Origin of the sequence: Bacillus cereus group sp. MYBK139-1 (assembly GCF_051916915.1) — a bacterium.
Taxonomy (GTDB): domain Bacteria; phylum Bacillota; class Bacilli; order Bacillales; family Bacillaceae_G; genus Bacillus_A; species Bacillus_A pacificus.
Genome location: NZ_JBQAHO010000002.1, coordinates 574,376 through 686,910 on the forward strand (window position 1 = coordinate 574,376; position 112,535 = coordinate 686,910).

The following is a 112,535-nucleotide window of genomic DNA, read 5'->3' on the forward strand; positions in this document are numbered from 1 at the left end:
AATGGTGGCGGACATGCTAACCACACATTCTTCTGGACGATCTTATCTCCAAACGGCGGTGGACAACCAGTAGGCGAACTTGCAACTGCAATTGAAGCGAAATTCGGTAGCTTCGATGCATTCAAAGAAGAATTCGCAAAAGCTGGCGCGACTCGCTTCGGTTCTGGTTGGGCTTGGTTAGTAGTAAATAATGGTGAATTAGAAGTAACAAGCACGCCAAACCAAGATTCTCCTCTAACTGAAGGTAAAACGCCAGTTATCGGTTTAGATGTTTGGGAACATGCTTACTACTTAAATTATCAAAACCGTCGTCCAGACTACATCGGTGCATTCTGGAACGTTGTAGATTGGAACGCTGCTGAAAAACGTTACCAAGAAGCAAAATAATTGTAATAACGATAGAAAAAGCTAGGAGAATGCTCCTAGCTTTTTTCTATGCTTTCCTTTTACATAATTGGGCTTGTCTTTGGAAGACTAGAACATGAAGTAAAGGAGAGTTGTGTATGAAGTGGAAACATGTAATTGGTGACGTTGAAGTGAATCGGGATTTAGTGTTATTACTCCTTATTGGAGGTTTATACACGCTCGCAATTTCTTTATCGAATACGTTTGTTAACATTTATTTATGGAAACAAACACAAAATTATGTGAATCTCGGCTTGTATAATTTGGCCAGCGTTGTATTGCAGCCCCTCACATTTCTTATAGGTGGGAAATTAGCGAAGCGTATTGATCGCTCGATCTTGTTACGAATAGGCGTAGGCACGTTAGCAATTTTTTTTATCGTTGTTTTAGTAGCGGGAAAAAGCGCTTCTCACTATATTTTATTAATGGGGGCTCTTTTAGGAGTCGGATATGGTTTTTACTGGCTCGCGTTTAACTTATTAACATTTGAGATTACAGAACCAGAAACAAGAGATTTCTTTAACGGGTTTCTTGGGCTTCTTACATCCTTCTCTGGCATGATTGGACCGATAGCGGCTGGATACACAATTTCACGTATGGAGAAGTGGAGTGGTTATACGGTCATATTCTTCCTCTCGTTACTGTTATTCGCAATTGCTGTCGTTTTAAGCTTTTTTGTATCTAAGAGAGAATGTGAAGGGCGTTATGAGGTTACACAAGTTTTGAAAGAGCGACGGATTGATAAAAATTGGGGGAGAATTACACGTGCTCATTTTTTCCAAGGATTGAGAGAGGGAACATTCATTTTTGTTATTTCAGTATACGTGTACTTAGCAACCGATAGTGAGCTTGCATTAGGGAAATATAGCTTAGTAAATTCTGCTGTATCATTTGTATGTTACTATTTAGTTGCTCGTATGTTAAAGAAAGAGTGGCGAAAAAAAGCAATTTTACTTGGAGGCATTATTTTATATGCTGTCGTATTTTTAGTTATATTCAATGTTACATACACAAAATTACTTATTTATGCAGCATGCATTGCGATTGCATACCCTATTTTACTCGTTCCATATGGATCGATGACATATGATGTAATTGGTAGAGCGAAAAATGCGAGAGAGTGGCGTGTAGAGTATGTTGTTGTCCGAGAATTATGGTTAAATGCTGGGAGAATTTGTTCAGTTTTAAGTTTTTTATGTGCTGTATTATTCTTTCCGCCTGAAAAGAGTTTACCTTTCTTACTATGTATTTTAGGTGCTGGACATTTTCTTATTTATTTTGCAGTTAAAAATGTCAAATATGATGAAGGAAATGTAGGGAACACAAGTGTTGTAGCACAAGGAACCACGCAGAATCAAACAGAACCAGAAGGTTAACTTATCGTTTGTTTTATGCTAGAATAGAAAAAGATGTAAGACAGCAGTGAGGACACCTGTATGAAGGTGTCCCTTTCAAATTACATAGCTGTTGGTAGAGGGGGTTTGTATGGGCAAGAAGCAGAAACAACAAAAGAAAAAGACTCACGTTCCTTTTCGGTTAAACGTGCTGTTTTTCTGCGTGTTTTTAATGTTCTCCGCGGTTATTGTAAGGCTTGGTTATGTACAAATTGTTCGCGGTGAGGAATATAAGAATGAAGTGGAGAGGAAAGAAAACTCGACGATAAGTAATCCTGTACCACGTGGGAAAATATTTGACCGTTATGGGCGAGCTGTAGTAGATAATGCAGCTGTACGTACGATTACATTTACAAAAATGAAAGGATCAACTGCAGAGGCTCGCTTAGAAACAGCGAAAAGATTAGCAGATTTGATTGAAGTACCGACAGATAAATTAACAGATCGCGATAAAAAAGATTATTGGCTTGCTATTCATAAAGAAGAAGCGCAAGAAAAAATTACGAAAAAAGATCGTCAAGAGTTTAAAGATAAAAAAATTGACGATAAAGAATTAGATGAGCGTCAACGAAATCGCGTGACGGAAGAAGAAGTGAATCAATTATCCGCAAAAGATTTAGAAGTGCTAGCGATTAAAAGCAAAATGGACGGCGGATATGCGATGACGCCACAAGTCATTAAAAAGGATGCTACAGAACAAGAATATGCCATTATTAGTGAAAATCTAGCAACATTACCGGGTGTAGATACGAATGTTGATTGGGATCGAAAGTATATTTATGATGATTTATTCCGAAGTGTACTTGGTGGCGTGTCAACGTCTGATGAAGGTTTACCGAGAGAAAGACTAGATTACTATCTTGTTCGTGATTATAATCGAAATGACCGCGTAGGGAAAAGTTATCTTGAGCAGCAATATGAAGATAGTTTGCACGGTAATAAAGCGGAAGTGAGAAATATTACGGATAAAAACGGTAATATTTTAGAAACGATTAATGTATCAAAAGGGCAAAGTGGTAACAATCTGAATTTAACAATTGATATGGAATTACAAAAGCGTGTAGAAGAAATTATCACGAAAAATTTATTGAGATATAAAGGTGGACAACCTCTTTTAGATCGTGCATTCGTTGTAATGATGAATCCAAAAAATGGTGAAGTTTTATCTATGGCAGGGAAACAGTTAGTAGAAGAAAATGGCGAAACGAAAGTGCAAGATTTCGCATTAGGAACGATGACAAGTTCTTATCCGATGGGATCAACTGTAAAAGGTGCGACAGTACTTACTGGGTATCAGACAGGTGCCATTCAACCAGGTTCAGTTCAACTTGACGAACCAATCAGATTAAAGGGAACGCCACAAAAATCTTCTTGGAAGACGATGGGATACATTAATGATTTAACAGCATTAAAAATGTCTTCTAACGTATATATGTTTAAAACAGCGATGAATATCGCAGGTGTTCAATATGTAAGAGGTGGTACGTTAGATATACCACAAAAAGCATTTGATACGATGCGTTATTATTTCGGACAGTTTGGACTTGGTGTAAAAACAGGTATCGATTTACCAAATGAATCTGCGGGTCAAACAGGTAGAGGAAATCAGCCAGGTTTCTTATTAGATTTATCAATTGGGCAGTATGACACGTACACACCACTTCAATTAGCACAGTATGTTTCAACAATTGCAAATGGTGGTTACCGTATGCAGCCGCAAGTTGTAAAAGAAATTCGTCAACCGGAAGCGAAACAAGGCGAAGTTGGAAAAGTCGTTCACTCAATGGAACCAAAAGTACTAAACCGTATTGATATGCCTGAATCACAAATTAAACGTGTTCAGGAAGGATTTAGACAAGTATTTAATGAGTCTGGTGGTACAGCTGCGAAATACTTTACAGGCGCATCATATAAAGCTGCTGGTAAAACAGGTACAGCTCAAACTGTGTATGGCGGAGATAAAGAGATTGGTAGAAAAGCAAACGGTGAGCGTAAAGAAACATATAACTTAACGTTAGTAGGTTATGCGCCACTTGAAGACCCTGAAGTAGCATTTTCTGTTGTTGTACCTTGGGTAGATGATAAATCAGGTATTAACGGTTATATTAGTCGTGACATTATGGACGCGTACTTTGATTTGAAAAAGGTAGAAAATGGCGAAGCTACACAAGAGGAAATAGATAAGAAAAATAAAAAGCAAGATGATGAATAAAAAAGTTGTAAAAAAGCACACTATCTGAAAAGATAGTGTGCTTTTTTTTATGGTTCATGCATACGTTTTAATAAAGTGGACAAGCAGATTATATCGGAATTTTAAGGGACCTCGCAAATAATACGTATGCATTCACTATGGGAGTTATGGACCAATCCTCAGTGAAGATGAACAGTGGCTACGGATTAATAATTTACCTAATGTTGATTCTTGTGGAACTTTACAAAACTTTTACAAACAATTAAAACCGAATTAATAGTTTAGCAGTATTCTTATATCTGTAATCCTGTTATTTCCGGTTACTTCTAGGAGGAAGAACACGTGAAATGGATAAGAGCATCGATTAAAGTTTTCATACTGTCGATATGTTTCTTTTATGTTGGCACGTCTACTGCATTTGCTGTGAATGAAATGGGAGAAGTGAGAGTTGATGGATCCTCAACGGTTTTTCCTATTATAGAAGCAGTAGCGGAGGAATATACAAAGGTGCATCCGAACGTGAAAATTTCCATCAGTGTTTCTGGAACAGGAGGAGGATTTAATCGTTTCAGTAAAGGAGAAGTAGATATAAATAATGCTTCGAGAGTAATGAAACAAGTGGAAGAAAATGAAATGAAGAAAAACTCCATTCAGTTTACACCGTTTGAAGTCGCTTATGACGGTCTTACAATCGTTGTGAATCGTCAAAATAATTGGGTAGACAATATGACGGTAGACGAGTTACGTCTATTATGGAGTGAAGATGCAAGTGAAAAGCGATGGTCACAAATTCATTCATCATGGCCACGTGAACTGGTAAAGTTTTATGCGCCAGGTGTAGACTCTGGTACGTATGATTATTTTCAAAATGTCATCTTACAAAAAAGTCGCATTGTAAAAAAAGTCTCTTTGTCTGAAGATGATCAAGTTATTATGCAAGGGGTAATGAATGATAAAAATGCCATTGCTTTTGTAGGATATGCTTATTATATGGCCAATCGAGATAAGGTGAGAGCAATAAAAGTGAATGGTGTACTTCCGACGAAAGACACGATTCAATCAGGTGAGTATAAGCCGTTATCTAGGTCACTATTTGCTTATGTGAATCATGCATCTATCCGAAATAAAATGAATGTAGCAAACTATATTGAGTTTATGATTCAGCATGTTGGTAATCTTGCTGAAGAGGTTGGATATGTAAAATTACCAAAAGAAAAATACAATGAACAGCTGCGGATGTTAACAGAAATAAAAAGGTAATGTCAGGGTGGAAAGGGGTTTTCATCTTTGGCTTATAATGACAAAAGTCAAACTACATTTTCTGTACAACATTTGATTGAAAGAAATACAAAACATAGAAAAAAAACGCAGCGAATCAATCGAATCGTTCCATTATTACTAAAAATAATTGCTAGCGTGTCTATTGCGACGACACTTGGAATTATTTTTACGCTTTCTAATGAAACAATAATGTTTTTTCAAAAAATACCATTACACTCCTTTTTGACGGGAAAAGAATGGTTACCTTTTTTTGAAGATCCTAAGTTCGGTATATTACCACTTATATGTGGAACGGTCCTTGTAACAGCGATTGCCATGTTCGTAGCAATTCCTATCGGTTTAGCGTGTGCCGTATTTTTAAGCGAATATGCTTCAAACAGTGTAAGAAAAGTATTAAAGCCGATGTTAGAACTATTAGCAGGTATCCCGACAATTGTATATGGCTTTTTTGCATTAACAGTTGTTACACCGCTTTTACACCGGATTATACCTGATTTACAGTTTTTTAATGCGATTAGCCCAGGTATTGTGATTGGCTTTATGATGATACCTACAATTGCATCTCTGTCTGAAGATGCAATGAGAGCTGTAGCAAAAGGAACGAAAGAAGCTTCATTGGCACTTGGAGCAACTCGGTTTGAGATGGTAAAACAAGTCGTGTTTCCTTCAGCTTTCGCAGGGGTTATGGCAGCGATTATATTGGCTGCTTCCAGAGCAATCGGTGAAACGATGATCGTTGTAATTGCAGCAGGATCCACACCGAACGTATCGCTCGATCCGACACACTCTATTCAAACATTAACAGCTTATATTGTGCAAGTGAGTTTAGGTGATGCTCCGCATGGAACACTTACTTATTACAGCATGTACGCTGTAGGCGCAACGTTATTCTTGTTTACTTTTATAATGAACATCATTTCGCAGTTTATTATGCGCCGCTTTAGGAGGGTGACATAATATGCGCATGTTGAATCATAAAAAAATACAAGAAAATATGGCATCACGTTTTTTAAAAGATCGAATTTACAAATTGTTATTTTATCTGGCAATTTTGTTTTCAATAGTAATCCTGCTTATTTTACTTTTTCAAATTTTTGGAAAAGGTGTCAGTTACCTTTCGTTAGATTTCTTTACAAACTTCGCTTCGCGTAATCCGAAAGAAGCTGGGATTGCTGCAGCTTTGTCAGGAACAATATTATTTATGAGTATTGTTATACCACTCTCCTTTATATTTGGGGTCGGAACTGCTCTTTATTTAGAGCAATATGCGAAGGAATCTATATTTAAAAAGGTAATAGAAATTAATAATCAAACGTTAGCAGGAGTACCTTCCGTCGTATTTGGATTACTCGGCTTAACCATTTTTGTATACGCTCTTCATTTAGGTGAGAGTATTATTGCAGCGGCACTGACGATGAGCTTACTCGTCTTACCGACAGTTGTTGTAGCGAGTCAAGAAGCGATACGATCTGTACCGAGGTCATTATTAGAAGCTTCTTACGGGTTAGGTGCTACGAAGTGGCAAACGATGTATCAAGTTGTATTGCCATATGCGTTCCCAGGAATTATAACAGGTTGTACGTTAGCGATATCAAGAGCGATTGGAGAAGCGGCACCGTTATTAGTTATCGGGGCACTTGCATTTGCAAATTATGTTCCGTTTAGTATGTTTGATAGATTTACAGTTTTACCAATTCAAATTTTTAATTGGATGAGTAGACCACAGGAAGAATTTCAGCATGTAGCAGCTGCTGGGATGATTGTTTTGTTAGGTTTGTTGCTCTTGATCAATATAGTTGTCCTATGGTTACGAAATCGAAAATAAGTTGGAAATGGATGAAAGGGGAATTCAAATGGTAGCAACAGTAGTAAATGTACAGGTGAAAAACGAGGAGAAAATCGAGACTGCGCCAAAGAAAGTAGTATTTGATACGAAAAACTTAAATTTATGGTATGGAGAAGACCATGCTTTAAAAGATATTAATTTAAGTATTCATGAGAATGAAGTTACAGCAATTATCGGGCCAAGTGGTTGTGGTAAATCAACGTACTTAAAAACATTAAATCGTATGGTAGAGTTAGTACCAATCGTGCGAACTACAGGCGTAATTGAATATAGAGAGCGCAATATATTTGATAAATCATACCCAGTTGAAGAATTACGAACACATGTAGGAATGGTGTTCCAAAAACCAAATCCATTTCCAAAATCTATTTATGAAAATGTAGCATACGGCCCGAAAATTCATGGTATTAGCGACAAGAAAACGTTAGATGAAATTGTTGAAAAAAGTTTACGTGGAGCAGCGATTTGGGATGAGTTAAAAGATCGTTTGCATGATAATGCATACGGTTTATCTGGTGGACAGCAACAGCGCCTATGTATCGCACGTTGTTTAGCGATTGAACCAGACGTTATTTTAATGGATGAGCCAACATCAGCACTAGATCCAATTTCAACATTAAAAGTAGAAGAATTAATTCAAGAGTTAAAGAAAGATTTTAGTATCGTTATCGTAACGCATAACATGCAACAAGCTGCGCGTATTTCAGATAAAACTGCTTTCTTCTTAAGTGGAGAAGTTGTGGAGTATACAGATACAAATAAATTATTTACGACACCTTCAGATAAGCGTACAGAAGATTATATTACAGGCCGATTTGGTTGATGTCGCTAGCAAGGCTAAGAGCAAATACCCTCTTAACAGAGGGTATTTCTTATTTTTACCTCATTTAAATTAGAGAAGTAATACTTCTCCTATCTTAAGGCTTATTATAAGTAGGCTAGGTAGGAGAGTTATATATAGTGGCACATAATATTGAGGGGGAAGAAACAATGGTACGAGAACAATTTCAATGTGATTTAAAAACGTTACAGCAAAAGGTGATTGAGCTTGGTGAACTAGCGAGAGAAGCTTTATTGCTTGCTATGGAAGGCCTTCATAAAAAGGATGTAGAGAAAGCGTTAGAGGTAATAGATGGTGATTATCGTATGGATAATTTAGAAGAGGAAATAAATGATCTTGCGCTTATGCTCATTACGAAGCAGCAACCTGTAGCAAGTGATTTAAGAAGGATTTTCATTTCAATTAAAACAGCGACAGATTTAGAACGTATTGCAGATCATGCTGTTAATATTGCGAAATCAACCATTCGTCTCGGGGAAAAAGACGTGTCTGTTAGTTTGCACAATCTAGATGAGATGTTTGCGATTGCAAATAAGATGTTACAGTTAGCGCTAGATGCATATGAGCAAGAAAATTTAACTTTTGCGAAGCAAATTGCCGAAATGGATGATTCTGTTGATGAAATATATGGGAAAGCGATTCGTGAATTTATATCTTCAGTTCCAGAACAACCAGAAGCAATTACACAAATTACACAATTATCCTTTGTAGCGAGATATATTGAACGTGTAGCAGACCATATTACAAATATTGCTGAAAATGTTTTTTATTTAGTTAAAGGAAAGCATTACTTATTAAATGAATAAAGAAAAAAGCAGGTGAAACATCACCTGCTTTTTTTAGTCAAAACATGACAAAAAAAGCTCGTTGTTTCCTTTAGTTTATGATGATAAGATGTATCATAATATAATGGAAAAAATAGGGCGTATATGTTATTCGCTTATTAAGTAATATTTTACAAAGTTATTAGTAAGCGCTTTCTTCAGTTGTTGAAAGGTGAATGTATATAAGGGGAACTTTACTGCCTGTCGGCCCGATTGGTCAAGGCTAATAATCAGTAGGGGATGAAGAAAACCCCCACTGATTAAAGTTTCACTTTATTTTATACTGCTAGTTAATGCTGGGTAGATAATATACATATCGTATATGAAGTTACTGAACATTATATAAGTGGAGGCTGAAGTATATGAAGGGGGTTATTTTAGCTGGAGGAAAAGGACGACGCCTTAGACCATTAACATGTAATACTCCAAAGCCGATGTTGCCATTATTAGAAAAGCCGGTTTTAGAATACAATATTGAGTTATTGCGTCAGCATGGTATACGTGAGATTGCAATTACTGTTCAGTATATGAGTACGGCTATTAAGCAATATTTTGGTGACGGTAGCAAATGGGGCGTTAACTTGTACTACTTTGAAGACTCTCCACCGCTTGGAACTGCAGGGAGTATTAAACAAGCGGAAAAATTTTTGGATGAAACGTTTGTTGTCATAAGTGGGGATGCGTTAACTGATTTTCAATTATCAGAAGGAATTACGTTTCATGAACAAAAGAAAAGAATGGTAACTATGTTTGTAAAGGAAGTAGAAAATCCACTCTCATTCGGTTTAGTTGTAATGAACAAAGAACAAGAGGTTACACGATATATTGAAAAACCGAGTTGGAATGAAGTGGTCTCTAATATTGTGAATACAGGTATATATATTATGGAGCCAGAAATTTTTTCATACATACCACCCCGAGAATTTTTTGATTTCAGTCAAGATGTGTTTCCCTTATTAGCAGATAAGAATGTATTATTTGCATATTTGTCAGAAGGTTACTGGTTAGATATCGGTACATTTGATCAATATCGACAAGCCCAATTTGATTTGTTAACGAAAAAATTGCAAGTACCTATTCCTTATACCGAAGTATTGCCGATGGTATGGATGGGAGAAGGGGTAACGATTGGAAAAGGAACGAAAATTCACGGCCCTTCTTTTATTGGAGAGGGAGCAAGAATTGGGGCTGGATCTGTAATTGAGCCGTACTCTATTATCGGGAAAAATAGTGTTGTATCAAGTTATTCTCACCTTCAAAAAAGTATTGTTTTTGCGAATGCGCACATTGGGAAATATTGTGAGTTACTAGAAACGACAATAGGAGAACATACAATGGTGGAAGACGACGTTACATTGTTTCAAAAAAGCATTGTAGCGGACCATTGTCATATAGGGAAAAGTACGGTAATTAAGCAAAAGGGAAAACTATGGCCATATAAGGCGATTGATAGTCATTCGGTAGTAGGATCGGCTGGTGTTCAAGAAAGTGAGAAGAGTGCAGGATGGTTGCAAAAAAGCCGCATTGTAGGAAGAGGTAATGTGGAGATTACGCCTCAATTTATTGTAAAGGTTGCGATGGCGTACGGATCTCTTTTCACAAAAGGGGAAAGTATATTAATCGGGAGTCAAGAACATATAGAAACGACTTCTTATAAAAATCTTTTTCTTCATGCAATTCATGGTATTGGGATTCATACGATGGAATGCAAAGAAATGAATGAATCACTTTTTCAGTACAGCATTCAAGATTTGCAATGTGCGGGCGGGGTTTTCATTCAAGCGGAAAAAGAAAAAGAGATTGTTATAAAGTTGTATGGTAAGGATGGGGCACAGTTAACGTATAAGCAGCAAAAAGCGATAGAACAAGTGTATATGTCTGAGTCGTTTTATTACGTATGTGAGAAGGAAATGGGGCGGAATAAACTAGTACACGTTTCTTTACATAATTATATAGAGGCTGTATTAGAGTGTATTGATATTGAGAAAATACAAAAACAGAAGTTCCATCTTCTTATTAATAAGAGAAATGATATGTTACAACATTTGCTTATGCTCTTTTTGCAAAGGCTCGGATGCACAGTTACGTGGATTTATGCAGGCGAACAAAAGGATCATGTGAAAGCTTTGATGAAATCAAGTAAAGCAAATATGGCGCTTATGTTTTCAGAGCAAGGAAATTATTTCGAGTTATATGATAATCATAGTAATATTTACCAAGGAACAAATTTTGAAGAGGTAGATATACCAGATTTATTACTGGAATCGGCAGGAAATATTTACCCAATGTCTTTGAAATTAGGAGAATGTTACCTTTTGTTTTATACGCAGGATGAAAAAAAATCGTTTCAAGCGAGATGGAAGCGAGATATTTTATATCGAATTGGAAAATTATTTGAGTTAATAGCATTGCAGGGAAAAACCTTTCTCAGCATAGTAGAGCAATCGCCGCCGCTTTATTTACTTTGTGATGAAGTTGTATGTTCGTGGAATGAAAAAGGGAAAGTGATGAGGAAATTATTGGCTGATATCGAAAGGAAGGAAGAAGGCATATTTGAAGGAGTACAGTTCAAATATACCGAGAAAGAGTGGTCTTATATCGTTTCTGACACAAAACAACCGAAATTTTTAGTGTATTCACATGCTAGAAACCCAGTAATAGCAAGGGAAAACATGAAAAATCTTATAGAAAAAATTAGACAATATCAAAAGGTGTAGAATTTTTATTTTAAAAGTGGTATTATAGTATAGTCTGATTTAAGTTATTAGTACTGGAGGGAAATAAGAATGCGTGTGAATATTACTCTAGCATGTACAGAATGCGGAGATCGTAACTATATCTCAAAGAAAAACAAACGTAACAACGCTGAGCGTATCGAGCTTAAAAAGTATTGCAAGCGTGACAAGAAGTCTACGTTACACCGTGAAACAAAGTAAGCAGTAGGAATATTTTCCTACTGTTTCTTTTTTTATTCGATTCCTCTCTTAAAAGTGATACACTATCATCGTAGAGCAAAGTATCACTGTGAGGGGGGAAATGTGTGAGAGAAGAGAAACTACGTTTACGTAAACAAATAATAGAGCACATGAATTCTTTATCAAAAGAACGATATACAACTTTATCAGAGCAAATAGCATTTTCTTTGTATGAGCAAAAAGAGTGGGCTGAAGCTAAAACAATTGGAATCACTCTCTCAATGGAAAATGAAGTGAATACATATCCTATTATCGAAAAAGCTTGGGAAGAAGGAAAGAAAGTTGTTGTTCCGAAGTGTAATAAAGAAGCAAGAACAATGTCCTTTAGGAAAATTAGCAATTTTGATCAGTTAGAAACAGTGTATATGAATTTACGTGAGCCAATTCCAGCGCTTACGGAAGAAGTGAATGCAGATGAAATTGACCTTCAAATCGTGCCAGGCGTAGCTTATACAGAGCGAGGAGAAAGGATTGGATATGGTGGTGGCTATTATGATCGTTATCTCATGCATTATAAAGGGAAAACGCTATCATTAGCTTATAGTTTTCAAATGGTAGACCATATTCCAATAGAGCCGTTTGATAAAAATGTAGAAAAAATTATTACAGAAAAAGGAACAATGGTTAAAAATGGGCTTGTATAGACAAATAAAAATTGACGAGACTTTTTCTTCTTGATTATAATAAAATATGTGAACGTTTTCTTATTATAATTTTTTATAGTAAGTGAGCATAGAGGGTGATGAAATGGTATCTATATATGATATTCAGCAATTGCTAAAGAAATTTGGTACGATTATTTATACGGGAGATCGAATTGCAGATTTACAATTAATGCAAGATGAATTGCGTGAATTAAATCAATCACAGCTAATCGATCCACAAGACTATCAAACAGCTTTATTTTTATTGAAGCAAGAAATTCAAAAAGAGCTAAATAAGAATTAGATAAAGGTAGGTAAGCAACATGGAAGAGAAATGGTTAGTTGGTGTTGACCTTGGTGGTACAACGATTAAATTAGCATTTATTAATGTATACGGTGAAATTTTACATAAGTGGGAAATCCCTACGAATACAAATGAGCAAGGAAAACATATTACACTTGATGTAGCGAAAGCTATTGATAAAAAGTTAGAAGAGTTAGGCGAATTAAAAAGTAAGTTAATCGGTATTGGTATGGGAGCTCCTGGCCCTGTACACGTGGCGTCTGGAATGATTTATGAAGCGGTTAACTTAGGATGGAAGAACTATCCGTTAAAAGATTTATTAGAAGTAGAAACAGGATTACCTGTTGTTATTGATAATGATGCGAACTTAGCAGCGCTTGGTGAAATGTGGAAAGGTGCTGGTGAAGGAGCAAAAGATTTAATTTGTATGACGCTTGGCACTGGTGTTGGCGGCGGTGTAATTGCCAATGGAGAGATTGTACACGGCGTAAGCGGTGCTGCTGGTGAAATCGGACACATTACAGTCGTTACAGAGAATGCTTTCCCATGTAATTGCGGGAAGTCTGGTTGCCTAGAAACTGTAGCATCTGCAACAGGTATTGTGCGTGTTGCTATGCAAAAAATACAAGAGACTGATAAAGAAAGTATTCTACGTTCTATGTTAGCAGAAGAAGGACGTATCACATCAAAAGACGTATTTGAAGCACATGGACAAGGTGATGAACTAGCAGGCGAAGTAGTAGAAAAGGTAGCTTCTTATTTAGGATTAGCTGTAGCGAATCTTTCTAGCACGTTGAACCCAGAGAAAATCGTTATTGGCGGAGGCGTTTCTAAAGCTGGAGATGCACTATTAGAACCAATTCAACGCTATTTTGAGCAATATGCTTTCTCACGTGCTGTAAAGAGCACGAAGTTAGCTATTGCAACACTTGGTAATGATGCAGGTGTTATCGGAGGAGCTTGGCTTGTAAAAAAGCACAAATACGAAGCGAAGATGATATAAGTTGTGAGGTATGAAAAGAGGAAGGGGGAACCCTTCCTCTTTTTGTGCGAAATCTTGATGAAGACGAGCATGTAAATGAATTAAGCTGCTGGTGGGTACCCGTTATATAGAACAGTCATGATTGTAAACCATCCGAAAACGAGTACAGTTGCAATTGCAAAGCCGCCCGCGAGAAAATTCTTTTCGCGAAGTGTTCTAAGCGTAGCAAATACAGCTAACAGAGTGACAAGCGTAAAAATAATAACAAGGCCCATACAATATCCTCCTCTGTCTACCCATTCCTTAATATGAGTTTTTGGAATATTTACTCTTTTATATTGTACATGTTTTAAAAATGATTGTCGAGATAGCATCCTTTCTTTTCCTAAGAGAAAAAAATGTTGTATCATTGAAAGTAAGTTTAATAATTGGAGGAGATTTTCATATGAAATGGATACAAATGCCGTTAGGCCCATTACAAACAAATGCTTATATTTTAACGAATGAGCAAAATGAGTGTATTATCTTTGATCCTGGTCACGAAGGAGAGAAGCTCGTTACATATTTACAAGAAGAACAATTAAAGCCACTGGCTGTTTTATTAACACATGCTCACTTTGATCATATTGGTGCTGTTGATGCGGTAAGAGACGCTTTTCATATTCCTGTGTACGTACATAAAGAAGAAGCAGATTGGTTAGGCGATGCAACTGTAAATGGTTCTCAAATCTTTATGATGAATCGCAGCATTACAGCAAAACCAGCAGATCATATTATTGATGCAGAAGGTGCATTAGCAATTGGTTCATTTAACTTTGAAATTTTTGAGACACCAGGACATTCTCCAGGTAGTATTTCTTATTACTGTAAAGAGGCGAATGCTGTATTTTCTGGAGATGTATTGTTCCAAATGAGTATTGGAAGAACAGATTTACCTGGTGGAAGTTTTGCAGAATTGATTGGAAGTATTGAAGAGAAATTATTTGTATTACCTGATGAAACAGCGGTGTTATGTGGACATGGTCCAGAAACAAGCATTGGTTTTGAAAAAGAAAATAATCCATTTTTACAGTAAGGAGCTAGTATGGAGATGGAGCTCATTTTAAAAGAATGGATGGAAAAAGAAAAGGATTATTCAATTTCATACAGTACATATATGAACCTCGCATTATACGCAGAGGAACATGGATATTATATGAAAGAACGTGAAAAAATAGGAAGACAAGGGGATTTTTTTACAAGTAGCAACGTATCCTCTGTGTTTGCAAAAACCTTTGCTAAGTTTTTTATTCGTCTTGTTGAAAATGGTGAAGTTGTTCCACATATTTGTGAGATTGGTGGGGGGACAGGAAGGTTTGCCTATGATGTTTTACAAGAATGGAAGCAATTATCACCGGAAACCTTTATTGATTTAAACTATTCGATAATTGAAATGAGCCCTTTTCATAGAAAATTGCAGCGAAAAACTCTTTGTTCGTTTTCTAATGTGTCATATTATACGTCGCATAGTGAAATGGGAGCATCGTTCGAGGGGATTCTTTTTTCGAATGAGTTATTTGATGCATTTCCTGTTGAAGTAATTGAGAAGAGAAATGGAATATTGTATGAAGTACGTGTTACGTACACAGAGGAAGGGAAACTTGCAGAAGTATGTAGGCCGTTACATAAAGGAATTGGTCGATACTTATTGAAATATAATATTCATCTTGCTGAAGGTCAGCGTTTTGAAGTGCCGATTGCGATGGAAGAATATATAAAAGAAATTGTGAAATGGTTTCAACGAGGTGTATGTATTACAGTTGATTATGGATATACAAAAGAAGAATGGATGCATCCTGCACATCAAGAAGGTAGTTTACGAGGATATTACGAGCATAAGTTAATTCGTAATCCTTTAGCGTATCCAGGTGAAATGGATCTTACTACTCATATTCATTGGGACGAACTGAAAGAAATATTTAGCCTGCAAGGTATGAATATGGTATGGCATAAGAAACAATCTGAGTTTTTGTTAGCGGCAGGAATACTAGAGCTGCTTACGAATCATCAAGATAGGGATCCTTTTTCTGAAATTCAAAAACAAAATCGTGCAGTTCATTCTATGATTTTGAGCGGAGGATTAGGGAGTGCATGTGATGTTGTTATACATACGAAACATATGCAACAGTTACACTTGGATCGGTATTTAAAAATATAAAAAAACAAGACACAGCATAGTTCTGTGTCTTGTTTTTTAATACGACTTATGTAGCATCATATATTTCCTCTCATGATATATATTTATATTAAAGATATGAGATGAAAAATATAAAATACGTCCTTTTTCTCTGTCTATGAGTCCCTAACCCAATAATACGCGAACGAGTTGAATAATTGTTTCGTTTTCTACTTTGTAATAAATTTCCAATCCTTTTCTTTCACTTGAAACGATTTTAGCACTTTTTAACTTTGCTAAATGCTGTGAAATTGTAGATTGTGGCATGTTTAAGCCAGTGTACATTGTAGAAACGTTGCTTGGACCACGTTCAATTAATCCTTTTACAATACATAAGCGAACAGGATGAGCAAGTACTTTCAATAATTCTGCATTGCTTTCATATAGTTCTATTTCTTTTTGAAAGGTTTCTAACATGTTCTTTTCCACCTCCGTGTGAGCTGTTATACCATACTATACATACCAAAAAATTAAAGAAAAGAAAACAGTTGTTGCAGAAAAACATTCCTAAAGTAAAGAAATTGTAAGAAAAGAGACCCTGATGTAAATAAAGTAGATAATTTAGCACGGTTTTGTAAAATGACATTTTTGGGTGAAAATTTCGATGCGTTTTAAAAATTGAAAGATATAGATATATTTGTAACACAATTTTATCATGATTTTCTTATTCTTTCAAATGAATGTACAAAATTTTTAAAATAATATGACAAAGGAATTATAATGTTATATATAGAATATAAAACAGGTTAAAAGAAAAGAAGCTGAATGTAGTCAGCTTCTTCATGGTGAAAATGAAATGTTTGAATATAGCTGATAAATCTTAGAATTACCAAGACGTTAGTTATGTATTCTGGATTTCATCTTTCATCAATTTTAAAAATCTGTGGTTCCATATATTTTCATAAAAATCAATTGTCTCTTTTGCGGACATAAATGGATTATTTAACGTAGAGGTTGCTTTCTGGACCATGAAGTTTTCGTACCCTAGTCCATGGGCAAATTTAATCGTGGTATCCATACAGTACTCTGTTTGAGCACCACAAAATTCAATACGATGTACAGATAATTGATCTAAAATCTCTTTCAAGTTTGTGTTATAAAAAGAATTGGCATGTGTTTTTCTTACAAAAAAATCTTGTTTTTGAACATCTAAATCTGAATGAATAGCCCAAAGTTCTTTTTCAGGTACTAAATCATCATCACAATGTTGAACGAAAAGAATTGGTTTATTTGATTTTCTATATGAAGAAATTCTTTTATTTACTTTTGTAAGTAAATTTTGTAAATTAAATAAATTCTCCTCACTATAACATACTCCATTTTGTAAATCGATAACGATTAAAACATCTGCACATGTATCCATTATTTTGCCCCTTTTTTACTTCTTAATATATCAATTAATTCATTACTTGAAAATAGATAGTGATCTGTCATTTTTTTATGAATTATACGAAGGGTGAAAAATATACTTATCAGCGTAAAAAAGAAGATATGATAACTTAATTTCATATCTTCTCTGCTCTCTATGCATTTACAGGTTCTTCTACATAAGAAAGGGCATTTTCAAAATCGGATATTAAATCGTCAACATTTTCAAGACCGACGGATAGCCGAAGTAATGAATTTGAAATCCCTCTTTCATCACGAGCTTCTTGCGACAGTGCTGCATGTGACATTTTAGCTGGGTAGGAAAGGATCGATTCGACAGCCCCTAAACTAACCGCAAAGACAGGTAATTTTACTTTTGATAAAAATTGGCGAAGTGCGTCTTCTGATCGTAAAGTGAAAGATAGGACAGCTCCTGCTGATGTAGCTTGAGATTGTTGAATGTTAAATCCAAGATGTGTTTGTAATCCTGGATAATAGACATTTTGAACTTTAGCGTGCTCTTGTAAATAGTGTGCAATTTTATTGGCATTAGCAGCTGAATGCTCAAGACGTACATGCAATGTTTTTAGACCGCGAAGTACGAGAGAACAATCTTGCGGGCCTAGAATAGCGCCGAATGAATTTTGTAAAAAGCCAAGTTTTTGAGCGAGATCGGCATCTTTTACAACTGCTAATCCGGCAGTAACATCACTATGACCGGCAATGAATTTTGTGGCACTATGAAGAACGACATCAGCGCCAAGGTCAAGTGGTTTCTGGAATAGTGGTGTCAAAAATGTATTATCAACAAAAGTAAGGGCGCCAATAGATTTTGCAAGTTTAGAAACAGCACGAATATCTGTCACTTTTAAAAGTGGATTGGAAGGTGTTTCTACATAAAAGAGTTTTGTATTTGGTTTAATGTTTTGCTTTATTTCTTCTAAATTGGTCATATCAACGAATGTATGTGAAACACCGTAACGGGAGAGAACTTCAGTTATCATTCGATAAGTCCCTCCGTATACGTCTTCTGAAATGAGTACGTGATCACCTTGTGAAAGGAGGAGGAATGCAGTAGAAATCGCTGCAATTCCTGATGCGAAGGCAAATCCTTTTGTTCCGCCTTCCAATAAAGCAATGATGTCTTCAAGAGCTTCACGAGTTGGATTGCCTGACCTGCTATAGTCATATTTCCCGAACGTATCTACATCAAATTGGTGAAATGTTGATGTGTTATAGATGGGAACGTTAACAGCTCCTGTTTGCGAGTCATGTTTATATTGGTTGTGCAGTAAGAGTGTATCTATAGAATAACTCATATTCTTACACCTTCTTTTACAAGTTTAATGGCTTGCTTTAAGTCTTGAATTAAATCGTTATTATTTTCAATACCAACGGAAAATCGAAGAAGACGATTACATACACCGTTTGCTGTTCTAATTTCTTCAGGAATATCAGCGTGTGTTTGCGTTGCTGGATATGTCATTAAACTTTCAACACCACCGAGACTTTCGGCAAATGTAATTAAGGATAAAGATTGTAAGAATGGATTAATCCATGCTTCATCTTTCAGACGAAATGAGATCATGCCGCCTCTTCCAGGATAAAATACATCTGTCACCCCATCCTCATCATTTAAATAAGCAACAACTGCTTTTGCATTTTCTTCATGTTGTCTCATGCGAAGCGCTAACGTTTTCATACCACGAATTAATAGCCATGAGTCAAATGGACTTAAGACGGCACCAGAGGCATTATGATAATGAGCGATTTCCTCACAAAGTTCCTTTCCTTTTGCAACGACAAGTCCGCTTAGTACATCGTTATGACCACCTAAATATTTCGTTGCACTATGAAGTACGATATCGGCACCTTCTGTTAATGGCTGCTGTATATAAGGTGTGTAGAATGTGTTGTCTACAATAAGAAGTAGTCCGTGTCTTTTCGCTACAGTTGCAACAGCGGCAATATCGGTAACTTGCATTAATGGATTAGTTGGAGTTTCTATGAAAATAGCCTTCGTTTTCGTTGTGATGGCTTGCTCAATTTGTTTAATAGATTGTGTATTTACGTATCTACATCGAACGTTCCACTTTTTTTCGTGCTCAGAAAATAATCGATAAGTGCCACCGTATAAATCTTCGGAAACAATAAGTTCGTCTCCAGAGCGGAATAGGGAAAGGACAAGAAGAACGGCTGCCATCCCGGAACTACAGGCATAACCTTGTTCGCCGCATTCTAAGTCTGCGATTGCCTGTTCTAATAGGCCGCGCGTTGGATTTCCAGTTCGTGAATAATCAAATCCAGTAGATTTACCAATTCCTTCGTGACGATAAGCAGTTGAAAAATAAACAGGTGGATTAACAGTTCCTGTTGTAGTTTCACTCCGGTTTCCGATTTGCGCTAATTTTGTTTCGATAGTTGACATGTGAAAATTCCTCCTTTTTAAATTGAACCATTAGTTGAATATAAAATAAAAAAAGCCTTCTAAGAAGAAGGCTTTCGGTTTGAATAGAGTCTTCTTCTCATCTGTCAAATCTTTCACAATTTGCTGGAATTAGCACCTTATTAACAAATGTTAATGGTTGCTGAGGCGTCATAGGGCCAGTCCCTCTACCTCTCTAGATAAGAATGTTCGTATGAAATTTTATTATGTTTTTAACTTTACAACAAAAGATAATTGAATTGCAACTTTATTTTAAATAATTTTTATTTTTCCGCAAGTGTCATTGACTTTTGTATTTGTGCGTGCTAAATTTATAAAAAAATTAACAAACATTGTTAAAAGGGGAACGCATTTCCTTTTAGCTACATAAATAAAATAATAAAGACAAACTCTTATTGAGAGCGGTGGAGGGAAAGGCCCTGTGAAACCCGGCAACCTTCAAACGAAATGTTTGAAACGGTGCTAATACCTGCAAAACGAATGTTTTGCATAATAAGAGGAGGATCGATTATGTCCCCCTCTTCAAAGTGAAGAGGGGGTTTTTATATTGATAGAAATGAGGGAGATTTGTGAAATTACTAGATTTATTATCAAAAGGAATTGTAATAGGTGATGGTGCGGTTGGGACGTTATTACATTCACATGGTTTGCAAAGTAGTTTTGAAGAATTGAATATATCTGATCCAGATTTAATTATATCGATTCATAAGCAATATGTAGCGGCTGGGGCAGATGTGATTCAAACAAATACGTACGGAGCAAATGAAGCGAAATTACGTATGTATGGATTAGAAAATCAAGTTACTGAAATTAATAGAGCGGCAGTAAAACTGGCGAAAGCATCTGTTACAGACAGAAATGCCATTTTAGGCACAATTGGTGGTATGAAACATATCGGGGCGGTTACGACAACTGATATGGAGCGAGAATTTATGTTACTGGAACAGGCAAGTGCATTATTAGAAGAACAGGTTGATGGACTGCTATTAGAGACTTTTTATGATGAGTTTGAATTACTTCATGCTGTCCAGGTGTTACGAAAAGAAACAAATATTCCAATTGTAGCGCAATTGGCGTTACATGAGGCGGGTACGACTCAAAATGGAAATGATGTAAATGAAATATTAAAACAGCTTTTAGATTACGGTGCAAATGTTGTTGGATTGAACTGCCAACTAGGGCCACTTCATATGACGGAAGCTTTTAAAATGATATCGATTCCGAAAAATGGTTACTTGTCAGCATATCCAAATGCAGGTCTCCCAAATTATGTAGAGGGACGATACGTATATGAGGGAAGTCCAGCTTATTTTGAAGCGATGACACCGAAATTTATTGAGCAAGGTATTCGGTTATTGGGTGGTTGTTGTGGCACGACTCCAGAACATATTGAAAGTATGAAACGTGCTACTCTAAATGTTACACCTGTAATAGAAAAGGATACGGTTCAAAGACCGAAAGTAGTTCATACACATGAGAAACGTTCAAAAGCTCATGTCACTTTAGCAGAGAAAGCAAAAAAACAAACGACAGTAGTAGTGGAATTAGATCCACCAAAAACGTTAGATACGCAGCGATTTTTTGAAGGTGCAAGAGCATTGAAAAGAGCTGGAGCAGATGCTATTACTCTAGCAGATAATTCATTAGCATCGCCCCGTATCTCGAATATGGCAATGGGAGCATTATTAACGAAGCATGATATTCCGGTATTGACGCACTTAACATGTAGGGACCATAACGTCATCGGACTACAATCTCATTTACTAGGTCTATCAGCATTAGGTATGGAAGAAGTGTTAGCTTTAACTGGTGATCCAGCACGCGTTGGTGATTTTCCAGGTGCCACTTCTGTATATGATTTGTCCTCTATCGAGCTCATTAAAATGATTAAAGAAATGAACGATGGGCGTTCCGTTTTAGGAAAATCCATTGGACCGGCAACCAGGTTTTCTGTGGGCGGTGCATTTAACCCGCATGTAAGACATTTAAAAGCAGCGGTTAAGCGAATGGAACGGAAAATAGATGCTGGAGCAGAATATTTCTTAACGCAGCCAATCTATGATATCGCGTTAATTGAAGAAGTGTATGAAGCGACAAAGCATTTAGAACAACCTATTTTTATTGGGATTATGCCATTAATAAGTAAACGGAATGCAGATTTTCTTCATTTTGAGGTGCCAGGTATTACTTTACCTGAAGCAGTAAGAGAGAGAATGGATGGACATGAAACGAAAGAGGCAGCAATTGAGGAAGGGATTCGTATTTCTCAAGAATTGATCGATGCTGCGATGAAATATTTTAACGGCATTTATCTTATTACACCATTTCTAAAATATGAAATTACAGAACATCTTGTTAAATATGTGAGAGAAAAGCAAGAAGTGAAAGAAGGTATTAATTGATGAAATGTATAGAAGAAAAATTACAAAATAACATCTTAATATTAGATGGTGCAATGGGAACGATGATCCAGCAAGAGGATTTAACTGCGGAAGATTTCGGAGGAGAGGAGTACGAAGGTTGTAATGAATATTTAGTAGAAACAAGACCAGATGTTATTTTAAAGATTCATAAAGCTTATATTAAAGCTGGAGCGGATATTATTGAAACAAATACATTTGGGGCAACCAATATTGTACTAAGTGATTATGAGTTATCTCATTTAGACGAGGAGCTAAATGAGAAGGCAGCGCGTTTAGCGAAGCAAGCAGTCGAAGAAAGCAGGAAGGAAGTATATGTTGCGGGAGCAATGGGACCGACAACGAAAGCGATTAGTGTTACTGGTGGTGTAACGTTTGAAGAATTAATTGAAGCCTATACGCGGCAGGCAAGAGGATTGTTGAAAGGAGAAGTGGATGTATTACTCGTTGAGACGAGTCAAGATATGCGTAACGTGAAGGCTGCTTATATTGGAATTCAAGCGGCTTTTGATGAACTAAATACAATTGTACCTATCATGATTTCGGGAACGATTGAACCAATGGGAACGACTCTAGCTGGGCAAACAATTGAGGCTTTTTACTTATCGGTAGAACATATGAAGCCATTATCTGTTGGATTAAACTGTGCGACTGGTCCGGAGTTTATGAGAGACCATATTCGTTCTCTATCTGATTTATCAGAGTGTTACATTTCTTGTTATCCAAATGCAGGTCTTCCTGATGAAGATGGACATTATCATGAATCTCCATCCTCGCTTGCCGAGAAAGTGAAGCGATTTGCTGAAGAAGGATGGGTTAATATTATCGGTGGTTGTTGTGGTACAACACCAGAACATATAAAAGCAATGAAATCCGCATTAACGTCTCTTAAACCTCGTGGACAGCAAGAAAGAGCTGGACACGGGGTTAGTGGATTAGAGGCACTGCAATATGATGACTCTATGAGACCTTTATTTGTAGGTGAAAGAACAAATGTTATTGGGTCACGTAAATTTAAAAGATTAGTAGCAGAAGGGAAATTTGAAGAGGCTGCTGAAGTCGCAAGAGCACAAGTGAAGAAAAATGCTCATATTATTGATATTTGTATGGCAGACCCGGACCGGGATGAAATAGAAGATATGGAAAACTTCTTGGCAGAAGTTACAAAAGTGCTAAAAGTACCGATTATGATTGACTCAACAGATGAAAATGTGATGGAGCGAGCTCTTACTTATATTCAAGGAAAAGCTGTTATTAATTCAATTAATTTAGAAGATGGAGAAGAACGATTTATAAAAGTGACGCCGCTTCTTCAGAAATATGGTGCAGCTATTGTTGTAGGGACAATTGATGAAGATGGAATGGCAGTAAGCGCGGAAAGAAAACTAGAAATTGCGAAACGAAGTTATGAGTTATTGACGACGAAATATGGTATACGCCCATCAGATATTATTTTTGATGCACTTGTATTTCCTGTAGGGACAGGTGATGAAGAATATATTGGCTCGGCGGCTGCGACGATAGAAGGGATTCGCCTTATTAAAGAAGCGTTACCAGAGTGTTTAACGATTTTAGGTGTAAGTAACATATCATTTGGTTTACCACCAGCTGGCCGCGAAGTGTTAAATTCCGTCTTTTTATATCATGCAACGAAAGCAGGGTTAGATTACGCGATTGTAAATACGGAAAAATTAGAGCGTTATGCGTCAATTCCTGATGAAGAAAAACGCCTTGCAGATGCATTGCTTTTTGAAACGACGCAAGAGACGTTAGAAAAATTTACAAACTTCTATCGCGTGGCAAAAAAGAAAGATGTCGTTATTCAAGAAACATTAACTCTTGATGAAAGGCTAGCAAATTACATTGTAGAAGGTACGAAACAAGGTTTACATGAGGATTTAAGTCTCGCACTTACAGAAGGAAGAAAACCTTTGGATATTATTAATGGTCCGCTTATGACAGGAATGGATGAGGTAGGACGATTATTTAATAATAATGAGCTTATCGTTGCTGAAGTATTGCAAAGTGCTGAAAGTATGAAAGCTGCTGTAAGTTATTTAGAGCCACATATGGAATCTAGCGATAGTGCGAAAAAAGGGAAAGTATTATTAGCAACTGTAAAAGGTGACGTACATGATATTGGGAAAAATCTCGTTGAAATTATTTTAGCAAATAACGGATATGAGATTATTAATTTAGGAATTAATGTTCGCTCGGATCGAATTGTTCAAGAAGTACAAGAAAAGAAGCCTGATATTATAGGTCTTTCTGGTTTATTAGTAAAATCGGCTCAACAAATGGTAACGACTGCAGAAGATTTAAAAGCGGCGGATATTGATATTCCAATCGTTGTAGGCGGGGCAGCGTTAACGAGAAAGTTTACAGATAATCGCATTTCGCCATCTTATAAAGGTCTCGTATGTTATGCGAGTGATGCGATGACGGGGCTTGATATTATTAATAAGCTTCAAAAAGAAGAAGAGCGTGAGAAGATGAAGCAGGATAAAAAGGAACGTCATCTTCATATCGTAACAAAAGAAGAGAAGAAAGTAGAAATTCCAGCAGTAATTGAGCCATTACCGAAGGCTGAGGTTATCGTGCCGGATTCAACAAAACGAATTGTATTAAGAGATGTTCCTGTTTCACATCTCGCGCCATTTCTAAATAGACAAATGCTGCTTGGACATCACCTTGGCCTAAAGGGAAGTGTGAAGAAACTTTTGCGAGAGGGAGATAAAAGAGCGCATGAATTAAATGATTTAATAGATGAATTATTGCAGGAAGGACAATCTTGGTTAAAACCGAAAGCAGTGTATCAATTTTTCCCAGCGCAAAGCGACGGACAGAATATTGTAATATATGATCCAGAAGATCATACGCGTGTTATAGAACGTTTCACATTCCCAAGACAAGGAAAAGCACCATATCGTACTTTAGGTGATTATTTACGCCCAGTCGGAGATGAGATGGACTATGTTGCTTTCCTATCTGTTACGGTTGGAGAAGGTGTTCGTGACATTGCTGAAGAGTGGAAGGCGAAAGGTGATTATTTACGCAGTCATGCCATTCAATCGTTAGCGCTCGAACTAGCAGAAGGACTTGCTGAAAAGACACATATGCTTATTCGTGATCGTTGGGGTATTCCAGATTCACCAGAACTGACAATGGAAGAACGCTTCCGTACGAAATATAGAGGAATACGAGTGTCCTTCGGTTATCCAGCATGTCCAGAACTCGCAGATCAAGAAAAGCTATTTCGCTTAATTCATCCAGAGGAAATAGGTATTTCATTAACGGAAGGATTTATGATGGAGCCAGAAGCGTCTGTAACGGCTATGGTATTTTCTCACCCCGAGGCAAGATATTTTAGTGTATTATAGTCTAGAAGGGGGAGACGTATGAAAAAAATAGTCTTTACAGGTGGCGGTTCGGCAGGGCATGTAACACCTAATTTAGCCATCATTCCACATTTACAAGAACAGAATTGGGATATTTCTTATATTGGTTCTCATCAAGGAATTGAGAAAACGATTATAGAAAAGGAAGGCATTCCGTACTATAGTATTGCCAGCGGAAAGCTACGCCGTTATTTTGATTTGAAAAATATAAAAGATCCTTTTCTTGTGATGAAGGGTGTTATGGATGCGTATGTAAGGATTCGAAAACTAAAACCGGATGTGATTTTTTCAAAAGGTGGTTTCGTATCTGTACCAGTCGTAATTGGAGGATGGCTAAATAGAGTCCCTGTTTTATTACATGAATCTGATATGACGCCAGGACTAGCAAACAAAATTGCGCTCCGTTTCGCTTCGAAAATATTTGTTACATTTGAAGAAGCTGCGAAACATTTACCGAAAGAAAAAGTAATTTACACAGGATCTCCTGTACGTGAAGAAGTACTAAAGGGAAATCGTGAAAAAGGTTTAGCATTTTTAGGTTTTTCACGTAAAAAGCCAGTTATTACAATCATGGGAGGAAGTTTGGGCGCAAAAAAAATTAATGAAACGGTTCGAGAAGCGTTACCAGAACTTCTGAAAAAATATCAAATTGTTCACCTTTGCGGAAAAGGTAATCTTGATGAAAGTTTACAAAATAAAGAAGGATATAGACAATTTGAATATGTACATGGAGAACTGCCAGACATATTAGCGATAACAGATTTTGTTATTTCACGTGCGGGCTCTAATGCCATTTTTGAGTTTTTAACATTGCAAAAGCCGATGGTTTTAATTCCACTATCGAAATTTGCAAGTCGTGGAGATCAAATACTAAATGCAGAGTCTTTTGAAAGACAAGGATATGCTTCCGTATTGTATGAAGAAGATGTGACTGTGAAATCTCTTATAAAGCATGTCGAAGAATTAAATCAAAATAATGAAATGTATAAAACAGCTCTAAAAAAATATAATGGAAAAGAAGCAATTCAAACAATCATTCAACATATTTCAGAGGCATGATGAAACAATCATGCCTCTTTTAATAGGGTGAAAGATTCCAAGAAACGGTGTTTTTATGTTACAATAGCAAATGGATTAGTAGGGAAATTCCAATTAATGAAGCGTGAAAATACGAATGGATTAGGAGTGACTGTGTTGGAGCTAAGTCTCTATGAAAATACTGCACTTATTATATGCTTTGTGTTGTACGTTGGTAGTGTTATTGTTTATATTTCAAGGAAGTTTTCGCAAGAAAGAGAGCTTGAAAAATCAGAAATAACAGCTGAACTAGAAATGTTAGCTGATGAAAGTTATAAAAAACAAAAAATAAAAGAAGACCATGAGGCATCCCATCATTTAAACGCAAATAAGTTTTAAAGATGGGGATTTTTTTTGAAGTTATTCTTTATTATGTTTATAGCAAATAACGCTAAAATGGAGTTTCCCCCTTATATAATGAAGGAGTGTATATAAATGAATTTTTATATCGCCTCAGGATTCCAAAATAAACACCTTGTACGTTCTATAGCAAATGAACTGAAACATGCAGGATGGCACCATACATATGATTGGACAAGAAACGAAAGAGCTGTGAATCAAGAGCAATTAAGAGAAATTGGTCAGGCAGAAAAGAATGCTATTAAAGAAGCGGATGTATTTTTACTTATATTAGATGGTGGAAACGGTAGCCACACAGAGTTTGGAATGGCGATTGCGCTAGAGAAAAATATATATGTATATCATGAAGGAAACCTGCTCCAAACAACGTTCTATCATTTGCCAGAAATAAATATTTTTGAAGGAGATGCAGCAGAATTTGCATCTTATGTTATGAATCATGTGAAATAATAGTAACTATCTACAAGGTTATAAAAGTGATCTTTTGGGTACAGTGATGATAAGAAACATATATAAAGGAGTACATAATATGAAATTAGAAAATGGATGGGAAACGAGCTTTTTAGAAGTCGTACAAAATAGTGAATTTAAGAAAGAGGCACTTCTTAGCCAATTACTTTTTGCAGATAGTGAAGAAGTTGAGGAGCTTGTAGATGATTATGGTTATGAAGAAATCATTGACCGCGAACATGATGATGAATTAGCTCATATTTTAGGAGAAGAACTTTTTAGTGAGATGGAACGACACGTATTTTTATCTTCACAGCCAGAAGAAAAACTTATTTCATTCGTAAATGGATTAGGTTTTCATGTGTTAGATTGGATCGTTCTTCTTGAAACAGAATTTAGCATTAATAGTGCACACTTTACGTCGGATGCTGTGAAAATGTTAGAAAAGCGTTTCAGACAGTTTCCATACATAGAAGATAAAACAATTTTTGACATGACATTTGGAGAAGCAATGGATGTATTAGAGTCTATTACAGGATTACAACTGAAGGAAAAGATGAACGTATAATGTAAAAAAAGAACGTGAGGCTATCACGTTCTTTTTTTACATTATAATAATTTTATCATCTAGTTTTGTTTGTCCGCTAAGAAGTGCGTTTAAATATTCCACTTTTCTTATACAGGCCTGTATATGTCTTTCAACCTCTTGTAACTCTGCTTGGTGATGCGTTTCAATAGGATGAATTTGTACGTTGAATTTTTCAAATTGACTACTATATGTTATTTCTGCATAGCCGCTCATAATATCGGTTTCGTTATGAAATAAAAATTGCTTCGTTTTGTCACAGAATGATACATTCTGAAAGCCATATACTTTTAATGCTTCAATTACTTTTTTTATCATTTTTGTATTCATTTTTTTAACCCTCTTTACGAAGTTCTACTTATACATTATAACATAAAAAATTACATAGAAAGCGCTTCCAAGTGTATTTTATTATAAACTTTACGTTTCAATCACAAAAATGAAACAAAGAAAAAATAATTGTAAAGAAGGAAGGACTCTTTTATTGTTTCGTCATATATATAGAGAAATAGTGCAATGAAAGGAAATTTTCCGAGGTGGAGATCGTATTTCCAATTTGAGCGCAGTAAAAGAGGTGAAGATCTTGAACTTTGATATTGTAGGACAAAAAGCATATATAAAAGATGGACCGCATCGGAACCGAATTGGAATTGTAAAGAAAAACGAGACAAAATTAGAATCGCAGTTTGCTATTGTAATTGGAGAACAAATCATTGATGTAGAGCTAAAGGATATCGTGTTAGTTGGAGTAGACGTAGGACAATTTCATAAATGGTGCGAACAAAATGGTTATTTGTGAAAAGGACGGGCTGTGAGATAATGAAATATATGTGAGGAAAGAGAATATGTTATTGTATTCTCTTTTTCTATGTGTAAGGAGACGGAGATGAAGTATACAGAACGAGATTTTACATTGGAGTTAAAAGAGAACATTCAATGCATGGAGAAGGAAATAGAGAGAATAGCATTTAAACTTTTTAAAGATTATTCACATTTGTACATAGAAAAAAACATGGAATTATTTATAGAACTCATCAGAGATAAAGAAAATCCTTTTGAAACAGGATATTCTTCATCTATTTCGATAGCTGTATTAGATGAAGAAGGAAAGATGATTGAATTTTATACAGTTCCTATCTGGGAATGTTGTAGTTATTTTTTAGGAGTACCACTTCAAATAAGGTTTTGGGGAAGTGAGTTAAGTGGTGAACTTGTTGATGAATCTTATTGTGAGATAGAGGAGGAGTTAAAGGAGCGGTTGGAAGAATTTTTACAGTTTGCAGGTGAGGAATAATAGTTAGTCTGTAGTTTATAATTAATAGTTATTAAAAAAATGAAAAACGGTGTAATTTCTTTATATCTATACATAGTGTTTGAAACACTATGTTATGCCTTATGTGTAAAAGATAACGAGGAAGATGAAAAGAACTAAAAAAGGACGCTAACAGTTTTGTTAGCGTCCTTATTATTATGAAGCAATTTCACCAGTTTTTGTATCATCTTGGTTGTACGTATCTTGATCTAATTCACCAAGCCATTTACTAGAAATAAGACCTGCTGTCATAGAACCACTTACGTTAAGAGCTGTACGCCCCATATCGATTAATGGTTCAACTGAGATAACAAGAGCGACAATACCGATTGGTAAGTTCATTGTAGATAGTACGATTAACGCTGCGAATGTTGCACCGCCACCAACGCCGGCAACACCGAATGAGCTAATCGCAACGACAGCGATTAAAGTTAAAATAAATTGTGGTTGTAATGGATCGATTCCTACAGTTGGAGCGACCATCATTGCAAGCATCGCTGGATAAATACCTGCGCAACCGTTTTGTCCGATAGATACTCCAAATGATGCTGCGAAGTTTGCAATCCCTTCAGAAATACCAAGCTTTTCTTTTTGCGCTTCAATATTTAATGGCATTGCACCAGCACTAGAGCGAGATGTGAATGCAAATGTTAATACAGGGAACACCTTTTTTAAATATTGAATTGGATTTAAACCAGATAGAGCAATTAATAATAAGTGGATAACGAACATTACGATAAGTGCCACGTAAGACGCTAACACGAAGTTACCAAGTTTTAAAATAGCATTTATATCGCTACCAGCAACTGTTTTTGCCATAAGAGCTAATACGCCGTATGGAGTAAGACGTAAAATTAATGTTACCATACGCATTACAATTGCATATACAGCATCAAGCATTTTCTTAAATAGCTCTGCTTGTTCTGGATATTTTCGTTTTACACCTATAAAGGCGATGCCGATAAAGGCTGCAAATATTACAACAGAAATTGTTGATGTTGGACGAGCGCCTGTTAAATCAAGAAACGGATTTGTAGGCAATAGTTCTAATAATTTATCTGGAATTGTTGTTTTTTCAATAGAAGTAAATCTTTCTTCAACTAGCTTCAGACGAGCAGATTCTGCATCACCTTGTTGCAGACCAGTTGCAGATACATCAAATCCTGCACTTGCAGCGATACCGACAGCTGCAGCAATTCCTGTAGTAAGAATTAAAATTCCGATAATAAGACCACTAATTTTACCAAGGTTTTTCGTTAACTGTAATTTTGTAAATGCTGAAATAATAGATACTAAAATAAGTGGCATAACGATCATTTGAAGTAACTTCACATAACCGTTACCGATTAAGCCAAACCAAGTATTTGATTCAATAATTACTTTAGAAGTTGGCTCATAAATAAATTGTAATATAAGACCGAAGATAATTCCGACTCCTAAAGCGGTAAATACGCGTTTATTAAAAGATACATGCTTACGTTGCATATAATATAATACGCCAACTAAAATGAGCATGACTGCAACGTTAATTCCGACAAGCAGTGTATTCATGTTGATTCCCCCTAATTCCAATCTGTTATATAGAATATAAGGTAATAAAACCTATAAGTCAACTAGGAGATTGTGGAATTAAAAAAAAGATGGCAAAATGCCATCTTTTAATGTCCAGCCCCAGGGACAAGTAAAAACGTCGTGTAGTATGTAAATCCTATGAAGAAAACAGTTAAATATGCCCCAAATACGTATATATACATACGCTCTGTTAAATTTAAATAGCTTAAAAGTACGAAGAATCCTGTTTGTCCTAAAAATAGTAGTGCGGTCGAGTGCATATCCCCTACGTAAAACATAACCGAGAAAATTCCAGTCCAAAAGCCGAGAACGCGAAACATGCGCTCCATGCCATCTCCCTCCTTTTCTAAAAAAAGTAAACCTCACTTCATTATAGTTTATTTTTCTTACTATTGTAAATATTCATTCATATAAAAAGAAGCCAATTATAATTGGCTTCTTTTTATATGAGAAATTAAATTGTTAGTTTATAATTACAAGATTTACATCCATCTAGTAAACTATCGTTTCGTGTTAATTCCGTGTTAGGGAATAGGATTTCAAAAATCCCTTTCATCATATCTCCGTGCATATTACAAATTTCAGTTGGGTGATGGACAGCAACTTCTTTAAATGGACAATTGTGTACATCATAGAAAATTTTCGTTCCATCTGCACTTAATTCAAATGCAGGTGATAAGCCAGCTGTCGAAAAGGCTTCTTTTGCAATTTGAATTTTTTGTTCCACTGTTAAGGCATCTTCACTCACATTTAAACGCTGCATATGTTGTTGCATTAATTCGGCCCCGAATTGTTTCCCTGTTTCGTATAGCGCTTTTTCACCAGCAGCACCAAGGCTAAGTAAAGAATTAAACGCGATTCTTGCTAACAATTGATAGTCACGGAATGGGAATTGTAATTGGATAACATCTTCAGATAATACATATAATCTGCTTGGCCTTCCGCCTTTTCCAGTTTTCTTCGTTTCGGATTTCAGCATATGAACATCTTCTAATTTAGATAAATGTAAACGCGCTACGTTTGGATGAATTTCAAACTCATCTGCAATTTCTTGTACAGTTACGTAACTATGTTTTTGAGAAATATATTTATAAATGTAATAACGAGTTGGGTCAGATAATACACCTGTAATTTTTAAAGCTTGTTCCATGAGGATCTCCACCTTTATCACTTTATCCAAGATAATAACATTATAATACAGATAAACATGGGTATAGGTAATTTTAGACAATAATTCGGAAATTGTTCATAATTTCACAAACATATTTTTCCTTTTCTATCTAGTGAAAATGCAAAAATACCGATTTTTCAGATGGATTTCTTCATGCTATATACATAGTGGGGAGGGAAAAATGATGAATGGAATTGAAAGCTTTGCGAATACGATTTTGAAAGAGGCGTGTAGGGTACAAGCTTCGGATTTACATATTGTGCCCCGGAAGAAGGATGTAGTGATTCAACTGCGCATAGGGAAAGATTTAATGACTAAACAATACATTGAAAAGGAATTTGGAGAAAAACTTGTTTCACACTTTAAATTTTTAGCATCCATGGATATAGGAGAGAGGCGGAAACCACAAAACGGTTCACTATATATACAAATAGATGGACAAGAAGTGTATTTACGCCTTTCCACGCTTCCAACCGTATATCAAGAAAGTCTCGTTATTCGTCTTCATTTACAAGCGTCTATTCAGCCGCTATCTCATCTTTCGTTATTTCCAAGTACAGCGAAGAAACTACTTTCTTTTTTACATTATTCCCATGGATTACTCGTATTTACGGGACCGACTGGTTCAGGAAAGACAACAACAATGTATGCATTACTAGAGGTGATTAGAAAAAAGAAAACACGTCGCATCGTTACACTGGAAGATCCAGTTGAAAAAAGAAATGACGATGTATTACAAATTCAAATAAATGAAAAAGCAGGTATCACATATGAGGCTGGACTAAAGGCTATTTTGCGTCATGATCCAGATGTTATTTTAGTGGGTGAAATTCGTGATGAAGAAACAGCAAAAATCGCTATAAGAGCAAGTTTGACTGGCCATTTAGTAATGACGACACTGCATACGAATGATGCGAAAGGAGCAATACTTCGGTTCATGGATTTTGGTATAACGAGGCAAGAGATTGAACAATCTTTATTGGCTATAGCTGCACAGCGACTTGTTGAATTGAAGTGTCCGTTTTGCAAAAGAAAGTGCTCAACTGTATGTAAATCAATGAGGCAAGTAAGGCAAGCGAGTATTTATGAGTTGTTATATGGATATGAGTTAAAACAAGCGATTAAAGAAGCAAACGGGGAATGTGTCACGTACAAGCATGAGACATTAGAGTCTTCGCTGCGAAAAGGATACGCTTTAGGATTTTTAGAAGAGGATGTTTATGTTTAAGAAAATATGGAGTTTAAGTGATCAAGTAATATTACTGAAACGATTAGGAGAACTATTAGAAAAAGGATACTCTCTTTTGCAGGCATTAGAATTTTTACGGTTTCAATTACCTTTAGAAAAGAAAGTACAATTGCAGCACATGATTGATGGATTAAAAAATGGAAAAAGTCTACACGATTCTTTTCATCAATTAAAGTTTCATCAGGAGATGTTAAGCTATTTATTTTATGCCGAGCAACATGGTGATATTTCTTTTGCGTTGCAACAAGGGAGTGCACTTCTTTATAAAAAGGATAAGTATAGGAAAGATATGATGAAAATAATGCAGTATCCTATGTTTTTGGCGTTCTTTTTAATAATCATGATTTTGATTTTTAACCGCATTTTATTACCACAGGTTGACATGGTATATAGTTCATTTGGTTCTACAGCACCGTTATTCACAGAACAAATATTAAGTACAATTAAGCTACTACCCTATCTTATTTTTAGCACAATTTTTATCGTTATGATTGGCTGTAGTGTATATATATTGTACTTTCAGAAACTCCCGCATATGAAGCGAGTAAAAATTATGCTTCGTATCCCCCTCGTAAAAACATTTCTTATTTTAAAGCATTCGCATTATTTCGCTACTCAATTGAGCGGCTTATTACACGGAGGACTATCAGTACTTGAGGCTCTAACAATAATGATGGAGCAAAAGTATCAGCCGTTCTTTCAGTATGAAGCGGGCCGAGTTAAACACCAATTAATTGCGGGAGAACCGTTGCAATCTATTATTGCTAAAAGCGGATATTATGAGGAAGAACTTTCTTATATTATTACACATGGACAAGCAAACGGTAATTTGGCGATTGAATTAGGTGACTATAGTGATCTAATTATGGAAAAGATTGAGCAAAAAATTAAACGTATGTTAGTGATTATTCAACCGATTTTATTTACGTGTATTGGAGCAATAGTCGTTCTTATGTATTTAGCGATGATTATGCCAATGTTTCAAATGATGAATTCTATATAGGAGGCATTTACATGCAGAATGAGGAAGGGTTTACCCTTTTAGAAATGTTATTAGTTATGGTCGTCATCACTGTATTATTACTATTAATTATTCCGAATGTCGTTACGCAACGTTCATCCGTCGAAGGAAAAGGATGTAAAGCCTATGTGAAATCTATAGAAGCGCAAATACAAGTATATCAACTACAACATAATAAAATTCCCTCGCTAAAAGAGCTGATTGATGGGAAATATATTACAAAGGATGAGTGTCCGAATGGTGAAGCTATTCATATTTCCAATGATGGCACAGTAACAAGTGGGAAACTGTGAAGCAAAAAGGTTTTACACTTTTAGAAATGCTACTCGTTTTATTTGCAATTTCTGTACTAAGTATGGTCACGTATTTTCATGTACATTCATTATATGAAAAACAAAAAATTGAACAATTTTTAAGACAGTTTTCAAATGATATTTTGTATATGCAACAATTAGCCATAAACCGTCAAAAACACTATACATTACGATGGCATAAAGATAGACATATGTATTATATAGGGGAATCGAGTACGGATCTTTCTATCATTAAAAGAGAATATGATAACGATATACAATTGGATTTGAATACTTTTCCAAATCCGATGACATATAATCCGAGTGGAAATATTAATAGAGGTGGCACGATTTTACTTTCGTATCGAAGTTATAAATATGAGATTGTATTCCAGCTTGGAAGAGGGAGATTTACGTATCGTGAAATGTCAAAAAGGGTCAGTGATGGCTGAAATGCTTGTAGCATTAAGTATAGTAATGATGATGGTATCTTTACTACTTCCGCAAACAGTATTGATTATGCAAGAACGAAAAAACATACAAATTCGTTATAAGGCATTTGTATTATTAAAAAAAGAAGCAGCTTTATATATGTATGAGAATGAGGCAAAACAACAGAAAGAAAAAGTCATAAACGGAAATGTATATTACACATATTGGGGAGGAAATGAAGTTTGTGCGATGTGGAAAGATGTGAAAGGAAAAATGATGGAACAATGCTTTTATGCGGGAGAAAAAATGAATTAGAAGTTGGATTTACATTAATAGAAATGATCGTATGTTTTTTTCTGTTATCACTGTTCTTTTTACTCTTACCACGTTTAAACTTTATTGGAATAGAAAACAAGCAATCAAAAGGGTTAAATAATTGGGAATGGGATGTGTTTGTAGGACAAGTACAGTTAGAGTTTCGTGAAGTATCATTTGTGGAAAAAATAGTTCCTGAAAATAGAGAGAGTATGTTGCGCTTCCGTCTTCGCACTGGAGATGAAGTGACGTATGAAAAATTGAATAATCACCTTATAAGAAAAGTGAACATGCGCGGAAGAGAAGTTATATTACAAAATGTTGAAATGGTTTCGTATGAAGTAACACCTCATTTGCTCTTTATCAATGTGAAAGATAGGAGTGGGAAAATATATGAAGGTGTAGCTATAAGGTATAGTGAAATGGAAATAAATACATGAGAAAACAAGATGGGTTTACGATGCCAGGAACAATTATTTTTCTTGTATTATTAACTTCGTTCTTTATATACGAAACGAATATGTTGCTTATAGATAAAAAATTTTATATTGAAATAGAGCAAAAGTTTGTACTGGAGGAAATACTAAATCGATCTATTACAAATATAAAAAAAGACTTACAGCAAAAAGAAAAGGAAGGTACTTTTTTCTTTTCATATGAAAAGGGCGAAGCGAGTGGAAATTACGTATTTGAAAACGACGTTATTCTCGTTTCATTGCAGTGCAAAATAAAACAAGAAGTTTTCTATAAAGTAAGCTTTCGGTATAGAAAAAAGGATGAGAAAATATTTGATTGGATAGAAGGGTAGTATGTAAAATATATGGATAAAAAACCATGATTTCTCATTTAAAAATAGGCTGTTTTTTTAAAGGAAATGGATAAATAAAACAATTAAAAGTTTAAATTTTCTCAAAAAAGAGAAAGGTAGAAAGAATATGATATATTCATGCTATCCAATCATTATTTTTAGGGAGAATAGGGAAATGACAAACAACAATCAAATAGGTGAAAATAAGGAACAAACTATTTTTGATCATAAAGGAAATGCAATTATGACAGAAGATAGGGAAATACAAATTATTTCAAAATTCGAAGAACCTCTTATTGTCGTGTTAGGAAATGTATTAAGTGATGAAGAGTGTGATGAATTAATTGAATTGTCTAAAAATAAATTAGCGCGTTCTAAAGTTGGCTCATCACGTGATGTAAATGATATTCGAACAAGTAAAGGTGCATTTTTGGACGATAATGAACTTACAGCGAAGATTGAAAAACGAATTTCATCTATCATGAATGTTCCTGCGTCGCATGGAGAAGGATTACACATTTTAAATTATGAAGTGGATCAACAGTATAAAGCGCACTATGATTATTTTGCAGAACATAGTAGATCAGCTGCTAATAATCGTATTAGTACGCTTGTCATGTATTTAAATGATGTAGAAGAAGGCGGAGAAACTTTCTTTCCGAAATTAAATCTTTCTGTGCATCCTAGAAAGGGAATGGCAGTATACTTTGAGTATTTCTATCAAGATCAATCACTAAATGAGCTTACGTTACACGGAGGGGCACCTGTAACGAAAGGCGAGAAATGGATTGCAACGCAGTGGGTGAGAAGAGGTACTTATAGATAAGGCGAGTATGTTACGTTTTGTTCTTCAGTGTATAAGAAGAACAAAACGTTTTTTATTAAATAAAGTAGCATCTTTCGTTATAATAACAAGTAATACATGACGATTGAGAGGAACGAAAATGAAATCTATATACATAACCGGCTATATGGGAGCTGGGAAAACAACAATTGGAAAAGCATTAAGTAAAGAACTTCATATGGATGTTATAGATACAGATCAAAAAATTGAAGAGAAGCAAGAGAAGGAGATTCGTGATATTTTTGCCGAAGAAGGTGAAATGGCTTTTCGGGAATATGAAAGTGAGATGTTACGTTCACTACCTGTTGAAAATGTAATCATTACAACTGGCGGCGGAATCATTGAGCGAGAGGAAAACCGAAAGTGGATGAAGGAAAATGGCACTGTCGTGTATTTATATTGTGATCCACACGTAATTGCAGAGAGGCTTCGTGAAGATACGACACGTCCACTATTTCAGAAGAAAGATATAGATGCATTTGTAATGAAATTCGAATCGCGCCGAGCTTATTATGAAGAGGCTCATATTCATATTGATACGACGAATAAGTCTGTAAAGCAAATTATGGATGAATTAAAAGAAAAGATTAATGAATAAAAAAGTGGACATACTAATCAAGTAGAGGTGATGATAATATGTCTACTAATGATTATGTTCGCTTTGTGACACAGCAGTTTGTGTCGTATATGGATGCGCCAAAAGAAGATCGAAAACAAAAGAAAGAACAACGCCGTGCTGAAAAAGAGCCATTTATGAATAAGTGGTTTGGTGTTATGCCGCTAAGTGCTGCTTTGTTTTATCAAAACGTAAAAAATAAAAGAAAAAAATCAAGTTAAAGATTTCGTAATATGTGTAGCAAAATGAAAATCCCCTAGTAGCATCATACTACTAGGGGATTTTCATTTACTGCATAGACTCGTTTTCTTCTGTAACGGCATGTATTTTATTGTTCACCCAGACAAATCCAATTCCGATACAAATGGAAATGCCCCATCCAACAGCGGTCATAATTGCTCTCATTTCACCGTAGCCATCTACACCGAAAACAGAGATGAAATAAATTTTTAAGAAGCTTTTTAATATGAATTGTAGACCGAAAAAGAGCGTTAAATATTGCAATGCTGGATAGATACGACTATCACGATACAGTTCACGACTTTTATCACGGTCATGGCCTTGCAGTGCAGCAATATCTGCTGCGAAATATAACATAAGTGGTTTTTTTATAAAAATTGTACATATAACGATAATACCGAGTACGATGTGATAATACGCATCGTTCCACAACATTCGTTCAGCTGATCCAGATAATAGATCTACCGTTGTATTAGAAATGAGTGTAATTAAAATAAAGAACCCTGTTACGTTAAACTGTTTTTCTTTTTTAAAGGTATACAGTGTATAAATAATCCCCGGAACAGAGGAAAGTAACATTGCGTAATAAGGATCGATATAAGGTTTTGCAAATTTCCAAATGAGGAATGGGATTACGAGATAAAAGACAAGATCTAATATAGCTTTTTTATTTTGATTCATATACAGCCTCCTTAAGTCATACATATATTTTATAATATAATTTCTGAAAATTGTATAAGGTTTAGTGGAAAAAGAAAAAGTATATGATTAGTAGATTGAAAAAAATACCCCTAGCGTAGTAAGTTTTTTTAGTATATAATAAAGGAAACGCTTTCATTTTTAGTTTGTTCACAAAATGGACGGAAAATCACATATTTACTATCGATATGTTGCTTTATAATGAAACTAATTAAATATACATGCATACAATATTGTGAAATAAATAACATAAATAATTTATATAAATGTAAACGTTATCAAAAGAGAGAGGTGGAGGCAATGAGTAAATTTTTCTTCAATCATAATCCAGCAACAGTAGAGGATGGAAGGCTTGTTGAATATGCTGAAATTATTTATGGAGAAGGCGGCCGTTCTGTATTAGAAAATTTAATGGTGAAGGCATCTATCAGATTGCGTGATCGTTATCCGAATAAATCTGACGAGCAGATCTCGAACCTCGTAAATAAAGGCATCCATGATATGTTTCAAAAATATGTGAGTGAGTAAGAGTAGCCATTTGCTACTCTTATTTTTTTGTATAAGGAAGGTGTCTCTAGCTGAAAATAAGGGTGTATTTTGAAAGATATAAAAGGAGTGAAACAGATGAGCAACGGAATTGGCCGTTCAAAAGAAAATCTTCCAACTGATGCAAATCATGTGAGTGCAAAGGATCGTGCGTATCAAAAACGCATGGCAAAGCAAAAACAACAAGAGCGTAATGGTGATAGAGGATAATTCAAAAAAGCTCCTTCAAAAATGAAGGGGCTTTTTAAGTTAGAAAATGATTCGCGGTAACATAAAAGAGTCCACCGTTAATAATTTGTACTGTAATGCGGGGTTCATATTGTTCTTGCAGTGCTTGTTTTTCAATTTCATAGCTTTCAGGAAGTTCATCACTTTCTTCATAAAAACGATTTAAAAGGTCCAAATCGTGATTCCAGCGTACTCTTGCTTCTTTCGCCCACGTATGGTCATCTTCTGCAATAATATTTTTTAAAGCATCCTCTATACGTTGTAAACCACTTTGCGGTTTAATAATAGGCGAGAGCGTAAAACAAAAGTCAGGTATTTTCGGTGTAAGTTTAATTTTAGTTAATGTTTCATGAAAGTTTGCAATCATTGTGCCAGAAATAAGATGAATGCCAATCGAGTGAAGAATATCTTTTTTTCGATCACATTGATAGGAAACTTTTATATTTACACCGAGCCACGGATGGAGCGGTGTATGCGTTGCTCCGCTATGCCGTACTTCTTCATATAAACGTATGTAAGAACCTAATTCTTTTGTCGTTTGAAAAATTTGATGAAGGCGTGGGGAACCGTAGTGGATAAGCTCGCCATCGTTTTCTGCATTTTCTGGATTTGTAATAAGAGTAAGGCGCATCGGATTCGGTACGCCCCCTGTTTTTTCAAGATAGTGCCAATAAAAAGGACGGTTCATTAATAATTTATCCATTTCAATTGTTAACTGCACATCTAATAAATGAGGAGAACGTTCTAAAATTTCACAGTTATTCGCCTCAAAGAAATTGTATAAGTAATTATGAATTTCATGTTGCTGCATAGCCTTGCACCTCAGCTTCATTTCGTTTCGCAAAGTCGATAATAGATGTTAAGTTTTCCATCTTAATGCGGATTTCTCCTTCGCTTTTTGATTGCGCAAATATTTCTTGAATGTGTGCGTCGATGTTTTTCATATTAATTCTCGTTAAAATTTCATCAAGTTCACCGATTACACGCTCAAATAAATTAATTTTTTCATATAACAGTTTCAAAATATGTTCTTCAACAGTGTGTTTTGTAGCTAAGTTATAAATATGAACATCATTCTTTTGACCAAGGCGGTGAATACGTCCGATTCTTTGTTCAAGGCGCATTGGGTTCCATGGTAAATCGTAATTGATCATATGGCTACAAAATTGTAAGTTAATTCCTTCACCACCAGCTTCCGTTGCGATTAGCACTTGCGCATGATTTTGGAAAAGTTCCTTCATCCAATCTTTCTTCCCGCGTTTAAATCCGCCGCGGAATGGGACGGAAGAAATACCGTGTTGTTGTAAAAACCATTGTAAGTACATTTGTGACGCTCGATATTCTGTGAAAATGACGACTTTATCGTCAATTTCTTTTATAAGCTCTAGCGCTTTATTTGCTTTTGAGTTAAAAGGAATACGGTTAATTTTGTCCATTAGCACATCAATATGCGGATCTTTTACGTAATGCTCATTTTCCTTCTGTCGTTTTTCTACATGTTTTTTTAATGAATAGTAAACGGCCTCGCGACTACTACACGCTTCCCGTTTTAAAGTTAATGATGAGAAAGCAGATGTGAAGGCGTCTTGTCCTCGCCAATTTTCGATATCATTATATAGAGCTTGCTCTTCTTCATTAAACTCAACAAAAATTGTACGTACATGTCTCTTTGGCCAATCAATCCCGGTATTATGACGCCGATTTCGGACCATTACTTTGTTAATAAGAGCTTTTAAATCTTCATCAGATTCGGCTGAACGATTTTTTGAAGCATAATATTCTTCAAAATTGGATTGATTGCCTAAGTGTCCTGGTTTTAATAAAGAAACGAGGTTGAAAATTTCATCAATCTTATTTTGGACAGGAGTAGCGGTTAATAATAAACAAAATTTCTTTTTTAATCGCTGTGCAAATTCATAGTTTTTTGTTTTATTATTTTTAAGTTTATGTGCTTCATCGATAATAATAAGGTCATATTCTAAGTTCAAAACGATATCACGATGTGGTGAACGTTTTGCAGTATCAATTGATGATACAATCACATCGGCTTGTTCCCACGAGTAGCTTTTCTTTTGAGCTACAGCTGGAATGAAAAACTTTGTATTTAATTCGTATGCCCATTGTGATACGAGAGAGGCTGGAACGAGTATAAGTACTTTTTTCACAAGGCCGCGGACCATATATTCTTTTAAAATAAGTCCAGCTTCAATCGTTTTTCCAAGTCCTACTTCATCTGCTAGAATCGCTTTACCATTCATTTGTTCAATAACATTTTGAGCGACTTCTAATTGATGAGGAAGTGGTGTGAAATGGGATAAATGTTTCGGTGCTTGTAATCCATCAAAAGTAGGAACAAGTAACGATTTTTCTGTTTCATAAGCTAAATGATATAAATCCCAGTTTGTCCAAGGACCATCTTCATCAATTCTATTTAAAAAATTGTTTTGCCACGTTCGATCTATGGAAATATCGACATTCATTACGACTCTCCCACCTTTTATAAACTAAAGTAATTATGAAAAAATCTTTAATATATAAGCCTTGTAATAAGGCGCTATTACACTTACTGAAAGGTAAACAATAAGTAAAGATAAAGGACTAAATCTTAAAAACTGTATGTAATAAGATTAAGCGTAAAAAATTCTAAATTATTTTTTATGCTAGAATATTGATGAAATATAGCGAATAATGTTAGGATAATGGTGTGAAATGTGTGGAATCTTTCGTATTTTATCCAAGAAAGTGATTTTTTATTTACGCTTTCATAAAAAAATATAATGAGATTCCGTATATCCTATCTTTTCAGAGTGAAAATGTTTAGATAAGGGAAACAACTTTTATTGATTTGTCAGAGCATAAGGGGGAGAGAGCATGATTACATTACAACGTACACCGTTATTTGATGTATACGCGAAGTATGGTGGGAAAACAATCGACTTCGGTGGTTGGGAGTTACCAGTTCAATTTTCAAGCATTAAAGAAGAACATGAAGCTGTACGTACAGCGGCAGGTTTGTTCGATGTGTCTCATATGGGAGAAGTTGAGGTAAAAGGTGTAGATAGTTTAGCATTTTTACAACGTGTTGTTACAAATGACGTATCTACCTTAAAGGTAGGGGGCGCACAATATACAGCAATGTGCTACGAAAATGGTGGTACAGTAGATGATTTATTAATCTACAAACGTGGTGAAGAAGACTATTTATTAGTTATCAACGCATCAAATATCGAAAAAGATTACGAATGGTTAGCTAGCCATGTAATTGGCGATGCGACAGTAGTCAATGTTTCTAGTGAAGTTGCACAGCTTGCAATTCAAGGACCAAAAGCAGAAGGCATTTTACAAAAAGTTGTGTCAGAAGATTTGAAAGAAATTAAGTTCTTTAAATTTAAAAACGATATTGTTGTAGATGGAATTCCAGCACTTGTATCTCGTACAGGTTATACAGGTGAAGATGGATTTGAAATTTACTGTAAGAGTGAAGATGCTGCAAAACTTTGGGAGAAACTTCTTGAAGTTGGAGCAGAAGAGGGCTTAAAACCATGTGGTTTAGGTGCTCGTGATACACTTCGTTTCGAAGCAACATTACCACTTTACGGTCAAGAATTATCAAAAGATATTACACCGGTTGAAGCTGGAATTGGCTTTGCGGTAAAACCAAATAAAGAAGCAGACTTCTTTGGGAAAGCGACTTTAAAAGAGCAAAAAGAAAACGGTGCGCCTCGTAAGTTAGTCGGCATCGAAGTAATCGAACGTGGAATTCCTCGTACGCATTACCCTGTATTTATTGGAGAAGAAAAAATCGGGGAAGTAACGAGTGGTACACAATCTCCAACGTTAAAGAAAAGCATTGGTTTAGCACTAATTGATGTAAAATACGCAGCAGTTGATACAGAAGTAGAAATTGAAATTCGTAATAAACGCGTCAAAGCAGTAGTTGTTCCAACACCATTTTATAAACGTTCAAAGTAACGGGGAGAGGGGTAGATTTCATGTTGCATCGTTATCTTCCAATGACAGAAGAAGACAAAAAAGAAATGTTACAAACGATCGGCGTTCAAACGATCGATGAGTTATTCTCTGATATTCCAGAGAGTGTTCGTTTTAAAGGGGATTTAAAAATTAAAGAAGCAAAATCAGAGCCAGAGCTTTTAAAAGAGTTATCTCAAATGGCTAGTAAAAATGCTAACTTAAAAGAGTACGCTTCTTTCTTAGGAGCAGGCGTATACGACCATTACGCTCCAGTAATCGTAGATCATGTTATCTCTCGCTCAGAATTTTATACAGCTTACACGCCATACCAACCGGAAATTTCACAAGGGGAATTACAAGCAATTTTTGAATTCCAAACAATGATTTGTGAATTAACAGGAATGGATGTAGCAAACTCTTCTATGTACGACGGAGGTACAGCTTTAGCTGAAGCGGCAATGCTAGCAGCTGGCCATACTCGTAAAAAGAAAATTCTTGTATCTAGCGCAGTTCATCCAGAATCAAGAGCTGTACTTGAAACATATGCAAAAGGTCAACACCTTGAAGTTGTTGAAATTAATCATAAAGATGGTGTAACAGATTTAGACGTATTACAAAGTGAAGTAGATGATACAGTTGCTTGTGTAATCGTTCAATATCCAAACTTCTTCGGACAAGTTGAAAAATTAGCTGATATTGAAAAAATCGTTCATCAACAAAAATCATTATTTATCGTTTCTTCAAATCCATTATCATTAGGCGCATTAACACCACCAGGAAAATTTGGTGCTGATATTGTCATCGGTGATGCACAACCATTTGGTATCCCAACGCAGTTTGGTGGACCACACTGTGGTTACTTTGCAACGACGAAAGCATTCATGCGTAAAATTCCAGGACGTCTTGTCGGACAAACTGTAGATTCAGATGGTAAACGTGGATTTGTATTAACGTTACAAGCACGTGAACAGCATATTCGCCGTGACAAAGCGACATCTAACATTTGTTCAAACCAAGCGTTAAATGCATTAGCAGCATCAGTTGCAATGACGGCACTTGGTAAACAAGGTGTGAAAGAAATGGCACGCCAAAACATTTCTAAAGCACAATATGCAAAACGTCAATTTGAAGCGAAAGGCTTCACAGTTACATTTGCTGGACCATTCTTCAATGAGTTCGTTGTAGATTGCAAGCGCCCAGTGAAAGAAGTAAACGATGCATTATTACAAAAGAATATTATCGGCGGTTACGATCTAGGCCGTGATTATAAAGAGCATGAGAACCATATGCTTGTAGCAGTAACTGAGCTTCGTACAAAAGAGGAAATTGACACACTTGTAAACGAAATGGGGGCTATCCAATGAAGAACCAAGACCAAGCACTTATCTTTGAAGTAAGTAAAGAAGGACGCATAGGATATAGCCTACCAAAATTAGATGTAGAAGAAGTGAAACTAGAAGATGTATTTGAGAGCGATTATATTCGAGTAGAAGATGCAGAGCTACCAGAAGTATCTGAACTTGATATTATGCGCCATTATACAGCACTTTCAAACCGTAACCACGGTGTTGATTCTGGTTTCTATCCACTTGGATCTTGTACGATGAAATATAATCCGAAAATTAATGAGAGTGTAGCTCGTTTCGCAGGATTTGCAAATATTCATCCGTTGCAAGATGAAAAGACAGTACAAGGTGCAATGGAATTAATGTACGATTTACAAGAGCATTTAATTGAAATTACAGGTATGGATACTGTTACATTACAACCAGCAGCTGGTGCACACGGAGAATGGACAGGCTTAATGTTAATTCGTGCATACCATGAAGCAAATGGTGACTTTAACCGTACGAAAGTAATTGTTCCTGACTCTGCTCACGGAACGAATCCAGCATCTGCAACTGTAGCTGGTTTTGAAACAATTACGGTAAAATCAAATGAACATGGTCTTGTTGACTTAGAAGACTTAAAACGTGTTGTAAATGAAGAAACAGCAGCACTTATGTTAACAAACCCTAATACATTAGGTTTATTCGAAGAAAATATTTTAGAAATGGCAGAAATCGTCCATAACGCAGGCGGTAAATTATACTATGATGGTGCAAACTTAAATGCAGTATTAAGCCAAGCGCGCCCAGGAGATATGGGATTTGACGTTGTGCATTTAAACCTTCATAAAACATTTACAGGTCCTCACGGCGGCGGTGGCCCAGGTTCTGGTCCAGTAGGTGTGAAAGCTGATTTAATTCCGTACTTACCAAAACCAATTTTAGAGAAAACGGAAGATGGCTATCGCTTTAACTATGATCGTCCAGAGGCAATTGGGCGCGTAAAACCATTCTACGGTAACTTCGGAATTAACGTTCGTGCATACACATACATTCGTTCTATGGGTCCAGATGGCTTGCGTGCAGTAACGGAGTATGCGGTATTAAATGCGAACTATATGATGAGAAGATTAGCACCATTCTATGATCTTCCATTCGATAGACATTGTAAGCATGAGTTTGTATTATCAGGTCGTCGTCAAAAGAAACTTGGTGTACGTACATTAGATATCGCAAAACGTCTGCTTGATTTCGGTTACCATCCACCAACAATTTACTTCCCATTAAATGTGGAAGAATGTATTATGATTGAGCCGACAGAAACAGAATCAAAAGAAACATTAGACGGTTTCATTGATAAGATGATTCAAATCGCTAAAGAAGTAGAAGAAAATCCAGAAGTTGTACAAGAAGCACCTCATACAACAGTCATTAAACGTTTAGACGAAACGATGGCTGCACGTAAACCAGTTTTACGTTATGAAAAGCCAGCTCCTGTACAAGTTTGATTAGAATAACAAAAAAAGAACTCGCTATATGCGAGTTCTTTTTTTGTATGGAGAATTTGTTCCGCAATTTGTGGCCTGGTAATCAGTAGAGATGAACAAAAACACCCACTGATTAAAGTTTCACTTTATGCAGAAGTGGTGAAGAAAATGTTAAAAATTTATATTTTTTGTTTCATAATGGTGTAAAGAAGCAGTTTTATAGGTGATTTTGTTGAAAAAGTCGGTTTGATAAAAGTATTTATTTTTGTTAGAATTTTATTGAAATTAAGAAGATGTGATGAGGCAAAAATTACTCATTTTTATGTATATGTGAAAAAACGAGCAAGACGGGGGTGAAAGTGTGGGATATCGATGTTATAGAATGGTATACCATCTAGAAAATGGAGAAACAATTAAAGATGTAAAAGAATTTTGCTATCGAGACCAAGGAAAAGTGTTAGAAAGAGTAGCGCATCGTGTAATGGATAATAGAGAAGTGACGGCAATTGATAAGCAAGGAACGATCATTTCAATAGCATGTGAGGACATTGTAAAGGTGGAACTTGATTACATAACAGAAAGTTAACCTTGAGTCATATCGAATTATTCGATAAAATATACTGTTGAATGGTGAAGTGAGAAGAGAGGAGTTTATCATGGGTAGTACAAGACACTTTTATATGTTTATCTTAGCGTTTGTTCTTGTTGTGGCATTAACGATTTATTTAATTGTTGATAGCACTTGGTACAACACAGTTCATCCGGCGTTCCTTCTGTTTATGTATGTAGGAATTGCGGTAGTGAGTTTCGGAATGAGAGATGAGATGTTAGATCGCTTTGAAAAGTGATACATATACGAAAGACCAACAGGAAAATGTTGGTCTTTTTTTCTTGCCAAAAATAGGATGGTGTGTATATACTGTATATATAAAGTATATACAGTATATACACAATGGAGGAAAACATGAATATTATTATTTCGAATTCTTCCCAAGACCCTATTTATGTACAAATAAGAAAACAATTAAGCCAGCTTATTTTAAATGGTGGTTTAAAGGGTGGAGACCAATTACCGTCTATTCGTAGCTTAGCAAAGGAATTACAGATTAGTGTAATTACTACGAAGCGTGCGTACGAGGAGCTTGAGAAAGAAGGATATATAGAAACTGTTGCTGGGAAGGGGACTTATGTTTCACGTAAAAATAATGAACTATTAAAAGAACAAAGGCTTCGTCTATTGGAAAGTAAAGCGGAAGAGATTGTAAATGAAAGTAAAGCGTTACAGCTTTCACTTGAAGAATTACAGCAGATGATAGCGTGTTTATATGAGGGGGAATAAAGGGTGTTAGAGCTAAAAAATGTTTGTAAAAGTTATGAAGATTTTGCAGTGAAAAATATAAGTTTTACATTACCACGCGGATATATTATGGGATTTGTCGGACCGAACGGAGCCGGGAAAAGTACGACGATCAAAATGATTATGAATTTAATTAGAAAAGATAGCGGCGATATAAAAATTTTTGGCAAGGACAACAAGAAAGCCGAAAAGGAAATAAAGCAAAATATCGGCTTTGTATATGATGAAAATCATTATTACGAAGATTTAACGTGTGAGCAAATGAAGCGTATTATTGCACCGTTATATAAAAAGTGGGATGAAGAGCAGTATCAATCGTATATGCATAGATTGCAAGTTCCGAAGTATAAAAAAATTAAAGAATTATCAAAAGGAATGAAAATGAAATTTGCGATTGCCATCGCGCTCTCGCACCACGCAGAATTTATCATCATGGATGAACCAACAGCAGGATTAGATCCAGTTGTTCGAAGTGAATTACTTGATATGTTGCAAGAAATTGTAATGGAAGATGAAGTATCGGTATTATTCTCAACGCACATTACAACAGATTTAGAGCGCATTGCAGATTATATTACGTTTATCAACGATGGAGAAATTATATTTACTGGTGAAAAAGAAGACTTAATGGAGAACTACGTAATCGTAAAAGGAAGTAATGATTTATTAGATCGAGAAGGGAAAGAACTATTTGTTGGATTACGAAAAAATAAATTTGGTTTTGAAGGTTTAGCGAAGGATAAACAAGCAATTATTGACTGGTTTGGAAATGAGGTTGTACTAGAAAAGCCTACATTAGATGATATTATCGTTTACACCGCGAAAGGGAGAAGTGCTTATGCGTCAGCTCGTATATAAAGATTTGTTCTTTTTTCGGGTAACTTGGTTAGTAAATCTTGTTGTCCCCCTTGTATTATTTATGTTAGATCCAGGTGGTGAATTGTTATTTTCGATGAGTTGTCTATTTATAACTCTTTCTTCTGTTATGACACTAATCTTTATGGATGAAAGAAATAAAAGTGACATTGTGATAAATAGTTTACCGGTAAGTCGAAAGGATATCATTATTGCTAGATATATTTCCTGTGCAATATTCATTGTAGGCAGCATATTCTCTACGATGTTAGTTGTTTTTCTTATAAGAGGCATTGTAGTTATTGGTGATATCGGTGCATATCATCCTAATCTATACATTGAAATTCCATGGTATGAAGTCATAAATGGAGCTGTTTACGCTGTGTTTTTTGTTGTGACATTTTTTCCAAGTTATTATGTTACAAAGTCAAAGATAGCACGAAGTATAGTATCAGGAGTATCAATGGCAGTTGGTGGGATTGCTTGGATATTTATAGGGGATGGACTGAATGAAACAACGTCATCATTCAGTAATTGGATTATGAATCTTTCGAACATTTTCTTGCTTATAGTTTGGGCGGTTATATTAGTTAGTGTGTATATCGCCTCTATGTTTCTTACAATTAAAATTTACGGAGCACGTGATTTATAGAGAGGGGAATTTAGATGCAGCAATTGATTTTGAAGGAGTTTTTCTTACAGAAGAAGATGTTTCCTTTTTATTTTTTTATACCTATTTTATCCGTTTTTAAAAATTCCGTAGAACCAATGGGGATTGCAATCGGATTATTTATAACATGTAGTACGATTATATATATTTCTTTTTATTATGAAGAGAAAAGTAAAGCAGAAAAAGTATTAGTGAGTTTGCCTATAACGAGAAAAGAAATAGTTATAGCTAAATATATTTCAAGCACATTATTTATTATGGTTGGTTTGAGTGTAACTTTTATAGTCGTAATATTAGGAAATATTTTATTGGGCAGGGATATAGTCATGCCTGGATATGCAATATTTTCAGCAATAGTAGCAACTTTGATCTATTATATTGTAACGATACCTGCTAATTACATTGGAGGATATAAAGCTACTTCTGTTTTGAATGTTATTATGGTTTTGCCTTTAACAGGTATGATCGGTCTTATGTGCAATGTTTTTGGTGATAAAACAATTATGTTAAAAGTACTTCAATCTGAAGATGCTACACTAGCAATGGGTGTTCTTGGAACCGGAGTGTTAGTAAGCATATTCATATCAATGATTCTCTCAATGAAGATGTTTCAGGAGGTAGAGTTATAGAAGAGGCATTTTCATATTAGGAGGTGTAATACATGATCAAGCAATTAGTTTTAAAAGATATGATGATGCAAAGAAAGTTAGGGTTTGTTTATCTTATATGTTTCTTGTTCCTACTCATTGTTGATTTTCGCAGTGATAGTTTTTTGATGACATTTAGCATGTTTGTACCTGCTCTTGGCATGATACTGTCAATGAGTTATGAGGGGAAAAATAGAAGTGAACTGATAGTAAATAGTTTACCGTTTGACCGTAAAGATCTTGTCATAGGGAAATACATATTTGTAAGTATTTTAGTTGCTCTAGGTGGATGTTTCTCACTAGTGGTTGGTTTAATACAGTTGCAAAATGAGCATATGACTGGATTTATGCTGTGGGGAGAAATTCTCGGAGGTATAACAGGTGGGTTTGTTTGTAGCATAATTGTACTTCCGATTGAATTCTCAGTAGGATATAGCAGTGCCAAACAAATTGCTCCGTTCGCCGGACTTGCATTGGGATATTTGAGTGGATTGATTGTAAGTAACGTTTGGTTAGATGTAGAAAATGCTTGGAACACGAGTCTAGTCGTAAATATTTGTTTTATAGCAGGATTGCTTCTTTTATATGTTATGTCTATGTTTTTCTCAATTCATTTGTACAATGAGCGTGATTTATAAGGAGGAAGCGAGTGTGAAGCAACTAATTTTAAAAGATTTCATCATTCAATGGAAGTTTTTAATTTGGTACATACTGTATCCTGTTTTCTTTTATATGGCCTTAACAGATACGGAAAATCTGTTCATAATTATGTCCGTAATTATTACAATTGGAGCAACAGTAAAAACATTTGAAGCAGATAGTAAAAATGAGAGTGAAGTTATAGTAAATAGTTTGCCAATATTGAAAAAACATATTGTGTTTGCAAAATATATAGTAGCAATTATTATTCTTTTTATAAGCGTAACGGTCGGTTGTTTTACGATGGGAATGAAGAATGGGGTTAACCTATTTGAATTTATTGAAACGACAATGGTTGCTAGTATTAGCTTTATTTTAGTGTATTTAAGCTTTGTTCTACCAATATCCTTTTGGTTAGGGTATAAGAAAACTATTTTTATTACGATAGTAATATTCATGGCACCGATAGTTGTTTTAGAAGCTTTGTTTCAAATCAACTTGGAACAAATTCAACTATATAATAACGTGTTATTCATTAGTTCCATATGCATGTTCATAGTATCTATCTTCGTTTCAGTGAAATTGTATGAGAAGAAAGAATTTTAAAAGGTGCCCTATAAAAGGCACCTTCTTCAATAACGACAATAGGAAAGTAAAAGTTTATAAACAGAGAGATTACTCGGTACAACATCTTTCGGAGTATGTAATATAAAGCTGAAAACGATAACGAGAATGAGAAAGAGGAAAAATAAAAATAGGATCTGCTTATGTACGGAATTTTGCATATTATTCACTCCTTTTTTAGGTAGTATGTCCAAAAGAAAGGAGTGTATGAAACATTTTAGGAGGGGAGAATGATGAACAAAAGAAAATGGTTATATAGAATAGGGGTATTTTTCGTTTCAATCGGTCTCATATTAGCAAATGTTTATTCAGATATACCACCGTTATTTCCTAGTTTGCATAAAGGGGTTGGTATAAGTATTGTCATAGTTGGTCTATTTTGTCTTATCACATCAAACTTCTACAGAAAGTCTGAATGAATATAAAAAAGGACAGTTACTCTTTTTCAGAAGAACTGTCCTTTTTAAATAACTTATTCCATAGCTTGGCGATACTCCATATAATGACAAGTGCAATGGAGGCAATAATGGACCAAACGATTGATATTATTTCAAGTGTCATGTTAGGAAGGAATGTGAGAATGGATACTATTTTATGAAACAATGATTCTATTATGTGAAAACTGATTTGTAATAGAACGACGATACTAAGCGTGATCCATGCTAACAGTTGCTTCCCTTTTTCTTTCCACATGACATTCACCTCACGTTAGCTTAATAGTTTTAAGCCAACAGCGCCGCATAGAATGCAGCTTAAGAAAGCAAGACGACGCCAATCCGCTGATTCGCGGAAAATAAGGATGCCTAGAAGTGCACTTCCGGCAGTTCCGATTCCAGTCCAAATCGCGTAAGCAGTTCCCATCGGTAATGTGTTCATCGCTAGGGATAAGAAGAAGAAGCTTACGCCGAAGTTAGCGATTAAAATAACTTTTGGTGCCCAGCCTTTCTTTTCAGTGGCTACTTTCATAAAGAGTACACCAATAATTTCACAAATACCAGCTAGAATTAAAAATACCCAAGCCATTTTATGCGGCCTCCTTCGCTTCTTTTTCTTCTGTTACTCGTTTTAAACCAATTACGCCGAAGAAGATTAAACCAATTAATAATACTTTTACGATAGAGAATGGCTCTCCGAAAACGAAAATTTCTGTAAGAACGATTCCACCAGCTCCAATTCCAGTGAAGACTGCGTATACAGTACCAACAGGTAAATCTTTATAAGCTCTAAATAATAAGATGAAACTGATTGTAATTAATAACGCAACACCAGCCCATTCAAGTGGAGCCTCCGCGTGTTTTAATCCAATTACCCAAAAGATTTCAATAATACCAGCTAAGATTACATAAATCCATGCCATATGTCATTTCTCCTTCCTACCAGTCGTTAGGTAAAGGGCTTAAAAACGACGCATTGCAAAGGAGCAATCCGTCAGTTTGAAAGTCCACGCCAAAATACTTTCCAAGAAGCGTCTAAACGTGTCTCAAAACGATTTAAACCTGCGTATAGTAGTTCAACCATAAGACCGTCAAGTAAGCATAGAAAAGCCTCTAAGGCGTCTTTTACTTCAATGTTATGCAACTCATCTTGTTCGCTTGCTCTTTTAAATACAGGGAATAAAAGTTTTCCGACGTTTTCAATGTGTACATTTGCTTTATTAATAATTTGTTCGCGAAATGCATCAGGCGGAAAATAAGAAGTGCGTAACCAAAACATTGATTCTTCACTTTCACCAAATCGTTTTGCATAGCCCTTTAGTAGCTGTAAGAGCAATTCTTCAGTAGACGAATTTGAAAACTTTTCGATATCGCCTGTGAAGCTCTGTAAGTCTTTTTGAAGAGCGGATTCTAAGCATATAAAATATAGCTCTTCTTTTCCTTTAAAGTGTGCGTAAATTGACGGTTTTTTAATCCCGACTTCTTGAGCAATATTTGCTAATGAAGTTCCTTCGTAGCCGTAGCGTGCGAAATGAGAAAGTGCTACAGCTTTAATGCGGTTTGCTGTCATTTTCATCCCCTACCTACCGTTCGTTAGGTTCATTATATGCAAGGGAAAATATAAAGTCAATAGGTGAAGAGCTGAAAAAGAGCGCTATAGGTAACGCTCTTATTAGACAGTATCTCGTTCAATTAAATGGAATGAAAGCTCTTTTGCGTTCCCGATAATTTGCTCGCTTTGGATTTGTTTATGGAATAAAGAAAACGCATGTGAGCCCATTTCGAGACCGGGATGTTCAATTGTTGAAATTTCTAACGCCTTTGAAATTTCATGATTATCAAATCCGAGGATAGCAAGGTCTTCGGGTATTCGAAGACCTTGCTTGCGAGCCTCTGTTAATAAACCAGCTGCAACTTGATCGTTCGCTGTAAAAATAGCAGTTGGACGATTTTTCATGTTTAAAATACGATGGAGTATTTGTGCACCGTCTTGCATTGTATAGCATTGATGAAAAATCCATTCGGGATGTAACGTTTTGCCTTCGTTACGAAGTGTATCAGCAAACGCTTTTTCACGTTCCATAGAATTTACACTTGTTTTTCTTGCTAAACAAATCCCGATTTTTTCATGACCTTTATTGAGTAAATAGGCGGTGCCGAGACGGAAGCCTTCATAATGATCTACGTAGACAGATGAAATGAGGGGGTGGTGCATTTTTTCGCATGAAATAATAGGAGCAAATTTTGCGAAAGGTTCAATTTGTTCCCATGAACTCGTTCGAGAGCAAATAATCATCCCGTCGAATTGTTTCATTTTCATCATTTCAAGAACACGAATTTCTTCGATACTATCGTAATTCGTTTGACATAAATTAATGTGATATCCAGCTGCTAACGCTTCGTTGCCGATTCCTTCAATAATGGTACTGAAGTATGGAAGGTTAATGAAAGGGAGCATAACACCGATTGTATATGTTTTTCCCTTTATTAAATGAATAGCATTTATATTTTTGGCATAGTTCAATTTTTCAACAGCATCTAGAACACGCTTACGTTTTTCTTCTTTTACGTAAGGGTGATTATTTAGGACGCGGGAAACAGTTGATATGGATACACCAGCGGTTTTTGCAATTTGTTTTATATTGGCCATATGTATCACCTCTCTCTCCTTATTATAAAGGGAAAATAATAAGAATGAAAAAATCTTGACCTGAAAAGCTTTTCACAAACTATGTTATAAATAGGACTTCTGTTATTCGCGTAACCTTTTTATTTGGGCGTGAGAATGATAGGGGTCTTTTTTGCGTCTATAAAAGAAGTTTTGTCAAAATGTGTGAGAATAACGTGGAAAGTTTTCAAAGGGGGAGTTTGTTAATGAGGCGAATATGAACAGCATATAAACAATTGATTCATAAAGATAGCGGTATGAAAGGGCGGAAACAAATTGAAAAAAGGGATCATTTGTTTCGTGTTTTCTAGTCTAGTGCTAAGTTCATGTTCGTTTCAGCAAACGATGCGAGAAGAAAAACAATTTGTGGGAACAACAGGGGGAGCTATGGATCATGTTACAGATCCAATTTCGCTGAAGGAGCTTCCGAAATATTTTCCAGTGACATTTAAAGTTCCGGCGTTTTTACCGTATGACATTACGAGTGATGTGAAGGGAGAAGTCAGAACGATTGGAAAAAAGAACACTGTCTTAATGATTAAATATAAACAGCAGGATCCAAGTAGAAATGAGTATATTGAGTTAAATGTTGCGAACTTTCCTTATAGTTTTCCGGATCTTGTGGAACAGAAACGATTTCAAGAACAAATGAAATTGAATAATGGAGCACTCGCTTATTTTAAAAATAAGGATGACGCCGAGCGAGGAGATGAATTTGCTACGCTTATATGGAAAGAGAAAGAGAAAGGACTTGAATATCAGCTACTGTATCGTAATGCACAAGAAAATGATCAAGATGTGATTAAGAAAAATTTATTATACATTGCAAATAATATGAAATGAAAAACTAGCTGAATTATTCAGCTAGTTTTTGTATGTTATTATTTCTTTTTAATTTTTCCAGTCCACGTTTTGAATCCACCTTGTAATTGGTAGAAATCTTTGTAGCCTTGTTTCTTTAAGTATTGAGCCGCACGACCAGTACGGAATCCGCTTTGACAGTATAAGTAAACTGGTTGATCTTTACGAAGTTCTTTATGACGAAGGCGAATTTGTGATAACGGAATGTTACGTGCGCCTAAAATATGCCCTGCAGTATATTCGTCTGCTTCGCGAATATCGATAAGCTGTGCTTTACGGTAGCCAGCGCGAAACTCTTCTTCTGAAAGTGTTGTAATTAATTTTTTCTGATAGAAATACATCCATACAGTGTAACCGATGAACGCTACGATTACGGCTAATAAAATAATCCAAGTTGTTGACACGATTCTATCGCTCCCTTTTTTCTTATCCTACTTTCAATATTATAATGCCCGTATGTATTTATGCAACAGATTCATTTGTATATAAGAAGAAATTTCGTATTCTTTCACAAATTTTGTCGAATTTGGTAGACTAGAGAATGTGAAAAATAATTGGTTATATGAGGTGCAGGATGGGAAAAGAAAAATGGTGTTATATTAACTCTGGTCAATGTTCACCGGCATTTAATATGGCGTTAGATGAATGTTTATTAAATTGGCAAAGTGAAAAGAAAATGCCACCAACCATTCGTTTTTACGAATGGGAAGTACCGACATTAACAGTCGGGTATTTCCAGCGTGTTGAAAAAGATATTAATATGGATGTAGTTAACGAAAAGAAATATGGATTCGTTCGTCGTCAAACAGGCGGTAGGGGTGTACTACATGATAAAGAATTAACGTACAGTGTTATTGTGTCTGAAGATCATCCGAATATGCCAAAAACAGTTACAGAAGCGTATCGTGTTATTTCGCAAGGTTTACTAGATGGTTTTAAAGCATTAGGGTTAGAAGCGTATTATGCAGTTCCAAAAACAGAAGCAGATCGTGAAAATTTAAAAAATCCACGCTCAGGCGTATGTTTTGATGCGCCGTCTTGGTATGAAATTGTAGTAGAGGGAAGAAAAATCGCAGGTAGTGCGCAAACACGTCAAAAAGGCGTTATTTTACAGCACGGGTCGATTCCATTAGAAATAGATTTAGATGAGTTATATGATCTGTTTTTATTCCCGAATGAACGTGTAAAAGAACGTATGAAGAGTATGTTCTCTTCTAAAGCGGTAGCAATTAATGAATTAACAGACCGTACGTTTACAATCGAGCAGTTAATTAAAGCGTTTGAGGTTGGGTTTGAAAAAGGATTAGATGTAGAGCTTGTTCCGTATGAATTAACAGAAGAACAATTACATGAAGTGCAAACATTAGCAAAAGAAAAGTATGAAAGTAAAGAGTGGAATTATAAAAAATAAGAGGTGGCAATTGCCACCTCTTATTTTTTTATAGTAAATTAAGTACTTTTTCTACTTTGATTCCTTTATCTTGTAAAGAACGAAGGCGATTGACAACGTCCATAATTTCTTTGTCAAATGTAACGCTAATACCTTGGCTTTGTAGTTCTTTTTTTAAGTCTTCAATAGAATCATCTATGTCGATGCCAAGCTCGTAATCTTGACAAACTTCAATTGTCTTTTTCACGAGTTTCACATAATTTTCTTGTAGTTTTGAATTTGTTTCAGTCAAAGCAGGTTGCTTCGGTTTTGCAGGCGCGACCGGTGCTGTCTCTTGCTTTGTAACTGGAGTTGGTACTTCTCGTTTCACAGGTGTTGGAGTAGATAATTCCACAGCTGCTTCTACACTTACTGGCTTAGGTGTCGGTGCTGCAGTAGGCTTAGGTGTTGGTGCTGTAGCAGGTGTTTCCACACGTGTAACAGTCTTTGGAGCAGGTGTAACTGCTTTTGGAGCTTCTACAACTACTTCTTTTTTCGGAGTAGCTTCTACAACTGTTTCTTCTTGTTCAGCAGCCTCTTTATTTTCTTTACTCCACATAACGCGTTCTATCTCTAGAGAAACATTATTTTTGTTCATCGCTGTTAATGTAACTTTACCAACTTCAGCGTTTCCAGTGAAATCAACAATTTTATAAATAACACTCTTGTTCCAATCCACGTTTCCGCTCAAAAATAATTCTTCGTTACATTTCGGCGTTAAGCCCTCGATTTTAATTTCTGCGTTTACACCGTTTTCACTATATACCATAATTAGCGAAGCATTTACATCTTCGTCTGCTAACATTAGTTCACGTACCATTTTGCCGGTGCGTACTTGCGTTTTCTTCTTAACTGACATCTAATTTCTCCTCTCAAAAATTCAGTAATAATAAAAAAATCGTATAACGAAAAATAATTGCTCACGAAGATTTATGATACCGATAATAAAAGCATCACGTCAACAATTAACTTTAATTATTTTGCATTTTTCTTATTTTCTTTATGAAATTTTTCAATTTGTAAAATTAGACAGAAGAAAAACAGCCTTTTGAAGGGCTGTTAAAAATTTGATTTTTTATATAGGAATTTATATAAAGCATAAAATAGGATAGCGAATAAAGCGTTTTGCCAAAAGGTTAGATGATAAATGAGGTAAGGTTGTTTTTTAAAATAAATATTTAAGAATATAGCAGAACAAAATGGGATAGCAAATGCGAATCCAAATAGAATTCTTCTTTTCCAATTCATTTTCTGATCAAAGGAGTATCGCTTTAATAAATATAAAATGAATAGTATACCTAGTATAATTATTGAAACAGATAAAGTAGTTCCAAGGATACTAAAAGGTGGACTTATTATTTCGGTGTTCTTTTCAAAAAAGAAACTGATAAGAGAAGCAATGGTGTCTATTCCAAACTGTATAGCGAGAAGTAAGCTAATAACAAAGCCGATTAAAGAAGTTTTTTCTAACATTGTTTGAACCGGCAAAGACGATATGAGTTCATCACAATAAGATTGTAAGTCATCACCAAAAATGTCATAAGCATTTTTATTTTCTCTTTGTGCTTCAATGAGATGGTCTAATATTTCTAGTAATAGTTCTTCTACTTGTTGCTCTGGCACGTTAGATAAACGAAGATAAACTAGCATATCGCTATAAGCAACTTCATTTTCAGGTGTTAGAAGTTCGCGTTGTTTGTTGTTCAATTTAATCATGTCTTGTGCATTCATCCCCATCACTCCCCCTGTAATAAATTGTTCACTGTTGTTGAAACCATTCCCCAGCTTTGTTTAAATTCTTCAAGCTGTTCTAATCCTTTATCCGTTACGTGATAATATTTTCTTTTTGGGCCAAGTGAGGAGGCTTTTAATGTTCCTTCAATCAATTTCTCTTTTTGCATACGTAACAATAACGGATATATGCTTCCTTCACTTACGAATGTAAATCCGTGTTTATTTAATTTTGTACTCAGTTCATATCCGTACACTTCTTCTTGTGAAATGATGTATAGGATGCAACCTTCGAGCACACCTTTTAACATTTGGCTGTGCATGATTTCACCACCTTTTACTCAGGTAACTTGCTGTGCAAGGTAGCTGTTATCCAAATTATAACATTCAGTAACTTGCAACACAAGTTACTGAAGTGGAAAACTTTAATGCGTGTTAATTTTTAAACGTTTCCCATACTAACGAGAGGAGGGAAGCATATGAAACCGTTTATGCCAAAACTTGTTTATTTTGAACCGAAGGCACTTGAATATCCACTTGGAAAAGAGCTGTATGAGAAGTTTACGAAGATGGGACTAGAGATTCGTGAAACGACATCCCATAATCAAATTAGAAATTTGCCGGGTGAAAATGATTTGCAAAAGTATCGTAATGCAAAATCAACGCTTGTCGTTGGGGTGAGGAAGACATTAAAGTTTGATACGTCAAAACCGTCAGCTGAATATGCGATTCCGCTTGCAACAGGATGTATGGGACATTGTCATTATTGTTATTTACAAACGACACTTGGGAGTAAGCCTTACGTTCGCGTGTATGTGAATCTTGAAGAAATATTTGAGAAAGCAAAGCAATATATGGATGAAAGAGCACCTGAAATAACAAGATTCGAAGCTGCTTGTACATCAGATATCGTTGGAATTGATCATTTAACACATGCATTAAAGCGGACGATAGAGTTTATTGGAGAAAGTGAATATGGGCGTTTACGTTTCGTTACGAAATATTCGCACGTTGATCATTTGTTAGATGCAAAACATAACGGAAAAACTCGTTTCAGGTTTAGTATTAATTCACGGTATGTAATTAAAAATTTTGAGCCGGGGACGTCACCGTTTGAAGAACGAATTGAAGCGGCTCGTAAAGTAGCAGGCGCGGGTTATCCGCTTGGGTTTATAGTTGCGCCGCTTTATATGCATGAAGGATGGGAAGAAGGATATCGTGAATTATTTGAGCGACTGTACAATGCACTAAAAGATTTGTCTATACCGAATTTAACATTTGAATTAATACAACATCGCTTTACAAAGCCAGCCAAAAAGGTCATACAAGAGCGTTATCCGAGTACGAAGCTTGAAATGGATGAAGAGAAGCGAAAATATAAATGGGGACGGTACGGCATTGGGAAATACGTATATAAAAAAGATGACGCAGCAGTATTAGAAGAAACAATAAGAGGTTATATACATGAGTTTTTTCCTGATGCAGAAATACAATACTTTACTTAAGAGGAGTCTGTATGCAAATACAGATTCTTTTTTGTTTTATATATTTAGGCTTGTTTTCAACTTGTCACGTTATTCTTTCTGGTGTATCATTTTATTGATTGCTTCGTACGGAATGAGCAAAATGAAATTGGATGGAGGAAACCGATGCCTACCCCTAGTATGGAAGATTATATTGAACAAATTTATTTGTTGATTGATGAAAAGGGTTATGCCCGCGTATCTGATATTGCTGAAGCGCTTAGTGTACATCCATCCTCTGTAACAAAAATGGTGCAAAAATTAGACAAAGATGAATATCTAATTTATGAAAAATATAGAGGGCTTGTATTAACATCAAAAGGTAAAAAAATCGGAGAACGTCTCGTATATCGTCATGAATTGTTAGAGCAATTTATGCGTATTATCGGTGTGGATGAAAGTAAGATTTACAATGATGTAGAAGGAATTGAACATCATTTAAGTTGGGAAGCAATTGACCGCATTGGCGATTTAGTGCAATACTTTGAACAAGATGAGGTTCGAGTGGAAACACTTCGTGGCGTTCAAAAAGCAAATGAAGAGAAAAGTAATTAAGGGGAACGTAAGTCGTTTCCTTTTTTATTTCAATCGAAAAGGATGGGAGAATTATGAAAGCAATTATTTTTGATTTTGATGGATTAATTGTGGACACAGAAACAATATGGTTTCACTCTTTCAGAGACGCCGTTCGTGAGTACGGTGGGGAGTTACCTTTAGAAGAATTTGCAAAGTGTATTGGAACGACAGATGATGTATTGTATGCCTATTTAAATGACCAATTAAAAGAGAAGTTTAACAAGCATGCATTAAAAGAAACAGTGAAAGCTTTACATAAAGAGAAAATGAAAATACCAGAAGCTCGTGACGGGGTAAAAGAATACTTACAAGAAGCGAAAGAAATGGGATTAAAAATCGCATTAGCTTCCAGTTCCTCTAGAGAATGGGTAATTCCTTTTTTGGAAGAGCTACAAATTCGAGATTATTTTGAAGTCATTAAAACGAGGGAAGATGTTGAGAAGGTAAAACCAGATCCAGCACTTTACCGAGTTACGATAGAAGATTTAGGGATTGATCCGTCTGAAGCGGTTGTATTTGAAGACTCGTTAAACGGATTGAAAGCAGCGATTGCAGCAGGGTTAACGTGCGTCGTTGTACCTAATGATGTGACACGTAATTTACCATTTGAAAATCATCACCTTCGAATTGAAAGTATGAAAGATAAAAGCTTGAAAGAAGTACTGCGAAATATAAAGAAAGACCGTATTTCCTAAAAGGAAGCACGGTCTTTCTTTTTGTTTTTTTTACCTTCAATGACAGTTAAATGAGATTGTTTTCTTTTTCGCTTTAAAGAAGAAGGATTCCCTTTTTTCCCTTTGTCATTAGAAGCGTTTGATTTAAAGAAAGAATTGCTTAGGGGTGCTACATTTTGTTTCCCATGTTTGCGGCTCGATTGTTTTGCAGCACGCTTATATGAGCTTTGCGAATTTGCTGAACCGCTAGAGTTTGTAAACATTTTGTAGAGTAAATAAAAGATACCAACGACAGCCAACATGATACCAATATTTCTTAACACTCCCATTGGATCTGTAATGACAGATGAAACAAGGCCGAATATTGCTAATCCGATAATAAGCACAAATATAGCGAAAGTAAACGAACGACCGTTCATAAGGAACACCTCCTAAAAACATATATTAAAATTAGTATATTAACGATGAGGAAAGGAGTTGAACACCATTTTTAAATAATTATTGTTTGTTTTCTAAACGTAATAATTCTTCAAACGATGCAATGGCTACTTCCACTTGATCATCTGTTGGTTCTTTCGTTGTTAATAGTTGTAGCCATAATCCGGGATATCCAAGTATGCGTAATACTGGAATATCGCGTAATCGATTCGTAAATTGTAACACTTCAAAAGAAATGCCGAGAACGACTGGAATTAATAAAATTCGGTTTACGACTCTGGCCCAAAGTGGATCTGTAGGGACAAGGAAATAAACAAACATTCCAATAATGACTGTAAATATAATGAAGCTACTGCCACAACGATAATGAAGGCGAGTTTGTTTTTGAACATTTTCTACAGTCAATGAAAGATTATTCTCATAGGCATTAATTACTTTATGCTCCGCACCATGGTACTGAAATACCCGCTTAATGAGTGGCGTTAAAGAAATAAAGTATATATAGCTCAATAATAGCATGAGCTTAATGACACTTTCGACAATGATTTGCCCTGTATGAGATGGGAAAATCGGTCTCGTTAATTCAGCTAGTAATGCAGGAACTGCTGTGAAAATGACTTTACCGAATATGAAAGATAAAACGCCAACTGCTGCAACTCCTAATACCATCGTTAACTTCGATTGTTCTTCTTTTTTATTTGCAATTTGTTCGTCTTCTTCTGGGGGAACATCAAATCGTTCTGAAGCAAAGTTTAAATGTTTTGCTCCGTTCGCGCTTGCATCCACAATAGCGGCAATCCCTCGTAAAAATGGAATTTTTTTTAGGATAGATAATGCTTTATTACGAACGCGTGGTAATCGATAAAATTCAATCGATTTATCTTTACGACGAACCGCTGTAACAGTATATTCTCTACCGCCAAACATAACTCCTTCTATGACCGCTTGCCCGCCATATATTTGTTTTGACTCTTCTGCCATGTTAACACCAACCTGTATTTGTTTCTCTCTTATGTAGAAAAAGAGGCAATTGTCATACTGGGTTCTGTCATTTTGAAATAAGACAATCACCGAGTTTCCTTTATTTTATCGACAAATACAAGTATATGACAAGGAAAAATGTTACGAGAGTCGGACATTTCTTATTCTTTTTATAGACAAATTTCGCAGTATTTAAACATGGTTCAAAATAGTTTCGGGCATACTATTGAGCGGAGGTGTCGATGTGAGTCAAGAACAATTAGGAACAAGGAATTTTGTACAAATTGGTTTATTTGGTGGACTGTTTTGGGGAGGGATATGGTATTTCCTTCATATATTTTCATTTACAGAAGCGGGACCGAACTATTTATTATTACCATTTGCCTTTGGAAGCTGGAAAGAAGGGGTATGGGGCAATGTGTCAGGAATTGTTTGTATGGCACTACTCTCGATTTTAATTGCCTTTTTATATAAAGCGTTTTTGGCAAAGTTTGAAGGAATTCTTCCAGGGATGATTTATGGTCTATTTTGGTGGGCGTTATTATTTTTCGGAGTGGGGTTAATAGCTCCTGCTATTAAAAGTGCACTCCATTTACCGAAAGAAACAATTGTGACGACAATATGCATCTTTATATTGTATGGTGTGTTTATAGCATACTCTGTTTCCTACGCAGTAAATACGAATAAAGCTGAGCAAGAAGGGGAAGAGAAGACAAACTATTCAAATAAGTAACTCCTATGTTAAAATGTTATATAGATATTTAATATTAAGGAGTTTTAAGCATATGAAAAAGGTACTCCTCGTAAACGGTCCTAACCTAAATCGCCTCGGTGTCAGGGAGGTAAATGTATATGGAAAGGGCACGCTAGCGACACTTGAAGCAGATATGAAGCAAGAAGCAGAAGCAATGGGAGTGGAGTTAGAATGTTTCCAATCGAATCATGAAGGTGCGATTATCGATCGTATTCATGAGGCAGAAGATATATATGAAGGAATCATTTTAAATCCTGGAGCATTTACGCATTATAGCTATGCGATTCGAGATGCAATTGCGAGCATTTCGATTCCTGTTATTGAAGTACATATTTCTAACATTCACCAGCGTGAGGCGTTCCGTCACGAATCTGTGACCGCAGCTGTTTGTGCGGGACAAATTGTTGGATTTGGTTTTTATGGCTATAAGTTAGCGTTATTTGCATTAATGGAGAAATTGAGGGAGGCATAAAGTAATGGAGAAAATCGAAAGATTAAGAAGTGCATTTGATGAGGCTGGTATTGACGGTATTTTGTTAACAAATGAACATAGTCGTAGATATATGGCTAACTTCACAGGAACAGCTGGTGTTGTACTCATTTCGAAAAACCGCGCTCAATTTATTACAGATTTCCGTTACGTAGAGCAAGCTACTAAACAAGCGGTTGGATACGAGATTGTACAGCATGCAGGACTAATCATTGATGAAGTTGCAAAGCAAGTGAAAGAATTAGGAATTCAAAAGCTTGGCTTTGAGCAAGATACTCTTACATATAGTTCTTATTCAGCGCATAAAGAAGCAATCGATGCTGAATTTATCCCAACTTCTGGGCTTGTAGAAAAGTTACGCTTGATAAAGACTGATTCAGAGATTAAGATATTAAAGGAAGCTGCACAGATTGCAGATGCTGCCTTTGAACATATTCTATCATTCATTCGCCCGGGAGTATCTGAAATTGAAGTGTCAAATGAACTTGAATTTTTCATGAGAAAACAAGGAGCAACATCTTCTTCGTTTGATATTATCGTTGCTTCAGGTCTTCGTTCGGCATTACCGCACGGCGTGGCATCTGAAAAAGTGATAGAAACAGGAGATTTCGTTACATTAGACTTCGGCGCTTATTACAAAGGATATTGCTCTGATATTACTCGTACGATCGCAGTTGGTGAACCATCTGATAAATTGAAAGAAATTTATAATATCGTTTTAGAAGCACAATTACGTGGTGTGAACGGTATTAAAGCTGGTTTAACAGGCCGTGAAGCGGATGCGTTAACGCGCGATTACATAACGGAAAAAGGATACGGTGAATACTTCGGACACTCTACTGGTCATGGAATTGGTCTTGAAATCCATGAAGCACCAGGTTTAGCGTTCCGTTCTGATACAGTACTTGAACCAGGTATGGCTGTAACAGTAGAACCAGGTATTTATATTCCAGGTATTGGCGGCGTACGTATTGAAGATGATATCATTGTAACAAGTGAAGGTAATGAAGTAATTACGAAATCACCAAAAGAACTTATTATTTTGTAATACACAGGAGGATTTTTTTACATGATTTCAGTAAACGATTTTCGTACAGGTTTAACAATTTCAGTGGATAATAGCCTTTGGCAAGTACTTGATTTCCAACACGTAAAGCCAGGTAAAGGTGCTGCATTCGTTCGTTCTAAACTACGTAACCTTCGCACAGGTTCTGTTCAAGAGAAAACATTCCGTGCAGGTGAGAAAGTAGAAAAAGCACACATCGAAAACCGTCGTATGCAATATTTATACGCAAGCGGTGAGGCTCACGTATTTATGGATAACGGAACTTATGAGCAAATCGAACTTGGTGAAAAACAAATCGAGCGCGAGCTTAAATTCCTAAAAGAAAACATGGAAGTATCTATTATGACTTACCAAGGCGAAGTACTTGGTGTTGAACTTCCAAACACAGTTGAATTACAAGTTACAGAAACAGAGCCAGGTATTAAAGGTGATACTGCTTCTAACGTAACAAAACCAGCTACATTAGAAACTGGCCTTGTTGTACAAGTACCAATCTTCATTAACGAAGGCGAAACACTTATCATCAACACTGGTGAAGGTAAATACGTTTCTCGTGCATAGTAGAAAAGCACTCGTGATTATCACGAGTGCTTTTTTTATAGAAAATAGGGCAGATAATAAATAGTAGTTATTATAAAACTGAAAGCTGTAAGACTAGCAGCACCTGTTGTGTAAGGACCCCATGTCATTTGAAAAGGTTTTACCGTACCTGTTTTATATATAGTGTGATCAATGTTGTTATTTTGATTTATATTTAAAGCAATGAGCCAGATTGCCCCGAATATCGCTAAACTACCAAGAAAAAAGGCCTCCATAAATGACCAACCGACCAATAATGAAAAAAGATAAATAAGAGCTACTTCTACTACAACGGTTAAACTAATTTTCAATATCTTCATATTTTTCCTCCTCCTTTTGTAGGTCTAGCCAATTGAGAAAGTTCTCACGTGACACAACATGTAGTACACAAGAAGATTTTACTTCATTCTCTAAGGCAGAATGTTCATTAGGGAACGTATCTTCCACATGCAATGAAATATAAGGTAGTTTTTCTTGTGCTTTTAACGAGCGAATATTATTCGTTTTAGCACCAGTAAATACGTAGGAAAGTTGTAAGTCTAAAAAGGCGATTTTAAAGATTTCTTTTTTAGCAGCCTCATTATATCCTTTTCCCCAGTACGGATAGCCGAGCCAACTACCAATGTGAGATTGTTTCTTCTCGTAATTAATATGTTTAAGTGTGGTGAGACCAATTATTTCATTCTCTTCATTTACAATCACTCTCGATAAAGACTTCTTTTGGCGTTCTTCTTCTATGGCGAAAAGAAGGAATGCTTTCGTGTCTTCGATTGTTTCTACTTTTATTCCTAATGCATTTTTTACGTGTGGATCACTTGATAGCTTGAAAATCGCATTTGCATAGCGTAAATCTAGTGGTACTAAAGTAACTTGTTGCATCGTCTATTCCCCTTTCAAATTAAATATACCATAATATACCATTTGAAATAAGGATATTCAGATTAATAGAAGACGGTAGATAAAAATTATGTTTTTAATTCTGAAATAGACAACCTCTGCATATGGTTGTACAAATATATTCTTTTTTGGAGTGCAGCACTAGTAACCGTTATGGGAGAGGGTGGGAGAATGAAACAGTGGCTAGCGGCAATGGAAACATCCGTGCTTGTTATGGGAGCACTTCGATTATTTTCAGGTAGTGCGGAAATATTTGCTGCTTTGCTTATGCTCTATGTGAATGATGCAAAGAAAGCATTGTTTATAAATAGTATGTTGGCGTTTGTTGGACCGACCGTATTAATTTTAACAATGACAATAGGTATAGCGAGTGTGGCAAGCGAGATTTCTTTCTTGAAACTCTTTTTTTTAACGCTTGGAATTGGCTGCATTTTTATCGCGTTGTTGAAATAAGTAAGTCGAGTATAGTGGGGCGAAGCTGATGAAAGAAGTATTAGAAGTTTTACCGAAAACGATGAAGCAGTTAGTGGAAAGTTGTAAGCAGTACGATGCTCTAGAGGAAATCCGAGTTCGAATTGGAAGACCGCTAGAGTGTATTGCTCATGGTGAAGTGTTTTTTTATGACTATGTCGTTACAGCAGATGATGCTATTTACTTATTGAATAAGTTAAGTCACTTCTCAATTTATACGATGGAAGAAGAATTAAAGCGTGGGTATGTGACACTTCGAGGTGGGCATAGAATAGGCCTAGCAGGAAAAGTCATTACAGAAAAAAGCACAGTGAAAATGATTCGAGATGTCTCTTCTTTTAATATTCGTATTGCTCGTCAAAAAATAGGAATTGCTGAACCGCTTTTACCGTATTTGTATGAATCACGATGGTTAAACACGATGGTAATTGGCCCGCCACAAACGGGGAAAACAACACTTTTAAGAGATGTAGCGCGTTGCATGAGTCAAGGTGTAAGTACTTCGAAAATTCCTTCTTGTAAAGTCGGGATTGTTGATGAACGGTCAGAAATTGCTGGCTGTGTGAAAGGTATCCCGCAATATGACTTTGGCACACGAGTAGATGTGTTAGATGCATGTCCAAAAGCTGAAGGAATGATGATGATGATCCGTTCTATGAGCCCAGATATATTAATTGTGGATGAAATTGGGCGTAAAGAAGATAGTGAAGCAATTATGGAGGCTGTACATGCAGGGGTTCAGCTTTTTATAAGTGCACATGGATTTTCCTATGATGATGTTGTGAAACGCCCATCATTAAAGGCAGTGCTAGAGCTCGGCATTTTTGATAGGTTTGTGGAATTGTCAAAAGCAAGAGGGCCAGGAACAGTTATGCAAGTGAAAGATAAATATGGAAAACCGGTATTACCTCATAGAAAGGCTGAGAGCGTATGGTGAAAATATTTGGTGCAGTGTTAATCGTTGCGGTCAGCACCTTTTTCGGGTTTTCATACGCTAAAAGATACAGTGAGAGACCGAGACAACTTAGATTATTAAAAGCAGCACTGCAATCATTAGAGGCGGAAATTATGTATGGGCATACACCATTGTCTGAAGCCGCTGAGAGATTAGTGAAACAAATGCCGAAGCCGTTAAATTGGATATTTCAAAGTTTCGCTAGCAGGCTAGAAAGCGGAGAACAAACAGTTAGAGAAGCTTGGATAGATAGTTTGAAAGAAAATTGGAAGCTAACAGCATTTCAACAAACGGAGTACGAGATTTTACAGCAATTTGGTGAAACGCTTGGACAACATGATCGTGAATCACAACAAAAACATATTCGCTTATGTATTACACATTTAGAGAGAGAAGAAGAAGAAGCGAAAGCATTACAACTGCAATATGAAAAGATGATTAAGAGCTTAGGAGTACTAGCGGGGCTACTTATCGTAATTTTACTGCTATAGGGGGGAGAAAGGCGATGTCCATTGATGTTGGATTAATATTTCAAATCGCCGGAATCGGCATTGTTTTAGCTTTCATCCATACTGTACTAAAAGAATTAAAGCGTGAGGATATTGCAAATTGGGTTATCCTTGTCGGTTTTGTCGTTATTTTATTTCATGTCGCATTTTTAATTAATACACTATTCGACAAGATTAAAAGTGTCTTTCTCTTCCAGTAAAGGGGGCGGTTCGAATCGAAATTATACAAATTGTCGGATTAGGCCTCGTTGCTACGTTTTTAGCAGCTGTATTGAATCAGCATAAATCTAGCATTACGTCATTATTTATTGTGTTCGTAGGTAGCGTAATGTTCCTTCTTTTAATTGATCAAATTCACGCTATTTTACAAATGATTGAGAGAGTAGCGAGTGAAGCGAAAGTTAGCAACGTATATGTAGAAACGTTACTAAAAATTATTGGGATTGCTTATATCGCTGAGTTTGGAGCGCAAATTACAAAGGATGCAGGGCAGGGGGCAATCGCTTCAAAAATTGAATTAGCTGGAAAGATTTTAATTCTCGTTATGGCGATCCCTATTTTGACGGTTGTAATTGAAACTATTCTCGGATTTTTACCGACGGGATAAGGGGGAGTGAATGTTGAGGGAGTTTGGAGCTAAGCTGCTATTTGCTTGCTTCCTTTTCTTTTCTTTACCGGTTGTTGTACAAGCTTCTCCTGTAGAGACAAACGTCGTTGATCAACAATTGGATAAGCTCGGAATTGAAGATGTGAAGCAATTTTGGGACGGGCTTGTTACAAAATATGGAGGTTACTTACCAGAGAGTCAAAAAGGTAGCTTTATGGAGTTTGTAAAGGGAGAAAAAGAAATTTCTATAAAAGAGTGGATGCTAGGTTTATTAAAGTACTTATTTCACGAGCTTGTTGCAAATGGGAAACTACTTGGAACGCTCATTATGCTCACAATTTTTAGTGCATTATTGCAATCACTGCAATCGGCATTTTCAAAGAGTAGTGTAAGTAAAATTGCTGATGCGGTTGTATATATGGTACTGATTATTTTCGCTTTAAATAGCTTTTATGTCGTCATGACATATGCAAGAGAAACGATACAAACAATGGTAGATTTCATATTAGCGTTATTGCCTATCTTGCTTGCACTTATAGCGACAGGCGGTGGTGTTGTATCCGTATCGTTTTTTCATCCGATTATCATCTTTTTAATGAATACGAGTGGGCTTCTGATGAATTATATCGTTCTACCACTTTTATTACTTGCAACGATATTAAGTATTGTAAGTACGATGAGTGATCAATATAAAGTTACGAAATTGTCCAAGCTTCTGCAAAACGTTAGCGTCGGGATTATCGGTATCTTTTTAACGATTTTTTTAGGCGTATTATCTGTACAAGGAACAGCGACAGCTGTTGCTGATGGAATCGCTGTGAAAACAGCTAAATTTGTAACAGGGAACTTTATTCCCGTAGTAGGAAGGATGTTTACCGAGGCAGCGGATACAGTTATTAGTGCGTCGGGATTATTAAAAAACACAGTCGGAATTATTGGGCTCGTCATTCTATGCTTAATTGTCGCTTTTCCAGCGATTCAAATTTTTTGCATAGCATTTATTTATAAGTTCGCAGCAGCAGTATTGCAACCAGTTGGCGGCGGAGCAATTATTCAATGTTTAGATATCATTGGACGGAGCATTATTTATGTATTTGCTTGCTTAGCTATCGTATCGTTTATGTTCTTTTTAAGTATCACAATTATTATTGCTGCGGGGAACATTACACTTATGATGCGGTAGGAGGTGAAGGGTATGCAATTTGTTACAGAGTGGATTCGAAATATTATCGTTTTTTTACTCTTAGCTACAATGCTTCATCTTATTCTTCCAAATTCTAATTTGCAAAAGTACGTTAAATTCGTTGTAAGTCTATTATTAGTTGTTTTAATTTTAACGCCGCTTTTTAAACTATTGCAAACAGATGTAAATGAAGTAATCGCAAATTTTAATGAAGAGAAGTACGTAGCAGAAGGATCTGTAAAAAATTCAATAGATTCGAAGAAAAAAGAAATACAAGCTCTAACACGTGCATATAGTTTAGAAGAGATGGCTACCAAAATGAAAAAAGAAGTAGGAAAAGAGTTTGAGAAACAGTATGGTATGTCAGTCTCTGAAATACAAATAGTCGCGGCGGAAAGCACAGCGGAAGTAAAGTCAGCGAAAGATATTCAATCTGTTGTTGTGACGTTGAAAGAAAAAGAGCGTAGTAAAAATGATGCAATCGAAACAGTAAAACCAGTTGAAATTAACACGAAAGAACCACCGAAAAAGGTAGAGGAAACGAATGTAGAAATGAAAGACTTCTTTTCAAGCAGGTGGCAACTAGAGAATAAACAAATCCAAGTTCAAATGGAAGGGAGGACAGGTAGAGTAAATGGACAATAAAGATAAAAATTCGAAGTTCTCATTTTTTCGAAACTTATTGAATGGAGATGAAAAAGAAAGTAATGAGAAGGGAAAAAAGGTAACACCTAAGTTCTTACTTGTCCTACTCATACTTGGAATGTTGCTTATGTTTTCTAGTAGTTTTTTTTCAAGTAAAAAAGAAGAAGTACCTGTATTTAAAGAACAAAAAACTCAAAACCAAGAAAAAGACGTACCAACTTTTGGACAAAAAAATAATGATAATATGTCAAATGTAGAAAAATATGAAAAAGCGTATGAGCAAGAATTAAAAGCAGCCTTAGAAGAAATAGCAGGAGTAAAAGATGTAACGATTAATGTGAATTTAGACTCATCAGAGGAAAAAATATTAGAAAAAAATACAGTGAAACGCTCACAAACAACAGGTGAAACAGATAAAACAGGTGGTCAGAGGAAAGTAGAAGACGAGTCTCTTGATGAAAAGACAGTCATTATACGTGAAGGGGATAAAGAAACTCCCGTTGTTTTACGAACAGAGAAACCGAAAGTGCGAGGTGTTCTTGTCGTAGCAAAGGGAGTGGATAATATACAAGTTAAAGCGATGGTAAAAGAAGCTGTCATACGGCTGCTAGATGTACCAGCCCATCGCGTTTCAGTATCACCGAAAAATTGATAGGGAGGAAATAAAGTGTTAAAAAAACAAACGGTTTGGCTATTAACGATGTTGAGTTTAGTTGTTGTACTATCTGTGTATTACGTAACAACTCCAGAAAAAATGAATACAGCATCGCCGACAACAGGGGAAAAGATTGGACAAGAAAAACAAGGTACTGATAAAGCAGTAACAAATGAAGCACCTAAAGAAACACCAAAAAAAGAGAATACAAGTAAGGAAACATCAAATAAAGAGACAAACAAAGAAACAGAGAAAAAAGAGAGTACTACAAAAGAAAGTGCTACAAAAGAAACAAGTAAAAAAGAAGCTAACGTGACAGTTCAATCAAGTGATGAAAATTTTACAGCGTTACGTATGCAAATGGAAGATCAGCGAAGTGAACAAAAAGCAAGATTACAAGAAGTGATGAATTCAGCAAAATCTTCAGCAACAGAAAAAAGTAAAGCAAAAGATAATTTTGATGCCATTACGACAATGGAAACGAAACAAGAATTACTTGAGACAGTAATTAAATCTCAAGGTGGATATAAAGATGCCCTTGTAAGAGCTGATGGAACTGACATTAAAGTAACTGTAAAAGCAGCAAAGCATTCACAAAAAGAAGCGAATAAAATTATACAACTTGTAAGAAGTGAAGGCGGATCAAAAGATGTAGGTGTAAAATTTGATCCACCAACAAAATAAAACGAATAATCCGCGGGGAAATCCTCCGCGGATTATTCGTTTTTAAGACTCGGATTGTTTGAAAATAGTTAGATAAAGTGAAACTTTAATCAGTGGGGTAAAAAATAATAGAAAAAAAGCTATCATTTTCGATAGCTTTTTTCTGTTTCGTCTTTGTAATTGTTTTTACTATGTTCAACTCGGAACGGAGAAATACGTTGTGAGTAAAAGATTAGTGGTTCATGGTAGCAGTGATTACTTTTTCCGGATTTGACGTGGATGAAGAGAACGAATGCCCAGACCATTACGGCAGGTAAGAAGAGAATGAGCCATATCATATGTCCACACCTCGATACAATATATTTTCTACACTTTGAACATACTATTCTTATATGAAGGAATGATGAACGACGTGTAAACAAAAAAATAATATTTGGTAAAAATACGTTATTGACTATAGATGTGGCGAAGAGTAGAGCGTGAGTGGGGTGTTTACTGTGTACAGTTTTGAATAAGTAGTGGATGTTTTTTAGGAAGTGGTCTTGCCAATTTCGTGTGAAACTTGGTATTATTACTAGGTATTAAATTTTTATTGGGATAACATTTTTACAGGAATTTCGATTTATTATAAAGAAATATAAATTGGAATGTTTAAAAAATTTATCGTAAGATGGAAATAGTAACTATTTCTATTAGTAAATGAAATGCATTTTCTAATAGAGTACATCGTATTTTTACAGTCAATCTAGTTTTTAGTGACGAGAAATCTGTAAAAACGGGACAAACAAGAGTATGGGAGTGGATTTTACATGTTTAAAATTCAAGAAGTTCGTGAATTAATTAAATTAATTGATAGCTCTAATATTGATGAATTTGAATACAAAAAAGATGGTACGACAATCAAAATGAAAAAGCGTGGTAATGAAGTTGTTGCGGTGCAAGCACCTGTAGCAAAACAAGCCGTGCAACCAGTAGCACCTGTTGAAGTTGAAACAACAGTAGCGGCAGCGCAAGTGGAAGTGCAAAAACAAGAAGAGAAAAAAGCTGTTCAGAATGAAAACCTACATAAAATTACATCACCAATGGTAGGTACATTCTATTCTTCTTCTTCTCCTGATACGCCTCCATATGTAAGTGTAGGGGATAGAGTATCGAAAGATTCTATCGTATGTATTGTCGAGGCTATGAAGTTATTTAACGAAATCGATGCAGATATAGATGGCGAAATTGTTGAGATTCTTGTTAATAACGGACAGCTTGTTGAGTATGGACAACCGCTATTTCTTGTAAAAGCGTAATAAGGGAGTCTTTGTGATGATAAAAAAAGTATTAATAGCCAATCGTGGGGAAATTGCTGTACGAATTATTCGTGCTTGTAAAGAAATGGATATTGAAACAGTCGCAATTTATTCAGAAGCAGATAAAGAGTCACTTCACGTACAAATTGCTGATGAGGCGTATTGTGTAGGACCAACGATTTCGAAAGAAAGCTATTTAAATTTGACGAACATTATTAGTGTTGCGAAGTTAACAGGCTGCGATGCAATTCATCCGGGATACGGATTTTTAGCAGAGAATGCAGATTTTGCAGAGTTATGCCGTGAATGTAACTTAATTTTTATCGGTCCAAGTCCAGAAGCTATTTCAAAGATGGGCACAAAAGACGTTGCTCGTGATACAATGAAAGAAGCAGGGGTTCCGATTGTACCAGGTTCACAAGGAATTATTAAAAATACCGAAGAAGCGATCGAACTTGCGAATCAAATTGGATATCCTGTTATTATTAAAGCGACTGCAGGTGGCGGCGGAAAAGGTATTCGTGTTGCGCGTCATGAAGAAGAGCTTGTAAAAGGAATTCAAATTACACAGCAAGAAGCTAGTACCGCTTTTGGGAACCCTGGTGTATACTTAGAAAAGTACGTTGAAGATTTCCGCCATGTTGAGATTCAAATAATGGCAGATACACACGGAAATGCCATTCATTTAGGAGAGCGTGATTGTACAATTCAGCGCCGCTTGCAAAAACTACTAGAAGAAAGTCCATCACCAGCACTTGATGAAAATGTGCGTAAGCAGATGGGTGAGGCGGCAGTTAAAGCGGCGGTAGCGGTTGATTATACAGGTGCTGGTACGGTTGAGTTTATTTATGAATATAAAACGAAAAGCTTTTATTTCATGGAGATGAATACGAGAATCCAAGTTGAGCACCCAGTTACTGAAATGGTAACAGGGATGGACTTAATTAAAGAACAAATTCTTGTTGCTTCTGGAGAAAAGTTATCGTTACAGCAAGAAGAAGTACAATTTAATGGTTGGGCAATTGAATGCCGAATTAATGCGGAAAACCCTGCCAAAAAATTTATGCCATCTCCAGGTAAAGTAGAAATGTACTTGCCACCAGGCGGATTTGGTATTCGCGTCGATTCAGCTGTATATCCGGGATATTCAATCCCACCTTTCTATGATTCGATGGTTGCTAAATTAATTGTTCACGGAAAAACACGTGAAGAGGCAATTGCAAAAATGAAGCGTGCACTCAGTGAGTTTGTCGTTGAAGGCGTACATACAACAATCCCGTTCCATTTGCAATTGTTAGATCATCCTGATTTTGTAAAAGGTGAGTTTAATACGAAATTTTTGGAAGAGCATGAACTTGTGACGCAGTGATACATTAAAGGAGGTTTTTTTCATGGCTGAACATATGTTAGATATGGGTCAAGATACAACTCTTGGTAAAGTAGAAATTGCACCAGAAGTAATTGAAGTAATTGCAGGTATTGCAGCTGCTGAGGTAGAAGGCGTAGCGGCAATGCGTGGCAATTTTGCTACAGATGTTGTTGAGAAGTTAGGTAAGAAAAATCATGGTAAAGGTGTAAAGGTTGAATTAGCAAACGAAGATATTATCGTTGACCTTTATGTTGTGATGTACTTTGGGGTAGCAATTCCAGTTGTTGCACAAAAGATTCAAGACAACATTCGCCAAGCACTCTTTACAATGACAGGGCTTGAGCCAAAAGAAGTGAATGTTCACATCGTTGGCGTAACATTCGAAACACAAAAAACAGAAATCGAACCAGTGTAAGAATGAAAAAGATGCCTAGTAACATAGGCATCTTTTTTATCGTTTCATTTCTTCACAAATTAAAACCCTCTAATTATTATACTATTTCAAAAAATAAGAAATTAAAAAGAAAATGTTTCGTTTTACCAAAAAACGTACATTGTGATAAGATATGGAACTTGAAGTTAATCTTTTTATTATTTTTCAGCCTTGTAACCCGTGTGTGAAACGATAAATTGTGTTATTATCATTGTATTATAAGGTTGGAAAATCAATGAAAACTGTAAGAGTAAGTGAATTGACGGCTTATAAATTATAATAATATAACAAAGTATAAGGAAAGACTTGAAGCATAAAGGAGAGTTACAATGAAACGTAGGACGGCTAGAGAAAGAGCTATGCAAGCATTATATCAAATGGATATTACAGGTGAATTAGAACCGAAAGTAGCGGTGGAGAACACGCTAGACGAAGGTGAAGAAACAAATGAGTTTCTTGAATCACTTGTAGTAGGTTTTGTAGAAAATAAAGAAGTAATTGATGAAGCGATTCGTCAAAACTTAAAAAAATGGAAGCTTGAGCGTATTAGTATTGTTGATCGCAGTATTTTACGTGTAGCTGTCTATGAAATGAAATACATGGAAGAAATTCCACACAACGTAACAATTAACGAGGCAATTGAAATTGCTAAAACATTTGGGGATGAGGAATCTCGTCGTTTTATTAACGGCGTTTTATCTAATATAAAAGATACACTGTAATTTCTTTAAGGGGGAATCTTAAAATGGTAGCAGTAATCATCAAAGGAAATGAAGTTGCGGAGAAAAAACGAGCACAATTAACAGAAGAAGTTGTGAAGTTGAAAGAGCAAGGGATTGTACCAGGATTAGCAGTTATTCTAGTTGGAGAAGATCCAGCATCTCGTTCTTATGTAAAAGGAAAAGAAAAGGGCTGTGAACAAGTAGGAATCTATTCAGAGCTAATTGAACTTCCTGAAACAATTACGGAGGAGCGTTTGCTTGCTGAAATCGATCGCTTAAATGGCGATGACCGTATTAATGGCATATTAGTGCAATTACCTTTACCAAAACATATTGAAGAAAAAGCTATCATTGAAAGAATTTCACCAGAAAAAGATGTAGATGGATTTCACCCAATCAGCGTGGGACGTATGATGACGGGGCAAGATACATTCCTTCCATGTACACCGCATGGTATTGTAGAGTTAGTAAAAGAAACAAATCTTGATATCTCGGGAAAACATGTTGTAGTAATTGGAAGAAGTAATATTGTCGGCAAGCCAGTGGGACAATTGTTCTTAAATGAAAATGCAACTGTCACATACTGTCATTCTAAGACGCAAAATATGAAAGAGTTAACGAAGTTAGCTGATATTTTAATCGTAGCAGTAGGACGACCTAAAATGGTAACAGCTGATTATATAAAAGAAGGAGCAGTTGTAATCGACGTTGGTGTAAACCGTTTAGAAACAGGGAAACTTTGTGGTGATGTTGACTTTGACAACGTGCTAGATGTTGCAGGTTACATTACACCTGTGCCAAAGGGTGTTGGTCCAATGACAATCACAATGCTTCTTCATAATACTGTTGAATCGGCTAAGCGTGCAGGTGTCGTTTGTAAATAATTTGAGTCGGCTATGAGGAGAGAGAAATGGAGAAACAATATTTAACCGTTACAGCGTTAACACGCTATATAAAAACAAAAATAGAATATGATCCGCATTTGCAGTCTGTTTGGTTAAAAGGTGAAATTTCCAACTTTAAAAATCATAGCCGTGGCCACATGTATTTTACATTGAAAGACGAAAATGCAAGAATCGCAGCGGTTATGTTTGCGGGTCATAATCGTAATATTAAATTCAGACCTGAAAATGGGATGAAGGTACTCGTGAAAGGGAAAATCTCTGTTTACGAGGCGAGTGGTTCTTATCAAATTTATATTCAAGACATGCAGCCTGACGGAGTCGGAAACTTGCATTTAGCTTACGAACAATTAAAGGTTCGTTTAGAGGAAGAAGGATTGTTTTCTCAAGTTTACAAAAAAACAATCCCTCCTTACGCGAAAACAATAGGTGTGATTACGTCACCAACAGGGGCAGCGATTCGTGATATTATAACAACGATTAAACGTCGTTATCCAATTGGGAATGTTATTGTGTTTCCAGTACTTGTACAGGGGGAGTCAGCAGCTCCCTCAATTGTACAAGCGATCCGTACAGCGAATGAAATGGAAGGGATAGATGTCCTAATCGTTGGGCGCGGTGGAGGCTCTATTGAGGAATTGTGGGCGTTTAATGAAGAAATGGTTGCAAGAGCTATTTTCAAGAGTGAGATCCCTATTATTTCAGCAGTAGGTCATGAAACAGACTTTACAATTGCGGATTTTGTTGCCGATTTAAGAGCACCAACACCAACTGCAGCGGCTGAGCTGGCAGCGCCTAATATTATAGAATTACAAGAAAAGGTATTACAAAGAACTCTAAGATTGCAAAGAGCGATGAGAGAGTTAGTACATAAAAGAGAAGAAAAACTACAAGTATTGCAAAAATCTTATGCGTTCCGTTATCCAAGACAAGTATATGAGCAAAAAGAAGAGCAATTGGATAGAGCGTTAGAACAGCTTTTGTTAGCGAAAGAGCGCTATATTGATAAAAAGGTAAATCAGTTAAAACAGCTTTCATTTTATTTAGAGAAGCACCACCCATCTCAAAAAATTATGCAAACGAAGGTAGCAGTTGAAACATTGCAAAAGCAATTGCAACGTGAAATGCAAACATTACTTCAAACGAAAGAATTTGCCTTTGTAAGAGCTGCTCAAAAACTTGAAGCGCTAAGTCCGCTTAAAGTAATGATGAGAGGGTACGGGCTTGTATATGATGAAGAGAAGCAAGTGTTAAAAAGTGTGAAAGATGTAAGCCTTGGAGATGCTGTTTCAGTTCAATTACAAGATGGAATACTAGATTGTAGCGTATCAGGCATAGAGGAGCGTGAATTGAATAATGGAAAATAAATTAAGCTTTGAAGAGGCAATTTCGCAACTTGAGCATCTCGTTTCTAAGCTAGAGCAAGGTGACGTACCTTTAGAAGAAGCAATTTCTTATTTTAAAGAGGGTATGGAATTATCTAAGCTTTGTGATGAGAAGTTGAAGAACGTACAAGAACAAATGGCAGTTATTCTTGGGGAAGATGGAGAGCTTGAACCGTTTACTGCTTTAGGAGATGAAGCATAGTGACAATTGCTTTTGATACTTTTTTGAAAGAAAGTAAAACTTTCGTAGAAGAGAAGCTTGTAAGCTATGCAAATGAATTACAATGTCCAAATGTACTTCGTGAAGCGATGGCATATTCTTTGGAAGCGGGTGGAAAGCGTCTCCGCCCGTTACTTTTATTTGCAACATTACAAGCGTTTGGTAAAGAAAAAAATCTTGGTGTAGGTGCAGCTTGTGCTCTTGAAATGATACATACATACTCGTTAGTTCATGATGATTTACCTTGTATGGATGATGATGATTTAAGAAGAGGGAAGCCCACAAATCATAAAGTATTTGGTGAAGCGATGGCAGTTTTAGCAGGAGATGGTTTGTTGACATATGCTTTTCAAGTTATTATGGCATATGAACAAAAGGAAATCTCTGCTGAGAAAAAAGTAAGACTTGTACTTGAGCTTGCAAAAGCGGCAGGGCCAGAAGGAATGGTTGGCGGACAAGTGGCAGATATGGAAGCGGAAGGGAAACAGCTTACAATCGATGAGTTGGAGTATATTCATAAGCATAAGACTGGAAAACTACTTGAATTCGCTGTACTTGCAGGGTCGATACTTTCTGATGCGACAGAAGAACAGGAAGAAAAATTACTTGAGTTTGCAAAATATATCGGCCTAGCTTTCCAAATTCGAGATGATATTTTAGATGTGGAAGGAACCGAAGAAGAGATTGGAAAACCGATTGGTAGTGATGTTTCCAACGAAAAGAGCACATATACGACGTTATTTACTGTAGATAGAGCAAAGGATATTTTAGAAGAAACGATTGCAAAAGCAAAAGATGCTATTAGTTCCTTGCAATTACAAGATGAATATTTACTATCTATTTGCGATTTGATTGCAAAACGTAATAACTAATATAACAGCGTTTTCATTTGTTGAGTCATTCATCATTTTATGATATAAATGTAGGAAAAGGTTTTTCTTTTCTTGTTATTGGCAAAAATATATGTAGATTACATTGCCGTTATCACTTCGTGTTAGCGGCTATTTTTTTCATCGCCTAAAGAAATATAGTTTATAATAAGATTAGGGCGCAATAGACTGGTTAATAGCAGGACAAGGTGAAAAATAAAAAAAAGAGAATTTCTTGTTTTGTGTAAATGTTTTTTATAATATTTGACATGTTGACAGATTATGAAATGAAAGTGAGTGATCCATGTGGATCTAACGCAAATTCAAAACCCTAGTTTTTTGAAAGATATGTCTATCAGTGAACTAGAGGGATTGAGTGAGGATATTCGTAAGTTTTTAATTGAAGAGCTCTCTCAAACAGGTGGACATATTGCGCCTAATTTAGGTGTAGTAGAACTCACAATTGCTCTGCATAAATTATTTGATAGTCCGAAAGATAAATTTTTATGGGATGTAGGACATCAATCCTATGTACATAAAATTTTAACTGGACGTGCAAAAGAATTCGGCACATTAAGGCAATATCAAGGTCTATGTGGTTTCCCAAAACGTTGTGAGAGTGAGCACGATGTATGGGAAACTGGCCATAGCTCGACATCATTATCTGCTGCAATGGGAATGGCTCTAGCACGTGATTTAAAGAAAACGAAAGAATATGTTATACCAATCATTGGAGATGGTGCTTTAACGGGCGGAATGGCTTTAGAGGCATTGAACCATATTGGACATGAAAAAACAGACATGATTGTTATTTTGAATGATAATGAAATGTCAATTGCGCCAAACGTTGGTGCGCTTCATAATGTGCTTGGACGTCTACGTACCGCAGGAAAATACCATTGGGTAAAAGACGAGCTAGAGTATATTTTGAAGAAAATCCCAGCTGTCGGTGGGAAAGTTGCTGCGACAGCAGAGAAAATAAAAGATAGTCTTAAATATTTACTAGTATCCGGTGTCTTTTTCGAAGAGTTAGGCTTTACATATTTAGGTCCAGTCGATGGACATGATTATGAAAAGTTATTCGAAACGTTGCAATATGCAAAGAAAACAAAAGGCCCGGTGCTTGTTCATGTTATTACGAAAAAAGGAAAAGGTTACAAACCAGCTGAGAGTGATGTTATTGGCACTTGGCATGGAACAGGACCTTATAAAATTGAATCAGGTGACTTCGTTAAACCGAAAGAAGTTGCACCAGCATGGAGTGCTGTTGTTAGTGAAACAGTACTTAAGTTAGCGAGAACGGATGAGCGTATCGTTGCAATTACACCTGCAATGCCTGTTGGATCGAAACTTGAGAAATTCCAAAAAGAATTCCCAGATCGTATGATTGATGTAGGTATTGCAGAACAGCATGCTACAACCATGGCAGCGGGTATGGCAACGCAAGGTATGAAACCATTCTTAGCGATTTATTCAACATTTTTACAAAGAGCATATGACCAAGTTGTTCATGATATATGCCGCCAAAATTTAAATGTTTTCATCGGAATCGATCGCTCTGGTTTAGTAGGAGCAGATGGTGAAACGCATCAAGGTGTATTTGATATTTCATTCTTACGCCACTTGCCGAATATGGTACTTATGATGCCAAAAGATGAAAATGAAGGGCAACATTTAGTATACACGGCGATGCAATATGAAGATGGACCAATCGCATTACGTTATGCGCGAGGTAATGGACTTGGCGTTCATATGGATGAAGAATTAAAGGCGATTCCAATCGGTTCATGGGAAACGTTAAAAGAAGGTACACAAGCAGCTATTTTAACATTTGGTACTACAATACCAATGGCAATGGAAGCGGCTGAGCGTCTTGAAAAGGCTGGAGTTTCAGTGAAAGTAGTGAACGCTCGCTTCATTAAACCAATGGATGAAGCATATTTACATGATCTCTTAGGAAAAAATATACCAATTTTAACGATTGAAGAAGCTTGCTTAATTGGTGGTTTTGGAACAGGAGTAGTTGAATTTGCGTCTGAGAACGGGTACCATAGTGCGTTAGTTGAACGAATGGGTATTCCAGATCGTTTCATAGAGCACGGTAGTGTAACAAAATTATTAGAAGAAATCGGTTTAACGACAGATGCTGTTGTAGACCGTATTCATACAATGATTCCATCAAAACAAAAAAGGGCGTAACAAATGAGTGCGAAAAAAGAAAGAGTAGATGTACTATTAGTAGAGCGAGGGCTTATAGAAACACGTGAGAAAGCAAAACGCGCCATTATGGCCGGCCTTGTATATGCGAATGAGATGAGATTGGATAAGCCAGGAGAGAAAATCCCACAAGATACAGAGATTACGGTGAAGGGGCAAGTTATGCCGTATGTAAGCCGTGGTGGTTATAAACTAGAAAAGGCATTAGAGACATTTCATCTTGATTTACAAGATAAAGTTATGATAGATATTGGTTCATCAACTGGTGGCTTTACCGATTGCGCGCTTCAAAATGGAGCGAAATTATCTTATGCATTAGATGTAGGGTACAATCAACTTGCGTGGAAATTGCGTCAAGATGAGCGTGTTGTCGTAATGGAACGAACGAACTTCCGTTACGTAACACCAGCAGACTTAGAACGTGGTTTACCACAATTTGCTAGTATCGATGTTTCGTTTATATCATTAAAACTTATATTGCCAGTTTTAAAAACAATGCTTATGCCGAATGGGGATGTAGCAGCGTTAATTAAACCGCAGTTTGAAGCTGGAAGAGAGCAAGTTGGTAAAAAGGGTATCGTTCGCGATCGAAAAGTACATGAGGCTGTCGTAGAAATGATTGTCGACTTTGCTATAAAAGAAGGATACGACGTAGAAGGTTTAACATTCTCACCGATTACGGGCGGGGATGGTAACATTGAATTTTTAATTCATCTGAAATGGCATGGTGAACGTGAGAATGGCGAAAATCATTCTCCAGTTTCTGTTGAGCAAGTAGTTACAGAGGCACATGATGTCCTAAAACAAAAAGGGAAAGGGGAATAACATATGTTGTTCCTCTTTTTGTTGTAATTGTATAATGATTGTAAAAACAATTGTGTACAAGTAACGAATTATAAGTTAACATAAATAAGTGAAGTATACCAATGTTTAAACTATGGTAAGAGATAGTGTGAGGTGCAAATGTATGAATAAAGGTCAGCGCCATATTAAAATCAGGGAAATTATTGCGAACAAAGAAATTGAAACACAAGATGAATTAGTTGATATTCTACGTAATGAGGGATTTAATGTAACGCAAGCAACAGTATCGCGCGATATTAAAGAATTGCACTTAGTGAAAGTGCCATTACATGATGGTCGCTATAAATATAGCTTGCCAGCAGATCAACGATTTAACCCGTTACAAAAATTAAAACGCAATCTAGTGGATTCATTTGTAAAATTAGACACGGCAGGACATATGCTTGTGCTAAAAACATTGCCTGGTAACGCTCATTCACTTGGAGCACTTATTGATCATTTAGAGTGGGATGAGATCATCGGAACCATTTGTGGTGATGATACTTGCTTAATTATTTGCCGTACACCTGAAGATACAGGTGTTGTCTCTGATCGTTTCTTAAATATGCTGTAACAAAAAAATCTTGTTTGCTTTCCTCTGTAAAGTGGAAAGTGAACAGGATATTTTTATTGGTTAAAAACGTGAATTCTTAATTGTAATATAATATTTTCTTTGAATAAAATTAGGAAATAGGTGGATTGACCCGTAAAACAAATGTTTGGTACAATGGAGCGGTTAGAAAAGTAATTTATACATACAAACATATACTATGACTATTTGAATAAAGAACTGAGAAAAGCCCTTCATAGGGGATTAGTTTATAACGAGGTGAATGGGGCATTGTTATCGGAATTATCGATTAGAAACTTTGCTATTATTGAGGCATTAAATATTTCTTTTCAAAAAGGATTAACGGTTTTAAGTGGTGAAACAGGGGCCGGAAAATCGATTATTATTGATGCGATTAGTTTACTTGTAGGTGGCCGTGGTTCAGCAGAATTTGTTCGATACGGAACAGAAAAAGCTGAGATAGAGGGGCTATTTTATGTGGAAGATGATAAGCATCCATGTATTGAAAAAGCAGAAGAGTTGGATATAGAAATAGAAGACGGCATGATTATTTTGAAGCGTGATATCGCTGCAAACGGAAAAAGTGTATGTCGTGTAAATGGAAAACTAGTTACCCTTAGTGTATTAAAAGAAATTGGAAAAACACTTGTTGATATTCATGGGCAACACGAAACGCAAGACTTAATGAATGAAGAACGTCATCTATTTATGCTCGATCATTTTGATGGAGAGCGTATCGTTAAACAATTGGATATATACCAAAACGTATACGCTGACTATGAGAAGTTAAAAAAACAGTTGAAATCGTTAAGTGAAAATGAACAACAAATGGCACATCGTTTAGATTTAATTCAATTCCAGCATGAAGAAATCCGTAAAGCGGATTTAAAGATGGATGAAGAAAATGACCTAACTGAAGAACGATTGCAAATTTCTAATTTCGAGAAGATTTATAAAGCATTAGGTGACGCGTATCGCTCGTTAAGTGCTGACGGACAAGGGCTAGATAATGTACGAAGCGCAATGGGACAAATGGAGAGTATTACACATTTAGATGAAGTGTATCAAGAAAATCATGATTCCATTGCCAATAGTTATTATTTATTAGAAGAAGTTGCGTATCAACTAAGAGAAAAGCTCGATATGATGGAATATGATCCGAATCGCTTAGACGAAATTGAAACGCGTTTAAATGAAATTCGTATGCTAAAGAGAAAATATGGAAATACTGTAGAAGAGATTTTAGCGTATGCTGATAAAATTGAACAAGAAATTTTTACGATTGAAAATAAAGACGTTCATATTGAAACGACGAAGAAACAGTTGAAGGAATTAGAAAGTGTTATTCTGAAAGAAGCAACGTTGTTAAGTAATATGCGTCATGAACTTGCAGAGCATCTTACAAATGCCATTCATCAGGAATTAAAAGAATTGTATATGGAAAAAACAAAATTTGAAGTGAGAATAATGAAACGAGAAGGAAATGCAGAAGAGCCTCTTGTGGAGGGAGCACCAGTAAGACTTACGGCGGATGGCTATGACCATGTGGAATTTTATATTTCAACAAATCCAGGTGAGCCGCTAAAACCACTTTCAAAGGTCGCTTCCGGCGGAGAGTTATCTCGTATTATTTTAGCTTTAAAAAGTATTTTTTCTAAGCATCAAGGTGTTGCATCTGTAATTTTTGATGAGGTGGATACTGGTGTAAGTGGCCGGGTCGCACAGGCTATTGCGGAAAAAATTTATCGAGTATCAGTAAACTCACAAGTACTTTGTATTACGCACTTACCTCAAGTAGCTTCAATGGCGGATTCGCATTTATTTATTCGAAAACAAGTAGCAAATGATCGAACAATTACGTCAGTTACCGTTTTAACTATGGAGGATAAAGTAACAGAAATAGCTCGAATGATTTCTGGTGTGGAAATTACAGACTTAACGACAGAACATGCGAAAGAATTACTTACGCAAGCGCATCATTTTAAACAGACAGCAGAGGCTATCCAGTAATGGATAGCTTTTTTTCTCAAATGATGATTTCTTAATTCTTCCGGTTATAAATAAAGCATTGCAAGGAGAGATTAAAAAGTGAAGCCAAAAGGCTGAATGTGGGGTAGGAGCGAGGAGAGTGAACAAATTGAAATTAGAAAGATTTCGCAAAATAATAGGTATTTTTCTCCTTGTTTCTTTAGTTTTTATTGGGTGTTTTAAACCGCTTCGGACGTTTATTTCATCTCCGAAGCAACTTGTTGTTTTTGAAGGACAACAATCAGAAATAGCTTCATTACCAGTGTTTAAAGCTTCATCTACAGATCGTCATGTGTTTACAGTAAGTTCAAATGAACAAAAACAAGGACTTATGGTAAATTCTCATCAAAATGGTGAAGCAGATATGGTGTTTCAGCTTGCTGGTTTTCCAGTGAAAAAAGTAAATGTGAGAGTATTAAAAGATTTCAAAGTTATTCCAGGTGGACAATCAATTGGTGTAAAGTTAAACACAAAAGGGGTACTTGTTGTAGGCCATCATTTAATTCAAACTGAAAAAGGAAAAGTATCTCCTGGTGAAACAGCTGGTGTGCAAATTGGAGATATGATTACTGAAATTAATGGTAAAACAATTGAAAGAATGAGTGATGTAGCACCATTTATTCATAATAGTGGGGAAACAGGCGAACCGCTTAATCTCGTTTTATTAAGGGATGGAAAGCATATCCGCACTAAGTTAACACCACAAAAGGACAGTGGAGAATCGTCTTATCGCATTGGTTTATATATTCGTGATTCGGCAGCTGGAATCGGAACAATGACATTTGTTCATCCTGATTCTATGAAATATGGGGCACTTGGTCATGTCATTTCTGATAATGATACGAAAAAGCCGATTCAAGTCGAAGATGGACAAATTATGCGTTCGACAGTTACATCAATTGAAAGAGGTAGTCATGGGAATCCAGGGGAGAAATTAGCGAGGTTCTCACCTGATCGTGAAGTGATTGGCAATATTACAATAAATAGTCCATTTGGTATTTTTGGCAAATTGAATACAAATATGACAAATGGCGTAATGGATAAAGCAATGCCTATTGCACTATCTCATCAAGTAAAAGAAGGACCAGCAAAAATATTAACGGTTATTGATCAAGATAAAGTGGAAGCGTTTGATATTGAAGTTGTGAGTACAGTACCGCAAAAGTTTCCGGCAACAAAAGGCATGGTAATAAAAGTAACAGATAAACGTTTATTAGCGAAAACAGGTGGTATCGTACAGGGAATGAGTGGAAGTCCAATTGTGCAAAATGGAAAGGTAATTGGCGCTGTTACACATGTATTTGTAAATGATCCAACATCAGGATATGGTGTTCATATTGAATGGATGTTACATGAGGCTGGAATTAACATTTATGATCAAGAAAGAAAAGCGAGCTAATTAATAATTAGCTCGTTTTTCTATTGAAAAATTCGTTGAAATTTTGTAAAAGCTCCGCAAGAGGTGTTTTTTGTTGTAAAATAAAAGGAAAGGGTTGAACGTTTCGTTGTTTTTCTATGATGGAATGTGTTGCGAAAAGGAATAAATGAACGATAAACATATTTTTTTGTGATTTTATCGGAAAGTAACAAACTTTAAAAGGGAATTTTCACACAATTGTCGAACAATTCATGTAGCCTAGAAGGATACACATGTCGGAGAATCGATTCGGTAAGGGAGGAAAAGCTGTGGAGAAAATTAAAGTATGTCTTGTGGATGATAATAAAGAATTAGTATCAATGCTAGAGAGTTATGTAGCTGCTCAAGAGGATATGGAAGTAATCGGTACTGCTTATAATGGTCAAGAGTGTTTAAATTTATTAAAAGATAAGCAGCCGGATGTACTTGTGTTAGATATTATTATGCCACATTTAGATGGGTTAGCTGTACTAGAGAAAATGCGCCATATTGAAAGGTTAAGACAGCCTAGCGTAATTATGTTGACAGCGTTTGGACAAGAAGATGTGACGAAAAAAGCAGTTGACTTAGGTGCGTCATATTTCATATTAAAACCATTTGATATGGAGAATTTAACGAGTCATATTCGTCAAGTGAGCGGTAAAGCGAACGCTACTATTAAACGTCCACTGCCATCTTTCCGATCAGCAACAACAGTAGATGGAAAACCGAAAAACTTAGATGCAAGCATTACGAGTATCATTCATGAAATTGGTGTGCCTGCTCATATTAAAGGGTACATGTACTTAAGGGAAGCAATTTCTATGGTGTACAATGATATCGAATTACTTGGATCTATTACGAAAGTATTGTATCCAGATATCGCGAAGAAATATAATACAACAGCAAGCCGTGTCGAGCGTGCAATCCGTCACGCAATTGAAGTAGCATGGAGTCGCGGGAATATCGATTCTATTTCGTCCTTATTCGGTTATACAGTATCTATGTCAAAAGCAAAACCTACGAACTCTGAGTTTATCGCAATGGTTGCGGATAAGCTGAGACTTGAACATAAGGCTAGCTGAGAATAGTAGAAGTAAGAGATTTAAGTTTTTAATAATTCTTGAAATGTATACTTGATAGTAAATTTAAAATCAATGAACTTTTTAATTAAAGACCAATGAATGTTAGAATTCGTTGGTCTTTTTATTGTACATGTTCGAAGTGAAGGTTAAATTGAATTACGGTATATCCGATGAGGGATTTTAGCAAGCAAGTCATCCGTGATATAATAGAAAATAATAAAAAGTCCTGTGAAACAGGACTGTATTATTCTTCGTCTTTATTTTGTTTTTCTAATTCAACTAACTTTTGAATTAAAATGTGCTGCGGCATATGCATAAGTTGTTCAAGTGGAACACCTAATGCTTTTGATAGGCGGACTGCAGTGTCTGGAGAAATTTGTAATGGTCTCATAGAAGTACCTCCTTTTTCGTATAGTATAGCATAAGATTGGGGGAGTGAGGATGACTCTTATATTTGCACATCGTGGTGCAGCGGGAACGTACCCAGAAAATACGATGATTTCATTTGAAGCAGCTGAATCTTTTAAGGCAGATGGAATTGAGCTTGATGTTCAATTAACGAAAGACGGAAAGGTTGTCGTCATTCATGATGAAACAGTGGACCGGACAACGAATGGAAAAGGCGCGGTTCGAAATTATGTATATGAGGATTTATGTAAATTAGATGCGAGCTATAAATTTGGTGATAAAGTAGGTTTTTGTAAAATACCTCTTTTAGAAGAAGTGTTACAATGGATTGAACAAACAGGGTTGTTACTTAATATTGAACTTAAAAATAATAAAATTCCATACAGAGGCTTAGAGGAAGAAGTTATAACGCTTGTACGTAAATTTAATTTAGAAGATCGTGTTATATTTTCTTCATTTAATCACTACAGTATGAAAAGGTGTCATATGATGGCTCCTGATATTCAAACAGCGATTTTATATCGCGAAGGCCTGCATAGCCCGTGGGCATATGCAAAAAAGATGGGAGCTACTGCGGTGCATCCGAATTATCGTTACCTTCAAGATGCCATTGCTGAATTAACGATGGAAAGCGATGTAGAAGTTCGGCCCTATACAATTAATGAAGAAACACTTATGCGTAAATATTTTGATATGAACATATCGGCGATTATTACTGATTATCCTGAAACGGCAAGAACATTATTGCCAATAAAAAAATGAGACCGCGTGTAACGGTCTCATTTTTTTATTGATAAGTAGTAGGACTTTCCTATCTTCTAAAGCGAGCTTGTACTTTATTTCGTTTACGGTCTCGGTGTAAGACGAAGCCACCAAAAATATAAAAACCGAGTCCGAAGCAAAGAGCGCCAATTAAAAATTGTAACCAAAGTATAGAGAGTGGAGGAAATAGAATCCCGAATACTGTATCTCTCATTAACTTAATGCCAAGCACAGCTAATGAAATAGGGATGAGTGCTAATAATAGAGCAAGGTAACGCTGCATATAAACGCTCCTTTTCAGATTATTTCGTTTATTTCAATAATGTTATATGAAAAGGGGGTTTGTCAAGAGGGTGCTGAACGAGTAAGATAAGGGTGTGAAAAATTTTGCAGAGATACTTCGAGAGGAAGTGTAATATATGAAACAAAAAGTTTTAATTGTTGGTGCAGGTGAAGGTGGTAGTACACTGCTACGTCTGTTACAGAGTTCGAATATATTTCAAATTATAGGGATTATTGATATAAATCCGATAGCAAAAGGGTTACAGATGGCAAAGGAATACGGGATTGCAATTGGAGAGAGTGTGACTCCGTTTCTTTCTATGCACATTGATGTAATGTTTGATATGACAGGTGACGCTGATTTACATAAAGATTTATTAAAGAAAAAGCATAAAGATACTCTTCTTATACCAGGTGATATTGCAAAGATTGTTACGAGATTAGCACATGAGAAGGAAGATTTAATTGGAAAGTTAGAAGAGCAAACGCAGCAAGGTGATTTAATTTTAAACTCCACGCATGACGGTATGATAGTGATTGATCAAGAAGGACAAGTTCGCCTATTTAATAAAAGTGCAGAACGTATTATCGGATATAAAAAAGAAGATGCGGTAGGCAAATATATTTTAGAAGTTATTCCGACTAGTAAGTTGCTTCGTATTATACGTACGAAACAAATAGAAGTAAATTATGAACTGACGCTTGAGAATGGAAAGAAAATTATTACAACCCGTATTCCAATATTAAAAGAGGGAGGAGAAGTGCAAGGGGCATTTGCGATTTTTAAAGATATAACAGAGGTTGTAGATCTTGCGGAAGAAGTTACAGATTTAAAGGAGATTCAAACGTTACTTGAGGCGATTATTAACTCGTCTGAGGAAGCCATTTCGGTTGTGGATGAAAAAGGTCGAGGGTTAGTAATTAACCCTGCATATACGAAATTAACAGGCTTAACAGAAGAGGATATTATTGGAAAGCCAGCTACAACTGATATTGTAGAAGGTGAAAGTATGCATATGAAAGTACTTCGAACGCGTAGGGCAGTACGAGGAATACATATGAAGATTGGACAAAAAAAGCGAGACGTAATTGTAAACGTAGCACCAGTCATTGTAAATGGAATATTGAAGGGGAGCGTTGGTGTAATTCGTGACGTATCAGAAATTCAAAAGTTAACAAATGAATTGAATCGAGCAAGGCAAATTATTCGAACGTTAGAAGCGAAATATTCATTTGATGACATTGTCGGAAATTCAGATGAAACAACGGCTGCTATTGAGCAGGCGAAACTGGGGGCGAATACACCAGCAACAGTATTGCTACGCGGGGAGTCAGGGACAGGTAAAGAATTGTTTGCACATGCTATCCATAATGGAAGTAATCGAAAATATAATAAGTTCGTTCGTGTAAACTGTGCAGCTATTTCGGAGACGTTGTTAGAAAGTGAATTATTTGGTTATGAGGAAGGGGCGTTTTCTGGCGCGAAAAGAGGCGGAAAACGTGGATTCTTTGAGGAAGCGAATAACGGCAGTATCTTTTTAGATGAAATAGGCGAACTCTCTGCCAATACGCAAGCGAAACTCCTTCGCGTTTTGCAAGAGAAAGAAATTGTAAAAGTTGGTGGAACGAAAGCAATCCCTATTAATGTCAGAGTAATTGCAGCGACGCACGTGAATTTAGAAAAAGCCATTTTAGAAGGAGAATTCAGGGAGGATTTATATTATCGATTAAATAAAATTCCAATTCACATTCCATCCCTTCGTCAGCGTAAAGGGGATATACCGGCAATCGCAGACAGATTAATTCAAAAAATTAACCAAGATTATGGCCGAAATATAGAGGGGCTCACTAATTCTGCTATTTCATATTTACAATCATATGAATGGCCAGGGAATGTGAGGGAACTTGAAAACATTTTGGGGAGAGCTATTATCTTTATGAATTATAACGAGACTTATATTGATGTACAACATTTACCGCCATTACATAACGAAGAGCAGGTGGAGTCAAAGCAAGCTCATTTATTACCTGAGTTAGAAGAAAAGCCACTTGAGCATTTAGTGACGGAGTTTGAAGGGAATATCATTCATGAATATTTAGAGAGGTTTGGTGGAAATAAAACACAAACAGCAAGAGCGTTAGGAATTTCGGTTCGAAATTTATATTACAAGCTAGAAAAGTATGAGTGTGCAAAAAATAGCATGCAATAAATTGCGTACCGTGCAATTTATTGCATGGTATACAAAAAGCGACAAAATAAGACAGAATCTTTTGTTATTTTCCAAAGTATTGATTTTACTGTGTTTTGAATGCGTTTTCATTATTGGTAAGACCACTTTAAAAAGTTGGCACGGTATTTGCTTAATAAAAAGACGAGGGACGACGGAAAGGGTTGATTACAAAATATGAAGTTAGAACACTTAATTGATCAAGCAGCAGGCCAGCCTAAAAAAACTGTGGCTGTAGCAGTAGCTGAAGATCATGAAGTAATTGAAGCTGTAGCGAAAGCAATTACATTACAGCTAGCTCAATTTCGTCTATATGGAAACCAAGAAAAAATAATGGGGATGTTACAAGAACATAATTTACAAACTTCAGAACATATTGAAGTGATTGCAGCACAGTCAAGTGCTGAGGCTGCAGAACTTTCTGTGAAAGCTGTAAGAAATGGCGAAGCAGATGTGCTTATGAAGGGAAACATCCCAACAGCAAATATTTTGAAAGCTGTATTAAATAAAGAGTGGGGACTTCGTAAAGGTAGTGTACTTTCACACGTTGCAGCATTTGAAGTTCCAAATTACGATCGTCTCATTTTTGTTACAGATGCAGCGATGAACATTGCACCTGATGTAACACAGAAAGCTGCTATTATACAGAATACTGTAGAAGTTGCCCGGGCAATAGGAATTGATTTGCCAAAGGTAGTACCAATTGCAGCGGTAGAGGTTGTGAATCCTGCGATGCAAGCGACAATTGATGCAGCGATGTTAACTCAAATGAATCGCCGCGGACAAATTAAAAATTGTGTCGTTGATGGACCACTTGCTTTAGATAATGCAGTATCACAAATTGCAGCAGAACATAAAGGCATAGTAAGTGATGTAGCAGGTAAGGCAGACATTTTACTCGTCCCAACGATTGAAGCTGGAAATGTGCTATATAAATCACTCGTATACTTTGCGGATGCAAAAGTAGGAGCAATGATTGCTGGCGCAAAAGCACCGATTGTTTTAACATCTCGTGCTGATTCAGCAGAAACAAAAGTATATTCATTAGCATTGGCAGTTGCGACTGCTTCAAAATAAACCAAATAGGGTAAAACAATTAGGGGGAAACGACAATGACATTAGAAATCTTCGAATACTTAGAAAAATATGATTATGAGCAAGTAGTATTTTGTCAAGATAAAGAATCTGGTTTAAAAGCAATCATTGCAATTCATGATACAACACTTGGACCAGCTCTTGGTGGAACAAGAATGTGGACATATGATTCTGAAGAAGCGGCGATTGAAGATGCATTGCGTCTTGCAAAAGGGATGACATATAAAAACGCAGCAGCTGGTTTAAACTTAGGTGGTGCGAAAACAGTAATTATCGGTGATCCACGTAAAGATAAGAGCGAAGCAATGTTCCGTGCATTAGGACGTTACATTCAAGGACTAAACGGACGTTACATTACAGCTGAAGATGTTGGTACAACAGTAGATGATATGGATATTATCCACGAAGAAACTGACTTTGTAACAGGTATTTCACCATCATTCGGTTCTTCTGGTAACCCATCTCCAGTAACTGCATACGGTGTGTATCGTGGTATGAAAGCTGCTGCGAAAGAGGCTTTCGGTACTGATAATTTAGAAGGAAAAGTGATTGCTGTTCAAGGTGTTGGTAACGTAGCATATCACCTATGCAAACATTTACACGCTGAAGGAGCAAAACTAATCGTTACAGATATTAATAAAGAAGCTGTACAACGTGCAGTAGAAGAATTCGGTGCAACAGCAGTTGAGCCAAATGAAATTTACGGTGTTGAATGTGATATTTACGCACCATGTGCATTAGGCGCAACAGTTAATGACGAAACTATCCCACAACTTAAAGCAAAAGTAATCGCTGGTTCTGCGAATAACCAATTAAAAGAAGATCGTCACGGCGACATCATTCATGAAATGGGTATCGTATACGCACCAGATTATGTAATTAATGCAGGTGGCGTAATTAACGTAGCAGACGAGTTATATGGATACAATAGAGAACGTGCATTAAAACGCGTTGAGTCAATTTATGACACAATTGCAAAAGTAATCGAAATTTCAAAACGCGATGGCATTGCAACTTATGTAGCAGCTGATCGTCTAGCTGAAGAGCGCATTGCAAGCTTGAAAAACTCTCGTAGCACATACTTACGCAACGGTCACGACATTATTAGCCGTCGCTAATCATTCATATATTACTTTTACAAAAGGTGTGGTTACCTCTTATGAGGTTTCCACCTCCTTTTGAATTTATTAGTGGAGGTAGCAACAGTGTCTTTAAATCGAATTCTTGTTATTAATCCGGGTAGTACATCCACAAAAATCGGTGTTTTTGATAATGAAAGACCCGTTTTAGAAGAAACTATTCGTCATGACGAAGAACAGATTGGAAAATATAAGCGAATTATTGACCAATATGAGTTTCGTAAAGAAACGATCTTAGAAGTTCTACATTCTCACGGTATTAACATTTCAAAGTTAAACGCAGTTTGTGGACGCGGGGGATTACTTCGTCCAATCGAGGGCGGAACATACACAGTAAACGATGCGATGTTAGAAGATTTGAAAAATGGGTTTAGCGGTCATCACGCTTCAAACCTTGGGGGCATTTTAGCATATGAAATTGCTTCTGGATTAAATATTCCGGCATTCATTGTAGACCCTGTCGTTGTAGATGAAATGGAGCCGATTGCTCGTATAAGTGGTATCGCTGGTATGGAACGTAAAAGTATTTTCCATGCATTAAATCAAAAAGCAGTTGCTCGTAAAGTGGCTGAAGAATTAAACCACAAATATGAGGATTTAAATTTATTAGTTACACATATGGGCGGCGGTATTACAGTTGGTGCTCATAAAAAAGGAAAAGTTATCGATGTGAATAATGGTTTAAATGGAGAAGGACCATTTAGTCCAGAGCGTGCGGGTACAGTACCAGTAGGACAACTAGTTGAAATGTGTTTCTCTGGTGAGTATTACCGAGACGAAATGGTTAAAAAACTTGTCGGACAAGGTGGACTTGTAAGTCTTATTGGTACAAATGATGCGATTAAAGTAGAACAAATGGTTGAAAAAGGTGATCCTGAAGCAACTCTTATTTATAAAGCAATGGCGTATCAAGTTGCAAAAGAAATTGGTGGAGCTAGCGCTGTACTTCACGGGAAAATCGATGCAATTGTATTAACTGGTGGACTTGCTTACAGTAAAATTCTTGTTGATGAAATAAAAGAACGAGTAGACTGGATTGCAGATGTTATCGTACATCCAGGAGAAGATGAATTACAAGCATTAGCAGAAGGGGCACTTCGTGTACTTCGTGAAGAAGAAGCTCCAAAAGAATATATTGTACGTGAAAAAGAAACGGTAGCTAGGGGTTGAGATAATGGCAAAAGAATATGATTTAGTCATCGTTGGCGGCGGTACTGGTGGATATGTTGCTGCTATTCGTGCATCACAACTAGGTTTAAAAACGGCACTTGTTGAAAAAGAAAATCTTGGTGGTACTTGTTTACACAAAGGATGTATTCCTAGTAAAGCCCTTTTACGTAGTGCGGAAGTATACGCAACTGCTAAGAAAAGTGAAGAGTTCGGGGTTATTGCAAGTAATGTAGAACTAAACTTTGCAAAAGTACAAGAGCGTAAAGAGAAGATTGTAACGCAACTTCATAAAGGTGTTCAGCACTTAATGAAACAAGGTAAAATTGATGTGTTTGAAGGTATTGGCCGTATTCTTGGTCCATCTATTTTCTCTCCGATGCCAGGGACAATTTCAGTTGAACTTGCAAGTGGAGAAGAGAATGAAATGTTAATTCCAAAAAATGTACTTATTGCAACAGGTTCTCGTCCAAATTCATTACCAGGTTTAGAATTAGACGGAGAGTACGTAATGTCTTCCGATCATGCCCTAAAAATGGAAACGCTTCCTAGTTCAATTATTATCGTTGGTGGCGGTGTAATCGGTATTGAGTGGGCATCTATGCTTGCTGACTTCGGTGTAGAAGTTACAGTATTAGAGTATGCGAAAACGATACTACCACTAGAAGATCAAGACGTTTCAAAAGAAATGCAACGTCTATTCAAGAAAAAAGGTATTAAAGTGGTAACTGGTGCAAAAGTATTACCAGATACATTGGTAAAAGATAATGGAGTAACAATTCAAGCTGAACATAACGGTGAGAATAAAGAATTTAAAGCAGAAAAAATGCTTGTATCTGTAGGACGACAAGCCAATACGCAAAATATTGGTTTAGAGAATACGGATATCGTTGTGGAAAAAGGATACATTCAAACAAATGAGTTTTATCAAACGAAAGAATCTCATATTTACGCAATCGGTGATGTAATCGGTGGCTTACAGCTTGCTCACGTTGCTTCTCATGAAGGAATTACTGCAGTAGAACATATTGCTGGTAAAGAAGTTACACCAATTGATTATTCTATGGTATCAAAATGCGTATATAGCAGTCCGGAAGTTGCTTCTGTCGGTTTAACAGAACAAGAAGCGAAAGAAAAAGGCTATAAGTTAAAAGTAGGTAAGTTCTCATTCCGTGCAATCGGAAAAGCGCTTGTATACGGTGAATCAGATGGTTTCGTAAAACTTGTAGTTGATGAAGAAACAAATGACATTCTCGGTGTTCATATGATTGGACCACATGTAACAGATATGATTTCTGAAGCTGGTCTTGCAAGAGTACTTGATGCAACACCTTGGGAAGTAGCACATACAATTCATCCGCATCCATCATTATCTGAGGCGATTGGTGAAGCAGCGTTAGCTGTAGATGGAAAAGCGTTACACGCATAAAAATGTGGATTTAGGAGGTTATGAAAAATGGCAGAAGTAAAAGAAAAGCGCCATGAAGAGCTTGGCTTAAGTGATGAGCAAGTATTAGAAATGTTCCGTACGATGTTACTGGCACGTAAAATCGACGAACGTATGTGGTTATTAAACCGTGCTGGTAAAATTCCATTCGTAATTTCTTGTCAAGGACAAGAGGCAGCACAAGTTGGAGCAGCATTCGCTCTTGATAGAGAGAAAGATTATGCATTACCATACTACCGTGATATGGGTGTTGTATTAGCGTTTGGTATGACAGCGAAAGAACTGATGTTATCTGGTTTCGCGAAAGCTGGAGATCCAAACTCTGGTGGTCGTCAAATGCCTGGTCACTTCGGCCAAAAGAAAAATCGTATTGTGACAGGTTCATCTCCAGTAACAACGCAAGTACCACATGCAGTTGGTATTGCATTAGCTGGAAAAATGGAAAAGAAAGATTTAGTAACGTTTGTTACATTCGGTGAAGGTTCTTCTAACCAAGGTGATTTCCATGAAGGTGCAAACTTTGCTGGCGTACACAAGTTACCTGTTATTTTCATGTGTGAAAATAATAAATACGCAATCTCTATTCCAGTTGAAAAACAATTAGCTTGTAAAAATGTATCAGATCGTGCAATTGGATACGGTATGCCTGGATATACAGTAGACGGAAACGATCCGCTTGCAGTATATAAAGCTGTAAAAGAAGCAGCAGACCGTGGCCGACGCGGTGAAGGCCCAACTTTAATTGAAACAGTATCATATCGTTTAACAGCACATTCAAGTGACGACGATGATCGTGTTTATCGTGATAAAGAAGAAGTAGAAGAAGCAAAGAAAAATGATTCAATTATAACATTTGCTGCTTATTTAAAAGAGGTTGGCGTGTTAACTGAGGAATCTGAAAAACAAATGTTAGACGAAATTATGCATATCGTAAACGAAGCAACAGAATATGCAGAAAATGCTCCGTATGCAGCACCTGAAGATGCATTGAAGCACGTATACGCAGAATAGGGGGGAACGTTTCATGGCTGTAATGTCTTATATTGATGCTATTACATTAGCAATGCGCGAGGAAATGGAACGCGATGAGAAAGTATTCGTTTTAGGTGAAGATGTTGGTAAAAAAGGTGGCGTATTTAAAGCGACACACGGATTATATGATCAATTTGGTGAAGATCGTGCGCTAGATACACCACTTGCAGAATCGGCAATCGCTGGGGTCGCAATCGGTGCAGCAATGTATGGAATGCGTCCAATCGCTGAAATGCAGTTTGCGGATTTCATCATGCCAGCAGTAAACCAAATTGTTTCTGAGGCAGCAAAAATTCGTTACCGTTCTAATAATGATTGGACTTGTCCAATTACAGTTCGTGCGCCATTTGGTGGCGGTGTTCACGGTGCATTGTATCATTCACAATCTGTAGAAGCGATGTTTGCAAACCAACCTGGTTTAAAAATCGTTATCCCTTCTACACCATATGATGCAAAAGGCTTACTAAAAGCTGCAATTCGTGATGAAGATCCAGTATTATTCTTTGAGCATAAACGTGCATATCGCTTAATTAAAGGTGAAGTGCCAGAAGATGATTACGTATTACCAATCGGAAAAGCAGATGTAAAACGTGAAGGTGATGATATTACTGTTATCACATACGGATTATGTGTTCATTTTGCTCTTCAAGCGGCTGAAAAGTTAGCACAAGATGGCATCTCTGCACACATTCTTGATTTACGTACTGTATATCCATTAGATAAAGAAGCAATCATTGAAGCAGCTTCTAAAACAGGTAAAGTTCTTCTTGTAACAGAAGACAATAAAGAAGGAAGTATTATGAGTGAAGTGGCAGCAATTATTGCTGAAAACTGTCTGTTTGATTTAGATGCACCAATCGCACGTCTTGCAGGTCCAGACGTTCCAGCAATGCCATATGCACCAACAATGGAAAAATTCTTTATGGTAAATCCAGATAAAGTTGAAAAAGCAATGCGTGAACTTGCGGAATTTTAATCGGGGGGACTATACATGGCTGTAGAAAATATTACAATGCCTCAGCTCGGGGAGAGCGTTACAGAGGGTACAATTAGTAAATGGCTCGTGAATGTTGGCGATCACGTAAACAAATATGATCCGCTTGCAGAAGTAATGACTGATAAAGTAAACGCTGAAGTACCATCTTCTTTCACTGGTATTGTGAAAGAGTTAATCGCTAGTGAAGGTGATACGTTAGCTGTAGGTGAAGTAGTTTGTGTCATTCAAGTAGAAGGCGCAGATGAAGTAGCGGCAACAGCTGTTGAGGAAAAAACAAAAGAAGAACCAAAGGCAGAAGTAGCTAAGCCTGAAAAAGCACCGAAAGCAAAACAACCAACTGATGGAAAACCTCGTTTTTCACCAGCTGTGTTAAAACTTGCGGGTGAGCATAACGTTGATTTAGATCAAGTAGAAGGTACGGGGGCAAACGGCCGTATCACTCGTAAAGATATTTTAAATCTGGTGGAATCTGGAAATGTTCCGCAAGCAGGTGCGGCGAAGAAAGAGGAAGCGGTAGCAGCAGTAGTAGAAGCGCGTCCAGAAGCACCAAAAGCAGCTCCAGTAGCGCAAAAAGTAGAATCTGCGAAACCAGTTTCTGTACCAACAATGCCTGGCGATATCGAAATTCCAGTAACAGGTGTGCGTAAAGCAATCGCAGCGAACATGTTACGTAGTAAACACGAAGCGCCACACGCTTGGATGATGATTGAAGTAGATGTGACAAACCTTGTTTCATACCGTAATTCAATTAAAGGTGATTTCAAAAAGCGTGAAGGCTTTAACTTAACGTTCTTTGCTTTCTTCGTAAAAGCAGTAGCACAAGCGTTAAAAGAATACCCTCAAATTAATTCAATGTGGGCTGGCGATAAAATCGTTCAGAAGAAAGATATTAACCTTTCTATCGCTGTTGCAACAGAGGACGAACTATTTGTACCAGTAATTAAACATGCGGACGAGAAGACAATTAAAGGCATCGCTCGTGAAATTACAGAACTTGCAGGAAAAGTACGTACGAAATCGTTAAAAGCGGACGAAATGCAAGGCGGAACATTTACAATTAATAACACAGGATCATTCGGTTCTGTTCAATCTATGGGTATTATTAATTACCCACAAGCGGCTATTTTACAAGTTGAATCAATTGTAAAACGCCCAGTAATTATGGATAATGGCATGTTTGGTGCTCGTGACATGGTTAACTTATGTTTATCACTTGATCACCGTGTACTAGATGGCTTAATTTGTGGTAAGTTCTTAGGACGTGTAAAAGAAATTTTAGAAAATACGTCAGAAAATAATACATCTGTATATTAAATAAAAAGCTCGCTTATGCGAGCTTTTTATCATCCTATTTCTTCATCTACATCCTACTATATGTATAATACCTTTCCCAGTAATCTTACAATGAACCATTATGTATTAGGAATTTATGAAAATACATTGCTGATATATGGTATATGGATATAAAATAAGAAAAGAATAATTTTTTTGGCAAATCTTACTGATGAAACTGTAGTATAATATATTGTATTGTATGAAAAAGAGAGTTATTCTATATAAGTGTTTTATAGATAATGTGTAATCAGTCGTCAAAACATGAAGAATGTTGACTCCTGGTTTTTTATTTTGCTGTAACAATGTTTCAGGAGGATGTCATGAAAAGAAGTACCGAGTTTCTAAAAAGTTTAGATGTAAAACTAATATTAATTTTGTTAGCATTATGTGTTACGAGTATAGCTGCTATATATAGCAGTCAGCAAACTGGCCAATATGGAGAGGCAAACTTTGCAATGAAACAGGGTTTGAACTACATAATTGGGGTTGTATTGTTATTGCTTGTTGCAAGCATTGACTTAGATCAATTGCAAAAATTGTCTTGGCCACTTTATATCGTTGGATTTGCTTCACTTATTCTTTTGAAAATACTACCGGTTTCCACTTTCACACCTGAAAAATTAGGTGCAAAAAGATGGTTTGTATTTCCGTTAGTTGGACAAATTCAACCATCTGAGTTTTTCAAAATTTCATTGCTTCTGGTGGTAGCAAGTATAGCAGTGAAACATAATGCACAGTATATGGCAAGGACATTCCAAACGGACTTAAAATTAGTAGGTAAAATTGTACTAGTATCTCTCCCGCCTATTGCTGTTGTATATAGCCAACCGGATACAGGGATGGTGTTCTTATATGCTGCTGCCATTGCATGTATTTTATTTATGTCAGGTATTCAGAAGAAATTGATAGCATTATGTACAGTTATTCCAGTCACCATATTATCCACGTTAATATTTATTTACGTAAGGTATGAGGATTTCTTCTTTAATAAGTTAGTTACGCTACTAAAACCTCACCAACAATCACGTATTTTAGGTTGGTTAGATCCATTTGAACATACAGATCAAGGTTATCAAACACAGCAATCAATTTTAGCTGTAGGTAGTGGCGGTATGGAAGGGAAAGGGTTTGGCGAAGGGAACGTTTATATCCCTGAGAAGCATACAGACTTTATTTTCGCTACAATTGCCGAAGAAGGTGGATTTATCGTAGCAGCGTTAGTTGTATTCTTGTTCCTATTACTACTATATAGAACAATTATTATCGGTTATTCTGCTGATAATTTATTCGGTACATTATTATGTGCTGGATCGATTGGGATATTAACGGTTCAAATATTCCAAAACATCGGTATGATCGTTGGATTAATGCCTGTAAAAGGGATTGCATTACCTTTCTTATCGTATGGGGGAAGTTCCTTATTCTCGAATATGATTATGATGGGGCTTATATTATCGGTACGGAAAACGTATAAAAAATATATGTTTTCAGTTAAGTAAAAAGGCTGGTTCGTTTTTAAACGAACCAGCTTTTTTACATATATACGCATAAACGTTGCAAACTAAAACAGACTAGCAGTTTGGGATGTAAGGAGTGCAAAGTGATGCATATGCATATTTTTGAGGGAGCACGGCATCTTTCTAATAGTGAATGGGTTATTCGGGCTATCATAGCATACATATTTTTAATATTAGTTGCGAAAGCAATGGGACAAAGATCCATCGCGCAACTTCGTTTTTTAGATGTTGTATTAGTGTTATTGCTTGGCGGAAATATTTCTAACGCATTGTCTGATGAAAAAGTAGGATTAATGGGCTCGATGATTACAACGTTTATACTCGTTGTACTTCATATTATAAGTTCAGTTTTAATGTTGAAATGGGATAGATGGAGACGCTTTTTAGAGCCAGCACCTATCATTCTTATACACAATGGTTCCATTGATTTTAGCAATTTGAAAAAAGCGAGAATTACGGTGGAATATTTATTTTCAGAACTTCGTATGCGAAATGTGGGCGATATTCAAACGATCAAATTAGCATTATGGGAAGCGAACGGTGTCGTTTCTATATTCCGGTATCCAGAATATGAGGGAGTTTCGCGGCTTGATCTGAAAGTTGCGGGAAAAAAATCTCCAGTTTCTTTTGTATTAGTAAAGGATGGTAGGATTCAGCAAGATGTTCTTGCTTTATTAGGGAAAACAGAAGAATGGGCGAGAGAATTTCTAGAGAAAAACGCAGAAGTTGAATCCATTTTGTTAGCTACAGTAGATGAAGCACATAAAATAAATATTTTGTTAAAAAAATGAAAAATATACGCATTTTGTCGTTTCATACATATGATACAATAGTGTGGACAACAAAAAAGGAGGGATACGATGGGATATGTAGAAGAATTACGGAAAATAGTTGGTCATCGCCCTTTAATTTTAGTTGGTGCTGTTGTACTCGTTATAAATGAAAATAGATACGTATTATTACAACAAAGAACAGAGCCTTACGGAAAATGGGGGCTGCCTGGCGGATTAATGGAGCTTAGTGAATCCCCAGAAGAAACTGCTTTTCGTGAAGTATACGAAGAAACAGGAATAAAGGTGAAGAACCTACGATTAATCAATGTGTTTTCTGGAGCGAACTATTTTACAAAATTAGCAAACGGTGATGAATTTCAATCTGTAACGACTGCTTATTATACGGACGAATACGATGGAGATTTTGTTATGAACAAAGAAGAAGCGGTTCAGCTTAAATTCTTCCCACTAACAGAACTACCTGACTATATTGTTGGGTCGCATAAAAAAATGATTAGTGAATATATGAAGATTATGGAAAAAAAGATATAATAATAGTGAAAGAAATACAAAAACACAGTTCTGGTTGGTAGTCCAGACGCATGATTTCATGTCAGTAACCTTCCCCTCCGGGATGTCCCGTATTTCTAATTTTTTTAGGGGGGGCTGTCAATGGATTTGACAGTATATCACGATGGCCAATTTTTTGTTGGAATCATTACATGTAAAGAAAAAGGGAAGTTGTATGGAGCGAGATATATTTTTGGAACGGAACCTTCAGACGAAGAAGTGCTTATATTTGTGAACGGTTCAATGTTAGCGTATTTTCAGCACTTTGCAAAATGTGGCGTGGAAGTGAAAGAAAAACAGCGTCCCAAAAATATAAAGAGGATCATACGACAAGCAGCAAAAGAAGTAAATGTAAACCGCTTTACTAAGGCGCAAGAGGCAATTAGCTTATCTTATGAACTGCATAAACAAGAAAAAAAAGTGCAATCTAAGGAGAAGCGAGAGGCTGAAAAACAAAGAAGACGTTTAATTAAAGTACAAAAAGCAAAGCAAAAGCATCGTGGTCATTAAGAAAAGGTGTTAGAGCAAGAGCTCTAACACCTTTTCTATACCCAAATACAAGTAAACTTACTTGTATTTCATAAACATTAACTGGTAAGATACAAATAGGTAGTTTTAGAGGAGGGAAAAGATTGATTAATTTTAACTTTTTTATGAATGATGTTGTCCGCCAAGCGCGTGAAGAGATTGTTTCTGCTGGATATACAGAATTGACGACGCCAGAAGCAGTAGACGAAGCGTTTAAAAGAAATGGAACAACACTTGTAATGGTAAACTCTGTATGTGGTTGTGCAGGCGGTATTGCTCGTCCTGCTGCTGCGCATTCCGTACATTATGATAAACGACCTAACCATCTTGTAACGGTGTTTGCAGGTCAAGATAAAGAAGCGACAGCAAGAGCTCGTGAATATTTCGAAGGGTATCCACCATCTTCTCCATCATTTGCTTTATTAAAAGATGGAAAAATTGTAACGATGGTAGAGCGTCATGAAATTGAAGGTCATGAACCGATGCAAGTTATTGCAAAACTACAATCGTATTTCGAAGAGAATTGCGAAGAACTATAAATAATTGAAAAGGCGCTATGCTCACAATTAAGTGGGTGTAGCGCCTTTTTTATTTATTATTCAAAACGAGGGGATATACATTAGTTGATTATTTTATGCATTATTTTATGCATTATAAACAATGATTTTAATGATTTTTTATTTATTTTTATTTTATATATTGCATAAAAATAAAATCGCTGATACAATACAAACATCGAATAAAAATTCTATAAAACTTTTAAATATACATTATTAGGGGGAAGAAAGATGAAGAAGTTATTATCAATATCGTTTGCACTTATTTTAATTATAAGTATGTTCAGCGCTTGTAGTAATAGGGAAGAAAAGGCTACTGGAAAAAATAAAAAAGTACTGGTTATGGGGACTTCAGCAGATTATAAACCATATGAATACGTAGAAGCTTCAAAAAGTGATGAAATTATTGGCTTTGATGTTGATGTTGCTAAATATATCGGAAAAGAACTTGGTTATGAAGTGAAAGTGAAAGATATGGATTTTGGTGGTTTATTAGCATCTCTTAGCTCAGGAAAAGTTGATTTCGTAATGGCAGGTATGACGCCAACTGCAGAGCGTAAAAACAATGTTGATTTCACAGATATTTATTTTGTTGCGAAAAACATGGTCATTTCTAAAAAGGACTCTAACATTCAATCTGTAGAGGATTTAAAAGGGAAAAAAGTAGGGGTACAAACAGGGTCTATTCAAGAAGAGAAAGCAGCGGAATTTAAAAAACAAGTAGATTTCAAAGTTGAGGGACGTGACCGTATACCAGAAATCGTACAAGAAATTAAAGCTGGTCGTTTTGACGCTGCAATTATAGAAGACACAGTTGCTAAAAATTATTTAGAGAAAATGAAAGATTTACAAGGAATTGAAATTAAAGAAGCGCCAGAAGAAGTTGGAGCAGCAATTGCCCTTCCGAAAAACAGTGACAAAACAGCTGAATTTAATAAAGTAATTAAAAAAATGCAAGAAAATGGAGAAATGGATAAATTAGTGAAGAAATGGTTTGGCAGCGAAAAATAAGCTGCCTTTCACTTTTCTGTGAGGGGAATGAAAAGAATGAACTTAGATTTTTCGGCGATTACGCCTTCGATACCATATATACTAAAAGGCCTAGAAGTTACTTTAAAAATTGTAGCAGTATCAGCGTTAGTTGGGTTTATTTTAGGAACGTTATTAGCGCTTTGCAAAATTGCTAGAATACGAGCATTAAATATAGTGGCAGATTTTTATACATCAATTTTCCGTGGTACACCACTTGTATTGCAATTAATGATTATTTATTTCGGTGTCCCGCAAATAATTGGTTATGAAATACCGGCATTCTTAGCAGCTGTATTAGCATTTAGCTTAAATTCAGGTGCATATATGTCAGAGGTAATTCGCGCCGGCATTCAAGCGGTTGATAAAGGACAAACAGAAGCAGCGATGGCTTTAGGGATTCCTTACGGGAAAATGATGCGAAATATCATTTTCCCTCAAGCATTAAAAAATATATTACCAGCGCTTGTGAACGAGTTTGCGACACTTACGAAAGAATCGGCTGTAGTAACAGTAATAGGAGCGACGGATTTAATGCGCCGTGCTTACATCGTAGGCGGGGAGACATTTAAATATCTTGAACCATTACTTTTTGTTGGACTCATTTATTATATGCTAGTCATTATTCTTACATTAGTCGGGAAGGCAATTGAAGGGAGAATGAAGAAAAGTGATTAAAATTGAAAACCTTCATAAATCATTTGGAAAAAACGAGGTATTAAAAGGAATTACAACAACGATTGAAAAAGGGGAAGTAGTAGCAATTATTGGACCGTCTGGATCAGGGAAATCAACATTTTTACGTTGTATGAATGTGTTAGAAGCACCGACAAATGGTCACATTTGGATTGGAACGGAAGAAGTAACGAATCCGAAAACGAATATTATGCACGTCCGTGAAAATGTCGGAATGGTATTTCAGCATTTCCACCTATTTCCTCATATGACTGTATTAGAAAATATTACGTATGCTCCTATCAATGTAAAAGGAGTAACGAAACAAGAAGCTGACAAGAAAGCCGAGAAACTTTTAGAAAAGGTTGGTTTATTAGATAAAAAAGATACGTATCCGAATCGTCTTTCTGGCGGACAAAAGCAACGTGTAGCAATTGCAAGAGCGTTAGCAATGGAACCAGAAGTAATGTTATTTGATGAACCGACATCAGCACTAGATCCAGAGATGGTAAAAGAAGTGCTAGAAGTTATGAAATCATTAGTTACCACAGGAATGACAATGGCAATTGTTACACATGAAATGGGATTTGCAAAAGAAGTAGCAGATCGTGTTCTCTTTTTAGATGGTGGAAAACTTGTAGAAGATAGTGCGCCAGCAGAATTTTTTGCAGCACCGAAAAGTGAGCGTGCGCAACAATTTTTACAAAAAATATTGTAATATGTAAAGGATACGTGAATAATAAGTAGAAAAGGATGACATTGTGTCATCCTTTTTTTATACTAACTGTAAATACGTTTATACATATAGGAGCAATGCTATGTTCAAAATTGGATACCGTACAGTGAAAACAGCAATAGGGACAGGCGCAGCCGTTTTTATTGCTCAGTTATTAGGATTAGAATTTTATAGTTCAGCGGGTATTTTAGTTATATTATGTGTACAAAATACGAAACGTAAATCACTTCAAGTATCGTTACATCGTTTTTTAGCTTGTGTATTATCAATGGTGTTCGCATTTTGTATTTTTGAAACAATTGGATATACACCACTAGCAATTAGCGTATTATTACTTACATTTATTCCGACTGCGGTTATGCTTAAAATTCAAGAAGGTATTGTCACGAGTTCAGTTATTGTGATGCATCTATATTCATTGAAACAAATTACATGGCTTATTGTTGGAAATGAAATTGCGATATTAACGATAGGGATTAGCGTGGCTCTCTTAGTGAATATGTATATGCCAAGTAGTGAAAATAAGCTAAAAGAGTATCAAGGTAAAATAGAAAGTAATTTTAAAACGATTTTGTTTGAAATGGTTGTGTATTTACGAAATCGAGAAAGTAGTTGGAGCGGGGCAGAACTTATTGAGACTGAACAGATGCTAAATGAAGCTAGAGATTTATCGTTTAAGAAACTTGAGAATGCATTTATGCGAGAAGATGACTATTACTATCGTTATTTTAATATGCGCATGCAACAATTCGAAATTTTAGAGCGAATGATTCCGTTAGCAGCTTCTTTATCGTGGACATATGAACAAGCTGACATGATTGCGGATGTGGTTGAAAACATTAGTAATGCTATTAGCCCTCAGAGTACCGGGGTTATTTCTTTAAGACAGCTTCAAGAAATGAGAGAATTATTTAGAGCGATGCCATTGCCGGCTACACGTGAAGAATTTGAGATACGTGCGAAACTTGTTCAACTTGTATACGAAATGGAACAATATTTACTCATTAAAAGTCGTTTTAAGGGAAAGGATAATATAAAAGAACTTATATAGAAGGTAGGAATTATTTATGCCGTATCTTCTCTCTTTCCTATTATGTCTTTCTTTATCGCCTATTTGGCCCCTTGGTGATAATCCACGTGCCGGTGATCCTTTTATTATTGTAAATAAAGCGACGAATAAACTAGCTTATATTGACGATGGGAAGATTCAAAAGGTTTTTCCAGTCGCGACAGGAAAAACAAATGAATTAACCCCAGAGGGAACTTTTGATATTGTAATGAAAGCAAAGGATCCGTATTATATTGCAAAAGATATTCCAGGGGGATCACCGAAAAATCCACTTGGATCTAGGTGGATGGGATTTAATGCACGAGGAACTGATGGGAGTAAATATGGAATACATGGAACAAACCAACCGAGTTCAATTGGAAAGTATATTTCACAAGGGTGTATAAGAATGAAGAAAAATGATGTGGAGTATTTATTTGATCGTATTCCAATTGGAACGAAAGTGTGGATTGTAAAATCGAAAAAGTCATTTCAGCAATTGGCAAAAGAAAAAGGAGCCATTGCATATGAAAAAGCCAACGAAAAAGTTGGTTTTTTCTATTGTAATAAGTTGTCTTGACATGTGTACATAACCATGCGTTAATGAGAGTATAGAAAGATTAAATTAGATAAAGGAGTTGCTCGTATGTACTTGAATCCAAAACTTTCGTATATGCAGTTTTTTATGGGATTTCTATTTATTATTACATTCATATTGGCAACTTTTAATATATGTTCTTATCTTGTAGCGATTGTATGTATGGCATTACTTAATCTTACTTTTGTTATTGGGGCATTTCAGCAGAAACAATATACAAGTTTTGTGCTAGCACTTGTAATGTCATTTTCCTTTGGTATTGTAGCGATTGTGCTTTACATAAAATAAACCATCTCGATTTCGAGATGGTTTATTTTATTATGTGTAAAAAGTAAAAAAAGGACGAACAGATCGTCCTTTTTACCAAAACATACTTGCGCCAGCAAGTAATGTTGTTACAAGCATAGAAATTAGCATTACATAAATCATAACTTTTTGAGCTTTTTTATGCATCGTTAAACCTCCTTGCAAATCAGTACAATATCATTGTAACGAGAAATGATATTGTGGACAAGGGGGAGAGAAATGACAAAATTCGAGAAGTGCGTGTAAACTATAACAGGAAATTTGTATGTACGTAGAGAATATATAAGAATGATAGGGTATAAGTTTTTTGTTATGCAAGCTGAAGAATGGAGATACGATGATGAAAATATATGAAACAAATCGTTTACATTTAAGGGAAATTGATGAGTCGTATGCTGAAAAAGTTCTTCAATATTACGACAGAAATCGTGAATTTTTAAAAGCCTGGGAAGAGTATAGACCAGAGGATTTTTTTACGTTAGATTATCAAAAGAAAAAGTTACAAAAGGATAGAAAAGAGTTCGCAGAAGGTAAAATCATTAGATTATGGATTTTTAAAAAGGGGGATGATACGAAAATAATTGGATGTATTTCATTTAATTTAATTGTTCGTGGAATTTACCAATCTTGTGTACTCAGTTATAAATTAGATAAGGAAGAGTTAAACAAAGGTTATACGACAGAAGCGCTTAGAAAAGCGATTCAAGTTGCTTTTGAGGAATTTCAATTACATCGTATAGAAGCACCGATTATGCCACGAAATTTAGCATCTATACAAGTAGTGACGAAGATAGGTTTTCAGTATGAGGGCGTGTCTAGGAAGATGTTAATGGTTAATGGAGTGTGGGAAGATCATATGCGCTGGGTATTGTTAAATGAGTAATAGAAAGCAGATGGTTATCTAGACATATAAACCGTCTGTTTTTTGTCTTGTATTTCGAAACTTTTGCGAAATTCTGTTATAATTAATAGTGTTACATACATAATGGTAGTGCAGGAGGCGCAGTCTTATGATTAATCAAGAACGTTTAGTAAATGAATTTATGGAGTTAGTACAAGTAGATTCTGAAACGAAATTTGAAGCAGAAATTTGCAAAGTATTAACAAAGAAATTTACAGATTTAGGTGTAGAAGTATTTGAAGATGACACAATGGCTGTTACTGGGCATGGTGCAGGTAACTTAATTTGTACATTACCAGCAACAAAAGATGGTGTTGATACAATTTACTTTACTTCTCATATGGATACAGTAGTTCCTGGTAATGGAATTAAGCCTTCTATTAAAGATGGATATATCGTATCAGATGGTACTACGATTTTAGGTGCAGATGATAAAGCAGGATTAGCATCCATGTTCGAAGCAATCCGTGTTTTAAAAGAGAAAAATATCCCTCATGGTACAATTGAATTTATTATTACAGTTGGAGAAGAATCTGGTCTTGTTGGTGCAAAAGCATTAGATCGTGAGCGCATTACTGCGAAATACGGTTACGCATTAGATAGCGATGGAAAAGTTGGTGAAATCGTTGTTGCAGCTCCAACACAAGCGAAAGTGAATGCGATTATTCGCGGGAAAACAGCTCATGCTGGTGTAGCACCAGAAAAAGGTGTATCTGCAATTACTATCGCAGCGAAAGCAATTGCGAAAATGCCACTTGGCCGTATTGATTCTGAAACAACTGCAAATATTGGACGTTTTGAAGGTGGTACACAAACGAATATCGTTTGCGATCACGTACAAATCTTTGCAGAAGCGCGTTCTTTAATCAATGAAAAAATGGAAGCGCAAGTTGCGAAAATGAAAGAAGCATTTGAAACAACTGCAAAAGAAATGGGCGGTCATGCAGACGTTGAAGTAAACGTTATGTATCCAGGATTTAAATTTGCTGATGGCGATCACGTTGTAGAAGTTGCAAAACGTGCAGCTGAAACAATTGGTCGTACACCTTCTCTTCACCAAAGTGGTGGCGGAAGTGATGCAAACGTAATTGCAGGACACGGTATTCCAACAGTTAACTTAGCAGTTGGTTATGAAGAAATTCATACAACAAATGAAAAGATTCCTGTTGAAGAATTAGCGAAAACAGCAGAATTAGTTGTTGCAATTATTGAAGAAGTAGCGAAGTAATATAATAGAAAAAGCGTGTAAATCACAACTGATTTACACGCTTTTTATTTTGATTCGATTGCTTTTACAAGGCGGATAAGCCAATACAAGAAAATCCATGGCAGTATGTCCTTTGTTATAATACCTAGTAGACTTGGAAGAATCCCTGCTACGTTAATATCAAAAATAGGGAGTAATAAATAATTAATTAAGATGATTAATATAATAACGAGAAATGTATAATTGAGGTTACTGTTTAATTTCATAATAGATCACTCCTTTTACAAAAATATCCATATATATTAAGTATAGCAAAAATAAGGATAAAAAGAATAAGTAATTATTATATTGTACATGAATTTGGTATAATGAAGGAACAAATGTTCTTTGGAGGGAGTGAGTACTATGCGAGAAATGTATCCCAAAAAAGGTCGTGTTATTTTACATGTAGATATGAATTGTTTTTTCGCATCTGTTGAAATTGCTCATGACCCATCATTACAGGGGAAGCCGTTAGCGGTTGCTGGAAATGAAAAAGAAAGAAAAGGAATTATCATCACATGTAGTTATGAGGCGAGAGAATATGGAATACGTACAACGATGCCACTTTGGGAAGCAAAAAGGTTATGTCCACAATTAGTTGTAAGGCGCCCTAATTTTACATTATATCGTGAAGCTTCATTTCAAATGTTTCAAATCCTTTCCCGTTTTACGGAAAAAATACAACCAGTATCAATAGATGAGGGATATTTAGATATTACAGATTGTTACGCACTCGGTTCGCCTCTTGAAATAGCAAAGATGATTCAGCAAGCGTTATTAGCAGAGTTACAGTTGCCGTGTAGCATCGGAATTGCTCCAAACCTTTTCCTAGCAAAAACAGCTTCTGATATGAAAAAGCCTCTCGGTATTACCGTGCTCCGAAAACGAGATATTCCAGAAATGATTTGGCCGCTTCCGGTTGGAGCGATGCATGGAATTGGAGAAAAAACAGCTGAGAAATTAAAAGATATTCATATACAAACAATTGAACAGTTAGCAAAAGGAAATGAACATATCATTCGCGCTAAAATTGGAAAGCATGGTGTTGATTTACAAAGGCGGGCAAAAGGTGTGGATGATAGAGAAGTTGATCCGAGTCAAATGGGACAACATAAAAGCGTTGGTAATTCGATGACTTTTTCAAAGGATATGGATGAAGAAAAAGAATTACTTGATATGTTAGAAAGGCTATCAAAATCAGTGAGTAAAAGATTACAAAAGCGAACGCTTGTCAGCTATAATATTCAGATTATGATTAAATATCATGATAGGCGGACAGTAACGAGGAGTAAGCAATTGAAAAATGCCATTTGGGAAGAACGAGATATTTTTCAAGCGGCCTCTCGTTTATGGAAGCAACATTGGGACGGCGATTCCGTTCGTTTATTAGGTGTTACAGCTACTGAAATAGAGTGGAAGACTGAATCGGTGAAGCAATTAGATTTGTTTTCATTTGAAGAAGATGCGAAAGAAGAGCCGCTACTTGCTGTCATTGATCAAATTAATGATAAGTATGGAATGCCGCTTTTACAACGAGGTAGTCAATTATTACGTAAGCAAGAAAAGTCTTTTCAGCAAAAATTAGAAAATAAGTTTATGTAGAAGGTGTCATGAAGCTGTAAATATCATGACACCTTTCATGTTCAACTTGCTTCTAAATCTAATGAAGTTTTCCAACCAGCTGCAGTAACGCCAGATTCTAATAGCATTCTGCTCACTATTTTTTCAATTAAGACTGCTGTATTTGTGTTGCAGTGTAATGTCGCTTGTATACACACTTTTTGATTAGAGTTTACGTCCTCACTATACAATTCTTTTAAACCAATGCCTTCAGAACTTACCATATGCATAAGTAAAAAACGAATATGGGCTTCATGTTCTTCTGAACAAGTAAGAGAAAGTAAGTAGTTCGTTTGTTCAGGTGATTCTTCTTTTGATTTCTGATTCATAAAGAGAGCGATTGGACGAAGTAGTATGTTTGCTAGTAAAACGCCAGATGCACCTAATATAGCTGCAATGAGGAAACCAGCGCCTGTAAGAGTACCAACAGCAGCTGCGCACCATAGGGTAGCCGCAGTATTAAGCCCCCTAATACTAAAACCATCACGGATAATAACGCCGCCTCCTAAAAAACCAATCCCACTGACGACTTGAGCGGCAATACGTGAAGGGCTAGCATCGTGATCAATCATGACGGATAATAAAACAAATATACAGGCACCAAGTGATACGAGAGCATTTGTCCGTAGCCCAGCCATCCTATGTCTCCATTGTCGTTCCATTCCGATGCAAGCACCTACAATAATTGCAATAAATAATCTTAGTACAATGTCATACCATACCATCATGGTCACCTCCATACATATAAGTCCAAGTTATATTTTTGAGAATGAGCGGGAAGCACCCGCTCATTCTCATTTTTATAACCAGCTATGAAACTTTTTAATATAAATTTTTTTTAGGAACTGTGTTAAGAAAGCATAGCCTAATAGTATTCCTACTAACCAAGGGAAATAGCTAAGTGGTAATGCTTGTAATCCAACGGCTGCTCCAAGTGGCGAGAATGGAATATAAATTCCAATTACCATAATACAAGCGGTTAATAAAAGAACCGGTACTGATGCAGTACTTTGAATAAATGGAATCTTCTGTGTTCTTATCATGTGAACAATTAAAGTTTGTGTTAGCAATCCAACGACAAACCAACCAGATTGGAATAATGATTGTTCGCTAGCTGTATTTGCATCGAAGACGTTCCACATGACCACATAGGTGATGATATCAAATATGGAACTAATGGGACCGATGCAAATAATGAAGTTCCGTAAATTTGCAGTATCCCATTTTCTTGGTTTTTCTAAAAACTCTTTATCCATTTTGTCCCATGGGATAGACAGTTGTGAAATATCATAAAGTAAGTTTTGAATTAAAAGGTGAATGGCAAGCATCGGCAAGAAAGGAATGAAGGCACTTGCTACTAACACACTAAATACATTTCCGAAGTTAGAGCTCGCTGTCATTTTAATGTATTTCAAAATATTACCGAATGTAGTGCGCCCTTCTAAAATACCTGCTTCTAATATCATTAAACTTTTTT

Annotated in this window: 135 protein-coding genes and 2 riboswitches (2 of these 137 running past the window's edge); of the genes, 102 read left to right on the plus strand and 33 right to left on the minus strand. The window is 36.1% G+C overall.

Going from position 1 to position 112,535, the window contains the following annotated elements:
- From sodA to glcK, 13 genes are all read left to right on the plus strand, one after another.
- A protein-coding gene (gene sodA, locus ACTFRS_RS14095) for a superoxide dismutase [Mn] (RefSeq protein ID WP_001052031.1) crosses the window boundary here: on the plus strand, positions 1–387 show its 3' portion. It extends 225 nt beyond the left edge of the window; the window shows 387 of its 612 coding nt (coding positions 226–612); its start codon lies beyond the left edge, outside the window; the stop codon is at positions 385–387.
- Between the two features lie 116 nt (positions 388–503).
- Complete coding sequence (locus tag ACTFRS_RS14100; RefSeq protein WP_139866643.1) at positions 504–1,781, plus strand: MFS transporter; 1,278 nt, start codon at positions 504–506, stop codon at positions 1,779–1,781.
- A gap of 109 nt (positions 1,782–1,890) precedes the next feature.
- A complete protein-coding gene (locus ACTFRS_RS14105; RefSeq protein ID WP_074601535.1) occupies positions 1,891–4,011 on the plus strand; it encodes a peptidoglycan D,D-transpeptidase FtsI family protein in 2,121 nt (706 codons plus the stop codon).
- A gap of 321 nt (positions 4,012–4,332) precedes the next feature.
- Complete coding sequence (gene phoX / locus ACTFRS_RS14110) at positions 4,333–5,250, plus strand: phosphate ABC transporter substrate-binding protein PhoX (protein WP_139866645.1); 918 nt, start codon at positions 4,333–4,335, stop codon at positions 5,248–5,250.
- A 27-nt stretch (positions 5,251–5,277) separates the two neighbouring features.
- Positions 5,278–6,228, plus strand: a complete 951-nt coding sequence (gene pstC / locus ACTFRS_RS14115) for a phosphate ABC transporter permease subunit PstC (protein WP_242294423.1) — start codon at positions 5,278–5,280, stop codon at positions 6,226–6,228.
- 1 nt (position 6,229) lies between these two features.
- Positions 6,230–7,096, plus strand: coding sequence for a phosphate ABC transporter permease PstA (gene pstA / locus ACTFRS_RS14120; RefSeq protein WP_440024809.1), 867 nt, complete (start codon positions 6,230–6,232; stop codon positions 7,094–7,096).
- A gap of 28 nt (positions 7,097–7,124) precedes the next feature.
- Positions 7,125–7,940, plus strand: coding sequence for a phosphate ABC transporter ATP-binding protein (pstB, locus tag ACTFRS_RS14125; protein ID WP_000226683.1), 816 nt, complete (start codon positions 7,125–7,127; stop codon positions 7,938–7,940).
- A 167-nt stretch (positions 7,941–8,107) separates the two neighbouring features.
- The gene (phoU, locus tag ACTFRS_RS14130) at positions 8,108–8,764 is read left to right on the plus strand and encodes a phosphate signaling complex protein PhoU (RefSeq protein WP_000251231.1); all 657 of its coding nucleotides are present in this window, start codon (positions 8,108–8,110) and stop codon (positions 8,762–8,764) included.
- Between the two features lie 380 nt (positions 8,765–9,144).
- Entirely contained in the window at positions 9,145–11,499 is a 2,355-nt protein-coding gene (locus tag ACTFRS_RS14135; protein ID WP_139866652.1) for a sugar phosphate nucleotidyltransferase, read from the plus strand.
- Positions 11,500–11,568: 69 nt separating this feature from the next.
- On the plus strand, positions 11,569–11,718 hold the full coding sequence (gene rpmG / locus ACTFRS_RS14140; RefSeq protein WP_001265616.1) for a 50S ribosomal protein L33: 150 nt from the start codon (positions 11,569–11,571) through the stop codon (positions 11,716–11,718).
- A gap of 104 nt (positions 11,719–11,822) precedes the next feature.
- Positions 11,823–12,401, plus strand: coding sequence for a 5-formyltetrahydrofolate cyclo-ligase (locus ACTFRS_RS14145; RefSeq protein WP_001206422.1), 579 nt, complete (start codon positions 11,823–11,825; stop codon positions 12,399–12,401).
- Between the two features lie 103 nt (positions 12,402–12,504).
- Positions 12,505–12,705 carry a YqgQ family protein gene (locus ACTFRS_RS14150; protein ID WP_000253699.1) on the plus strand — a complete coding sequence of 67 codons (201 nt, stop codon included), beginning with the start codon at positions 12,505–12,507 and terminating at the stop codon, positions 12,703–12,705.
- 19 nt (positions 12,706–12,724) lie between these two features.
- Positions 12,725–13,708, plus strand: a complete 984-nt coding sequence (gene glcK, locus ACTFRS_RS14155; RefSeq protein WP_000391706.1) for a glucokinase — start codon at positions 12,725–12,727, stop codon at positions 13,706–13,708.
- A gap of 80 nt (positions 13,709–13,788) precedes the next feature.
- Here glcK and ACTFRS_RS14160 read toward each other — a convergent pair whose 3' ends face one another.
- Positions 13,789–13,962: a DUF2759 domain-containing protein gene (locus ACTFRS_RS14160; RefSeq protein WP_000524853.1), complete on the minus strand. Its 174-nt coding sequence runs from the start codon at positions 13,960–13,962 to the stop codon at positions 13,789–13,791.
- 170 nt (positions 13,963–14,132) lie between these two features.
- Here ACTFRS_RS14160 and ACTFRS_RS14165 point away from each other — a divergent pair, with 170 nt between their 5' ends.
- Together ACTFRS_RS14165 and ACTFRS_RS14170 are read left to right on the plus strand one after the other, a co-directional pair.
- On the plus strand, positions 14,133–14,762 hold the full coding sequence (locus tag ACTFRS_RS14165) for an MBL fold metallo-hydrolase (protein ID WP_000871248.1): 630 nt from the start codon (positions 14,133–14,135) through the stop codon (positions 14,760–14,762).
- A 9-nt stretch (positions 14,763–14,771) separates the two neighbouring features.
- Positions 14,772–15,884 carry a class I SAM-dependent methyltransferase gene (locus ACTFRS_RS14170; protein WP_139866654.1) on the plus strand — a complete coding sequence of 371 codons (1,113 nt, stop codon included), beginning with the start codon at positions 14,772–14,774 and terminating at the stop codon, positions 15,882–15,884.
- A 144-nt stretch (positions 15,885–16,028) separates the two neighbouring features.
- Here the strand turns inward: ACTFRS_RS14170 and ACTFRS_RS14175 are convergent, their stop codons facing one another.
- From ACTFRS_RS14175 to metI, 4 genes are all read right to left on the minus strand, one after another.
- On the minus strand, positions 16,029–16,319 hold the full coding sequence (locus ACTFRS_RS14175) for an ArsR/SmtB family transcription factor (protein WP_000894375.1): 291 nt from the start codon (positions 16,317–16,319) through the stop codon (positions 16,029–16,031).
- A gap of 424 nt (positions 16,320–16,743) precedes the next feature.
- Entirely contained in the window at positions 16,744–17,265 is a 522-nt protein-coding gene (locus ACTFRS_RS14180; protein WP_139866656.1) for a cysteine hydrolase family protein, read from the minus strand.
- Between the two features lie 160 nt (positions 17,266–17,425).
- Entirely contained in the window at positions 17,426–18,589 is a 1,164-nt protein-coding gene (gene metC, locus ACTFRS_RS14185) for a cystathionine beta-lyase (protein ID WP_139866658.1), read from the minus strand.
- On the minus strand, positions 18,586–19,698 hold the full coding sequence (gene metI, locus ACTFRS_RS14190) for a cystathionine gamma-synthase/O-acetylhomoserine thiolyase (protein WP_139866660.1): 1,113 nt from the start codon (positions 19,696–19,698) through the stop codon (positions 18,586–18,588). Before metI ends, metC begins: the two co-directional genes overlap by 4 nt.
- 94 nt (positions 19,699–19,792) lie before the next feature.
- A riboswitch (SAM riboswitch) is annotated at positions 19,793–19,902 on the minus strand.
- Positions 19,903–20,105: 203 nt separating this feature from the next.
- Positions 20,106–20,215: riboswitch (SAM riboswitch) on the plus strand.
- 70 nt (positions 20,216–20,285) lie between these two features.
- On the opposite strand from metI, the gene ACTFRS_RS14195 reads away from it, so the two are divergent.
- From ACTFRS_RS14195 to ACTFRS_RS14220, 6 genes are all read left to right on the plus strand, one after another.
- Positions 20,286–22,118 carry a bifunctional homocysteine S-methyltransferase/methylenetetrahydrofolate reductase gene (locus ACTFRS_RS14195; protein ID WP_000770334.1) on the plus strand — a complete coding sequence of 611 codons (1,833 nt, stop codon included), beginning with the start codon at positions 20,286–20,288 and terminating at the stop codon, positions 22,116–22,118.
- Positions 22,118–25,516 carry a methionine synthase gene (gene metH / locus ACTFRS_RS14200; protein WP_440024808.1) on the plus strand — a complete coding sequence of 1,133 codons (3,399 nt, stop codon included), beginning with the start codon at positions 22,118–22,120 and terminating at the stop codon, positions 25,514–25,516. The genes ACTFRS_RS14195 and metH overlap by 1 nt, the downstream gene beginning before the upstream one ends.
- An 18-nt stretch (positions 25,517–25,534) precedes the next feature.
- Positions 25,535–26,593 (plus strand): undecaprenyldiphospho-muramoylpentapeptide beta-N-acetylglucosaminyltransferase, encoded by a 1,059-nt coding sequence (gene murG / locus ACTFRS_RS14205; RefSeq protein WP_000724750.1) that lies wholly within the window; start codon positions 25,535–25,537, stop codon positions 26,591–26,593.
- A gap of 96 nt (positions 26,594–26,689) precedes the next feature.
- On the plus strand, positions 26,690–26,950 hold the full coding sequence (locus ACTFRS_RS14210) for a DUF3966 domain-containing protein (RefSeq protein ID WP_000817964.1): 261 nt from the start codon (positions 26,690–26,692) through the stop codon (positions 26,948–26,950).
- 96 nt (positions 26,951–27,046) lie between these two features.
- A complete protein-coding gene (locus ACTFRS_RS14215; RefSeq protein WP_001012337.1) occupies positions 27,047–27,421 on the plus strand; it encodes a nucleoside 2-deoxyribosyltransferase in 375 nt (124 codons plus the stop codon).
- Between the two features lie 79 nt (positions 27,422–27,500).
- Positions 27,501–27,989, plus strand: a complete 489-nt coding sequence (locus ACTFRS_RS14220) for a hypothetical protein (RefSeq protein ID WP_242294416.1) — start codon at positions 27,501–27,503, stop codon at positions 27,987–27,989.
- A 36-nt stretch (positions 27,990–28,025) separates the two neighbouring features.
- Here ACTFRS_RS14220 and ACTFRS_RS14225 read toward each other — a convergent pair whose 3' ends face one another.
- A complete protein-coding gene (locus tag ACTFRS_RS14225; protein ID WP_001093243.1) occupies positions 28,026–28,337 on the minus strand; it encodes a hypothetical protein in 312 nt (103 codons plus the stop codon).
- A 253-nt stretch (positions 28,338–28,590) separates the two neighbouring features.
- On the opposite strand from ACTFRS_RS14225, the gene ACTFRS_RS14230 reads away from it, so the two are divergent.
- Together ACTFRS_RS14230 and ACTFRS_RS14235 are read left to right on the plus strand one after the other, a co-directional pair.
- On the plus strand, positions 28,591–28,806 hold the full coding sequence (locus tag ACTFRS_RS14230; protein WP_001008330.1) for a DUF3912 family protein: 216 nt from the start codon (positions 28,591–28,593) through the stop codon (positions 28,804–28,806).
- Between the two features lie 87 nt (positions 28,807–28,893).
- Positions 28,894–29,301, plus strand: coding sequence for a hypothetical protein (locus ACTFRS_RS14235; RefSeq protein WP_062821281.1), 408 nt, complete (start codon positions 28,894–28,896; stop codon positions 29,299–29,301).
- Between the two features lie 174 nt (positions 29,302–29,475).
- On the opposite strand, the gene ACTFRS_RS14240 is transcribed toward ACTFRS_RS14235, so the two are convergent.
- From ACTFRS_RS14240 to ACTFRS_RS14250, 3 genes are all read right to left on the minus strand, one after another.
- Positions 29,476–30,870 (minus strand): L-cystine transporter, encoded by a 1,395-nt coding sequence (locus tag ACTFRS_RS14240; protein ID WP_001094339.1) that lies wholly within the window; start codon positions 30,868–30,870, stop codon positions 29,476–29,478.
- Positions 30,871–30,977: 107 nt separating this feature from the next.
- Entirely contained in the window at positions 30,978–31,220 is a 243-nt protein-coding gene (locus ACTFRS_RS14245) for a DUF2626 domain-containing protein (protein ID WP_000440714.1), read from the minus strand.
- 125 nt (positions 31,221–31,345) lie between these two features.
- The gene (locus ACTFRS_RS14250) at positions 31,346–32,041 is read right to left on the minus strand and encodes a helix-turn-helix transcriptional regulator (protein ID WP_029439920.1); all 696 of its coding nucleotides are present in this window, start codon (positions 32,039–32,041) and stop codon (positions 31,346–31,348) included.
- A 205-nt stretch (positions 32,042–32,246) separates the two neighbouring features.
- On the opposite strand from ACTFRS_RS14250, the gene comGA reads away from it, so the two are divergent.
- The 10 genes from comGA to ACTFRS_RS14300 all read left to right on the plus strand — a co-directional run bounded on the left by comGA (position 32,247) and on the right by ACTFRS_RS14300 (position 37,861).
- Complete coding sequence (comGA, locus tag ACTFRS_RS14255) at positions 32,247–33,290, plus strand: competence protein ComGA (protein WP_073530042.1); 1,044 nt, start codon at positions 32,247–32,249, stop codon at positions 33,288–33,290.
- Positions 33,283–34,314: a competence type IV pilus assembly protein ComGB gene (comGB, locus tag ACTFRS_RS14260; protein WP_139866670.1), complete on the plus strand. Its 1,032-nt coding sequence runs from the start codon at positions 33,283–33,285 to the stop codon at positions 34,312–34,314. Before comGA ends, comGB begins: the two co-directional genes overlap by 8 nt.
- 11 nt (positions 34,315–34,325) lie before the next feature.
- Positions 34,326–34,625 carry a competence type IV pilus major pilin ComGC gene (gene comGC / locus ACTFRS_RS14265; RefSeq protein ID WP_001178694.1) on the plus strand — a complete coding sequence of 100 codons (300 nt, stop codon included), beginning with the start codon at positions 34,326–34,328 and terminating at the stop codon, positions 34,623–34,625.
- Positions 34,622–35,077, plus strand: a complete 456-nt coding sequence (gene comGD / locus ACTFRS_RS14270; RefSeq protein WP_016718475.1) for a comG operon protein ComGD — start codon at positions 34,622–34,624, stop codon at positions 35,075–35,077. The genes comGC and comGD overlap by 4 nt, the downstream gene beginning before the upstream one ends.
- The gene (gene comGE / locus ACTFRS_RS14275) at positions 35,070–35,372 is read left to right on the plus strand and encodes a competence type IV pilus minor pilin ComGE (protein WP_000829518.1); all 303 of its coding nucleotides are present in this window, start codon (positions 35,070–35,072) and stop codon (positions 35,370–35,372) included. The genes comGD and comGE overlap by 8 nt, the downstream gene beginning before the upstream one ends.
- Complete coding sequence (gene comGF / locus ACTFRS_RS14280; RefSeq protein WP_000923056.1) at positions 35,342–35,812, plus strand: competence type IV pilus minor pilin ComGF; 471 nt, start codon at positions 35,342–35,344, stop codon at positions 35,810–35,812. Before comGE ends, comGF begins: the two co-directional genes overlap by 31 nt.
- Positions 35,809–36,180 (plus strand): competence type IV pilus minor pilin ComGG, encoded by a 372-nt coding sequence (gene comGG / locus ACTFRS_RS14285; RefSeq protein ID WP_139866674.1) that lies wholly within the window; start codon positions 35,809–35,811, stop codon positions 36,178–36,180. The genes comGF and comGG overlap by 4 nt, the downstream gene beginning before the upstream one ends.
- Before the next feature lie 175 nt (positions 36,181–36,355).
- Positions 36,356–37,006, plus strand: a complete 651-nt coding sequence (locus tag ACTFRS_RS14290; RefSeq protein ID WP_139866676.1) for a 2OG-Fe(II) oxygenase — start codon at positions 36,356–36,358, stop codon at positions 37,004–37,006.
- 118 nt (positions 37,007–37,124) lie between these two features.
- Entirely contained in the window at positions 37,125–37,622 is a 498-nt protein-coding gene (aroK, locus tag ACTFRS_RS14295; protein WP_139866678.1) for a shikimate kinase AroK, read from the plus strand.
- Between the two features lie 38 nt (positions 37,623–37,660).
- Complete coding sequence (locus tag ACTFRS_RS14300; protein ID WP_000106079.1) at positions 37,661–37,861, plus strand: YqzE family protein; 201 nt, start codon at positions 37,661–37,663, stop codon at positions 37,859–37,861.
- 67 nt (positions 37,862–37,928) lie between these two features.
- On the opposite strand, the gene ACTFRS_RS14305 is transcribed toward ACTFRS_RS14300, so the two are convergent.
- Together ACTFRS_RS14305 and ACTFRS_RS14310 are read right to left on the minus strand one after the other, a co-directional pair.
- Entirely contained in the window at positions 37,929–38,561 is a 633-nt protein-coding gene (locus ACTFRS_RS14305; protein ID WP_139866680.1) for a VC0807 family protein, read from the minus strand.
- 128 nt (positions 38,562–38,689) lie between these two features.
- Complete coding sequence (locus ACTFRS_RS14310; RefSeq protein ID WP_003279814.1) at positions 38,690–38,806, minus strand: hypothetical protein; 117 nt, start codon at positions 38,804–38,806, stop codon at positions 38,690–38,692.
- 73 nt (positions 38,807–38,879) lie between these two features.
- On the opposite strand from ACTFRS_RS14310, the gene ACTFRS_RS14315 reads away from it, so the two are divergent.
- Positions 38,880–39,107: a hypothetical protein gene (locus tag ACTFRS_RS14315; protein ID WP_000032699.1), complete on the plus strand. Its 228-nt coding sequence runs from the start codon at positions 38,880–38,882 to the stop codon at positions 39,105–39,107.
- A 96-nt stretch (positions 39,108–39,203) separates the two neighbouring features.
- Entirely contained in the window at positions 39,204–39,335 is a 132-nt protein-coding gene (locus ACTFRS_RS14320) for a hypothetical protein (protein ID WP_000064669.1), read from the plus strand.
- Between the two features lie 34 nt (positions 39,336–39,369).
- Here ACTFRS_RS14320 and ACTFRS_RS14325 read toward each other — a convergent pair whose 3' ends face one another.
- Together ACTFRS_RS14325 and ACTFRS_RS14330 are read right to left on the minus strand one after the other, a co-directional pair.
- Positions 39,370–40,164, minus strand: a complete 795-nt coding sequence (locus ACTFRS_RS14325) for a YqhG family protein (protein ID WP_440024802.1) — start codon at positions 40,162–40,164, stop codon at positions 39,370–39,372.
- On the minus strand, positions 40,151–41,833 hold the full coding sequence (locus ACTFRS_RS14330; RefSeq protein WP_139866682.1) for a DEAD/DEAH box helicase: 1,683 nt from the start codon (positions 41,831–41,833) through the stop codon (positions 40,151–40,153). The genes ACTFRS_RS14325 and ACTFRS_RS14330 overlap by 14 nt, the downstream gene beginning before the upstream one ends.
- A gap of 391 nt (positions 41,834–42,224) precedes the next feature.
- Between ACTFRS_RS14330 and gcvT the strand changes: the two genes are divergently transcribed.
- The 12 genes from gcvT (at position 42,225) to ACTFRS_RS14390 (ending at position 51,351) form a co-directional block, all read left to right on the plus strand.
- Positions 42,225–43,325: a glycine cleavage system aminomethyltransferase GcvT gene (gene gcvT / locus ACTFRS_RS14335; RefSeq protein WP_139866684.1), complete on the plus strand. Its 1,101-nt coding sequence runs from the start codon at positions 42,225–42,227 to the stop codon at positions 43,323–43,325.
- A gap of 20 nt (positions 43,326–43,345) precedes the next feature.
- Positions 43,346–44,689: an aminomethyl-transferring glycine dehydrogenase subunit 1 gene (gene gcvPA, locus ACTFRS_RS14340; RefSeq protein ID WP_000903231.1), complete on the plus strand. Its 1,344-nt coding sequence runs from the start codon at positions 43,346–43,348 to the stop codon at positions 44,687–44,689.
- Entirely contained in the window at positions 44,686–46,161 is a 1,476-nt protein-coding gene (gene gcvPB, locus ACTFRS_RS14345; RefSeq protein WP_000795696.1) for an aminomethyl-transferring glycine dehydrogenase subunit 2, read from the plus strand. The genes gcvPA and gcvPB overlap by 4 nt, the downstream gene beginning before the upstream one ends.
- Positions 46,162–46,522: 361 nt before the next feature.
- A complete protein-coding gene (locus ACTFRS_RS14350) occupies positions 46,523–46,726 on the plus strand; it encodes a DUF3929 family protein (protein WP_000262495.1) in 204 nt (67 codons plus the stop codon).
- A 70-nt stretch (positions 46,727–46,796) separates the two neighbouring features.
- Complete coding sequence (locus ACTFRS_RS14355; protein ID WP_000535935.1) at positions 46,797–46,988, plus strand: hypothetical protein; 192 nt, start codon at positions 46,797–46,799, stop codon at positions 46,986–46,988.
- 116 nt (positions 46,989–47,104) lie between these two features.
- Positions 47,105–47,479, plus strand: coding sequence for a GntR family transcriptional regulator (locus tag ACTFRS_RS14360; protein ID WP_001021352.1), 375 nt, complete (start codon positions 47,105–47,107; stop codon positions 47,477–47,479).
- A gap of 3 nt (positions 47,480–47,482) precedes the next feature.
- Positions 47,483–48,355 (plus strand): ABC transporter ATP-binding protein, encoded by an 873-nt coding sequence (locus ACTFRS_RS14365; protein ID WP_000891297.1) that lies wholly within the window; start codon positions 47,483–47,485, stop codon positions 48,353–48,355.
- A complete protein-coding gene (locus tag ACTFRS_RS14370) occupies positions 48,336–49,004 on the plus strand; it encodes an ABC-2 transporter permease (RefSeq protein ID WP_139866688.1) in 669 nt (222 codons plus the stop codon). The genes ACTFRS_RS14365 and ACTFRS_RS14370 overlap by 20 nt, the downstream gene beginning before the upstream one ends.
- Before the next feature lie 14 nt (positions 49,005–49,018).
- Positions 49,019–49,651, plus strand: a complete 633-nt coding sequence (locus ACTFRS_RS14375; RefSeq protein ID WP_440024799.1) for an ABC-2 transporter permease — start codon at positions 49,019–49,021, stop codon at positions 49,649–49,651.
- Positions 49,652–49,683: 32 nt separating this feature from the next.
- Positions 49,684–50,307: an ABC-2 transporter permease gene (locus tag ACTFRS_RS14380; RefSeq protein WP_440024797.1), complete on the plus strand. Its 624-nt coding sequence runs from the start codon at positions 49,684–49,686 to the stop codon at positions 50,305–50,307.
- Positions 50,291–50,914 carry an ABC-2 transporter permease gene (locus ACTFRS_RS14385; RefSeq protein WP_139867103.1) on the plus strand — a complete coding sequence of 208 codons (624 nt, stop codon included), beginning with the start codon at positions 50,291–50,293 and terminating at the stop codon, positions 50,912–50,914. Before ACTFRS_RS14380 ends, ACTFRS_RS14385 begins: the two co-directional genes overlap by 17 nt.
- Positions 50,915–51,162: 248 nt before the next feature.
- Positions 51,163–51,351, plus strand: coding sequence for a hypothetical protein (locus ACTFRS_RS14390; protein WP_041184700.1), 189 nt, complete (start codon positions 51,163–51,165; stop codon positions 51,349–51,351).
- A gap of 16 nt (positions 51,352–51,367) precedes the next feature.
- Here the strand turns inward: ACTFRS_RS14390 and ACTFRS_RS14395 are convergent, their stop codons facing one another.
- The 5 genes from ACTFRS_RS14395 to ACTFRS_RS14415 all read right to left on the minus strand — a co-directional run bounded on the left by ACTFRS_RS14395 (position 51,368) and on the right by ACTFRS_RS14415 (position 54,016).
- Positions 51,368–51,625: a DUF3975 family protein gene (locus ACTFRS_RS14395; protein WP_073530053.1), complete on the minus strand. Its 258-nt coding sequence runs from the start codon at positions 51,623–51,625 to the stop codon at positions 51,368–51,370.
- Between the two features lie 15 nt (positions 51,626–51,640).
- Positions 51,641–51,955, minus strand: coding sequence for a DMT family transporter (locus ACTFRS_RS14400; protein ID WP_000312623.1), 315 nt, complete (start codon positions 51,953–51,955; stop codon positions 51,641–51,643).
- Between the two features lies 1 nt (position 51,956).
- Positions 51,957–52,289, minus strand: a complete 333-nt coding sequence (locus ACTFRS_RS14405) for a DMT family transporter (RefSeq protein ID WP_042875534.1) — start codon at positions 52,287–52,289, stop codon at positions 51,957–51,959.
- 71 nt (positions 52,290–52,360) lie between these two features.
- The gene (locus ACTFRS_RS14410) at positions 52,361–52,942 is read right to left on the minus strand and encodes a TetR/AcrR family transcriptional regulator (protein WP_003267456.1); all 582 of its coding nucleotides are present in this window, start codon (positions 52,940–52,942) and stop codon (positions 52,361–52,363) included.
- Between the two features lie 96 nt (positions 52,943–53,038).
- Positions 53,039–54,016, minus strand: a complete 978-nt coding sequence (locus tag ACTFRS_RS14415; RefSeq protein ID WP_139866692.1) for a LacI family DNA-binding transcriptional regulator — start codon at positions 54,014–54,016, stop codon at positions 53,039–53,041.
- Positions 54,017–54,334: 318 nt separating this feature from the next.
- Here ACTFRS_RS14415 and ACTFRS_RS14420 point away from each other — a divergent pair, with 318 nt between their 5' ends.
- Positions 54,335–54,877, plus strand: a complete 543-nt coding sequence (locus tag ACTFRS_RS14420) for a DNA polymerase III subunit delta (RefSeq protein WP_139867105.1) — start codon at positions 54,335–54,337, stop codon at positions 54,875–54,877.
- Between the two features lie 38 nt (positions 54,878–54,915).
- Here ACTFRS_RS14420 and ACTFRS_RS14425 read toward each other — a convergent pair whose 3' ends face one another.
- On the minus strand, positions 54,916–55,299 hold the full coding sequence (locus ACTFRS_RS14425) for a rhodanese-like domain-containing protein (protein ID WP_000108655.1): 384 nt from the start codon (positions 55,297–55,299) through the stop codon (positions 54,916–54,918).
- Between the two features lie 170 nt (positions 55,300–55,469).
- On the opposite strand from ACTFRS_RS14425, the gene ACTFRS_RS14430 reads away from it, so the two are divergent.
- Positions 55,470–56,306, plus strand: a complete 837-nt coding sequence (locus tag ACTFRS_RS14430) for a lipoate--protein ligase family protein (RefSeq protein ID WP_000514079.1) — start codon at positions 55,470–55,472, stop codon at positions 56,304–56,306.
- A gap of 28 nt (positions 56,307–56,334) precedes the next feature.
- Here ACTFRS_RS14430 and ACTFRS_RS14435 read toward each other — a convergent pair whose 3' ends face one another.
- The 3 genes from ACTFRS_RS14435 to ACTFRS_RS14445 all read right to left on the minus strand — a co-directional run bounded on the left by ACTFRS_RS14435 (position 56,335) and on the right by ACTFRS_RS14445 (position 58,378).
- Entirely contained in the window at positions 56,335–57,183 is an 849-nt protein-coding gene (locus ACTFRS_RS14435) for a hypothetical protein (RefSeq protein WP_440024794.1), read from the minus strand.
- A 200-nt stretch (positions 57,184–57,383) separates the two neighbouring features.
- Complete coding sequence (locus ACTFRS_RS14440; protein ID WP_139866696.1) at positions 57,384–58,055, minus strand: DUF1129 family protein; 672 nt, start codon at positions 58,053–58,055, stop codon at positions 57,384–57,386.
- Between the two features lie 5 nt (positions 58,056–58,060).
- Complete coding sequence (locus ACTFRS_RS14445; protein WP_000556083.1) at positions 58,061–58,378, minus strand: PadR family transcriptional regulator; 318 nt, start codon at positions 58,376–58,378, stop codon at positions 58,061–58,063.
- Between the two features lie 156 nt (positions 58,379–58,534).
- On the opposite strand from ACTFRS_RS14445, the gene splB reads away from it, so the two are divergent.
- The 3 genes from splB (at position 58,535) to ACTFRS_RS14460 (ending at position 60,849) form a co-directional block, all read left to right on the plus strand.
- Entirely contained in the window at positions 58,535–59,560 is a 1,026-nt protein-coding gene (gene splB / locus ACTFRS_RS14450; RefSeq protein WP_139866698.1) for a spore photoproduct lyase, read from the plus strand.
- 144 nt (positions 59,561–59,704) lie between these two features.
- Positions 59,705–60,133 (plus strand): transcriptional regulator MntR, encoded by a 429-nt coding sequence (gene mntR, locus ACTFRS_RS14455; protein WP_001143076.1) that lies wholly within the window; start codon positions 59,705–59,707, stop codon positions 60,131–60,133.
- A 53-nt stretch (positions 60,134–60,186) separates the two neighbouring features.
- On the plus strand, positions 60,187–60,849 hold the full coding sequence (locus ACTFRS_RS14460) for an HAD family hydrolase (RefSeq protein WP_139866700.1): 663 nt from the start codon (positions 60,187–60,189) through the stop codon (positions 60,847–60,849).
- On the opposite strand, the gene ACTFRS_RS14465 is transcribed toward ACTFRS_RS14460, so the two are convergent.
- Positions 60,846–61,247: an SA1362 family protein gene (locus tag ACTFRS_RS14465; protein WP_139866702.1), complete on the minus strand. Its 402-nt coding sequence runs from the start codon at positions 61,245–61,247 to the stop codon at positions 60,846–60,848. The two genes, ACTFRS_RS14460 and ACTFRS_RS14465, sit on opposite strands and share 4 nt — an antisense overlap.
- 79 nt (positions 61,248–61,326) lie before the next feature.
- A complete protein-coding gene (locus ACTFRS_RS14470) occupies positions 61,327–62,247 on the minus strand; it encodes a DUF1385 domain-containing protein (protein WP_242294009.1) in 921 nt (306 codons plus the stop codon).
- A gap of 244 nt (positions 62,248–62,491) precedes the next feature.
- On the opposite strand from ACTFRS_RS14470, the gene ACTFRS_RS14475 reads away from it, so the two are divergent.
- The 4 genes from ACTFRS_RS14475 to efp are packed head-to-tail and all read left to right on the plus strand — an operon-like array spanning position 62,492 to position 65,118.
- On the plus strand, positions 62,492–62,980 hold the full coding sequence (locus tag ACTFRS_RS14475; protein WP_440024791.1) for a YqhR family membrane protein: 489 nt from the start codon (positions 62,492–62,494) through the stop codon (positions 62,978–62,980).
- 52 nt (positions 62,981–63,032) lie between these two features.
- Complete coding sequence (aroQ, locus tag ACTFRS_RS14480) at positions 63,033–63,473, plus strand: type II 3-dehydroquinate dehydratase (RefSeq protein ID WP_242294008.1); 441 nt, start codon at positions 63,033–63,035, stop codon at positions 63,471–63,473.
- A 4-nt stretch (positions 63,474–63,477) separates the two neighbouring features.
- Entirely contained in the window at positions 63,478–64,539 is a 1,062-nt protein-coding gene (gene pepQ, locus ACTFRS_RS14485) for a Xaa-Pro dipeptidase (protein ID WP_000411051.1), read from the plus strand.
- 21 nt (positions 64,540–64,560) lie between these two features.
- Positions 64,561–65,118, plus strand: coding sequence for an elongation factor P (gene efp / locus ACTFRS_RS14490; protein WP_088297952.1), 558 nt, complete (start codon positions 64,561–64,563; stop codon positions 65,116–65,118).
- Between the two features lie 35 nt (positions 65,119–65,153).
- Here efp and ACTFRS_RS14495 read toward each other — a convergent pair whose 3' ends face one another.
- Both ACTFRS_RS14495 and ACTFRS_RS14500 read right to left on the minus strand, forming a co-directional pair.
- Entirely contained in the window at positions 65,154–65,456 is a 303-nt protein-coding gene (locus ACTFRS_RS14495; protein ID WP_139866708.1) for a hypothetical protein, read from the minus strand.
- Entirely contained in the window at positions 65,437–66,015 is a 579-nt protein-coding gene (locus ACTFRS_RS14500) for a GNAT family N-acetyltransferase (protein ID WP_139866710.1), read from the minus strand. Before ACTFRS_RS14500 ends, ACTFRS_RS14495 begins: the two co-directional genes overlap by 20 nt.
- A 189-nt stretch (positions 66,016–66,204) precedes the next feature.
- Here ACTFRS_RS14500 and ACTFRS_RS14505 point away from each other — a divergent pair, with 189 nt between their 5' ends.
- The 9 genes from ACTFRS_RS14505 to ACTFRS_RS14545 are packed head-to-tail and all read left to right on the plus strand — an operon-like array spanning position 66,205 to position 71,742.
- Complete coding sequence (locus ACTFRS_RS14505; RefSeq protein WP_000816052.1) at positions 66,205–66,486, plus strand: YqhV family protein; 282 nt, start codon at positions 66,205–66,207, stop codon at positions 66,484–66,486.
- A 28-nt stretch (positions 66,487–66,514) separates the two neighbouring features.
- Positions 66,515–67,441: a stage III sporulation protein AA gene (gene spoIIIAA / locus ACTFRS_RS14510; protein ID WP_139866712.1), complete on the plus strand. Its 927-nt coding sequence runs from the start codon at positions 66,515–66,517 to the stop codon at positions 67,439–67,441.
- Complete coding sequence (gene spoIIIAB / locus ACTFRS_RS14515; protein ID WP_000238697.1) at positions 67,435–67,950, plus strand: stage III sporulation protein SpoIIIAB; 516 nt, start codon at positions 67,435–67,437, stop codon at positions 67,948–67,950. The genes spoIIIAA and spoIIIAB overlap by 7 nt, the downstream gene beginning before the upstream one ends.
- Positions 67,951–67,964: 14 nt before the next feature.
- Positions 67,965–68,168 (plus strand): stage III sporulation protein AC, encoded by a 204-nt coding sequence (gene spoIIIAC, locus ACTFRS_RS14520; RefSeq protein ID WP_000020914.1) that lies wholly within the window; start codon positions 67,965–67,967, stop codon positions 68,166–68,168.
- Positions 68,169–68,191: 23 nt separating this feature from the next.
- Positions 68,192–68,575: a stage III sporulation protein AD gene (gene spoIIIAD / locus ACTFRS_RS14525; RefSeq protein ID WP_077317075.1), complete on the plus strand. Its 384-nt coding sequence runs from the start codon at positions 68,192–68,194 to the stop codon at positions 68,573–68,575.
- Between the two features lie 10 nt (positions 68,576–68,585).
- Positions 68,586–69,758 (plus strand): stage III sporulation protein AE, encoded by a 1,173-nt coding sequence (gene spoIIIAE / locus ACTFRS_RS14530; RefSeq protein ID WP_000943119.1) that lies wholly within the window; start codon positions 68,586–68,588, stop codon positions 69,756–69,758.
- Positions 69,759–69,770: 12 nt separating this feature from the next.
- Complete coding sequence (gene spoIIIAF / locus ACTFRS_RS14535) at positions 69,771–70,403, plus strand: stage III sporulation protein AF (protein WP_001161052.1); 633 nt, start codon at positions 69,771–69,773, stop codon at positions 70,401–70,403.
- On the plus strand, positions 70,393–71,055 hold the full coding sequence (gene spoIIIAG, locus ACTFRS_RS14540) for a stage III sporulation protein AG (RefSeq protein ID WP_042875516.1): 663 nt from the start codon (positions 70,393–70,395) through the stop codon (positions 71,053–71,055). Before spoIIIAF ends, spoIIIAG begins: the two co-directional genes overlap by 11 nt.
- A 15-nt stretch (positions 71,056–71,070) precedes the next feature.
- A complete protein-coding gene (locus ACTFRS_RS14545) occupies positions 71,071–71,742 on the plus strand; it encodes a SpoIIIAH-like family protein (protein ID WP_139866714.1) in 672 nt (223 codons plus the stop codon).
- Positions 71,743–71,864: 122 nt separating this feature from the next.
- Here the strand turns inward: ACTFRS_RS14545 and ACTFRS_RS14550 are convergent, their stop codons facing one another.
- Complete coding sequence (locus ACTFRS_RS14550) at positions 71,865–72,059, minus strand: DNA recombination protein RecO (RefSeq protein ID WP_139866716.1); 195 nt, start codon at positions 72,057–72,059, stop codon at positions 71,865–71,867.
- Positions 72,060–72,530: 471 nt separating this feature from the next.
- On the opposite strand from ACTFRS_RS14550, the gene accB reads away from it, so the two are divergent.
- From accB to spo0A, 14 genes are all read left to right on the plus strand, one after another.
- On the plus strand, positions 72,531–73,019 hold the full coding sequence (accB, locus tag ACTFRS_RS14555; RefSeq protein ID WP_139866718.1) for an acetyl-CoA carboxylase biotin carboxyl carrier protein: 489 nt from the start codon (positions 72,531–72,533) through the stop codon (positions 73,017–73,019).
- 16 nt (positions 73,020–73,035) lie between these two features.
- Positions 73,036–74,388, plus strand: a complete 1,353-nt coding sequence (gene accC, locus ACTFRS_RS14560) for an acetyl-CoA carboxylase biotin carboxylase subunit (RefSeq protein WP_000592874.1) — start codon at positions 73,036–73,038, stop codon at positions 74,386–74,388.
- A 22-nt stretch (positions 74,389–74,410) separates the two neighbouring features.
- Positions 74,411–74,803, plus strand: a complete 393-nt coding sequence (locus ACTFRS_RS14565) for an Asp23/Gls24 family envelope stress response protein (protein ID WP_000807630.1) — start codon at positions 74,411–74,413, stop codon at positions 74,801–74,803.
- A gap of 347 nt (positions 74,804–75,150) precedes the next feature.
- Entirely contained in the window at positions 75,151–75,543 is a 393-nt protein-coding gene (gene nusB / locus ACTFRS_RS14570) for a N utilization substance protein NusB (protein ID WP_000830249.1), read from the plus strand.
- A gap of 23 nt (positions 75,544–75,566) precedes the next feature.
- Positions 75,567–76,427, plus strand: a complete 861-nt coding sequence (gene folD / locus ACTFRS_RS14575) for a bifunctional methylenetetrahydrofolate dehydrogenase/methenyltetrahydrofolate cyclohydrolase FolD (RefSeq protein ID WP_000226735.1) — start codon at positions 75,567–75,569, stop codon at positions 76,425–76,427.
- A 26-nt stretch (positions 76,428–76,453) separates the two neighbouring features.
- On the plus strand, positions 76,454–77,812 hold the full coding sequence (gene xseA, locus ACTFRS_RS14580) for an exodeoxyribonuclease VII large subunit (protein WP_440024784.1): 1,359 nt from the start codon (positions 76,454–76,456) through the stop codon (positions 77,810–77,812).
- Positions 77,802–78,032 carry an exodeoxyribonuclease VII small subunit gene (xseB, locus tag ACTFRS_RS14585; protein ID WP_000428423.1) on the plus strand — a complete coding sequence of 77 codons (231 nt, stop codon included), beginning with the start codon at positions 77,802–77,804 and terminating at the stop codon, positions 78,030–78,032. Before xseA ends, xseB begins: the two co-directional genes overlap by 11 nt.
- The gene (gene ispA / locus ACTFRS_RS14590; protein ID WP_000150360.1) at positions 78,032–78,922 is read left to right on the plus strand and encodes a (2E,6E)-farnesyl diphosphate synthase; all 891 of its coding nucleotides are present in this window, start codon (positions 78,032–78,034) and stop codon (positions 78,920–78,922) included. Before xseB ends, ispA begins: the two co-directional genes overlap by 1 nt.
- 303 nt (positions 78,923–79,225) lie before the next feature.
- Complete coding sequence (gene dxs / locus ACTFRS_RS14595; protein ID WP_000366448.1) at positions 79,226–81,118, plus strand: 1-deoxy-D-xylulose-5-phosphate synthase; 1,893 nt, start codon at positions 79,226–79,228, stop codon at positions 81,116–81,118.
- A gap of 3 nt (positions 81,119–81,121) precedes the next feature.
- Complete coding sequence (locus tag ACTFRS_RS14600) at positions 81,122–81,961, plus strand: TlyA family rRNA (cytidine-2'-O)-methyltransferase (protein ID WP_001274742.1); 840 nt, start codon at positions 81,122–81,124, stop codon at positions 81,959–81,961.
- Positions 81,962–82,103: 142 nt separating this feature from the next.
- Positions 82,104–82,553: an arginine repressor ArgR gene (gene argR / locus ACTFRS_RS14605; RefSeq protein ID WP_001032581.1), complete on the plus strand. Its 450-nt coding sequence runs from the start codon at positions 82,104–82,106 to the stop codon at positions 82,551–82,553.
- Between the two features lie 267 nt (positions 82,554–82,820).
- Positions 82,821–84,560, plus strand: coding sequence for a DNA repair protein RecN (recN, locus tag ACTFRS_RS14610; protein WP_000947752.1), 1,740 nt, complete (start codon positions 82,821–82,823; stop codon positions 84,558–84,560).
- A 118-nt stretch (positions 84,561–84,678) separates the two neighbouring features.
- Positions 84,679–85,977 (plus strand): SpoIVB peptidase, encoded by a 1,299-nt coding sequence (gene spoIVB / locus ACTFRS_RS14615; protein WP_002028467.1) that lies wholly within the window; start codon positions 84,679–84,681, stop codon positions 85,975–85,977.
- A gap of 287 nt (positions 85,978–86,264) precedes the next feature.
- The gene (spo0A, locus tag ACTFRS_RS14620; protein WP_014297988.1) at positions 86,265–87,059 is read left to right on the plus strand and encodes a sporulation transcription factor Spo0A; all 795 of its coding nucleotides are present in this window, start codon (positions 86,265–86,267) and stop codon (positions 87,057–87,059) included.
- 244 nt (positions 87,060–87,303) lie between these two features.
- Here spo0A and ACTFRS_RS14625 read toward each other — a convergent pair whose 3' ends face one another.
- Entirely contained in the window at positions 87,304–87,450 is a 147-nt protein-coding gene (locus tag ACTFRS_RS14625; RefSeq protein WP_001247671.1) for a YycC family protein, read from the minus strand.
- Positions 87,451–87,500: 50 nt separating this feature from the next.
- On the opposite strand from ACTFRS_RS14625, the gene ACTFRS_RS14630 reads away from it, so the two are divergent.
- Positions 87,501–88,229: a glycerophosphodiester phosphodiesterase gene (locus tag ACTFRS_RS14630; RefSeq protein ID WP_139866720.1), complete on the plus strand. Its 729-nt coding sequence runs from the start codon at positions 87,501–87,503 to the stop codon at positions 88,227–88,229.
- A gap of 49 nt (positions 88,230–88,278) precedes the next feature.
- Here the strand turns inward: ACTFRS_RS14630 and ACTFRS_RS14635 are convergent, their stop codons facing one another.
- Positions 88,279–88,512: a DUF2627 domain-containing protein gene (locus ACTFRS_RS14635; RefSeq protein ID WP_098667350.1), complete on the minus strand. Its 234-nt coding sequence runs from the start codon at positions 88,510–88,512 to the stop codon at positions 88,279–88,281.
- 136 nt (positions 88,513–88,648) lie between these two features.
- Here ACTFRS_RS14635 and ACTFRS_RS14640 point away from each other — a divergent pair, with 136 nt between their 5' ends.
- The 19 genes from ACTFRS_RS14640 (at position 88,649) to ACTFRS_RS14730 (ending at position 107,270) form a co-directional block, all read left to right on the plus strand.
- A complete protein-coding gene (locus ACTFRS_RS14640) occupies positions 88,649–90,721 on the plus strand; it encodes a sigma-54 interaction domain-containing protein (protein ID WP_139866722.1) in 2,073 nt (690 codons plus the stop codon).
- Between the two features lie 195 nt (positions 90,722–90,916).
- Positions 90,917–91,816 carry a phosphate butyryltransferase gene (yqiS, locus tag ACTFRS_RS14645; protein ID WP_440024780.1) on the plus strand — a complete coding sequence of 300 codons (900 nt, stop codon included), beginning with the start codon at positions 90,917–90,919 and terminating at the stop codon, positions 91,814–91,816.
- A gap of 35 nt (positions 91,817–91,851) precedes the next feature.
- Positions 91,852–92,952, plus strand: coding sequence for a leucine dehydrogenase (locus ACTFRS_RS14650; protein WP_000171362.1), 1,101 nt, complete (start codon positions 91,852–91,854; stop codon positions 92,950–92,952).
- An 87-nt stretch (positions 92,953–93,039) separates the two neighbouring features.
- The gene (gene buk / locus ACTFRS_RS14655) at positions 93,040–94,143 is read left to right on the plus strand and encodes a butyrate kinase (RefSeq protein WP_098667353.1); all 1,104 of its coding nucleotides are present in this window, start codon (positions 93,040–93,042) and stop codon (positions 94,141–94,143) included.
- Between the two features lie 4 nt (positions 94,144–94,147).
- Positions 94,148–95,569, plus strand: coding sequence for a dihydrolipoyl dehydrogenase (gene lpdA, locus ACTFRS_RS14660; protein ID WP_139866724.1), 1,422 nt, complete (start codon positions 94,148–94,150; stop codon positions 95,567–95,569).
- Between the two features lie 27 nt (positions 95,570–95,596).
- Positions 95,597–96,598 carry a 3-methyl-2-oxobutanoate dehydrogenase subunit alpha gene (bfmBAA, locus tag ACTFRS_RS14665; RefSeq protein WP_000852554.1) on the plus strand — a complete coding sequence of 334 codons (1,002 nt, stop codon included), beginning with the start codon at positions 95,597–95,599 and terminating at the stop codon, positions 96,596–96,598.
- A 13-nt stretch (positions 96,599–96,611) separates the two neighbouring features.
- Positions 96,612–97,595, plus strand: coding sequence for a 3-methyl-2-oxobutanoate dehydrogenase subunit beta (bfmBAB, locus tag ACTFRS_RS14670; protein ID WP_000290076.1), 984 nt, complete (start codon positions 96,612–96,614; stop codon positions 97,593–97,595).
- A gap of 15 nt (positions 97,596–97,610) precedes the next feature.
- Positions 97,611–98,930 (plus strand): dihydrolipoamide acetyltransferase family protein, encoded by a 1,320-nt coding sequence (locus ACTFRS_RS14675; protein WP_139866726.1) that lies wholly within the window; start codon positions 97,611–97,613, stop codon positions 98,928–98,930.
- Between the two features lie 341 nt (positions 98,931–99,271).
- Positions 99,272–100,450, plus strand: a complete 1,179-nt coding sequence (locus ACTFRS_RS14680) for an FtsW/RodA/SpoVE family cell cycle protein (RefSeq protein WP_016718455.1) — start codon at positions 99,272–99,274, stop codon at positions 100,448–100,450.
- Positions 100,451–100,554: 104 nt separating this feature from the next.
- On the plus strand, positions 100,555–101,259 hold the full coding sequence (locus ACTFRS_RS14685) for a DUF421 domain-containing protein (RefSeq protein ID WP_139866728.1): 705 nt from the start codon (positions 100,555–100,557) through the stop codon (positions 101,257–101,259).
- A gap of 69 nt (positions 101,260–101,328) precedes the next feature.
- Complete coding sequence (locus tag ACTFRS_RS14690) at positions 101,329–101,793, plus strand: NUDIX hydrolase (RefSeq protein WP_014481752.1); 465 nt, start codon at positions 101,329–101,331, stop codon at positions 101,791–101,793.
- 120 nt (positions 101,794–101,913) lie between these two features.
- Positions 101,914–102,321, plus strand: a complete 408-nt coding sequence (locus tag ACTFRS_RS14695) for a YjdF family protein (RefSeq protein ID WP_000366594.1) — start codon at positions 101,914–101,916, stop codon at positions 102,319–102,321.
- 143 nt (positions 102,322–102,464) lie between these two features.
- Positions 102,465–102,878: a BrxA/BrxB family bacilliredoxin gene (locus ACTFRS_RS14700; RefSeq protein ID WP_001998211.1), complete on the plus strand. Its 414-nt coding sequence runs from the start codon at positions 102,465–102,467 to the stop codon at positions 102,876–102,878.
- 249 nt (positions 102,879–103,127) lie between these two features.
- On the plus strand, positions 103,128–103,907 hold the full coding sequence (locus ACTFRS_RS14705) for a transporter substrate-binding domain-containing protein (RefSeq protein WP_440024776.1): 780 nt from the start codon (positions 103,128–103,130) through the stop codon (positions 103,905–103,907).
- 36 nt (positions 103,908–103,943) lie between these two features.
- Entirely contained in the window at positions 103,944–104,603 is a 660-nt protein-coding gene (locus ACTFRS_RS14710; protein ID WP_139866730.1) for an amino acid ABC transporter permease, read from the plus strand.
- On the plus strand, positions 104,596–105,318 hold the full coding sequence (locus ACTFRS_RS14715; RefSeq protein ID WP_061678085.1) for an amino acid ABC transporter ATP-binding protein: 723 nt from the start codon (positions 104,596–104,598) through the stop codon (positions 105,316–105,318). Before ACTFRS_RS14710 ends, ACTFRS_RS14715 begins: the two co-directional genes overlap by 8 nt.
- A gap of 100 nt (positions 105,319–105,418) precedes the next feature.
- On the plus strand, positions 105,419–106,387 hold the full coding sequence (locus tag ACTFRS_RS14720) for an aromatic acid exporter family protein (protein WP_113759097.1): 969 nt from the start codon (positions 105,419–105,421) through the stop codon (positions 106,385–106,387).
- Between the two features lie 16 nt (positions 106,388–106,403).
- On the plus strand, positions 106,404–106,964 hold the full coding sequence (locus ACTFRS_RS14725) for a L,D-transpeptidase (RefSeq protein WP_001146556.1): 561 nt from the start codon (positions 106,404–106,406) through the stop codon (positions 106,962–106,964).
- 66 nt (positions 106,965–107,030) lie between these two features.
- Positions 107,031–107,270 (plus strand): DUF3894 domain-containing protein, encoded by a 240-nt coding sequence (locus ACTFRS_RS14730; protein WP_139866732.1) that lies wholly within the window; start codon positions 107,031–107,033, stop codon positions 107,268–107,270.
- Positions 107,271–107,342: 72 nt separating this feature from the next.
- Here ACTFRS_RS14730 and prli42 read toward each other — a convergent pair whose 3' ends face one another.
- Positions 107,343–107,435 carry a stressosome-associated protein Prli42 gene (gene prli42, locus ACTFRS_RS14735; protein WP_000549038.1) on the minus strand — a complete coding sequence of 31 codons (93 nt, stop codon included), beginning with the start codon at positions 107,433–107,435 and terminating at the stop codon, positions 107,343–107,345.
- A 190-nt stretch (positions 107,436–107,625) separates the two neighbouring features.
- On the opposite strand from prli42, the gene ACTFRS_RS14740 reads away from it, so the two are divergent.
- Both ACTFRS_RS14740 and ACTFRS_RS14745 read left to right on the plus strand, forming a co-directional pair.
- Positions 107,626–108,171: a GNAT family N-acetyltransferase gene (locus ACTFRS_RS14740; protein WP_139866734.1), complete on the plus strand. Its 546-nt coding sequence runs from the start codon at positions 107,626–107,628 to the stop codon at positions 108,169–108,171.
- 127 nt (positions 108,172–108,298) lie between these two features.
- Positions 108,299–109,417 carry a tripeptidase T gene (locus ACTFRS_RS14745; RefSeq protein WP_139866736.1) on the plus strand — a complete coding sequence of 373 codons (1,119 nt, stop codon included), beginning with the start codon at positions 108,299–108,301 and terminating at the stop codon, positions 109,415–109,417.
- A gap of 44 nt (positions 109,418–109,461) precedes the next feature.
- On the opposite strand, the gene ACTFRS_RS14750 is transcribed toward ACTFRS_RS14745, so the two are convergent.
- Positions 109,462–109,662 carry a hypothetical protein gene (locus tag ACTFRS_RS14750; RefSeq protein WP_139866738.1) on the minus strand — a complete coding sequence of 67 codons (201 nt, stop codon included), beginning with the start codon at positions 109,660–109,662 and terminating at the stop codon, positions 109,462–109,464.
- Between the two features lie 139 nt (positions 109,663–109,801).
- On the opposite strand from ACTFRS_RS14750, the gene ACTFRS_RS14755 reads away from it, so the two are divergent.
- Positions 109,802–111,040 (plus strand): DNA polymerase IV, encoded by a 1,239-nt coding sequence (locus ACTFRS_RS14755; protein WP_139866740.1) that lies wholly within the window; start codon positions 109,802–109,804, stop codon positions 111,038–111,040.
- A 41-nt stretch (positions 111,041–111,081) separates the two neighbouring features.
- Here the strand turns inward: ACTFRS_RS14755 and ACTFRS_RS14760 are convergent, their stop codons facing one another.
- Together ACTFRS_RS14760 and mgtA are read right to left on the minus strand one after the other, a co-directional pair.
- Positions 111,082–111,783: an MgtC/SapB family protein gene (locus ACTFRS_RS14760; RefSeq protein ID WP_139866742.1), complete on the minus strand. Its 702-nt coding sequence runs from the start codon at positions 111,781–111,783 to the stop codon at positions 111,082–111,084.
- Between the two features lie 75 nt (positions 111,784–111,858).
- Positions 111,859–112,535: the end of a magnesium-translocating P-type ATPase gene (mgtA, locus tag ACTFRS_RS14765; RefSeq protein WP_440024771.1), read on the minus strand. It continues 2,029 nt past the right edge of the window; only the last 677 of its 2,706 coding nucleotides appear in the window; its start codon lies beyond the right edge, outside the window; its stop codon occupies positions 111,859–111,861.

Coding starts and splice junctions, on each gene's coding strand:
- ACTFRS_RS14100 (WP_139866643.1), top strand. CDS start 504: ATGAAGTGGAAACATGTAATTGGTGACGTTGAAGTGAATCGGGATTTA.
- ACTFRS_RS14105 (WP_074601535.1), top strand. CDS start 1,891: ATGGGCAAGAAGCAGAAACAACAAAAGAAAAAGACTCACGTTCCTTTT.
- pstA (WP_440024809.1), top strand. CDS start 6,230: ATGCGCATGTTGAATCATAAAAAAATACAAGAAAATATGGCATCACGT.
- pstB (WP_000226683.1), top strand. CDS start 7,125: ATGGTAGCAACAGTAGTAAATGTACAGGTGAAAAACGAGGAGAAAATC.
- phoU (WP_000251231.1), top strand. CDS start 8,108: ATGGTACGAGAACAATTTCAATGTGATTTAAAAACGTTACAGCAAAAG.
- ACTFRS_RS14135 (WP_139866652.1), top strand. CDS start 9,145: ATGAAGGGGGTTATTTTAGCTGGAGGAAAAGGACGACGCCTTAGACCA.
- rpmG (WP_001265616.1), top strand. CDS start 11,569: ATGCGTGTGAATATTACTCTAGCATGTACAGAATGCGGAGATCGTAAC.
- ACTFRS_RS14150 (WP_000253699.1), top strand. CDS start 12,505: ATGGTATCTATATATGATATTCAGCAATTGCTAAAGAAATTTGGTACG.
- glcK (WP_000391706.1), top strand. CDS start 12,725: ATGGAAGAGAAATGGTTAGTTGGTGTTGACCTTGGTGGTACAACGATT.
- ACTFRS_RS14160 (WP_000524853.1), bottom strand. CDS start 13,962: ATGGGCCTTGTTATTATTTTTACGCTTGTCACTCTGTTAGCTGTATTT.
- ACTFRS_RS14165 (WP_000871248.1), top strand. CDS start 14,133: ATGAAATGGATACAAATGCCGTTAGGCCCATTACAAACAAATGCTTAT.
- ACTFRS_RS14170 (WP_139866654.1), top strand. CDS start 14,772: ATGGAGATGGAGCTCATTTTAAAAGAATGGATGGAAAAAGAAAAGGAT.
- ACTFRS_RS14175 (WP_000894375.1), bottom strand. CDS start 16,319: ATGTTAGAAACCTTTCAAAAAGAAATAGAACTATATGAAAGCAATGCA.
- ACTFRS_RS14180 (WP_139866656.1), bottom strand. CDS start 17,265: ATGGATACATGTGCAGATGTTTTAATCGTTATCGATTTACAAAATGGA.
- metC (WP_139866658.1), bottom strand. CDS start 18,589: ATGAGTTATTCTATAGATACACTCTTACTGCACAACCAATATAAACAT.
- metI (WP_139866660.1), bottom strand. CDS start 19,698: ATGTCAACTATCGAAACAAAATTAGCGCAAATCGGAAACCGGAGTGAA.
- metH (WP_440024808.1), top strand. CDS start 22,118: ATGAAATGTATAGAAGAAAAATTACAAAATAACATCTTAATATTAGAT.
- murG (WP_000724750.1), top strand. CDS start 25,535: ATGAAAAAAATAGTCTTTACAGGTGGCGGTTCGGCAGGGCATGTAACA.
- ACTFRS_RS14210 (WP_000817964.1), top strand. CDS start 26,690: ATGAAGCGTGAAAATACGAATGGATTAGGAGTGACTGTGTTGGAGCTA.
- ACTFRS_RS14215 (WP_001012337.1), top strand. CDS start 27,047: ATGAATTTTTATATCGCCTCAGGATTCCAAAATAAACACCTTGTACGT.
- ACTFRS_RS14220 (WP_242294416.1), top strand. CDS start 27,501: ATGAAATTAGAAAATGGATGGGAAACGAGCTTTTTAGAAGTCGTACAA.
- ACTFRS_RS14225 (WP_001093243.1), bottom strand. CDS start 28,337: ATGAATACAAAAATGATAAAAAAAGTAATTGAAGCATTAAAAGTATAT.
- ACTFRS_RS14235 (WP_062821281.1), top strand. CDS start 28,894: ATGAAGTATACAGAACGAGATTTTACATTGGAGTTAAAAGAGAACATT.
- ACTFRS_RS14240 (WP_001094339.1), bottom strand. CDS start 30,870: ATGAATACACTGCTTGTCGGAATTAACGTTGCAGTCATGCTCATTTTA.
- ACTFRS_RS14245 (WP_000440714.1), bottom strand. CDS start 31,220: ATGGAGCGCATGTTTCGCGTTCTCGGCTTTTGGACTGGAATTTTCTCG.
- ACTFRS_RS14250 (WP_029439920.1), bottom strand. CDS start 32,041: ATGGAACAAGCTTTAAAAATTACAGGTGTATTATCTGACCCAACTCGT.
- comGA (WP_073530042.1), top strand. CDS start 32,247: ATGAATGGAATTGAAAGCTTTGCGAATACGATTTTGAAAGAGGCGTGT.
- comGB (WP_139866670.1), top strand. CDS start 33,283: ATGTTTAAGAAAATATGGAGTTTAAGTGATCAAGTAATATTACTGAAA.
- comGC (WP_001178694.1), top strand. CDS start 34,326: ATGCAGAATGAGGAAGGGTTTACCCTTTTAGAAATGTTATTAGTTATG.
- comGE (WP_000829518.1), top strand. CDS start 35,070: ATGGCTGAAATGCTTGTAGCATTAAGTATAGTAATGATGATGGTATCT.
- comGF (WP_000923056.1), top strand. CDS start 35,342: ATGCTTTTATGCGGGAGAAAAAATGAATTAGAAGTTGGATTTACATTA.
- comGG (WP_139866674.1), top strand. CDS start 35,809: ATGAGAAAACAAGATGGGTTTACGATGCCAGGAACAATTATTTTTCTT.
- ACTFRS_RS14290 (WP_139866676.1), top strand. CDS start 36,356: ATGACAAACAACAATCAAATAGGTGAAAATAAGGAACAAACTATTTTT.
- aroK (WP_139866678.1), top strand. CDS start 37,125: ATGAAATCTATATACATAACCGGCTATATGGGAGCTGGGAAAACAACA.
- ACTFRS_RS14300 (WP_000106079.1), top strand. CDS start 37,661: ATGTCTACTAATGATTATGTTCGCTTTGTGACACAGCAGTTTGTGTCG.
- ACTFRS_RS14305 (WP_139866680.1), bottom strand. CDS start 38,561: ATGAATCAAAATAAAAAAGCTATATTAGATCTTGTCTTTTATCTCGTA.
- ACTFRS_RS14310 (WP_003279814.1), bottom strand. CDS start 38,806: ATGCATGTATATTTAATTAGTTTCATTATAAAGCAACATATCGATAGT.
- ACTFRS_RS14315 (WP_000032699.1), top strand. CDS start 38,880: ATGAGTAAATTTTTCTTCAATCATAATCCAGCAACAGTAGAGGATGGA.
- ACTFRS_RS14320 (WP_000064669.1), top strand. CDS start 39,204: ATGAGCAACGGAATTGGCCGTTCAAAAGAAAATCTTCCAACTGATGCA.
- ACTFRS_RS14325 (WP_440024802.1), bottom strand. CDS start 40,164: ATGCAGCAACATGAAATTCATAATTACTTATACAATTTCTTTGAGGCG.
- ACTFRS_RS14330 (WP_139866682.1), bottom strand. CDS start 41,833: ATGAATGTCGATATTTCCATAGATCGAACGTGGCAAAACAATTTTTTA.
- gcvT (WP_139866684.1), top strand. CDS start 42,225: ATGATTACATTACAACGTACACCGTTATTTGATGTATACGCGAAGTAT.
- gcvPA (WP_000903231.1), top strand. CDS start 43,346: ATGTTGCATCGTTATCTTCCAATGACAGAAGAAGACAAAAAAGAAATG.
- gcvPB (WP_000795696.1), top strand. CDS start 44,686: ATGAAGAACCAAGACCAAGCACTTATCTTTGAAGTAAGTAAAGAAGGA.
- ACTFRS_RS14350 (WP_000262495.1), top strand. CDS start 46,523: ATGGTATACCATCTAGAAAATGGAGAAACAATTAAAGATGTAAAAGAA.
- ACTFRS_RS14355 (WP_000535935.1), top strand. CDS start 46,797: ATGGGTAGTACAAGACACTTTTATATGTTTATCTTAGCGTTTGTTCTT.
- ACTFRS_RS14360 (WP_001021352.1), top strand. CDS start 47,105: ATGAATATTATTATTTCGAATTCTTCCCAAGACCCTATTTATGTACAA.
- ACTFRS_RS14370 (WP_139866688.1), top strand. CDS start 48,336: ATGCGTCAGCTCGTATATAAAGATTTGTTCTTTTTTCGGGTAACTTGG.
- ACTFRS_RS14375 (WP_440024799.1), top strand. CDS start 49,019: ATGCAGCAATTGATTTTGAAGGAGTTTTTCTTACAGAAGAAGATGTTT.
- ACTFRS_RS14380 (WP_440024797.1), top strand. CDS start 49,684: ATGATCAAGCAATTAGTTTTAAAAGATATGATGATGCAAAGAAAGTTA.
- ACTFRS_RS14385 (WP_139867103.1), top strand. CDS start 50,291: ATGAGCGTGATTTATAAGGAGGAAGCGAGTGTGAAGCAACTAATTTTA.
- ACTFRS_RS14390 (WP_041184700.1), top strand. CDS start 51,163: ATGATGAACAAAAGAAAATGGTTATATAGAATAGGGGTATTTTTCGTT.
- ACTFRS_RS14395 (WP_073530053.1), bottom strand. CDS start 51,625: ATGTGGAAAGAAAAAGGGAAGCAACTGTTAGCATGGATCACGCTTAGT.
- ACTFRS_RS14400 (WP_000312623.1), bottom strand. CDS start 51,955: ATGGCTTGGGTATTTTTAATTCTAGCTGGTATTTGTGAAATTATTGGT.
- ACTFRS_RS14405 (WP_042875534.1), bottom strand. CDS start 52,289: ATGGCATGGATTTATGTAATCTTAGCTGGTATTATTGAAATCTTTTGG.
- ACTFRS_RS14410 (WP_003267456.1), bottom strand. CDS start 52,942: ATGAAAATGACAGCAAACCGCATTAAAGCTGTAGCACTTTCTCATTTC.
- ACTFRS_RS14415 (WP_139866692.1), bottom strand. CDS start 54,016: ATGGCCAATATAAAACAAATTGCAAAAACCGCTGGTGTATCCATATCA.
- ACTFRS_RS14430 (WP_000514079.1), top strand. CDS start 55,470: ATGGGAAAAGAAAAATGGTGTTATATTAACTCTGGTCAATGTTCACCG.
- ACTFRS_RS14435 (WP_440024794.1), bottom strand. CDS start 57,183: ATGTCAGTTAAGAAGAAAACGCAAGTACGCACCGGCAAAATGGTACGT.
- ACTFRS_RS14440 (WP_139866696.1), bottom strand. CDS start 58,055: ATGAATGCACAAGACATGATTAAATTGAACAACAAACAACGCGAACTT.
- ACTFRS_RS14445 (WP_000556083.1), bottom strand. CDS start 58,378: ATGCACAGCCAAATGTTAAAAGGTGTGCTCGAAGGTTGCATCCTATAC.
- splB (WP_139866698.1), top strand. CDS start 58,535: ATGAAACCGTTTATGCCAAAACTTGTTTATTTTGAACCGAAGGCACTT.
- mntR (WP_001143076.1), top strand. CDS start 59,705: ATGCCTACCCCTAGTATGGAAGATTATATTGAACAAATTTATTTGTTG.
- ACTFRS_RS14460 (WP_139866700.1), top strand. CDS start 60,187: ATGAAAGCAATTATTTTTGATTTTGATGGATTAATTGTGGACACAGAA.
- ACTFRS_RS14465 (WP_139866702.1), bottom strand. CDS start 61,247: ATGAACGGTCGTTCGTTTACTTTCGCTATATTTGTGCTTATTATCGGA.
- ACTFRS_RS14470 (WP_242294009.1), bottom strand. CDS start 62,247: ATGGCAGAAGAGTCAAAACAAATATATGGCGGGCAAGCGGTCATAGAA.
- aroQ (WP_242294008.1), top strand. CDS start 63,033: ATGAAAAAGGTACTCCTCGTAAACGGTCCTAACCTAAATCGCCTCGGT.
- pepQ (WP_000411051.1), top strand. CDS start 63,478: ATGGAGAAAATCGAAAGATTAAGAAGTGCATTTGATGAGGCTGGTATT.
- efp (WP_088297952.1), top strand. CDS start 64,561: ATGATTTCAGTAAACGATTTTCGTACAGGTTTAACAATTTCAGTGGAT.
- ACTFRS_RS14495 (WP_139866708.1), bottom strand. CDS start 65,456: ATGAAGATATTGAAAATTAGTTTAACCGTTGTAGTAGAAGTAGCTCTT.
- ACTFRS_RS14500 (WP_139866710.1), bottom strand. CDS start 66,015: ATGCAACAAGTTACTTTAGTACCACTAGATTTACGCTATGCAAATGCG.
- ACTFRS_RS14505 (WP_000816052.1), top strand. CDS start 66,205: ATGAAACAGTGGCTAGCGGCAATGGAAACATCCGTGCTTGTTATGGGA.
- spoIIIAA (WP_139866712.1), top strand. CDS start 66,515: ATGAAAGAAGTATTAGAAGTTTTACCGAAAACGATGAAGCAGTTAGTG.
- spoIIIAB (WP_000238697.1), top strand. CDS start 67,435: ATGGTGAAAATATTTGGTGCAGTGTTAATCGTTGCGGTCAGCACCTTT.
- spoIIIAC (WP_000020914.1), top strand. CDS start 67,965: ATGTCCATTGATGTTGGATTAATATTTCAAATCGCCGGAATCGGCATT.
- spoIIIAE (WP_000943119.1), top strand. CDS start 68,586: ATGTTGAGGGAGTTTGGAGCTAAGCTGCTATTTGCTTGCTTCCTTTTC.
- spoIIIAF (WP_001161052.1), top strand. CDS start 69,771: ATGCAATTTGTTACAGAGTGGATTCGAAATATTATCGTTTTTTTACTC.
- spoIIIAG (WP_042875516.1), top strand. CDS start 70,393: ATGGACAATAAAGATAAAAATTCGAAGTTCTCATTTTTTCGAAACTTA.
- ACTFRS_RS14550 (WP_139866716.1), bottom strand. CDS start 72,059: ATGATATGGCTCATTCTCTTCTTACCTGCCGTAATGGTCTGGGCATTC.
- accB (WP_139866718.1), top strand. CDS start 72,531: ATGTTTAAAATTCAAGAAGTTCGTGAATTAATTAAATTAATTGATAGC.
- accC (WP_000592874.1), top strand. CDS start 73,036: ATGATAAAAAAAGTATTAATAGCCAATCGTGGGGAAATTGCTGTACGA.
- ACTFRS_RS14565 (WP_000807630.1), top strand. CDS start 74,411: ATGGCTGAACATATGTTAGATATGGGTCAAGATACAACTCTTGGTAAA.
- nusB (WP_000830249.1), top strand. CDS start 75,151: ATGAAACGTAGGACGGCTAGAGAAAGAGCTATGCAAGCATTATATCAA.
- folD (WP_000226735.1), top strand. CDS start 75,567: ATGGTAGCAGTAATCATCAAAGGAAATGAAGTTGCGGAGAAAAAACGA.
- xseA (WP_440024784.1), top strand. CDS start 76,454: ATGGAGAAACAATATTTAACCGTTACAGCGTTAACACGCTATATAAAA.
- xseB (WP_000428423.1), top strand. CDS start 77,802: ATGGAAAATAAATTAAGCTTTGAAGAGGCAATTTCGCAACTTGAGCAT.
- ACTFRS_RS14600 (WP_001274742.1), top strand. CDS start 81,122: ATGAGTGCGAAAAAAGAAAGAGTAGATGTACTATTAGTAGAGCGAGGG.
- argR (WP_001032581.1), top strand. CDS start 82,104: ATGAATAAAGGTCAGCGCCATATTAAAATCAGGGAAATTATTGCGAAC.
- ACTFRS_RS14625 (WP_001247671.1), bottom strand. CDS start 87,450: ATGAGACCATTACAAATTTCTCCAGACACTGCAGTCCGCCTATCAAAA.
- ACTFRS_RS14630 (WP_139866720.1), top strand. CDS start 87,501: ATGACTCTTATATTTGCACATCGTGGTGCAGCGGGAACGTACCCAGAA.
- ACTFRS_RS14635 (WP_098667350.1), bottom strand. CDS start 88,512: ATGCAGCGTTACCTTGCTCTATTATTAGCACTCATCCCTATTTCATTA.
- ACTFRS_RS14640 (WP_139866722.1), top strand. CDS start 88,649: ATGAAACAAAAAGTTTTAATTGTTGGTGCAGGTGAAGGTGGTAGTACA.
- yqiS (WP_440024780.1), top strand. CDS start 90,917: ATGAAGTTAGAACACTTAATTGATCAAGCAGCAGGCCAGCCTAAAAAA.
- ACTFRS_RS14650 (WP_000171362.1), top strand. CDS start 91,852: ATGACATTAGAAATCTTCGAATACTTAGAAAAATATGATTATGAGCAA.
- lpdA (WP_139866724.1), top strand. CDS start 94,148: ATGGCAAAAGAATATGATTTAGTCATCGTTGGCGGCGGTACTGGTGGA.
- bfmBAA (WP_000852554.1), top strand. CDS start 95,597: ATGGCAGAAGTAAAAGAAAAGCGCCATGAAGAGCTTGGCTTAAGTGAT.
- bfmBAB (WP_000290076.1), top strand. CDS start 96,612: ATGGCTGTAATGTCTTATATTGATGCTATTACATTAGCAATGCGCGAG.
- ACTFRS_RS14675 (WP_139866726.1), top strand. CDS start 97,611: ATGGCTGTAGAAAATATTACAATGCCTCAGCTCGGGGAGAGCGTTACA.
- ACTFRS_RS14680 (WP_016718455.1), top strand. CDS start 99,272: ATGAAAAGAAGTACCGAGTTTCTAAAAAGTTTAGATGTAAAACTAATA.
- ACTFRS_RS14685 (WP_139866728.1), top strand. CDS start 100,555: ATGCATATGCATATTTTTGAGGGAGCACGGCATCTTTCTAATAGTGAA.
- ACTFRS_RS14690 (WP_014481752.1), top strand. CDS start 101,329: ATGGGATATGTAGAAGAATTACGGAAAATAGTTGGTCATCGCCCTTTA.
- ACTFRS_RS14695 (WP_000366594.1), top strand. CDS start 101,914: ATGGATTTGACAGTATATCACGATGGCCAATTTTTTGTTGGAATCATT.
- ACTFRS_RS14700 (WP_001998211.1), top strand. CDS start 102,465: ATGAATGATGTTGTCCGCCAAGCGCGTGAAGAGATTGTTTCTGCTGGA.
- ACTFRS_RS14705 (WP_440024776.1), top strand. CDS start 103,128: ATGAAGAAGTTATTATCAATATCGTTTGCACTTATTTTAATTATAAGT.
- ACTFRS_RS14710 (WP_139866730.1), top strand. CDS start 103,944: ATGAACTTAGATTTTTCGGCGATTACGCCTTCGATACCATATATACTA.
- ACTFRS_RS14720 (WP_113759097.1), top strand. CDS start 105,419: ATGTTCAAAATTGGATACCGTACAGTGAAAACAGCAATAGGGACAGGC.
- ACTFRS_RS14725 (WP_001146556.1), top strand. CDS start 106,404: ATGCCGTATCTTCTCTCTTTCCTATTATGTCTTTCTTTATCGCCTATT.
- ACTFRS_RS14730 (WP_139866732.1), top strand. CDS start 107,031: ATGTACTTGAATCCAAAACTTTCGTATATGCAGTTTTTTATGGGATTT.
- prli42 (WP_000549038.1), bottom strand. CDS start 107,435: ATGCATAAAAAAGCTCAAAAAGTTATGATTTATGTAATGCTAATTTCT.
- ACTFRS_RS14740 (WP_139866734.1), top strand. CDS start 107,626: ATGATGAAAATATATGAAACAAATCGTTTACATTTAAGGGAAATTGAT.
- ACTFRS_RS14745 (WP_139866736.1), top strand. CDS start 108,299: ATGATTAATCAAGAACGTTTAGTAAATGAATTTATGGAGTTAGTACAA.
- ACTFRS_RS14750 (WP_139866738.1), bottom strand. CDS start 109,662: ATGAAATTAAACAGTAACCTCAATTATACATTTCTCGTTATTATATTA.
- ACTFRS_RS14755 (WP_139866740.1), top strand. CDS start 109,802: ATGCGAGAAATGTATCCCAAAAAAGGTCGTGTTATTTTACATGTAGAT.
- ACTFRS_RS14760 (WP_139866742.1), bottom strand. CDS start 111,783: ATGGTATGGTATGACATTGTACTAAGATTATTTATTGCAATTATTGTA.